This window comes from Delftia sp. SD018 (assembly GCF_017355445.1).
Classification (GTDB): domain Bacteria; phylum Pseudomonadota; class Gammaproteobacteria; order Burkholderiales; family Burkholderiaceae_C; genus Comamonas; species Comamonas acidovorans.
The window spans coordinates 111,846-193,924 of record NZ_JADDRN010000008.1 but is presented as its reverse complement, the minus strand read 5'-3'; the positions used below and the strand labels follow the sequence as shown (position 1 = coordinate 193,924).

The following is an 82,079-nucleotide window of genomic DNA, read 5'->3' as shown; positions in this document are numbered from 1 at the left end:
CTTCCGCATCGAGCTGGGCGAAGTGCAGGCCCAACTGCTGGCCCAGCCGGAGGTGCGTGAGGCCGTCGTGCTGGCCAGCCAGGGGCCGGGCGCGGCGCGGCTGGTGGCCTATGTCTCGCTGAACGAGGAAGTCGAAGACGGGCTGCTCAAGGACCGGCTGGGCCAGGCGCTGCCCGACTACATGGTGCCCTCGGCCATCGTGGTGCTCGATGCCCTGCCGTTGACGGCCAATGGCAAGGTGGACCGCAAGGCCTTGCCCGAGCCCGAGCTGGCGGGTGCGCAGGCCTACGAGGCGCCGCAGGGCGATGTGGAGGCGATGCTGGCAGGCATCTGGGAAGAGGTGCTGGAGCTGGATCGTGTGGGGCGCAGCGACAACTTCTTCATGCTGGGCGGCGATTCCATCCTGAGCCTGCAGATCGTGAGCCGGACGTACCGTGCTGGCTGGCGCATCACGCCCCGGCAATTGTTTGAGCGACAGACGGTGGCCGAACTTGCGGCCGTGGCAGAACGTGCGGACCAGCGCGCGGCGGTGGCGGGGACCCCGTCGGACGGGCAGCGTGGCCGCCTGGTGGACTTTTTCGATGCCCAGGCCCTGGCGGGCCTGCCGTTTGCCCAGGAAGACGTGGAGGATGTGTATCCGCTCACTCCGACGCAGGAAGGCATGTTCTTCCATGCCATGGAGGCGCCGGGAACCGGTCTGTATGTCAATCAGCTCGGGGTGGACCTGTCCGGGGTCGATGCCGAGCGCCTGGCCCGCGCCTGGTCGGCCATGGTGCAGCGCCACGCCATGCTGCGCACAGCCTTTGTCTGGCAGGCTGGCATGCAGCGACCGCTGCAGGTGGTGCTGCGCCAGGCAACGGCAAAGTTCGTGCAGCATGACTGGCGTGGGCTTGATGATGCGGTCGAGCGCGCGGACCGCCTGGGCAGGGAGGAGTTGCGCAGGGAGACCGACTGGCTGGCTCCGCCGCTGGTCCGCATCCACCTGATCCGCATCTCGGACACGGGTTACCGGCTGCTGTGGACCCAGCACCACATCCTCTCGGACGGCTGGAGCGATTCGCGGCTCTGGGGTGAATGGCTGCAGAGCTATGCGGGCGAGCAACTGCCCGCACAGCCTCCCGCCTACGGGGACTTCCTGCGCTGGCTGCAGCGGCAGGATGCCCAGGCTGCCAAGGCCTTCTGGCAAGGGGAACTGGCCGGGCTCGAGGGGCCGGTTCTGCTGGCCGACCCCCAGCAGCGCACCGGCACCGACGGCTATGCCAAGCTTTTCACGCGCCTGGATGCGCAGCGGACAGCCGCCCTCGGGGGCCTGGCCCAGCGCGAGCGCGTGACCATGAACACCCTGGTGCAGGCCGTCTGGTCGCTGGTGTTGCAGCGGCAGGCCGGCAGCCGGCAGGTCGTCTTCGGCGCCACAGTGGCCGGCAGGCCTGCAAGCCTGGAGGGCGCCGAGCAGATGCTGGGCCTGTTCATCAACACCATTCCGATCGCCGTATCGGTGCGCGCTGGGCTGTCCATCGGCGAATACCTGCGCGCGGTTCAGTCCGGCAATTTGCGAGCCCGGGAGTTCGAGCATTCGGCACTGGCCGACATACAGCGCTGGGCAGGATCCGCAGGTCGGCCCTTGTTCGACAGCATCATCGTTTTCGAGAACCATCCGATGGACCAGACCATGAAGCGCCTGGATCAGTTCGGTTTGGAATTCGGTGCCGTGGCCGGCAGCGGCCTGACCGGGTACGCCATGGATTTGCAGGTCACCGTGGGTGAGGTGCTGGAAATCGAGTACTGCTATGCGCGCCAGTCCTTCGACGAAGCCCGTGTGGCGGACATGCGGCAGCTGGTCGAGCATTTGCTGCACCAACTGCTGGCTCTGGATGTGGACCAGCCCCTGGGGCAGATGGGGTGGCTGGGCGCTTCGCAGCATGCCGGCATGCTGGCACTGGGCCGCTCCGAACCGCTGGCTCCCCAGGGACCGCGCAGCACGGTGCATGCGCTGATCGCGCAGCAGGCGAGCGCGCGGCCCGAGGCCATCGCCTTGCGGATGGGCGATGCGCACATGAGCTATGCACAGCTCGACGCACAGGCCAATCGCCTAGCCCGCCATCTGGTGGAGCTGGGTGTGGGACCCGACAAGGTGGTCGGGGTGGCGCTGGAGCGCTCCATGGACATGGTGGTTGCCTTGCTGGCCGTGCTCAAGGCGGGTGGTGCCTATGTGCCGCTCGATATCGCCTATCCCTCCGACCGGCTGGCCTTCATGCTCCAGGACAGCGGGGCCATGCTTCTGATCAGCCAGAGCAGCGTGCTGCCCCGGCTGGCCGCGCTGCACGTGCCGACACTGCGCATGGAAGACGTGCCCTATGGCCAGCTGGAGGCGCACGGCTTGGCGCCGCGCTGCGACGCCGATCATCTGGCCTACGTGATCTATACGTCAGGCTCCACCGGGCTTCCCAAGGGCGTGGCGGTATCCCACGGCCCGCTGGCCATGCACTGCCTGGCCACGGCGCAAATCTATGGAATGACGCCTGCATCCTGCGAGCTGCACTTCATGTCCTTCTCGTTCGACGGTGCCCATGAGCGCTGGCTGACGCCCCTGTGCGTGGGAGCCAGCCTGGTGCTGAGGGACGGCGAACTCTGGACGGCCGAGCAGTCCTATCAGGCGCTGCAACGCCATGGCGTGACCACGGCGGCCTTCCCGCCTGCCTACCTTGGCGAGATCGCCGACTGGGCTGCGCCGCGCGACGATGTTCCCGAGGTGGAACTCTATGTCTTTGGCGGAGAGGCCATGCCCAAGGCAGCCTACGACAAGGTGTCCACCCATCTGCGGCCGCGCTGGCTGATCAACGGCTATGGACCCACGGAAACGGTGGTGACGCCGTTGATCTGGCGGACCGGCGGCGATCAACGCTTCGAATGCGCCTATGCGCCCATAGGCCGGCCCGTGGGCGAGCGTGCGGTCTACGTGCTGGACGAGGACATGCAGCTGTTGCCGGCAGGCAGGGTGGGCGAGCTGTACATCGGCGGCTACGGCCTGGCGCGCGGCTATCTCGGGCGCAGTGCACTGACCGCCGAGCGGTTCATCGCCAATCCGTTCGATGCGCAGGGCGGGCGCCTGTACCGGACCGGCGACCTGGTGCGCTGGATGGATGACGGCAATATCGAGTACATAGGCCGTGCCGACCATCAGGTCAAGATCCGGGGCTTCCGCATCGAACTCGGCGAGGTGGAGAAGGCCGTGCGCGCGCTGGCCGGCGTTGCCGATGCCGCCGTGGTTGTGCAGGAGGCTGCCTCTGGCCGTCAACTGGTGGCCTATCTGGTGCTGGACGGCCTGGCAGCGGACAACCGTGCAGGTCAGCGCATGCGCCAGCAGCTTTCCGAGCGCCTGCCGGACTACATGGTGCCGGCGCATTGCGTGCCGCTGCCCGCCCTGCCTCGTCTTGTCAGCGGCAAGCTGGACCGCCATGCGCTGCCCTTGCCCGCGGCCGATGGTGCGAGAGCTTTCGTGCCGCCCTCGACGGAAGAGGCCCGTGCGCTGGCCAAGGTATGGCAGGAGGTGCTGGGCGTGGACAGGGTGGGCGAGACCGACAACTTCTTCGAACTGGGCGGAGATTCGCTGCTCAGCCTGAAGATGCACGCCAAGGTGCGCAAGCTCGGCAACCGGCGGCTGGATTTCAAGCTGCGCGATCTGTTGCAACGGCCCACGATCGCCGGCCTGCTGGGTCTGGGCGCCGAACAGGAGACACGCGCTGCAGGCCTGATCGCTCTCAATGCCGTATGCGAGGGGATGCCACCGCTTTTCTGCATCCATGCGGGCTTTGGAACCATCTTCGACTACCAGCCGCTGGCCAGGGCGCTCAACGGCGTGCGGACCGTGTATGCGATCGCCTGCCGCAGTCTGTCTGCGCCAGACCACCTGGACCATTCGCTGGAACAGATGGCCGATGACTACTGCCGCATGGTCCGCGCCGTTCAGCCCAGCGGGCCCTACCACCTGCTGGGATGGTCATTGGGCGGCAGCCTTGTGGCCTTGATGGCATCCCGGCTGGAGGCCCAGGGCCAGACGCTGGGACTGCTGGGACTGGTCGATCCCTTCGTTCCCGAGGCCGGGCAGACCTTGTCCGATGACTGGTGGCCGGATTTCCTGGCCTTTGTGAGCCACCTGCTTCCCCACGCAGATATCGATGATGTGGCCGAGGTCCGCACCGTCCCCCAGCCCAGCGCCGACCTTCTGGCGGGGCCTCTGGGACGTGCTGTGGCCCGCGCGGGAGCGAATCTGGCCGAAGGCAGCGTACCCATGGAGGGGGCCGATCTGGCCCAGACCTTCATGACGGCGCTGCATCTGAAGCACCTGTCATTGCAGACCGAGAGGCTCAGGCCAGTGGCTGGCATGGCTCAGCTGTGGTGGAGCGAGGGCCGGAACGTCAGCGACCGCACCAGGTTGCGACAGCAGCTGCGGCAGGATGATGTGCAGGGTACGGAAATCGATGCCGACCATTTCTCCATGCTGCGGGATGCCGGCCTGCTTGCGCAATTGTTCGAGCTGCTGGCCTGCGAGTTCGAGCCAGGATGATCCGCGCCGCCCCTTGGCCTTGCTGTTGCCGCGCCAAGGGGGCTGCGGGGCCGCAGTGCCTGCTTGATCCGGTCGTTGCCCCGTTACAGATTGTCTCCGTTTTTGGCGCCCGTACGTCTTACAGGCCAGGATGTGTTGGTTCAGGCACCAGGCTGAATGCGCATCTGGTTGGTAATCAATCTTGTTCAATGAATCTGAAGCCCGTCAATCATGTGTCCTATGCCTCGTCAACATCTGCTGAGCATTGCTCTGGCCGCCGCCTTCGGCTCGGCCTCGCTTTGGTCTCCTCTTGCTGCTGCCCAATCGCCCGGGCAGAGTGCTGCCCAGGTCTTTGAAATCAACATCCCGGCGCAGTCGCTCGCCTCCGCGCTCAATGAGCTGTCGCGTCAGACCGGAGCCCAGATGTTCGCTGCCGGCGATCTCGTGGCAGGGGTCCAGTCGCGGGCGGTGTCCGGCAAACTGAGTTCGGAGCAGGCCTTGCGTGAGATGCTTGCAGGGACTTCGCTGGAGGCCACGAAGACCGCAAACGGCGGTTTTGCGGTGCGTCGTTCCGCGGGCACGCCAAGTTCTGCATTCACCTTGCCCACGGTGACGGTCACGGACAGCGAAGCCGCAAGCGGCCCGCTCAAGGGCTATGCCGCCAAGCGCAGTGCAACCGGTACCAAGACCGATACGCCGACTCTGGAAACGCCGCAATCCATCACCATCATCGGCGCCTCGGAAATAGAAACACTCAAATACCAGAGCCTGCAGGATGCGCTGGGATATGCCGCAGGCGTCAACCGTGCCGAGGGTCTGGACAGAACCACGGACAGCCTGTTTCTTCGAGGATTCCGCACGGACGGAATTTATCGGGATGGCACGCTGTACACGGTAAATATCTATAACGGAAGACAGGAGCCGTACGGACTGGAGCGCATTGAACTGCTCAAGGGCGCGTCCTCGGTACTTTATGGATCGGTCGCTCCTGGCGGGGTGATCAATACGGTCAGCAAGCGGCCCACGGCTGAAACTATTCGTGAACTGAATGTGGAAATTGGCAGTTTCAACCACAAACAGGTTTCAGGCGACTTTTCAGGGTCGCTGGACAAGACTGGAGAGCTGACCTATAGAATAACGGCCCTGCAGCGTGATAGCAATACGTTCATAGACCATACCCCGGATGATAGAACGTACATTGCCCCCTCCCTGAAGTGGCAGCCCAATGCGGCAACCTCGCTGACCTTGCTCATGGAGTATCAGAAAGACCGCACTGCCTACGTCAACGGCCTGCCGGGACCGGGAACGGTGCTGCCCAATCCCAATGGCAGGATTCCTCCGGAAAGATTCACGGGCGAGCCAGGCTTCGACAAGTACGGGCTGGAGCGATACTCCATTGGCTACCTGCTGGAGCATGCATTCTCGGAACGCCTGAAACTCAGGAGCAGCATGCGTTACTTCGATGCGAATGTGACCTACCGGAGTGCAGCGGGATGGGGACTGAGCAGCGACCAGAGATCGCTTGTGGGACGCGCAGCACAGACGCGCTGGGACAGGTCTTCTGCCTTCGTGATGGACAACTCCCTGGAGTACAAGTTGGACCAGGGCAACGTCCGGCACACGATATTGGCTGGCTTCGACTACACGTTGCCAAAGCATGAGTCTGAGCGCTACAGGCAGTCATTGCCGAATCTCGATGTTTTCAATCCGATATATGGAGGGCCTTTCGGGCCCATCAGCCGGGTTGATGGCTCATGGAAATCGGATATGGAACGTCTGGGTGTTTATGCTCAGGATCAGATAAAGATATCCAATAAATGGGTGTTTCTGGTCGGCGGGCGATATGACTCCGTTCGCTACAACGAAAGCAGTTTCTTCACGGGTGAGTCCATTGCAGACAATGAGAAAACCACAGCATTTACCGGGCGCCTTGGCCTGGTTTATCTGGCAGAAAACAATGTCGCTCCCTTTGTGAGCTTCAGCCAATCGTTCGAGCCCACAGCGGGTCGGGACCGCCTTGGCAGCCGCTACAAGCCCACCAAGGGCGAGCAGGTTGAAGCGGGTGTCAGATACCAGCCTCGTGAAATGAATGCCACGTTCTCTGCCGCGGTATATCAACTGACCAGAAACAATTTGCTGGTAGCCGATCCCCAGGATCCCACCGGAAGTTTCGGCATCCAGGCCGGAGAAGTTCGCTCGCGCGGCTTTGAGCTGGAGGCGCGGGGATCTGTGGGACGCAATGCCAACATCATTGCCGCCTATGCCTATACGGATGCGCGCACGACTGAGGCCAGCCCGCTGCAGCCAGGCGAGGTCGGCAAGAGGCTGGTCAATGTGCCCTACAACCAGTTGTCGCTTTGGGGTGACTACAGCTTTGGTGACTTCGGCCTGCCGCAGCTCAAGGTCGGACTTGGTGCACGCTACATAGGCCGCACCCGTGGCATGGCGCACAGCGTTCCCGTGTCGGTTCCCGCGTTCACCGTCTTTGATGCCATGGTCAGCTACACCACAGGCCCGTGGCGCCTGGCCTTGAATCTGACCAACTTGACGGACAAGACCTATGTCTCCGGTTGCACCTACGGCTGCTTCTACGGCGAGCCCCGCAAGGTGATCGGCACGGCCACCTATCGCTGGTAAGCGGGCATGGGCCATGGGCCACGGCTGGAGCGATCCGGCCGTGGCCTTTTCTTTGTCGGGGAACCGAAGGCGCTGTTCAGAGCGCCTGCAACTGCACGCCGCCACCGGCCTGCGGGCGTACGCGCAGCGGCAGGATGGACGGCAGCACGGCCAGCAGGCCGGCCGAGTCATTGGCGCGAAAGCGCCCGGTCAGGCGCAGCGCGGCCACGCGCGCATCGGCGGCTTCTATGGGCTGGGTGCGGTAGGCGTTGACCGTGGCCAGGGCCTCGGCCAGCGGGGTGTTCTCGAAGACCAGCCAGCCCTCGCGCCAGGCGGACAGGGTGGCGGCATCGGCCTGGCGCACGGCCTCGGCCTGGCCGTTGCGGATGTCCACGATCTGGCCGGGCAGCAGGTCCAGCGTTGCCGCCGCCGGGCCCGTCGCATCCTGCGCATCCCTGCCCAGCACCCGGACCCTGACATGGCCATGCTCCACGCCCACGGTGACGGGGCCGCCGCGGTCGCGCACGGTGAAGACCGTGCCCACGACCTCGATGCGCGCCTCGCGCGTGATGACCTCGAAGGGCCGGTCGGGATCGGGGGCCACGTCGAATCGCACTTCGCCCCGGGCCATGGACACACTGCGGCGCTGGCGGTAGAGCGTCACGGCAATGGCGCTTTGGGGCGCCAGTTCCACCAGGCTGGCCTGCAGCGGCAGCTTGCCGTCGGCCAGAGTGATCTTGAGGATCTGCGAGTTGCGCGTGGCGTAGGCCGAGGTGTGTATGGGCTGCTGCCAGTACCAGTAGGCGCCCCGGCCCGCCAGCGCGCCTGTGCCCAGCAGCCCGGCGAAGGACAGCAGCAGCTTGCGGCGCCGGACGGTCTGGGTGGAGCGCGAGGCCCGGTCGGCCAGCAGGGCGGTTTCCTGGAACTGCTCGCGCAGGCCGCCGGACATGCCGCCCAGCAGGTTCCAGCGCAGGTGCGCCTCGCGTGCGGCGGCATCGTGCCGGGCTGATTTCCCGCGCCATTCGCCCAGGATCAGGCGGGCCTGGTCGGCCACCGGGTCGGGAGCGATTTCGCTTTGAACGATCAGCGTCAGCGCATGCTCGACCATGCGCTCGCTAGGTGCACTTGCCATGGAAAGGGGGAGTCAGGATGCGTCGTCGGTCAGTGTACTGTTGTCGAAATCCATGGCGCTGCCCAGCGCATGGTCCTCGATCAGTTCGGAGCGCAGCTGGGCCAGCACGCGCGAGCAGTCCAGCGTGGCGCGCACCATGTGCTTGGCGACGGCCATTTCGGTGATGTTGAGCTGATCGGCGATTTCCGCGCGCGTGTAGCCATGGGCGCGAAAGAGGATGAAGACTTCGCGCCGGCGAGGCGGCAGGCCTTCCAGCGCCTGGACGACGCGGTTCAGGATCTGGCGCTGGGCGGCCAGGGTTTCGCTGGAGGGCGCACTGTGCTGCACCACCATTTGCTGGCGCGTCCATTCCTGGGCGGTCTTGCGCTTGCGCGCATCGTCGATGCACAGATTGCGTGCCACGCGAAACAGCAGGGCGCGCGGGGATTCGATGCCGGCGTCGGGCAGGGTTTCGGCCTTCTTGCCGCTGCGCAGGCCCAGGGCGTGCACATAGACCCGCTCGAAGCTCGATTGCGCGATGTCGGCCGCATAGTGCGGATCTCGGAGATCGCGCGTGAGCTGGCGGCGCAGATCGCCATAGTGAGCCACGAGTTCCTGGATCAGGTCACGCATCCGGATACCTGCCTTTCCGCAAGGGCGATGGGTTGGAACCCCTGGGTCCGTACAGAGAAGGGCCTACCGGATGCTGCAACCCCGGCCAGGGCCGGGGCGGTGCAGCAGCGGGTATGGGATTCAGCGGCGCAGGTGATTCAAATTCAAATGCAAATGGTTTGCATTCAAATTATGGCATGGGAGATCCCTGCGCCATCATGCCCTGTGCGATCTTTCAATCCTGCAGCGCCAGCTGTTCTGTGCGCGCAACATCGGGTCTTTGGGCTTGCGCTGCCAGCAGGGCTTCACCGATTTCGCCGGTGCGCACCGAAGTGACGGACAGCAGGGTGTCGCTGAGGCCGTGGGAGCCCTCGCAGGCGCCCTGCAGGAAGATGGCGGGGCGAAAGTCCGGCGTGGTGTGCACCTGGTAGTCGCGGCTCACGGAGAAGTCGCCCAGGTAGGGGGCCAGCGGGTCCAGCAGGGTCTTGTGGTGCTCGCGCGCATAGCCGGTGGCCAGCACCACCACGTCGTAGCGCGATGCATGGTCGATACCGTTGTTGAGATCGCGCAGGCCCAGGTGGATGCCGTCGTTGGCGGCACGCACGTCCTGCACCTCGTGGCGGCGCAGGAAGCGGTGGCGCGTGTCGCCGACGACCTTCTGTTCATAGAACACCTTGAAGATGCTCTCGATCAGCTCCAGGTCGGGACAGGCGTAGTTGGTGTGCCAGAACTCGCGCAGCAGGGCGCCGCGCTCGTCGTGCGGGCGGCTGTAGACATGGTCCACGAAGTCGGCGTTGAAGATTTCGTTGACGAAGGGGCTGTCGTCCGAGGGGCGGATGGAGCGGGCGCGCATGACCAGGTCGATCTCGGCCGTGGCGTAGCGGCCATGCAGGTCCATGAAGATTTCCGCTGCGCTTTGGCCCGCACCGACCACGGCGATGCGCAGCGGCCTGGCATGCTCGGCAATGCTGCGCAGGTAGGCGCTGGAGTGGAAGACGCGCGCGTCGCCGCGCAGGGGCTTGAACTGCTCGGGAATGCTGGGCGTGCCGCCGATGCTCATGACCAGGTTCTGGCCCAGGCGCTCATGCACGTTGCCGGCCGCATCGCGCGAGCGCACGCGCAGCAGTTCCACCTTGCCGTCGCGTTTTTCAGGCAGCACCTCGATGACTTCCTGGCCGTAGACGCAGCGGTCCTCGAACTTGGAGGCGGCCCAGGCCAGGTAGTCGTTGAACTCGTGGCGGCTGGGAAAGAAGGTCTTGAGGTTGATGAAGTCCTGCAGCCGGCCCTTCTCGTGCAGGTAGTTGATGAAGGTGAAGCGGCTGGTGGGATTGCGCAGCGTGGCCAGGTCCTTGAGGAAGGACACCTGCATGTGGGCCTGCTCCAGCAGCATGTCCCGGTGCCAGGCGAAGCGCGGCTGCTTTTCGATGAAGACGGGGTGCATGGCCCGCGCGGCGGTTTCGCGCTCCTTGAGGGCGATGGCCAGGGCAATGTTGGAGGGGCCGAAGCCGATGCCGATCAGCGGGTGGGTTTGCATGGAAGGTCCTTTCATTGGGTCGATGCGTCCAGTGCGTCCGGCGCGGCTGCGTCGGTCTGCGGTATCCACAAGGCGTCTGCGAAAAAGCGTTCCCTGAGCAGGACTCCCAGCACGGCGCGCTTGTGCGGGAAGTCGAATTCCTTGACCAGCGCATAGCCGCAGCGCGGCAGGCTTTTGCGCATCTTGCGGTTGTCGGCGCGCGGCTCCACGACGATGCGCTGCGTGCGGCAGTCGTCCAGAAAGAGGTAGTGCGACAGCGAGGGCAGCCAGGCCGTCAGGTAGGGCTGGCCGCGAAACCGCGCCTCCCCCACCAGCGCATGCCAGCCCCGGTCATGGTCGCCCGCGTCATAGAAGGGGGCGATGCGGTCTTCCTTGGCCCAGTAGGCCTCGAAGTAGCCGAAGGGCTCGCCGTCGAAGCAGCCGATGAGGCCCAGCGCATGCGGGTCGCCGGCCATGCGCTGCAGGTAGGCGCGGTGGTGGGCGAGGTCGCCGCTTTCCTCCCAGAAATGCGCGACGACCGGGTCGTTCATCCAGCGGTGGATGAGGGGCAGGTCGGCCTCGGGATCCACGGTGCGAAAGCTCAGCGTGCGGCCCAGCCAGGGGATGAAGCGGCGGTAGACCTCGCCGCGCGGCTTGTGCAGACGCACGGGGTGGCGGCGGCCTTCGCTGATCGTGTAGTGCAGCGCATAGGGTGGGCGCGGGCGGGGCAGCCACAGGGGCTGCTGCCACAGCACGCTTCTTGCCACGCACGGGGCCTGGCCCGGCTGCACTGTGGCAATGCTGTCGCGCAGGCCGGGCGGCAGCCGGGGCAGGGACAGCTCGATGGCTTGCGCATCGGGATGCAGGCCAAAGCCTGCCTGCAGCGCGGCCAGCAGTTCATCCGCTTCGGGCATGCCCGAGCAGGGGCCCAGCCATTGCAGCTGCATCAGGCCTGGCGCGGCCGTGGGCGACAGGTTCCAGAGACTGTGCTTGCCGGGCCTGCCGGCATGCACGGACCCCGAACGTTCCAGGCGCAGCCGCTGTCCATCGCCGAAGACGCTGATCGTCTCGGTGCCTGCATGCGCAAGGTAGCTGGCGCCGGAGGCGTCTGGTGACGGTGTAGCGGTGGCTTCGACTGGACGCACGTGGACTCTTTCAGATGGAGTGGCCCGCGTGCGGGACACGGGTCGGGGCTCGGGCAAGGGCGCAAGGGACACAAGGGACACAAGGGACACAAGGCAGCCTCATGACCGGGATGACGCGCAGGCGCGGCAAATGTTCATGCCAGGGCCGTTCATGCCAGGGCCGGGCTGCGGGCCGCCTGGAAGGCGTGGGCCAGTGCATTGCAGAGCCGGCCGCGCAGCACCTCGGTCTCTTCGGTGAGGGCGCCCAGCCGCGCAAAGTCATGGACCATGCCGGCGTAGATCTGCAGGTCCACGGCCACGCCGGCGGCCTGCAGCCGCTCGGCATAGCGCTTACCTTCGTCGATCAGCGGGTCGTACCCGGCCAGCACCATCAGCGTGGGGGCCAGCCGGCCCAGGTCGGATGCCTGCAGCGGGGCAAAGCGCCAGTCCTGCCGGTCCGCATCGCTGCGCAGGTATTGGCCAAACATCCAGGCCAGGGTGTCACCTTCCAGCAGATGGCCGGTGGCCAGGCGCGCATGCGAGTCGCTGTCCTGCCGTGCTGCCGTGCAGGGGTAGAGCAGCAACTGCAGCAAGGGCTGGGGCATGCCCGCGTCGCGCGCGGCGATGCACAGGGCCGTGGCCAGCGTGCCCCCGACGCTGTCGCCGCCAATGGCCAGGCGCTGCGCGTCCAGGCCATGGCGGCCGCCGTGCTCCAGCAGCCAGGCCAGGGCGTCCTGTGCGTCGAGGAAGGCTGTGGGAAAGCGGTGCTCTGGCGCCAGCCGGTAGTCGATGGCCAGCACATTGCAGGGCGTGCCCAGCGCCAGGCTGCGGCACAGGCTGTCATGCGAGTCGAGCCCGCCCAGCACGTAGCCGCCGCCGTGAAGGAACAGCAGGCAGGGCGCGGCTGTGTGTTCAGGGGCTGCGCGGTAGAGCCGGGCACGGATGCGCGCGCCGTCGCGCGTGGGCAGATCCAGGTCCTCGGTGGGCAGATCGTCGCCCGGCAGGTCCAGCGCCAGCGTGGCGTTGTCGTAGGCGGCGCGCGCCTGCGCTGCCGTCATCTGGCTCATGCGCGGGCGGCTGGATGCCTGGGCGTTGGCGAGTTCAAGAAATGCTTGCAGGTCGGGGTTGAGAGCCATGGCGTCCTTGGGATATGCGGCAGACAAGGCAAAGCGGGCCGGTGCAGGGCAGGGCGCCCGCGCTGCCCCTTCTTCGTGATGACGCAGGGCGGCGGAATTTGTTCATCGCCTGGGCGGTGAACATTTTTGGCGCACGCACGTCTTGCAGGGAGTAGGGAGTGCTCGCCGTGCGCCGCGCTCCAGGAAACGCCGGGCCGCGCCGGCATTGCAAGGTCATGCGCCCACGGGCGCCAGAGGAATCCCTTATGGAAAACGCCAGCCGACCGCCCTCCGAGGTACTGCGCCTGCTCAGGCCCTTCCTGCCGTGGATGGCGCTGTCCGTGGTCACGGGCATTTGCGCGGGTGGGTCCACGGTGGCGCTGCTGGCGACCATCAACCAGGTGCTCAACCGGCCCGGTGGATTGGCCGGCGGGCTGCTGCTGACCTTCATCGCCCTGTGTGCCACCGTGCTGGTGTGCCGGGCCACGTCCGACATGTCGGGCAATTTCGTGGGGCAGCGCCTGGTGGCGCAGCTGCGCAAGGAACTGGCCAGCAAGATCCTGGCCGCGCCCATCGATGCGCTGGAGCGCTACCGCACGCACCGCCTCATGCCCGTGCTCACGCAGGACGTGGACATGATCAGCGACGTGGCCTTCGTGCTGGCCTCCAACGTGATCGCCCTGGCCATTGCGCTGGGCTGCCTGGCCTACCTGGCCCTGCTGTCGCCGCCGCTGTTTGCCATGCTGGTGGTGGCGCTGGTGCTGGGCGTGAGCCTGCAGGCGCTGGCGCAGTCACGCGGCGTGGCGGGGTTCTGGAAGGCGCGCGATCACGAGGAAGTGCTGCACAAGGCCTACCGCGCCATCAGCGAAGGCGCCAAGGAGCTGCGCATGCACCGCGCGCGCCGGGGCCGCATCTTCGACGGGCAGATTGGCTCCACCGTGGATGCCATCCGCCGCATCAACAGCCGCGCCATCAATACCTATGTATTGGCCACGGCCTTCGGTTCGGCGCTGTTCTTTCTGTTGATTGCCCTCATCCTGGGCTGGGCCGCGCTGCGCACCACCGAGCCCGTGGTGCTCAGCGGCTTCGTGCTGGTGCTGCTGTTCCTCAAGGGCCCCATGGACCAGATCGCGGGCGCGCTGCCCAACCTGGGCCGTGCCAAGGTGGCGCTGCAGCGCATTGCCGACCTGTCGGCGCGCTTTGCCAGCCCCGAGCCGCACCTGCACCTGGACAGCCCGCCCGGCGAGGTCCGCCTGGACCACGGCCTGGAGCTGCGGGGCGTGCGCTATGCCTTCGATGCGCCCGAAGGCGGCAAGGCCTTCGAGATCGGCCCCATCGACCTGAAGCTGGGCAAGGGCGAGCTGGTCTTTGTGGTGGGCGACAACGGCTCGGGCAAGACCACGCTGATCAAGCTGCTGCTGGGCCTGTATGCGCCCCAGCAGGGCGAGATACTGCATGACGGCCAGCCGGTCACGGCCCTGGCGCGCGACGACTACCGCCAGCTGTTCACCACGGTGTTCTCGGACTTCTACCTGTTCGAGGACCTGGTGGCCGGCGGCGAAGAGGGCCAGGCCGCCGCGCTGCCCGAGGCCGCGCTGCCCTACCTGCAGCGGCTGGAGATCGCCCACAAGGTCAGCGTGCGCAACGGCAGCTTCAGCACCATCGACCTGTCCACCGGCCAGCGCAAGCGCCTGGCCCTGGTCCACGCCTATCTGGAGGGCCGGCCCGTGCTGGTCTTCGACGAATGGGCGGCCGACCAGGACCCGAGCTTCCGCCACCTGTTCTACACCGAGCTGCTGCCCGAGCTGCGCGCCAGGGACCACCTGCTGGTGGTCATCTCCCATGACGATCGCTACTTCCACCTGGCCGACCGCATCGTGCGCATGGAGGCCGGCCGCATGGTCCAGCCGCAAGACGGGGCGCAGCCGGTGGCGGCTGCATCGGCCAGTCCCGCCAGTCAAGGCGCGCTGGCCGACATCTGAATTCCTGCTGAATCCACGAACATGGCAAAGACAAAACTCGTCTACATCTGGTCCCTGAGAAACGCCGCCGCCGACCAGGCCGGCCAGCACATCGCCTACAAGGGCGCAACGCGCTACATGAAGTCGCCGCTCGAATACCTGGGCGAGCTGCTGGACACCAGCCCGCTGGGCGATATCTACAGCCTGGAGGCCGTGATCCACGACGACGACGAGGCCTCGCCGCGCGACCGGGAAAAAATCGGCGACTACGGCTTCAGCTACCAGCCGGGCGGCCGCTGGTTCTATCCGCCGGACCTGCGCATCCAGGGGCGCAGGGTCAATGACCTGCTCATGGCCGTGCCGTCTTCCTACCGGCGCCTGCCGCTGAACGATCCGCAGCGCGCCGCGGGCAAGCAGATGTTCGAGGCGCAACTGCAGGACCGGCTGGTGCAGCTGGGTGCCGAGCGGGTGGTGCTGGACGGCCTGCTCGTCATCCTGGACCGGCTCGTGCGGCCCGGGGCCCTGTTCCACCGCAGGATTGCCAACATCCACCCCGGCATCACGCGGCTGGAGTCACCCTATGAACGCCGGGGCGCCTGCGCCACGCTGGACGCGCTGCATGGCGCGCAGGGCTACAAGATCGTGGATTGGAAGACCATGGAACAGCGCCCGGTCCCGCCCCTGTTCAAGACCGGCGCATCCTTTCACTACGTGGACAACGGAATCGACTCCGGCGAAGTCATCGCCGACGTGCTGGGCACCGACATCGATCCCCAAGACACCATCCTCGAGCTGCGCTGGAACAACTTCCAGCACAGCCTGTTCCCTGCATTGCGCAAGGGGCTGGAGATGATGGCCAGAGCGCCTGCAGACATGCCTGCAGACACCACGGTGTGATAACGCGCGTATCTCAAAAACCGGCACGGCCCAAAGCGAGGGACACCGAGCAAGGGCCTATGCCGGCCGCGCCGCCCCGCCGCGAGGGTGTCGTCCCCCTCCCTCGCGAAGCGAGAAAGAGAGGGGGAAGCGGCGCAGCCGCTCAGGGGGTGCTTACTTCGGCGCCAGACGAATGGCCCCATCCAGCCGGATCACCTCGCCATTGAGCATGTCGTTGTCCAGAATGTGGCGCACCAGCTTGGCGTAGTCCTGGGGCGTGCCCAGGCGGCTGGGGAAGGGCACGCCGGCGGCCAGCGCGTCCTGCACTTCCTGCGGCATGCCGAACAGCATGGGCGTGCCGAAGATGCCGGGAGCAATCGTCATGTTGCGGATGCCGTTGCGCGCCAGATCACGCGCAATGGGCAGCGTCATGCCGACCACACCGCCCTTGGACGCCGCATAGGCCGCCTGGCCGATCTGGCCGTCGTAGGCAGCCACGCTGGCCGTGGAGATCAGCACGCCGCGCTCGCCCGTGCTCTCGGGCTCGTTGGCCGACATGGCGGTGGCGGCCAGGCGGATCATGTTGAAGCTGCCGATCAGGTTGACGGTGATGGTCTTGGAGAACAGCGCCAGGTTGTGCGCGCCGTTCTTGCCCACGGTCTTCTCGGCGGGCGCAATGCCTGCGCAGTTGACCAGGCCTGCCAGCTTGCCCAGACTGACGGCCTTGTCCACCACGGCCTGGCCATCGGCCTCCTGGCTCACGTCACATTTGACGAAGACGCCACCGATCTCGCGCGCCACGGCTTCGCCCTTGTCCGCCTGCATGTCGGCAATCACCACCTTGCCGCCCTCGGCCGCCAGCATGCGCGCCGTGCCTTCGCCCAGCCCGGAGGCGCCGCCCGTGACGATGAATACCCGGTCCTTGATCTGCATGGAATGTCTCCTTGGTTATCTGACGTTGACGTAAACGTAACTCTCAAATTATGCATGCAGCCCCGGCCGCAGCCATGTCGCGCCCAAGAAAAAGCCCGGCAGTGCCGGGCTGGTGATGGGCGCGATGGGGGTTACTGGAACCCGGCGCGGTCCAGCATTTGCTGGACCTTGGTCATGTTCTTGCCCACGGCCGTGATCGGGATGGTCTCGCTCTTGAAGGGCTTGCCGCCGGTCATTTCCTTGAGTGCGGGGTTGTCCAGTTCCACGCCCTTGGCTGCGGGCCACTCGTTGTTGCCGTTGGCAAAGTAGTTCTGGGCGGCGGGGCTGGCCAGGTACTCCAGGAACTTGACGGCGTTGTCCTTGTTCTTGGCATGGCGTGCCACGGCGCCGCCTGCGATGTTCAGGTGCGTGCCCCAGCTGGACTGGTTGGGGAAGACCACGCCGATCTTGCCGACCACGGCCTGGTCCTCAGGCTTGCCCGAGCGCATCATGCGCGCCAGGTAGTAGCTGTTGGTCACGCCGATGGTGCATTCGCCCGAGGCCACGGCCTTGATCTGGTCGGTGTCGCCACCCTTGGGCGGGCGGGCCAGGTTGGCCTTCATGCCCTGGATCCAGCCTTCGGCCTTCTGGTCGCCCATGTGCTCGACCACGGTGCCGAACAGGCTCAGGTTGTAGGGATGCGAGCCCGAGCGGATGCACAACTGGCCCTTGAACTTGGGGTCGGCCAGCGATTCGTAGTTCTGCACGTCGGCGGGCTGGACCTTGGCCTTGTTGTAGACGATGACGCGGGCGCGTGTGGACAGGCCGAACCAGCTGATGCCATCGGCCGTGGGCTGGGCGCGCAGGTTGGAGGGAATGGCGTCTTCCAGCAGCTTGGAGTGGATGGGCTGGAACAGGCCATCGACCTCGCCGCGGTACAGGCGTGCGGCATCGACCAGCAGGATCACATCGGCCGGCGAGGCCTGGCCCTCGGCCTTCAGGCGCGCAATGATGCCGGCGTCGTCGCCGTCCACGCGGTTGATCTTGATGCCGGTGGCCTTGGTGAAGCCGTTGTACAGCTCCTCGTCCGTGGAGTAGTGGCGCGCGGAGTAGAGGTTGACGACCTGGGAGTCGGCAATGGCTGTGCCGGCAGCCACCAGGGCGCAAGCGGCAAACAGGGCTTTCAGGGATTTCGACATGAAGACAGGCCTCTCTTTGTTGGCAAAGCGCGATGATAGGTCAAACGCGAATTGTTCTTAATAAAGGGTGGGGCCCGTCTAAGGGCTTGTGCGCAGTGGTCCCTGGTGGGCCGCGAGCCCTGGCGCGCGAAAAAGCGCACGAAAAAAAACCCAGTCCAAAGACTGGGTTTGAAAGGATCCAGAAACGGGGGTTTCAAGAGGATCCAAGGAGACAACTGGTCAGGTCTTTCGACCCGGGATGCGTGCAATTATGCGGGTAATCACTGATTCTTGCACGCAGCCCCGTTGTAAGACAGCGTGATCAACGCTTGCGGGTCTGGGCCGACTGGACGGCTTCGTTGGCGGTGTTGGTCACGGCCGTGAAGTTGGCTTCCGCCAGGTCCGAAGCCTGCTTGACGGCCTTTTGCACCGACTCGAAGGCATTGTTGGCAGCCGACACGGCGCTCTTCATCACGGCAACGGCGGTTTCGGAACCGGCGGGTGCGTTCTTGGCCGTGGTGTCCACCAGAGCGCTGAAGTTCTTTTGCAGGTCGGAAGCCTGGCTTTCGAAGGTCTTGGCCAGTTCGGCGCCGGTGCCGCTGGCGATGTCGTACAGGTGACGGCTGTAGGCAGCGGTCTTTTCAGCCAGGGGCTGGAACAGGTTGGCCTGCAGCGACAGCAGTTCCTGTGCGTCCTTGACGCTCAGGACAGCCTGGGTGTGCTGGGCAGCTTCGGTCAGTGCGGCGCGCGAGGCGGTCACATTCAGTTCCACCAGCTTTTCAACGCCTTCGAAGGCCTTGCTCGTCAGGCCGAACAGGGTTTCCAGGTTGGCCTTTTGTGCGCTCAGGATTTGGTCAGGGGTCAAGCTCATGTCAGTCTCCAGAAAAACGGACCACAGGGGTCTCGGGTTACGGGGAATTGCCTGCGCTGACCTGACTGAGTGTCATGTTGCAGTGCAGCATGGGTCTTATTGTAGGGATTGCAAAAAAGGAATCAAGTACCTGATGCTGCGGTGCAGCAAAAAAATTCGGAAAGCTGTGGGTTTTTTGTAAGTCTTTGATTTTGAATTGGTTTTATGTCGGTTTGACGACATTTTTCAGTTGGCATGCTTACTCGCTTGGCGATTGATCGGCAGCAGTGCGCGTCGTGATGGCGACAGTGGCCGGGGACAGGGCGCATTCGGCCGGCGGCACAATGGCCGCCATGAATGAATCGCCCCCGAGCCGCCCCGCGCCGCAGCCCCGTTCGGCCTATGCGGCATTCCGACGCATCAGCACGCGCTGGTCGGACAACGATGTCTACGGGCACGTCAACAACGTCGTCTATTACAGCTGGTTCGATACGGCGGTGAATGCCCATCTGATAGAGCAGGGCGCGCTGGACATTCATGCGGGCGAGACGATAGGACTGGTCATAGAGACCCAATGCAATTACTTCGCCCCGCTGGCCTTTCCGCAGGAGGTGGAGGCCGGCATCCGCGTGGCCCGCATCGGCGGCTCCAGCGTGCGCTACGAGGTGGGGCTGTTTGCACAGGGTGAGCCGCTGTCGGCCGCAGCCGGGCATTTCGTCCATGTCTATGTGGACCGGCAGACGCGCCGGCCTGCCCAGATTCCACAGGCGCTGCGCCGGGTGCTGGAGCCGTTGCTGCGCGGTTGATGGCGTTCGGGGCGCATGCAAGGCGCCCGCTCGCAGCGCGGCGGCGTGTGGATGGCCTACACTCGAAAGCTGTCTGCCATCTGACCGCTTGGGCGCTTACCGCCCGGCTCTGTCCATGATCATCACCAGCCTGCTCGATACCGACCTGTACAAATTCACGATGATGCAGGTGGTGCTGCACCAGTTCCCCGGGGCACAGGTCGAGTACCGTTTCAAGTGCCGCAATCCCGGCGTGCAGCTTGCGCCCTATGTGAACGAGATCCGGGCCGAGATCCGCTCGCTGTGCAGCCTGCGGTTCCAGGATGCAGAGCTGGCCTACCTGAGCTCGCTGCGCTTCATCAAGAGCGATTTCGTCGATTTCCTGAGCCTGTTCCACCTCAACGAGAAGTGCGTCACGGTGCAGGCGCTGCCCAATGGCGAGATCGACATCACCATCCGCGGGCCCTGGCTGCACACCATCTTGTTCGAGATTCCCTTGCTGGCCATCGTCAACGAGGTGTACTTCCGCAACACCCAGCCGGTGCCCGATTTTCCCGAGGGCCGGCGCCGGCTGGATGCCAAGATCGCGCTGCTGCAGCAGCCGGGCCTGGAGCAGCTCAAGATTGCCGACTACGGCACGCGCCGCCGCTTTTCGCGGGCCTGGCATGAAGAGGTGCTGCGCGTGCTGTGCGCACGCCTGGGCCGGCCCGGCGCATCCGCGGAGTCCGAGGGGCAGTTCGCGGGCACCAGCAACGTGCTGTATGCCATGAAGCTGGGCGTGCGGCCCCTGGGCACGCTGGCCCATGAATACCTGCAGGCCTGCCAGTCCCTGGGCCCGCGCCTGCGCGACAGCCAGATCTTCGGCTTCGAGTCCTGGGCGCGCGAGTACCGGGGCGACCTGGGCATTGCGCTGTCGGACGTCTACGGCATGTCGGCCTTCCTGCGCGATTTCGACCTGTACTTCTGCAAGCTCTTCGATGGCGCGCGCCATGACAGCGGGGACCCGTTCGAGTGGGGCGAGCGGCTGCTGGCCCACTACCGCGCCAACCGCATCGATCCGCTGACCAAGACGCTGATCTTCAGCGACGGCCTGACGGTGCCGCGCACCATCGAGCTGTTCCAGCGCTTCCACGGGCGCTGCCAGCTGGCCTTTGGCATCGGCACCAACCTGACCAATGACCTGGGCGACGCGCCCGACCATGTGCCGCTGCAGATCGTCATCAAGATGACGCGCTGCAACGGCCAGCCCGTGGCCAAGCTCTCGGACACGCCGGGCAAGAGCATGTGCGACGACGAGAAATACCTGGCCTATCTGCGCCAGGTGTTCGAGATCGCGGCGCCCGCGGCACAGACTTGATCGCTGCGCGGCCCGCTGCCAGGAGGGGACAGTGAATACAGAACAAAGAGGAGACGGGACCATGAAGGCCTTGCGTGGATTGTTGGTGCTGCTTGTCGCCTGCGTGCCCTCCTGGGCCCTGGCGGCCGAGATCGATGGCGGCCAGCTGTCGGTGTTCTGGGGCGTGCCCTTTGCGGGCATGCTGCTGTCGATTGCCCTGGTGCCGCTGGCGGCGCCCCATTTCTGGCACCGGCATTTCGGCAAGTTGACGGCGGCCTGGGCGCTGGCCTTCCTGCTGCCCTTTGCAGCGGTGTTCGGTGCGGGTGCGGCCCTGGCCAACCTGGTGCATGCGCTGCTGGCCGAGTACCTGCCCTTCGTGATCCTGCTGACGGCGCTGTACACGGTGTCGGGCGGCATCTATGTGCGCGGCAATCTCAAGGGCTCGCCGGGGCTGAACACGGCCATCCTGGCGATCGGCGCCGTGCTGGCCAGCTTCATGGGAACCACGGGCGCATCGATGCTGCTGATCCGGCCGCTGCTGCGCGCCAACGACAACCGCAGGCACCAGGTGCATGTGGTGGTGTTCTTCATCTTCATCGTCTCCAATGCCGGGGGCTCGCTGACGCCGCTGGGCGATCCGCCGCTGTTCCTGGGCTTTCTCAAGGGCGTGGACTTCTTCTGGACGGTGCGCCACATCTTCACCGAGACCCTGTTCCTGGTCGGCGTGCTGCTGGCGCTGTTCTACGCGATCGACACCTGGCTGCTGCGCAAGGCCGGCGAGGCGGACCTGCCCGATCCCACGCCCAGCATCGACGCCTCGGGCCGCGCCAGCCGCCTGGGCTTCGATGGCAGCGTGAACTTCGCGTTGCTGCTGGCCGTGGTGGCCCTGGTGCTGATGAGCGGCCTGTGGCGCACCGATGCGGGGCTGGTGCTGGCCGGCACGCATGTGGGCCTGCCGGGGCTGGTGCGCGATGCGGGCCTGATCGTGGTGGCGCTGCTGTCCCTGCGGCTCACGCCGCGCAGCGTGCACCAGGCCAACGAATTCGGCTGGGGGCCGATGCAGGAAGTGGCCAAGCTGTTCGCGGGCATCTTCCTGACCATCATCCCCGTGATCGCCATGCTCAAGGCGGGCACGGGCGGGCCGTTCGGCGCCATCGTGGGGGCCGTCACGCGCGCCGACGGCACGCCCGATCCGCTGATGTACTTCTGGGCCACGGGCCTGCTGTCCTCCTTCCTCGACAACGCGCCGACCTACCTGGTGTTCTTCAACACCGCAGGGGGCGACGCCGCGCAGCTGATGACCACGATGGCCTCCACGCTGGCGGCCATCTCCGCGGGCGCGGTGTTCATGGGTGCCAACACCTATATCGGCAACGCGCCCAACCTGATGGTCAAGGCCATTGCCGAGGAGCGCGGCGTGAAGATGCCCAGCTTCTTCGGCTACATGGCCTGGTCGCTGGGCATTCTGGTGCCGCTGTTCGTATTGATGAGCTTCATCTGGTTCCGCTGAAGAACCGCCTCCCGCCAAGACAAGGAAAGAGACAGACATGGCAAGCAAACCCCGCATCCTGATCGCCCGCGCCATCCCGCCCGAGGTGGTGCGCAAGCTGGAGCAGCACTTCGAGGTCGAGTCCAACCAGGACGACGTGGTCTGGAGTCCGCAGGAGCTGGCCGCGCATCTGCAGGACAAGGACGGCGTGCTGACCACAGGCTCGCAGACCATCGATGCGGCACTGCTGGCGGCCTGCCCGCGCCTGAAGGTCGTGGCCAACATGGCCGTGGGCTACAACAACTTCGACGTGCCCGCGATGACGGCAGCGGGCGTACAGGGCACGAACGCGCCCGACGTGCTGACCGAGACCACGGCCGACTTCGGCTTTGCCCTGCTCATGGCCACGGCCCGCCGCGTGACCGAGAGCGAGCACTACCTGCGCGCCGGAAAGTGGAACTCCTGGCGCTACGACCTGTTCGCCGGCTCGGAAGTGCACGGCAGCACGCTGGGCATCATCGGCATGGGCCGCATCGGCCAGGGCATTGCCCGGCGCGGTGCGCATGGCTTTGGCATGAAGGTGGTCTATCACAACCGCTCGCGCCTGTCGCCCGAGCTGGAAGCCGAATGCAAGGCCGGCTACGTGGGCAAGGACGAACTGCTGGCCATGGCCGACCATGTGGTGCTGGTGCTGCCCTACACCAAGGAAAACCACCACACCATAGGCGCGGCCGAGATCGCAAGAATGAAGCCCACGGCCACGCTGATCAACATCGCGCGCGGTGGCATCGTCGATGACGCGGCACTGGCCAGGGCGCTGCGCGACAGGACCATTGCCGCCGCCGGCCTGGACGTGTTCGAGGGCGAGCCCTCGGTCCATCCCGAGCTGCTGACCGTGCCCAATGTCGTGCTGACCCCGCACATCGCCAGCGCCACCATGGGCACGCGCAGCGCCATGGCCGAGCTGGCAGCCGATAACCTGATCGACTTTCTGAGCGGCAAGGGCCCGCGCACGCCCGTCAACCAGCCCGAGGCGGCGGCCGCAGGCGCGCGCGCCAAGGCCTGAGTGCCGTATCCCGACAATCGCGGGAAGGCTGGCCCTGGCCGCTTCCCGCTGCATGGAGCTGAAGCAAGATCTTGACCCAGATATCCGGAGTGTGGTGGGCGGCATGGGCCGTGCTGCTGTTGGGGCAGGCGGCCGTGATCTGGCTGCTGTGCAGGCGCTCGGCGCAGCGCGATGACGGGGTGGCGCCGCAGCAGTTGCTGCAGGCGCTGCAGATGCTGGACGTGCGGCTGCAGCAGCTCGAGCGCGGCGCCCAGGCCACGCAGATGGCCGTGGCCAAGAGCGACGGCGGTCTGGACCGCGTGTCGCAGCAGCTGCAGGCCCATCTGGCCCAGGCCCAGCTCGATGCACAGGCGGCGCGGCGCGAGCAGGGCGAGGCGCTGGCAGCCTTTCGCATGGAACTGGGCCGGCTCACCGTGCGGCTGGCCGCCGACAGCGCCCAGGCCCGCGAGGCGCAGGGTGAAAGCACGCAGCGCTTCAACGCCCATGTGCAGGAGCGTTTCGAGGCGCTGGCGCAGACCACGCGCAGCACGCTGGACTCCCTCAAGAACGACATCCAGCAGCAGCTGGGCGGGCTGGCGCAGTCCAGCCAGGTCCATGCCGAACAGCTGCGCGGCACGCTCAACGAGCGCCTGGCCACCATCCAGTCGGACAACGCGGCGCGGCTGGAGGAGATGCGGCGCACGGTGGACGAGAAGCTGCATGCCACGCTGGAGCAGCGCCTGGGCGAGTCGTTCAAGCTGGTCAGCGACCGGCTGGAGCAGGTGCACAAGGGCCTGGGCGAGATGCAGACACTGGCCGGCAGCGTGGGCGATCTCAAGCGCGTGATGACCAATGTGAAGACGCGCGGCACCTGGGGCGAGCTGCAGCTGGGCGCCATCATCGAGAACGTGCTCACGCCCGAGCAATACGCGCGCAACGTCAAGACCGTGCCCGGCAGCGACGACATGGTGGAGTTCGCCATCCGCCTGCCCGGGCGCAGCGACGAGACGCCGGTCTGGCTGCCCATCGATGCCAAATACCCGGTGGAGCAATACCAGCGCCTGCTCGACGCCCAGGATGCGGCCGACAAGGCCGCCATTGCCTCGGCCGGCAATGCCTTCGAGGCATCGATCAAGTTCGAGGCCCGCAAGATCCATGGCAAGTATGTGAGCCCGCCCCACACCACGGACTTTGCCGTGCTCTACCTGCCCACGGAAGGCCTGTTTGCCGAGGTCATGCGCCGCCCCGGCCTGGTCGAGGCCGTGCAAAACGGCTGCCGCGTGATGGTCACCGGCCCGGCCAACCTGGCTGCCATGCTCAGCAGCCTGCAGATGGGCTTCAAGACGCTGGCCATCGAAAAGCGATCGTCCGAGGTCTGGGCCGTGCTGGGACAGGTCAAGACCGAGTTCGCCAAGTTCGGCGAAGTGGTGGATGCCACGCGCAAATCCATCGATGCCGCCGCCAAGCGCTTCGAGCAGGTGGGTGTTCGCACGCGCGCCATCCAGCGGCAATTGCGCGATGTGCAGGAGCTGCCCGCGCCGGCCTCGAGCGCAGGGCTGCCCGGTCTGCCGGACGACAAGGACACGGCGGCAGGCATGGAGCCAGGGTCGGAGCAGGACTGAGATGAATCTGGCGCTGTTCAAAGTCATCATGGCCCAGGTCAGCGTGCACGCCACCATGGCCGGCATGCGGCTGGCCGCGCCTTTGCTGGCGCTGCAGCAGGGCTACAGCGCGGCGGCCGTGGGGATCTTGCTGGCGCTGTTTGCGCTGACTCAGGTGTTCCTGGCGCTGCCGGCCGGGCGCTTTGCGGACAAGCATGGTTTTCGCAAGCCGTTTTTCCTGTCCATGCTGGCGGCCAGCGGCGGCTGCGCGCTGGCGCTGGCGTTTCCGGTCTATCCCGTGCTGTGCCTGGTGGCGCTGCTGACGGGCGGTGCCAGCGGCGCGGTGGTGATTGCCGTGCAGCGCCATGCAGGGCGGGTCACCCACGATGCGTTGGCGCTCAAGAAGGTGTTCAGCTGGCTGGCCATAGGGCCGGCCATCTCCAACTTCATCGGGCCTTTCAGCACCGGGCTGCTGATCGATCACGCGAATTTTGGAGGCGAGGGCAGCACCATGGGCTACCGCGTCGCCTTCGGCCTGCTGGCCCTGGTGCCCGTGCTGGCCTGGAGCTGGGTGCGCCACACGCAGGAGCTGCCGCCCGTGCGTGCGCCCATCGGCGGCCCCAAGCAGCATGCCTGGGACCTGCTGCGCGACCGCAACTTCCGCAACCTGCTGCTGGTCAACTGGCTGCAGTCGGCGTGCTGGGATGTGCACACCTTCGTGCTGCCGCTGCTGGGCCATGAGAAGGGGTTGAGCGCTTCGGTCATCGGCACGCTGCTGGGCATTTTTGCCGTGGCGGCCGCCGCCATCCGCCTGGCCATGCCGCTGGTGGCCGAGCGCCTGCGCGAAGGCGCCGTGATCTCCGGCGCCATGGCCATCACCGCCTTCGTCTTTGCGCTGTACCCCTTCATGGACTCGGCACTGACCATGGGCGTGTGCTCGGTGCTGCTGGGCTTTTCGCTGGGCTCGGTGCAGCCCATGGTCATGAGCATGCTGCACCAGATCACGCCCGAGCACCGCCATGGCGAGGCGCTGGGCCTGCGGCTCATGGCCATCAATGCCTCCAGCGTGGCCATGCCCGTGCTGTTCGGTTCGGCGGGGGCGCTGATCGGCGTGTCTGCGCTGTTCTGGGTGGTGGGCGCGGCCGTGGCCTCGGGCATCCGCACGGCCTGGTTCATGGGGCTGCCGCCGCGCAAGCCGGAATGAAAAAGGCGACCTGCGCCTTGGTGCGCAGATCGCCTTGCGATGCGGTGGCGGCCTGCCGGCCGCTGCGGCTTACCAGCCGCCAGCGTGGAACTGCTTGATCAGCGCCCAGGCCTCCACCGGATCATCGGTATAGCGGAACAGCTGCAGGTCCTTGGGCGAGATCGTGCCTTCCTCGATCATCAGGTCGATGTTGAGCAGGCGCTTCCAGAACTCGGTGCCGAACAGGATCACGGGCACGGAATGCGTCTTGCCGGTCTGCATCAGGGTCAGCACCTCGAACAGCTCGTCCAGCGTGCCGAAGCCGCCGGGGAAGGCCACCAGGGCCTTGGCGCGCATCATGAAATGCATCTTGCGCAAGGCGAAGTAGTGGAACTTGAAGCTCAGGTCCGGCGAGATGAAGCGGTTGCCGTTTTGCTCGTGCGGCAGCTCGATGTTCAGGCCGATGCTGGGTGCGCCCACATCATGGGCGCCACGGTTGGCCGCCTCCATGATGCCGGGGCCGCCGCCGGTGCAGATGTAGAGGCGCTCCTCGGGCGGCTGGTTCAGGCTGTCGGCGGCCACGATGCGCGTGAAGGCGCGGGCCTGCTCGTAGCGGTGGGCGTTGCGCACGGCGCGCTCGGCCACTGCAATGCGCTGGGCATCGCCGCTGGCCTGCGCGTCGGCCAGTTGCTGCTCGGCCTGCTCCAGGTCCACGAAGCGCGCGCTGCCATAGACCACGACGGTGTTTTCTATGCCGCGTTCGATCTGGGCCAGGTCGGGCTTGAGCAGCTCCAGCTGCATGCGGATGCCGCGGGTCTCGCGACGGAACATGAATTCCGGGTCCGCGAAGGCCAGGCGATTGGAATTCTGCTGCAATGCCATGCCGTTGTGCGCCTGGTTGTGAAGGGCCGACCAGCCGTTGGCCAGATCGGTATCGGTCAGGGGGGAAGAGATTTGCATGAACCCTCGTACACAGAAAAACCCAGGGCGGCCACGCCTGTGGCCGTTCCATCAAATGCGTTGCCAGCGCAGATGATGACTGCACTATACGCTCACAAACTCATAGCCGCGGGGCTCGCGTATCCGTTGCTTTGCGCATTGACGGGGCCGGTGGCAGATTCGTATGCTGAGCAGTTGGGCAGGGCTTGGGCCTGGGGCCCACCACCAGCGATGGGCGGGCATTTTCAGGCGCCGCAAGCGATTTCAGACGTCCGGGTGCTCGGCCGGTTCGTTGCGCACGACGGTGCTCAGCGGCGGCGGCACGTCCTGGCCCGCACGGCGCGCGCGGAACAGGGCTGCGCGCATCAGGAAGATGGTGGTGATGGGCACGGTCACCGAAATGAAGACCGCAATCAGCAGCGCATGCACGGCCAGGCTCTGGCCGCTGACGGAAAAGTAGATCCAGGTGGCATGCATGATCAGCCAGCAGCCCATGGTGGCGATGATGGAGGGCGCATGCACGCGCTCGAAATAGCTGCCCAGCCGCCACAGTCCCATGGAGCCCAGGAAGGCGATGATGGCGCCGCCCAGCGCCAGCGCGGCAACCAGGATCTGGCACCACAGCGGCAGTGTGGTCTCCGGCGTCATTCGATCACCTCGCCGCGCAGCAGGAACTTGGCCATGGCGGTGGAGCCCACGCAGCCGAACAGCGCGACCAGCAAGGCCGCCTCGAAGTAGCTTGTGCTGTCGTAGATGATGCCCATGAGCAGCATGGCCAGCATGCCGTTGAGGTACATGCAGTCCAGCGCCAGCACGCGGTCCTGGGCGTGCGGGCCCTTGAGCAGGCGCAGCACGGCGCAGCCCATGGCCGCGACCAGCAGGCCCAGCGCGAACATCAAAGTCCAGTGGAACCAGGGCATCATTCGAAAATCTCCATCAGGGGGCGCTCGTAGCAACGCTTGACGTGCTGGACGATCTCCTCGGGATCATCGACCTCCAGCACATGCAGCATGAGCTGCGAGCGGTCGCGCGAGATCTCGGCCCAGGCCGTGCCGGGCGTGATGCACACGATCATGGCGAGCACGGCCAGGCCGTTGGGGTCGCGCAGTTCCAGCGGGATGCGCACGAAGTTGGCCGGGTGCTTGCGCATGCCCGGAAACAGCATGAAGCGCACGACGTTGAAGTTGGACACCGAGGTGTCCCAGACCACGCGCAGCGCCAGGCGCACGATGGTCAGCGGATGGCGCACCCGCACGGGCAAGGGGCGCAGGCCGCGCAGCAGCAGCGGCAGCAGCAGGCCCAGCAATGCGCCGAGCAGGATCTGTCCACTGCTGAACGAACGGTTGAGCAGCAGCCACAGCAGGAACAGCGCCACCGACAGCAGCGGCGCGGGCAGCAGGGTTTTCATCATCGGGAATCCTCCTTGCCCGCCGTCGTGCCTGCATCGCCTATGCCTGCTGGTATGGGCGCGCCACTGGCCTGGGCCGCGGCGCGTGCCGCGCCTTCAGGGCCGGCTTCCAGACGGGCCTTCTTTTCTGCCGGACTGGGCTCGGGCTGCGTGCCCATGACGGAGCGCACATAGACATCGGGCGCCAGCAGCGCATCGGCTGCGCGCTGTGTGTAGCCCATCAGCTCGCCGCCGCGCATCGTCAGTGCCACGCAGCAGGCCAGCAGCAAGGCGATGGGCAGGCCTTCGACCACGCGCAGCGAGGGGGAGTTCTGCTCCTCGGTCGCCCAGAAGTGGCGTATGCCGGCGCGCACCAGCGACAGCAGGGCCAGCAGCCCGGTGATGATCATCAGCGCCACCAGCACCCAGCCGGCCCAGCCGGCCTGGAAACCGCTGGAGTTGCCCAGGCCCAGCGGGTTGAGCAGGGCAGACAGCATGGCGAACTTGCCCACGAAGCCCGACAGCGGGGGCAGGCCGGTAACCACCAGGGTGGCCAGCATGAAGCTCAGGCCGATGAAGGCGGCTGCGGCGGGAATGGCGCGGCCGATCAGCACCTCTTCGGATTCGTCAAGGTTGAATCCCTCGGTGGGAAGCAGCTCGGCGTTGAGGAAGGGCGCTTCGTCGTCTTCATAGGGCTCGCCCGCGTCGTCATCCACACGCCAGCGGTCCACCACGTCGGCAATCAGGAAGAGCGCGCTCACGGCCAGGGTGGAGCTGGGCAGGTAGTACAGCAGCCCAGCCGTCAGTGCGTTCTGGCCAAAGCCCGTGGCAGCCAGCAGGGTGCCTGACGACAGGATGGCCGCAAAGCCCGCGATATGCGTCAGGCGCTGCGAGCCCAGCATGCCCAGGCCGCCGAAGGCCATGGTCAGCATGCCGCCGACGATCAGCCAGGTGCTGCCGAACAGGGCGGAGGAGCCGGCCTCGGAGCTGAACAGCAGCGTCCACAGCCGCAGCACCACGTAGACGCCCACCTTGGTCATGAGCGCGAACACGGCACCGACGGGCGCGGTGGCCGCGCTGTAGGCCGGCACCAGCCAGAAGTTCAGCGGCCACATGGCCGCCTTGGTCAGGAAGGCGATGCCCAGGATGGCCGCTGCCGAATGCAGCAGCCCGCGGTCGGCACTGCTGATCTGGGGAATGGCGCGCGCCAGGTCGGCCATGTTCAGCGTGCCGGTCAGGCCGTAGAGCATGGACACGCCGATGAGGAACAGCGACGAGGCGGCCAGGTTGATGGCGATGTAGTGCAGGCCCGCCTGGATGCGCGCCCGGCCCGAGCCATGCAGCAGCAGGCCGTAGGAGGCCGCGAGCATGATCTCGAAGAACACGAACAGGTTGAACAGGTCCGCCGTGAGGAAGGCGCCGCTCAGGCCCATCAGCTGGAACTGGAACAGCGAGTGAAAGTGCATTCCCGCGCGATGCCAGCGGGCGCTGGAGAAGATCAGCGAGGCCAGGGCCACCGTGTAGGTCAGCACCAGCATCATGCCGGTCAGGCGGTCCAGCGCCAGCGAGATGCCGAAGGGCATCGGCCAGTTGCCCGGCATGTAGACGCCCAGGTTGACGGGTGCGCCGGCCTGGTCGGTCCACAGCATCAGCAGCACGGCCACGCCCAGGCCCAGCACGGTGGACACCAGGCCGAGGGCGAACTTCACGCGCTGGCGCTCCTCGCGCAGCAGCAGCATCAGCGCTGCCGAGAGCATGGGCAGCACGATGGGCGCCAGCATCAGGTGCGGCATGAGACGGGCGGTCAGCTCGTTCATGGCATCTCCTGCTCGGTGCGGGAATGGGCTCCGTCCACATGGTCGGTGGCGGTGGTGCCGCGCGAGGCCAGCAGCACCACGAGGAACAGCGCCGTCATGGCAAAGCCGATCACGATGGCCGTGAGCACCAGCGCCTGGGGCATGGGATCGGCATAGTGCGCGAGATCCTGCGGCACGCCGGCCCGCAGCACGGGCTCCTTGTCAATGGCCAGGCCCTGGCGGCCCATGCTGAAGATGAACAGGTTGACCGCATACGACAGCAGGGCCAGTCCCATGATGACCTGGTAGGTCCGTGGGCGCAGCAGCAGCCACACGCCCGAGCCGGTCAGTACGCCGATGGCAATGGCAAGCACGACTTCCATCAGAAACCTCCTCGCGCCAGGGCTGCGGCGGTGGCCTGCTGCACGGCGGCTTCGGCCTCCTCGGCCTGTTGTTGCTGCTCCTCCAGCAGGCGGGCGTGGTAGCGGTGGCTGCGCACCGATTGGTGGGCGATGGCCGTCAGAATGAGCATGGTCGCGCCCACCACCAGCGAGAACACACCGATGTCGAAGAACAGGGCGCTGGCGAGATGCACGTCGCCGACGACTGGCAGGGTCATATGGAAGGTGTGGCTGGTGAGGAAGGGATAGCCGGCCACGATGGAGCCCATGCCGGTACCCAGTGCGAACAGCAGGCCGACACCGATCCATCGGCGCGGGAAGATCGGCAAGTGGGCCTCGACCCACTGCGTGCCGGAGATGATGTACTGCATCAGCAAGGCGACCGAGAACACCAGGCCGGCGACGAAGCCGCCTCCGGGTTCGTTGTGGCCGCGCATGAAGATGTAGACCGAGACCAGGGCCGCGAAAGGCAGCAGCAGGCGGACCAGCACGGCGGGCACCATCAGGTAGCCCACGGCCGTATCGCCGGCATTGCGCGGATTGAACAGATCGGTCTGCAGGTCGCCTGGCACGTAGCGCTGCTGTTCGGGCAGGTCCAGCGTCTCGCGGGCCGGGCGAAAGCGCCGCAGCAGGGCATAGACCACCAGGGCCACGATGCCCAGCACCACGATTTCGCCGAAGGTGTCGAAGCCACGGAAGTCCACCAGCATGACGTTGACCACATTGGTGCCGCCGCCGTCGCTGAGCGCATGTTCGAGGAAGAAGGTGGAGGCGCCGTCATAGAAGGGGCGGCTCATCATGGCGAAGGCCAGCCAGGCCATGCCGCCCCCGGCCACCAGCGACAGCAGCAGGTCGCGCATGCGGCGCGAGCGCGCACGCAGCTCGGCGGACAGCACGGGAATGTGCAGGCTCTTGTCGCGCTTGGGCATCCAGCGCAGGCCCAGCAGCATCAGCACCGTGGTGGCGACCTCGACCACCAGCTGGGTCAGCGCCAGATCGGGCGCCGAGAACCACAGGAAGGTCAGGCAGGTGCACAGGCCGGCGCCGCCCAGCATGATCAGCGCGGTCAGCCGGTGGTACTTGGCCTTCCAGGCCGTGCCCAGGGCGCAGAGAATGCCCACCGACCACAACAGCACGAAGGCGGGCGACAGCGGCAGCATGCCCCGATCGCCCAGCTTGATGCCCTGCAGCCACAGCGGCAGAACGCCCGCCAGCACGGCGGTGCAGACCAGCCACAGCATCTGCCACTGCAGGCGCATGGTGGACAGGCGCCGGCGCGACCAGCGGCCCAGCAGGGACAGGCGGGCCAGCAGGTTCTCGAAGATGCGCTGGCCGCTGAGCGTGCCCACCAGCGGTGCGGTATCGATATGGCCGGCCTGGCGCTGCCAGCGCAGCAGCATGTACAGCAGGATGCCGCCAATCAGGGCGACCAGGCTCATGATCAAGGGCATGTTCCAGCCGTGCCAGATGGCCAGGCTGTACTCGGGCAGATCGCCGCCGACCACGGGCGTGGCGGCCGCTGCAAGGAAGCTGCCCACGGCCCACGCCGGTAGCATGCCGACCACCAGGCAGGCCAGCACCAGCAATTCGACGGGCACGCGCATCCAGTGCGGCGGCTCGTGCGGCTCGTGCGGCAGGTCGGTGGCCTTGGGGCCGAAGAAGACGTCGATGGTGAAGCGCAGCGAATAGGCCACGCTGAACATGCCCGCCACCGTGGCGGCCACGGGCAGGGCCGTGCGCACCCAGGGGGCAGCGTCCAGATAGACGGTCTCGGCGAAGAACATTTCCTTGGACAGGAAGCCGTTGAGCAGCGGCACGCCCGCCATGGCCGCACTGGCCACGCAGGCCAGCGTGGCCGTGATGGGCATCATGTGCCGCAGGCCCGAGAGGCGGCGGATGTCGCGCGTGCCGCTTTCATGGTCAACGATGCCTGCGGCCATGAACAGCGAGGCCTTGAAGGTCGCGTGGTTCATGATGTGGAACACCGCAGCCACCGCCGCCAGCTTGCTGTTGAGGCCCAGCAGCAGCGTGATCAGGCCCAGGTGGGAAATCGTCGAATAGGCCAGCAATCCCTTGAGATCGTGCTGAAACATGGCCAGATAGCCACCGATGAGCAGCGTTGCAGCGCCTGCTCCGCCCACCAGCCAGAACCAGGCATCGGTGTCACCCAGCACGGGCCACATGCGCGCCAGCAGGAACACACCCGCCTTGACCATGGTGGCGGAGTGCAGGTAGGCCGACACCGGGGTGGGCGCGGCCATGGCGTGCGGCAGCCAGAAGTGGAAGGGGAATTGCGCGCTCTTGGTCAGCGCGCCCAGCAGGATCAGCACCAGGGCGACCAGGTACAACTGGTGGTCTCGCACCTGCTGGCCGGCGATGAGCACGTTGTCCAGGTCATAGCTGCCCACGATGTGGCCCAGCACCAGCATGCCGGCCAGCATGGCCAGGCCGCCTGTTCCCGTCACCGTCAGCGCCATGCGCGCGCCGCGGCGTGCATCCTTGCGATGGTGCCAGTATCCGATCAGAAGAAAGGAGAAGAGGCTGGTCAGCTCCCAGAAGAAGGCAATCTGGATGATGTTGCCCGACAGCACCACACCCGCCATCGCGCCCATGAAGGCCAGAAAAAACGAGAAAAAGCGCGGCACGGGATCGGCCGGCGACATGTAGTAGCGCGCATAAAGCACCACCAGCGAACCGATGCCCAGCACCAGCATGCAGAACATCCAGGCAAAGCCGTCCATGCGGATCACCAGATTCAGCCCCAGTGCCGGCAGCCACTCGATCTCCTGGCGCAGCACCTCTCCATCGGCGATCTGGGGGAATAGCAATGCCGTCTGGATGGCGCAGCCCAGAGCAATGACGCCGGCCAGCGTTGACTCCGTATTGCGCGCATTGGCGGGCAGCATTGCGGCAATCAGGCTGCCGATGAAGGGTAGGAGGATGAGGGTGATCAGGGGCATGGGCGGTTCATTTTACGGGCAAGGTTTTTTGCTTCGCTATGAAAACCTGAGCATGTTTCAGGCTATGGCCGCGCATACCCCGAGGGTAGTACGCATGAAAAACCCGCCGAAGCGGGTTGGATAGAGACAGTTGGCGTACTCAGGAGGCCGCGCCGGCCTTGGCCGGCGTGGCCGGTTTGGCGGCCTGGTCCTTGGTCGGCTTGGCGCCTTTGGCTGCCGTGTCCTTGGTGTCCTTGGACGCCGTGTCCTTTGCATCGGGCTTGGTTCCCTGGCCCTTGTAGCTGGTGCCATTGACCGTCAGGCCGTCACCCGAGAACTTGGCGGCGGTCGGTTCGCCCACGCCTTTGACGCGGGCAATGAAATCGGGCCAGTCCTTGAAGGCGGAGGATTTGCGCTCCTCGAGAATGCGTGCCGACATGGCCGGGCCAATGCCCTTGATGGATGTCAGTTCGGCTTCATTCGCCTTGTTGACTTCCACGGCAGCTAGGGCCATCACGGACCACAGCAGTGCAATGAAGCCAGCCATCAGTTTTCTGAACATACAAACCTCCTGATCCCAAAATGTTGAGGGCCGCAACATTGCGACCCAGAGGCATCTTATGCAGGGCCTTGGCGTGCGGCTAGGCGGTGAAGGAGGCCAGCTGGCCCGTGCAGGCATGGCCGAACGTGTGCAAAGTCAATGGCCATGCGCCTGCCAAGGCGGTTTCTAGGAATACTCTGAAAATACACCGTCCATGCCGTGTTTGCCAATGGGGGTGACGCGATGCAGGGGGTGGAGCTGCCTCTCGCGCCTGCCCCGCATCACAGCTCCTCGACGCGCCGGGCCGGATAGCTGTCCCAGCTCTGGCAGCCGGGGCAATGCCAGAAATGCTGGCGTGCCTCGAAGCCGCAGGCTGCGCAGCGGTAGCGGGTCAGCGGCTTGGCCGCGTGGTCCAGCGCGCGTTGCACGGCCGGGTGGTATTGCTCCTCGGCCAGCTTCTCGCCTGCCAGCCACTGCGCGGCAGCCACCAGGGAGGGCTCCCTGTCCAGATGCTGGACCAGGCGTGCGCGTCCCGGTGCCTTGGTTTCACCATCGTTGCTCTGTTCTTCAATTTGAGCGTCCAGCGCGACCAGGGCCTGCAGCAGATCCAGCGAGGGTGCCTGCTCGTACTGCTGGCTGAGCAGTTGGTGGATGTGCTGGCGCTGGCCCGTGGCGGCGGCAATGTCCACCAGCAGCTGAGCCGCCAGCGGCAGCGAGGCTGGAGACTGCTCGGCCAGGCTTTCCAACGTGTGCAGGGCCTGGGCCGATTGCCCCATGCGGTGCTGCAGCTGCGCGTGCTCCAGGCGCGGGCGTGCGGCCTGTGGGGCGGTGGTGATGGCCTGCTGCAGCCGCTGCAGTGCCTCGGCCTGCTGGCCCTGGGTCAACAGGGCCTGGGCGTCTTCGCAGAGGTAGTGGGCCAGGCGGCCGCTGAAGTCGCCCTGGTTGGCTTCCTGCATGCGGCGCGCAATGGCGGCGGCCTGTGTCCAGTCGCGCGAGCGTTCGTAGATGGCCAGCAGGGCCAGGCGGGCTTCGGCCTCGAAGGCCGTGCCTTCCAGGCGGCGCAGCGCGTCCTCGGCGCGATCGAGCAGGCCTGCCTTCAGAAAGTCCTGGGCCAGCGCGTGCTGGGCGCGGTCGCGGTCCACGCGGCTGAGGTCGCCGCGCGACAGCAGGTGTTCGTGCACGCGCACAGCGCGGTTGTATTCGCCACGGCGGCGGAAGAGGTTGCCCAGCGCGAAGTGCAGCTCCGAAGTGTCGGGGTCGTTCTGCACGGCTTCGATGAAGGCGTCGATGGCCTTGTCCTGCTGCTCGTTGAGCAGGAAGTTCAGGCCCTTGAAATAGGCCTTGGGCGCCTGGCGGTTTTCGGCGCGAATCTGCCTCAGGTCCCAGCGCGAGGCCAGCCAGCCCAGCACGAAGGCGACGGGCAGGCCCAGCAATATCCAGCTCAGATCAAATTCCATGCACGTCGCCCGGCAGGATGGGGGATGGGGCAGCCTTGGGCGCCGTGGCCGCTGCCGGTGCCTCGGCCGCGGCAGGCACTGTGGCCTGGGTCGAGCGCGCGGCGTTGCGGTGCTTGAGCCAGCGCGGCACCATGCCCAGAACGCCCACGATCAGGCCCAGGGCGAAGGCGGCCAGCACCACCAGTACCAGCGGCGCAGTCCAGGAGGTGCCGAAGAAGAAGTGCACCGTCGCGTCCTGCTGGTTGTTCAGGGCGAAAGCGAACAGCGTAAAAAAAATGGCCGCCTTGAGCAGCCACAGGAAGTACTTCATGTGTTCCCTTGTGTGACGGGAACGATTCTAGAGCCTGGCGGAGAGGGCGGCTGCGGCGCGCGCAGCCGGTCAGCCCGCTTTCAGGCGGCAGGGCCGGTGCCTGTGCCGGAGCCTGTGTCTGTATCGATGGCCGCACCGGGGCGCAGGTCCACGGCTTCGCGCAGGGCCTTGCCGGGCTTGAAGTGCGGCACGCGCTTGGACGGAATGTGGACGGCCTCGCCACTGCGGGGATTGCGGCCCATGCGGGGCGGGCGATGGTTGACCGAGAAACTGCCAAAGCCGCGGATTTCGATGCGATGGCCTCGCACCAGGGCATCGCTGACGGCGTCAAGAATCGTCTTGACGGCCTGCTCGGCATCGCGCTGGCTCAGTTGGCCAAAGCGGGCGGCGAGTTCTTCGACGAGATCGGATCGGGTCATCAAGGATAGGAATCAGGGGTTGAAATGGCGACGGGCGCCCGGAGGCGCCCGTCGCATCCGACCTTCAGCGGTCAGCAGACTGGCTGCTGATTACTTGTCGGAGTTGTCCAGCTTGGCGCGCAGCAGGGCGCCCAGGCTGGTCGTGCCGGCGTTTTCCTTGGCCGACTGAGCGGACAGGGAAGCCATGGCTTCTTGCTGGTCGACCTGGTCCTTGGCCTTGATCGACAGCTGGATGTTGCGGGTCTTGCGATCCACATTGACCACCACGGCGGTGATTTCGTCGCCTTCCTTCAGCACCGAGCGGGCATCTTCCACGCGGTCCACGGCGATTTCCGAAGCACGCAGGTAACCGATGATGTCTTCGCCCAGGTCGATTTCAGCACCACGTGCGTCCACCGTCTTGACCTTGCCCGACACGATCTGGCCCTTGTCGTTCACGGTCACGAAGGTCGTGAAGGGATCGCTGTCCAGCTGCTTGATGCCCAGGGAGATGCGCTCGCGCTCGACGTCCACGGCCAGCACGATGGCTTCGACTTCCTGGCCCTTCTTGTAGTTGCGCACGGCAGCTTCGCCGGGCTCGTTCCAGGACAGGTCGGACAGGTGCACCAGGCCGTCGATACCGGCAGCCAGGCCCACGAACACGCCGAAGTCGGTGATCGACTTGATCGGGCCCTTGACGCGGTCGCCGCGCTTGGTGTTCTGCGCGAACTCTTGCCAGGGGTTGGCCTTGCACTGCTTCATGCCCAGCGAGATGCGACGCTTGTCTTCGTCGATCTCCAGCACCATGACTTCGACTTCGTCACCCAGGGTAACGAGCTTGGTCGGAGCAATGTTCTTGTTGGTCCAGTCCATTTCGGAGACGTGCACCAGGCCTTCGATGCCGGGTTCCAGCTCGACGAACGCGCCGTAGTCGGCAATGTTCGTGACCTTGCCGAACAGGCGGGTGCTCGAGGGGTAGCGGCGCGAAACGCCCATCCACGGGTCGTCGCCCATTTGCTTCAGACCCAGCGAGACACGGTTCTTCTCGGTGTCGAACTTGAGGATCTTGGCGGTGATTTCCTGGCCAGCCTGCACGACTTCCGAGGGATGACGCACGCGGCGCCATGCCATGTCGGTAATGTGCAGCAGGCCGTCGATGCCGCCCAGGTCCACGAACGCACCGTATTCGGTGATGTTCTTGACCACGCCTTGAACGATGGCGCCTTCCTTCAGCGTTTCCATCAGCTTGGCGCGCTCTTCGCCCATCGAGGCTTCGACCACGGCGCGGCGGCTCAGCACCACGTTGTTGCGCTTGCGGTCCAGCTTGATGACCTTGAACTCCATCGTCTTGTTTTCGTACGGAGTCAGGTCCTTGATCGGACGGGTGTCGATCAGCGAACCGGGCAGGAAGGCGCGGATGCCGTTGACCAGCACCGTCAGGCCGCCCTTGACCTTGCCGGAGGTCGTGCCGGTCACGAATTCGCCCGATTCCAGGGCCTTTTCCAGAGCCAGCCACGAGGCCAGGCGCTTGGCGGTGTCGCGCGACAGGATGGTGTCGCCGTAGCCGTTTTCGATCGAGCCGATGGCGACCGACACAAAGTCGCCCACCTGGACTTCGATTTCTCCCTGGTCGTTCTTGAATTCGTCGATTGGCACGTAGGCTTCCGACTTCAGGCCAGCGTTCACGACGACGAAGTTGTGCTCGACGCGCACGACTTCAGCGGTGATGACCTCGCCAGGACGCATTTCCGTGCGTTGCAGCGATTCTTCAAACAGGGAGGCAAAAGATTCAGACATGTATTTCCTTGCCCGCAAACAGGTTTCCGCCGGCACTATTGCCAGGCGTTTCTAGGACTGTTTGCGGAGGTGTTGTGGGTTCAACCACGGTGTTGGAGTCTATGGACCTCGGGCCGTACATGGGGCGGTGCCGCCATGTCTGGGCCCGGAGGGCGGGTTTGCCGACGTGCGGCGCAACTGGCAATCAGTCGCGGCCGAACGGCTGGCGTTCCTGCCACCACGAAAGCACCTGCTCTGCCACCTCTTCGATGGAAAGTTCGGAGCTGTCAAGCAGCATGGAATCCTGGGCGGGCTTGAGCGGTGCGACGCTGCGGTTCATGTCCCGCGCATCGCGTGCTTCAAGGTCAGCCCGAAGGGCGCTTATGTTAGCGGCAATTCCTTTGGAAATCAACTGCTTATGCCGGCGCTCGGCGCGACAGGCGGCGGAGGCCGACAAATAGACCTTGAGGGGAGCATGGGGAAAGATCACCGTGCCCATGTCGCGGCCATCGGCAACCAGTCCCGGAAGCTGCTGGAAGGACAGCTGCAGGTCCACCAGCGCGTCGCGCACGGCAGGCAGGGCCGAGACGCGCGAGGCGTTCATGCCCGACTCCTCGCTGCGCAGGATGAGGGTGACATCCTCGTCACCCAGCCAGATGCGCTGCTCGGCGTCAAAGCGCACGGGCAGCTCGCGCGCCAGCACGGCGATCTGCTGGGCGTGCGGTTCGTCCAGCACCAGGCCGGCGCGCGATGCGGCCAGCCCCGTGAGCCGGTACAGCGCGCCCGAGTCCAGCAGGTGGTAGCCAAGAGCCTGGGCGACCTCGGCGGCAATCGTGCCCTTGCCCGAGGCCGTGGGGCCATCGATGCAGATCACGGGAATGCGCGCGCGGGCCGTCTCGCAGACCGAGAACAGGGCCTCGAAGTAGTCAGGGAAGGTCTTGGCGACGCACTTGGGGTCTTCGATGCGCACGGGCAGGGCGGCCGGGTTGAAGGCTGCCAGCGAGAAGCACATGGCCACGCGGTGGTCGTCATAGGTGTGGATGCTGGCCGCACGCCATGCGGCGGTGGACGCGGGCGGCGTGATGCGGATGTAGTCCGCGCCCTCCTCGACATCGGCGCCCAGCTTGCGCAGCTCCTTGGTCATGGCCGCGATGCGGTCGGTTTCCTTGACGCGCCAGCTTGCGATGTTGCGCAGCGTGGTCGTGCCATCGGCATACAGGGCCATGACGGCCAGCGTCATGGCGGCATCGGGGATGTGGTTGCAGTCCAGGTCGATGGCCTTGAGCGGCCATGCGCCACGGCGGATGCGCAGCCAGTTGGGGCCACCTTCCACCTCGGCGCCCATGGCGCGCGCGGCCTCGACAAAGCGGATATCGCCCTGGATGGAGTCCAGTCCCACGCCGAGGATGCGGATGCCTTCGGCGCTGTCCGAGGCGATGGCGCCCAGTGCGATGAAGTAGCTGGCCGACGAGGCGTCTGCCTCGACATGGATCTCGCCCGGCGAGCTGTAGCGGCTGCCGGCCGGGATGGTGAAGCGCTGCCAGTTCTCGTTGTGCACGGCAATGCCGAAGCGGGCCAGCAATTCCAGCGTGATGTGGATGTAGGGCTTGGAGATCAGCTCGCCCACGACTTCGATGGTGATGTCGCGCGTGTTGGCCAGCAGCGGCAGCGCCATCAGCAGCGAGGTCAGGAACTGGCTGGAGACATCGCCACGCACCTGGATGGGGCTGTGCGGCAACTGCGAGAAATCGGGCTGGCGGATGTGCAGCGGAGGAAAGCCCTCGTTGCCCAGATAGTCGATGCGGCAGCCGAGCTGGCGCAGCGCATCGACCAGATCACCGATGGGGCGCTCATGCATGCGCGGCACGCCGCTGAGCTTGAAGTCGCCGCCCAGCACGGACAGGGCTGCCGTCAGCGGCCGCATGGCCGTGCCGGCGTTGCCCATGAACAGCTCGGCACTGGCGCCGGAGGGCAGGACGCCGCCCAGGCCGGTGATGCGCACGGGCTGGCCAAGGGTGATGGTGGTGGGCTCCACCGTGCAGCCCAGTTGCTGCAGGGCCCGTAGCATGACGCGCGTGTCGTCCGAGTCAAGCAGGTCGTGGACCACGGTCGTGCCCTGGCTCAGTGCCGCGAGCAGCAGCACGCGGTTCGAGATGCTCTTGGAGCCCGGCAGGCTCACCGTGCCCTGCGCGCGGGAAAGAGGGGGGATATCGAGGAAGGCGGTACTGAACATGGCAATTCGGATGCAAACAGGCTGTCGGGAGGCATTGCGGCCGCGCTGGCCGCAATGCACAGGAGCGCTTTGGGTGCGCCGGGCTTGCGTCTGGCGCTTGCCCTGCGTTGCGCGTCAGCGGCGCGGAGTGCCCATGCGCCAATGGGCGCGCGCGGCGCTGGCCAGGGTCAGGTGGTCTTCAAGACCTTGTCCGTCACCGGCCTGGATCAGGGATTCGAGTTGCTGCAGCGCCTGCTGGAACTGGCGCGACTGTGCCAGAACCTGCTCGCTGTTGGCCAGCAGCACATCACGCCACATCTTGGGATCGCCTGCGGCAATGCGTGTGAAGTCGCGGAAGCCGGGGCCGGCCAGGGACAGCACGTCGTCGGAGTCGGGCTGGGTGATCACGCTTTGCATCATGGCGAAGGCCAGCAGATGCGGCAGGTGGCTGACCGTGGCAAAGGCGCTGTCGTGTGCTTCGGGCGACATGGCGCGCACGCGGCAGCCCAGCAGTTCCCACAGGGAGCGGGCCTTTTGCAGGTGGTCGGTCAGCGTGCGTTCGGTGGGCGTCAGGATGACCTGTGCGCCCTTGTACAGCTGGGGGTCGGAGTGCTCGACGCCCGAGACTTCCTTGCCTGCAATGGGGTGGGCCGGGACGAAAGAGCCGAGCTGGTCGCGCAGGGCCGAGCGGGCGGCATGCACCACATCGACCTTGGTGGAGCCCACGTCCATGATCATCATCTCGGGCGTGACCAGGTGCTTGATGGACTTGAGCGTGGCCTCGGTTGCCGCCACGGGCACGGCCAGCAGCACCAGGTCGGCACCGGCGGCGGCCAGCAGGGCGGAGGGGGCCTCCACATCGATGACGCCCATCTGGCGAGCGCGTTCGGTCGTCGAAGGCGACTTGCTGTAGCCCACGACGCGCTTGACCAGCCCTGCCTGCTTGAGCGCCAGGGCGAACGAGCCGCCCATGAGGCCGCAGCCGATCAGGCCCAGTTGTTCAAAGGGCTGCATCACTTGGATACCGGGTAGGTGCCCAGCACCTTGTAGAAGGCGCACAGGCCGCGCAACTCTTCCAGCGCGCTGGCCACGTTGGGCTGTGCCGGGTGGCCTTCGAGGTCGATGTAGAAGTAGTACTCCCACTGGCCGGTGCGCGCGGGGCGCGACTCGAAGCGCGTCATCGACACGCCGTGCCTCTTGAGCGGCACCAGCAGGTCATGCACGGCACCTGGGCGGTTGGGCACGGAGATGATGATGCTGGTGCAATCCTGGCCGCTGGGCGAGGGCGTGGCCAGCGTGTGCGGCAGGCAGATGACGGCGAAGCGCGTGCGGTTGTAGGCATCGTCCTGGATGGCATGCGCCACCACATGCAGGCCGAATTGCTGGGCCGCGCGTTCGCTGGCCAGGCCGGCGATGTTGGGGTGCAGCGCCGCCAGGCGGGCGCCTTCGGCATTGCTGGACACCGGGCGGCGCTCGGCATGCGGCAGGTGCTTGGCCAGCCAGCCCTGGCACTGGGCCAGGGCCTGGGGATGGGCTGCCACGACCTCGATGCCCTCGGTCGTGTTGCTGCTGCGAAGCAGGTTGTGGCGCACCAGCAGGCTGACCTCGCCCACCACGTGGCAGGGCGTGTGCAGGAACATGTCCAGCGAGCGCGTGACCACGCCTTCGTTGGAGTTCTCCACGCCCACCACGCCGTACTGCGCGCTGCCTGCGGCCGTGGCGTGGAACACCTCGTCGAAGCTGTTGCAGTACATCAGATCGGCCGCGCCGCCGAAGTACTGGATGGCGGCTTCCTCGCAGAACGTGCCCGCCGGGCCCAGCACGGCCACGCGCTGGGGCGACTCCAGCGCCAGGCAGGCCGACATGATCTCGCGCCAGATGGCCGAGACATGGCCGTTCTTGAGCGGGCCGGGATTGGCGGACTCGATCTTCTGGATGACCTGGGCCACGCGGTCCGGGCGGAAGAAGGGCGTGCCTTCACGCTTCTTGACCTCGCCGACCTGCTCTGCCACGCGGGCGCGTCGGTTCAGCAGGTCCAGCAGTTGCTGGTCGATATCGTCGATCTGCACGCGCAGATGCGCCAGATCGGGGGAGGCTTGGGGTGTGGTGCTCATGGGCGGGAGTGTGGGTCGGTCAGGCGTTGCGCTGTTCGAATTCGCGCATGTACTCCACCAGCGCCTGCACGCCAGCGATGGGCATGGCGTTGTAGATGCTGGCACGCATGCCGCCGACGGACTTGTGGCCCTTGAGCTGCAGCAGGCCGCGTTCCCGGGCTCCGGCCAGGAAGGCGTCATTGCGCGATTCGTCGCGCAGGAAGAAGGGGATGTTCATGCGCGAGCGGCAATTGGCAGCGACCTTGTTCACGTAGAACGAGGACTGGTCCACGTACTGGTAGAACAGGTCGGCCTTGGCGATGTTGCGCGCCTCCAGGGCGGCCACGCCGGTCAGGCCGCCTTCGGTCTGGCGCTTGATCCATTGGAACGTGAGGCCCGCGATGTAGATGCCCCAGGTGGGCGGCGTGTTGTACATCGACTGGTTGTCGGCCACGGTCTTGTAGTCGAAGGCCGAAGGGCAGGCCGGCAGGGCGTGGCCCAGCAGATCCTCGCGCACGATGACCAGGGTCAGGCCGGCCGGGCCCAGGTTCTTCTGCGCGCCGCCGAACGCCAGGCCCACGCGGCTCCAATCGACGGGGCGCGAGGCCACGTGCGAGGAGAAGTCAACCACCAGCGGAGCATCGCAGCCCAGTGCCTTCAGGTCGGGCAGCTCCTGGAACTCCACGCCATGGATGGTTTCATTGCTGCAGATGTGCACGTAGCTGGCGCCCCGGCTCAGTTGCCAGCTCTCGGGGGCGGGCAGGGCGGTGAACTTGCCGTCCTCGCCGCTGGCTGCGATGTGCGCGTCGGCCACGTACTTGCGTGCTTCCTTGGCCGACTTCTGGCTCCAGCTGCCGCTGAGCACGAAGTCCACCGTGCCTGCGCGCGACAGGTTCAGGGGAACGATGGCGTTCTCGGCCAGGCCGCCACCTTGCATGAACAGGATCTTGAACTCGGGCGGTACGGCCAGCAGCTCGCGCAGGTCGGCCTCGGCCTGTTCATAGATGGAGATGAACTCCTTGCCGCGGTGGCTCATCTCCATCACGCTCATGCCGGACCCGTGCCAGTCGAGCATTTCGGCGGCTGCCTGCTGCAGCACTTCGGCGGGAATGGCGGCGGGGCCGGCGGAGAAGTTGTAAGGGCGGTTCATGGAGTTCACTGTCAAGTCACGCGCAGGCGCCAGTTCGGGCGGTGCCTGCAACTGTCAAAAATCTGGGCCGCCGCTGGGGCTGCGCTCCCGGTGCGGGAGGCAGTCCCAGCGGCGGCTGGGTCATCAGGCGGGCTCGCCCGTGCCTTCGGCAGCGGCTTCGTCGCCGCCCGTGGCCTCCTCGCCCGTGGCCTCGTCCTCGACTTCGTTGGCATCGTTTTCAACGATGCGCTGCAGGCCGCCGAGCTTGGCGCCTTCGTCCAGGGAGATCAGCGTCACGCCCTGGGTGGCGCGGCCCAGTTCGCGGATTTCCGAGACCCGGGTACGCACCAGCACGCCAGTGTCGGTGATCAGCATGATTTCGTCATCGGCATGCACCAGGGTGGCGGCGACGACCTTGCCGTTGCGCTCGGACTGCTGGATGGCAATCATGCCCTTGGTGCCGCGGCCATGGCGCGTGTACTCCACGATGGAGGTGCGCTTGCCGTAGCCGTTCTCGGTGGCTGTGAGCACGCTTTGCGACTCGTCCTCGGCCACCAGCATGGCGATCACGCTCTGGCCTTCTTCCAGGTTCATGCCCTTGACGCCGCGCGCGTTGCGGCCCATGGGACGCACGTCGTTCTCGTCGAAGCGCACGGCCTTGCCGCCGTCGCTGAACAGCATCACGTCATGCTTGCCGTCGGTCAGGGCTGCGCCGATCAGGAAGTCGCCCTCGTCCAGGCCCACGGCGATGATGCCGGCCTTGCGCGGGTTGGAGAACTCGTCCAGCGCCGTCTTCTTCACGGTGCCCATGCTGGTGGACATGAACACATAGTGGTCGGCCGGGAAGCTGCGGTACTCGCCCGTCAGCGGCAGCACCACGTTGATCTTCTCGCCATCCTGCAGCGGGAACATGTTGACGATGGGGCGTCCGCGCGAGCCGCGCGAACCTGCGGGCACTTCCCAGACCTTGAGCCAGTACAGGCGGCCGCGGTTGGAGAAGCACAGCAGGTAGTCGTGCGTGTTGGCGATGAACAGCTGATCGATCCAGTCGTCTTCCTTGGTGGCCGTGGCCTGCTTGCCGCGTCCGCCGCGCTTTTGCGAGCGGTACTCGGACAGCGGCTGGCTCTTGATGTAGCCCGTGTGGCTGAGCGTGACCACCATGTCGGTGGGCGTGATCAGGTCCTCGGTGGACAGGTCCTGCGCGCTGTACTCGACCGTGCTGCGGCGGGCGCCGACCTTGCTCTGTCCGAACTCGGCCTTGATCTGCTTGAGCTCGTCGCCAATGATGGCCGACACGCGCTCGGGCTTGGACAGGATGTCCAGCAGGTCCTCGATGACGGACATCACGTCCTTGTACTCGGCGACGATCTTGTCCTGCTCCAGGCCGGTCAGGCGCTGCAGGCGCATCTGCAGGATTTCCTGGGCCTGGGTTTCGGACAGGCGGTACAGGCCATCGGCCTGCATGCCGAATTCGCGCTCCAGCCCGTCGGGGCGGTAGTCGTCGGCGTTGACCACGCCGCCATCGGTGCGGGTGCGCGTGAGCATCTCGCGCACCAGCTTGCTGTCCCAGTTGCGCGTCATCAGCTCTGCCTTGGCCACAGGCGGCGTCGGCGCGTTGCGGATGATGGCGATGAAGTCGTCGATATTGGCCAGCGCGACCGCCAGGCCTTCCAGCACATGGCCGCGCTCGCGCGCCTTGCGCAGCTCGTACACCGTGCGGCGCGTGACCACTTCGCGGCGGTGCTGCAGGAAGACCTCGACCAGATCCTTCAGGTTGCACAGCTTGGGCTGGCCATCGACCAGCGCCACCATGTTCATGCCGAAGGTGTCTTGCAGCTGGGTCAGCTTGTACAGGTTGTTGAGCACGACCTCGGGCACTTCGCCGCGCTTGAGCTCGATCACCAGGCGCATGCCCGACTTGTCGGACTCGTCCTGGATGTGGCTGATGCCTTCGATCTTCTTCTCGTGCACCAGCTCGGCCATGCGCTCCTGCAGCGTCTTCTTGTTGACCTGGTAGGGCAGCTCGTCAACGATGATGGCCTGGCGCTGGCCGCGATCGATGTCCTCGAAGTGGCACTTGGCGCGCATCACCACGCGTCCGCGACCCGTGCGGTAGCCTTCCTTGACACCGTTGATGCCATAGATGATGCCGGCCGTGGGGAAGTCAGGCGCGGGAATGATCTCCATCAGCTCGTCGATGGTGGCCTGAGGCGTCTGCAGCAGGTGCAGGCAGGCATCCACCACCTCGTTGAGGTTGTGCGGAGGAATGTTGGTGGCCATGCCCACGGCAATGCCCGAGGAACCATTGACCAGCAGGTTGGGCAGCCGCGCAGGCAGCACCAGGGGCTCGCGCTCGCTGCCGTCGTAGTTCGGGCCGTAGTCCACCGTCTCCTTGTCGATGTCGCCCAGCATCTCGTGGGAGATCTTGGACAGGCGGATTTCGGTGTAACGCATCGCCGCCGCGCTGTCCCCGTCCACCGAACCGAAGTTGCCCTGCCCGTCGACCAGCATGTGGCGCAGCGAGAAATCCTGTGCCATGCGCACGATGGTGTCGTACACCGCACTGTCTCCGTGCGGGTGGTACTTACCGATCACGTCGCCGACAATACGCGCCGACTTCTTGTACGGCCGGTTCCAGTCGTTGTTGAGCTCGTGCATGGCGAACAGCACGCGCCGATGCACAGGCTTGAGACCATCTCGCGCATCGGGCAGCGCCCGGCCCACGATCACGCTCATTGCGTAATCGAGATAGCTGCGACGCATCTCCTCTTCGAGGCTGATGGGCAGGGTTTCTTTAGCAAACTGGGTCATGTGTGGCGATACTCTGACGGCGGGAAAAGGCCCATTTTAGGTCGAATGACGTGTAGCAGCCGAGCAACATAACCCTGGAATTCCGCCGCTGTCCTACTTGTTGGCGCCCGCTTGGCGGTCCGTCTGCTTGTGACGTATGGCACAATCAATTCAACGTTTTTGGTGATGGTCACTGATAACGTCCACAGATTCGCAGCCCTGCTGCGGCTTTTTCCCCAAGAGGAGAACCATGAAGAAACTGAACAAAGTGGCGATGTTGTTTGCCTCTGCCGCCCTCGCAACGGCTGCTGGCGCACAAGTGAAGGCTGCTGACGGTGGCAAGACCATCGACAACTGGCAAAACGGCACCAGCGAACTGGTGTGGAAGAACGGCACGAACGAACTGTGCTGGCGCGATGCCAACTGGACGCCCGCCACTGCAGCAGCTGACTGCGACGGTGCCCTGAAGCCTGTGGCAGCCGCTGTGGCTCCTGCCGCAACGCCCGCTCCGGCAGCTCCCGCTCCGGCACCGGCTCCCGCTCCGGCCGTGGCTTCCAAGGTGACCTTCTCTGCTGACGCTTTCTTCGACTTCGACAAGTCGGTTCTGAAGCCCGAAGGCAAGGCCAAGCTGGATGACCTGGCCTCCAAGGTCAAGGGTATCAACCTGGAAGTGGTCATCGCCGTCGGTCACACCGACTCCGTTGGCTCTGACGCCTACAACCAGAAGCTGTCGGTTCGCCGCGCTGAAGCTGTGAAGGCTTACCTGGTGTCCAAGGGCATCGAAAAGAACCGCGTCTACACTGAAGGCAAGGGCGAAAAGCAGCCCATCGCCGACAACAAGACCAAGGAAGGCCGCGCAAAGAACCGTCGCGTGGAAATCGAAGTGGTCGGCACCCGCGCCGCTCAGTAATCTTTCGATTGCTTCCCGCAAAAGCCCCGGCAACGGGGCTTTTTTTATGGCCGAACGGTCGTCGCAATCACCGACAATCGAGCCATGAGCAACGCAATCAACGTCAATGCCGACCCGGCGGAGCTGGAGAAATTCTCCAGCTTGGCCCATCGCTGGTGGGACCCGGAAAGTGAGTTCAAACCTTTGCATCAGATCAATCCGTTGCGCCTGGACTGGATTGATGCGCAAGCTCCCTTGAAGGGCCGCAGGGTCCTTGATGTCGGCTGCGGTGGCGGCATCCTCGCCGATTCCATGGCCCGCAAGGGGGCGAGAGAGGTGGTGGGCATCGACCTGGCCACCAAGGCATTGCGCGTGGCCCAGTTGCATGCGCTGGAAACGGGTACTCCGAACATCCACTACCACGAAGTCAGCGTGGAACGTCTGGCCGAGGAGCAGCCGGGCTCCTTTGACGTGGTGACCTGCATGGAGATGCTGGAGCATGTGCCCGATCCCGCTTCCGTGGTCGCGGCCTGCGCCGAGCTGGTCAAGCCCGGAGGCTGGGTGTTCTTCTCCACGATCAACCGCAGTGCCAAGGCCTTTGGTCTGGCCATTGTGGCGGCTGAGTACCTGCTCAAGATGATTCCCAAGGGGACGCATGAGTACGCCAAGCTGATCCAGCCCAGCGAACTCGCCCTGTTTGCCCGTCAGGCTGGCCTTGACCTGCAGGCGAGCAAGGGTCTGCAGCACAACCCCATCACCGGGCGCTACTGGCTCAGCGCGGACACGTCGGTGAACTACATGCTGGCAACGCGCCGGGCAGAAGGGTGAGCCGCATGTGGCAAGAAGTCCGAGCTGTTCTGTTCGACCTGGACGGCACCTTGATCGACAGTGCACCCGACCTGGGTGCGGCCGCAGACAGGATGCGCATTGACCGTGGCCTGCAGTCGCTTCCCTATGAGCGGTATCGGCCCATGGCGGGCGCCGGGGCACGGGGGATGCTGGGAGTGGGCTTCGGGCTCACGCCTGACTCGCCGGAGTTTCCGGAGATGCGCGAGGAGTTTTTCCGCAACTACGAGCAGTGCATGACCGAGCGCACCTATGCGTTCGATGGTGTCCCGGAGCTCATTGCACAGCTTCAGGCGGCATCCATGCCCTGGGGGGTGGTCACCAACAAATCCATGCGTTTCACCGATCCGCTGACGCAGCAAATGCCGCTTTTCGCGAGCGCGGGTGCCATCGTCAGCGGTGATACCACGCCCCACGCAAAGCCCCATCCAGCGCCGTTGCTGGAAGCTGCCGCGCGTATCGGCCTGCCGCCGCAGAGTTTTGTCTATGTGGGTGATGATGAGCGCGACATCGTTGCAGGCAAGGCCGCAGGCATGAAGACCGTGGCGGCCTGCTATGGCTACCTTGGCGCAGCGGGCGATACGCTGCAGTGGCAGGCGGATGCGCAAATCTATTCTCCGCTGGAGCTCTTGAAACTGCTGGAAAGAGGCTAAGATAGGAGCCTTGGGGCTGTCCTGGTTTCGACGTGGGTTCGGGACCGGTGTGGTGCATGTCGAGCTTGAGTGACGCTCGTAAATCTCCATTCAAAAAACTAACTGCAAACGACGAACGTTTCGCACTCGCCGCTTAAATCCGGTGAGCCTTGCAACAGCACGCTGATGGGCTGGGCAAGGGGGTAGCAATACCTCCCGGCTGCAAGGGAATTTACATCAGCTGGCTGCGTGCTGGGCTTCTTAGTACGTGGCAAGATCCAAGGAAGCTGGCATCCCGGGTAGCGTGCGCCTGCGCGACTTGGGAGGCGAGACTCAAAACAGAACGCTAAACATGTAGATCTGCCCGGCGAAGGCTTGCGGACGCGGGTTCAATTCCCGCCAGCTCCACCACCCAAGACACCGCCACACACTGATGACCTCAGTGTGTGGCGGTTTTTTTTTGCCTTCAAGTGTCCTGCGGTGTCGTCGGAATCGCACGGATTTCGCACGGGCTGCGGGAACGGGTTCGGCAAGGAGGCTGGCCTAGGGTTGATTCAGCTGCTGCCCATGTCGGGCATGGGCTGTTGCGACAGTTCCTGGATCAGCGTGAGGCGGAAATGCGCCAGGGCCTTGGCGCCATGCTGTATGTGGTGCAGGTCTGCCACCCCGCCGATGCCCGAGACCAGCAGCTCTGGTTTGTTGGACAGGATGACTTCTATGAAGTGGTCAGCCAGTTCTGCTGCCAACAGGGTTTCTGTGCTCTGTTTGCTCATGTGCGTTTCCTCCTTGTGTTGGAAATCGCATGGTATGGCATTGCGGCGAAATAGAGGGTGCCGACTGGAGGCGTGGTCAGCGCCCGGTGTCGATTCTCAGATGGCGAGGCTGGCGCGGTCCTTGCCTTCTATCCATTTGGGCGGCTTGCCGCGGCCTGTCCAGGTGGCGCCGGTTTCAGGGTTGCGGAATTTGGGCTCTCCCACGCTGTGCTTGCTGGCCTTGCCGGGCTTGCCGGATTTGCTCTTGGCGGAGGGGAAGACATCCTCCTTCGTCAAACCATATTGCTGCACCATCGCCTTTGCTTCAGCGATCGCATCGGTTTTCGCATTCTGGATGAGGGCGTCGATTTTTTTCTCAAGCTCGGCTTTTTGTTGCAGCAGGGCCTTGTAGTCGGATGTCATGGCAATGATGATTTTCAGTGGGAGATGCGCGTGTATATCACGGGCATGAATATTTTGTAAGTTATCAGTAAGAAAAAGAGTGTGCGAATGCAGGAACGGTCACCAGCGACGTGGCGCGTTCAGAACAGGTGATGGGGATGGTTGGGACGACGAGGTGCGCCCAAGAAAAAGGCCAGCGGCTTGCGCTGGCCTGGGAAGAAAGAGCCGGTGCTTTTTGAAAGCTTCCTGGGGGAATGAGAGGGAGGGAGGAGGAAATGCCCCAGACCCGGCAATGAAACGGTGCAGAAACTGAAGGCGATGATGCCTGCCGTGCGCAGGCCGGCCGATGGGTGAGAGGCGAGTCTGCACGTAGGACGGGGGAGCATCTGCCGAGTCACAGGCTGGTCATCTCCATGCGCGATAAACCGGGAGTTGCGCAACCATGGGGGGGAGCGCATTGTTTTTTTATTGCGCATCCATGTCCATTGCTGCCACGCTGATTCCATTTGTTTTCAACCCGGCCAATCCGATGAGTGCGCCATTGCAGCGCCATCGTTGGCGCCTGTATGGTGCGGGCCTGCTTCTGTCGGCATCTGCCGGGGTATGGGCGCAGGTTCCCTTCAACGGCACCTACACGCAGAATTTCGACACCCTGGCCACGTCCGGGGCGGGGCTGGCCTGGGCCAATAACAGCACCTTGCCGGGCTGGTTTCTCTTCAACAAGAACCTGGCATCCATCACCTCTTATGTGGCTGGCAATGGTGCCTCCAACACCGGCAGCTTCTACAGCCTGGGGCTGAGCGCGGACCGCGCCTTGGGGGGCGTGGCATCAGGCGGGGCCTACTTTGGCAGCCCGGCCCAGGGCGCTGTAGCGGGTTGGATTGCGCTGGCGGTGCGCAATGACACGGGCGGCTCGGTCGATGGCATCACCTTGCGATTCAACGGCGAGCAATGGCGCAACGGTGGCAATACGGAACCGCAGCCCATGGTGCTGGAGTACGGCATGGGAGCCACCTTTGCCGACGTGCCTGAATGGCTGCCTGCCGGCGCGAACTTCAATTGGCAATCGCCTGTTGCCACCGGCACTGCTGCCGCCGTGGACGGCAATGTGGCCGGGCGGGTGAACAATGTGGGCGGTGATCTGCGCGGCCTGGGCTGGGCGCCAGGTGCCACGCTGTGGCTGCGTTGGGTGGAGCTCAATGATGTGGGCAACGACCACGGCCTGGCCATTGATGACGTCTCCATCACCCTGGCGCTGCCCGACACCACGGCGCCCACGTTGCAGGCAAGCATTCCCGCGGCGGCGGCGACCGGGGTGGCGCTGAATCCCGAAATCAAGCTGAGTTTCGATGAGGCGGTGAAGCCCGGTAGCGGCAGCTTCGAACTGCGCCAGGGCGCCACGGTGGTGGCAACGCTGCAGGCTGGCGATGCGGCGCAGGTGAAATTCAGTGGCTCGACCATCACGCTCAACGCGGGTGTGCGGCTGGCGGTCAATACGCCCTATAGCCTGGTTTCCGTGGGCGAGCCGGTGTTGGATACCTCGGGCAATGTGTGGACCGGCACGACGCTGGGCTTCACGACAGGAGACGAGCCGCCGGTCACCAGGATTTCTGCGGTCCAGGGCTCTGGCGATCAGTCTCCGCTGGTGGGGCAGAAGGTGACGGTGAGTGCCGTGGTGACGGCCCATATGCCTGGACTGAGCGGCTTCTTCGTGCAGGAAGAGGCGGCAGACTCCGATGGCGATGCTGCTACCTCGGAGGGCATCTTTGTCTACTACGGCAACGCCAATCCTGGCGTGGATGAGAGCACGGTGGGCAAGCTGGTGCAGATTTCCGCCTCGGTGAGCGAGTTCCGCAATCAGACCCAGCTCAGCGCCATCACGGACTTCGTTGTCCGCGGCGCGGCGGCCTTGCCGGAGCCGGTGCGCATCGCACTGCCTGTCAGCGACATGGGGCAATGGGAGCGTCTGGAAGGCATGCGTGTGGAGGTGGCATCCGCCACCGCAGGCGGCAAGCTGGTGGTGAGCGACAACCGCACGCTGGGCCGCTACGGCAATGTCACGCTGTCTGCCGATGCGCCGTTGGCGCAGTACACCGAAGTCAACGCTCCCAGCGTGGCGGGCTATGCAGCCTACGTGCAGACGCTGCAGCGCAGTCAGATCATTCTCGATGATCGCTCGGGGGCCCAGAATCCCGAGTTCGTGCCGGGCCGTGGCGGCCTGCCGCTGTCGGCGTCCAACACGCTGCGCGCTGGCGATGGCGTGGACCGCGTCATCGGCGTGCTCGACCAGTTCTTTGATGCTGCCGCCAGCGAGCCCTATTTGACCAGCTACCGCGTGCAGCCCACGCAGACGCCGCAGTTCATGGGAGCCGCGCGACCTTCTGCTGCCGAATTGCACCAGGCCGTGGGAGCGGCCACGCTCAAGATCGCATCGGCCAACGTTCTCAATTTCTTCAACCTGACCGGTGCCACAAGCGGCTCTTCCCAGGTGATGTTCAACACGCCGCTGGGCAACCAGCAGGGCATTCGCGGTGCCAACAGCATTGCCGAGCTGGACAGGCAGCGCGCCAAGATCGTGGCCAATCTGCTGGGGCTGGGCGCCGATGTGTACGGCCTGATGGAGGTGCAGAACAATGGCTTTGGCCCGGGCAGCGCCATCCAGGATCTGGCCGACGCCTTGAACGCGAGTGCCGACAAGCCTGCCGGCGCCGTGTATGCGGTGGTCAAGGCACCCTTCAGTGAGGCTGCAGGCACGGTGCCAGGCGCGGGCACGGATGCCATTACCGTGGCCATCGTCTATCGCAGCGACCGCGTCACGCCGGTGGGCAGCGCAGCGGCACCCAATGTCTCTACCTACGATGCCTTCAACGGAAGCATCGGTGGAGCCCGGGTGCCGATTGCGCAGACCTTTGCCGTGGGCGGCAGCACGGAGCAGTTCACCCTGGTGGTGAACCATTTCAAATCCAAGGGCAGCGTGCTCGGTGGCGCAGGCAATGCGGACGTGCTCGACGGCCAGGGCGCCAACAACGCGGCGCGCGTGAAGACGGCCCAGCAACTGAGCAACTGGCTGGCAACCCGGCCCACAGGCGCGACCAGCCCCCACGTGGTGCTGGTGGGCGATTTCAACGCCTATGCGAAGGAAGACCCCATCACCACGCTGGAGTCCGGCGGCTATGTCAAGGTCTCCCAGGGGCTGTCCTACGCATTCGACGGAATGTGGGGTTCGCTGGACCATGTGCTGGTAAGCACCAGTCTGCAGCCCAGCGTGGGGCGTGCGGTCAAGTGGGCCATCAATGCCGAGGAGCCCGAGGTGCTCGACTACAACGTCGAGTTCAAGTCGCTGGATCAGCAGGCCAGCTTCTATGCGCCCACTGCCTATCGTTCCAGTGACCACAACCCCATTCTCCTGGGCCTGAATTTCGGTGGCCGGGCGCCATCGTTCAGTGGCGTGCCTGCCAATGCGCAGGCCGTGGTGGTGGGGCAGGCGGCCGATCTGGCGGACGTGGTGGTGGCCGATGCCGACAGCCCCGTCGTCACACTGTCCATTGTCGCCAGCGGCGGACAGGTGCTGGGCCTGGAGGATGCTGATGCTGCACAGCCCGGCATACAACTGCGCGGCAGCCCCGAACAGGTGTCGCAGCAATTGCGCGCCGCCATGTACATGGCTTCGGTGGCCGGCCCGGCCAGCCTGCAACTGAGCGTGAGCGATGGCGTCCATGCGGCTGTGACGGCCAGCTATCCGCTGCTGGCGACCGCAGCGGGCGCGGTGGACCCGGCCAATCGATTCAACATCACCGGAGCAAGCCAGATTGCGGTTGCGGGCGAGGTCGTGGGCGGTGGTGCCAACTGCCGCCTGGCTGAGCCGCCGCAGGTCGTGGCGGCACCGGGTACTCCACGTCCTGGGGCGGTGGTGCCACACGGGCTGTTGAAGCTCAATACCGATGGCTGTGATGCGGGTGCGCTCGTGACGGTCAGGCTGACCTATCCCAACGATTTGCCCAGTGGTGCTGAATACTGGAAGTGGGGCCGCACGGCAGATAACACTACGCAGCACTGGTACCGCATACCTGCAACGCTGCAGGGTCGCGTCGTCTCCTTCGTGCTGCGCGATGGTGGCCTGGGCGATGACGATCTGCTGGCCAATGGCCGTGTGGAAGACCCTTCGGCCCTGGTGCTGCCTGCAGCGGTCGGTGGCGGCACGCCGGCGGCGATTCCGTCACTGAGCGAGTGGGCGGTCGCGCTGCTGAGCCTGATGATGGGTGGGCTGGCCATCCGTCTGCGCCGCCGCAACCCTTGATGTTGCCGTGAAAAAGGCCCGGTCTGCACCACGTGTAGGCTGGGCTTTTTGCTTTGGGGCAGGGGAAACTGCGGACAGGCATTTGCCCGACTGCGTGCAAGAGGGATAGGTGGGAGAGGATCTTGGTGTGCAGCCGCAGGCCGATGCTTGATGATGGCCGGGTTGGGTGCGAAAGTGGCGCGTCTGCTGCTGCGGGTGCCGTCTCGGTGCAAGCAATGAGAGAGATATCCAGAAACGATCGTGCTTGAAAAAGAGCCTGGCTAACCGGCATACCGCTGGCTGGCAAAAACGACTGCAGGCTGAACTGGCCTGACGAGTCGCCCCACGATGAAACTGAACTGCTGCAACACCATGAATGCTGCAGCATGGGTTGAATGATATACGCAAACAAGAATCATTCTCAAATAAACCCAGAACTTTCTCTGGAATTAGAAAAAGCTTGTGTTTTGCGGTTTTCGCCTGCTGAGCTGGTATCTGACGTGGTGCTGCTCCAGAAAAAACGCCCCGGCTGCGGAGGCGGCCGGGGCGCTGAATGGAGCGTTCCATGCGATCAATCCAGGAAGGACACATGCTAGGGGTTTTGAATGAGAGCGCTTGCGTCTGCGTCTCCGGTCCTTCCTGGTTGTCAAGTGTAAATTGAAACAAGGTGCTTGATGGGGTCAAAGCAGCCGAAGTTGCATGCATCTGAGCCGTAAAGCTGTTTTTTTGTACTCCGATGCAACCGCCTCAAGCCAAATGCGCCGTGCAATGCAAAAAGCCCGCTGTGGAGCGGGCTTTTTTCTGGGAATGTGGACGATGGCTCTTACGCGACCATCGTTTTACGGCAGAACGTCTCTGCGGCTGTCACCGTTGTTTTTTTCGTCGTAGTGCACGACGCGCCGGCGTGAGATACAGCATTGCCTGCGCAGACAACCACGGGATTATAGCAGAGGCAGAATTTGCCGCTGGAGCCATGGGCCTGTGTTGCCGCAGAAGGGGTTTGAAGATGAATGAAATGACGCAAAGGCTTGAGGGCCTGCTCGCATCCGGCAAGGACTCGGCCCTGCTGCGCTGTACCTTGGGCAAGACCTATCTTGAAAACGAGGCGCCTGGGGTGGCTCATTCACACCTGGAGCGGGCCATTGAACTCGATCCCGGCTATTCGGTGGCGTGGAAGCTGCTGGGCCGGGCATTGCTGGCGCTGGGCGACGCTGCTGGAGCGCGGCGGGCGTGGAATACGGGATTGGCCTGCGCGCAGCAGAAGGGGGACGCCCAGGTCGTAAAGGAGATTGGGGTGTTCCTCAAGCGCCTGGACAGGCAGCAGGCGGCCTGAGTCGAGACCCTGCGCAAGGGTGGGTGTGGGTGTGGGTGCGGAGCGGGATTCACGCCTGCAAAAGAGCTTCCCTGGCCAAGGCGTCGGCCTCGGTGTTGCGGTGGCGGGGTATCCAGCGCAGTTGCACGTGCTCGAACCCGGTCAGCATGGTGCGGGCCTCGTCAAAGAGGTCTGCCAGGCGCGCGATGGGCTTGATGGGGCGTGGCGATGGAGTCAACTGCTCCACCAGGATGCTGCTGTCCGTGAAGATGCTCAGGCGGCGCGCCTGCAGGGCTTGCAGGGCCTGCAGCGCGGCCATCAGGGCGCGCAGTTCGGCTTCGTTATTGCAGCCTCGCTCGGGGCAGGGCTCGGACAGAAGGTGGCGGCGTCCGTCGGGTGCGGTGATGACGGCGCCCATGGCCATGCGTCCGGGGTTGGGTACGGCGCTTGCATCAATGTAGGCAGTCCAGAGGTCGGCATCTGAGGGCGCGGGGCCGCAGGCGCTTGGGCGTGATGGGAGCTTTTCCAGAGGCATGCCTGCATCATGCGGCAGCGGTGGAGGTTCGGTCGCATTTCTTGTCGGATGGCGCGGGACAATGCAGGTCTGTAAGTCACCGAACCCGAAGAAGGCAGCGAATGATCAGGATTCTGGGCAAGTCATCGTCCATCAATGTGCGCAAGGTGCTGTGGCTTTGCGTGGAGTTGGGAGTTTCGTTCGACCAAGAGGAATGGGGTTCAGGCCATCGATCGACGCAGGAGCCGGGATTTCTGGCGCTCAATCCGAATGCGATGGTTCCGGTGCTGCTTGATGGACCGCTGGTGCTGTGGGAGTCCAATACCATCTGCCGCTACCTGGCGGCCCGCCATGACCGGCAGGACCTGCTGCCGGCAGCGCCCGCTGAACGCGCGCTTGTCGAGCAGTGGATGGATTGGCAGGCCACCGAGCTGAACAATGCCTGGCGCTATGCCTTCATGGGATTGGTGAGGCACAGCCCCGAGCACCAGGACCCCGTGCAACTGGCTGGCAGCATCGCGAACTGGCATCGCCACATGCGCATTCTGGAGGACCAGTTGTCGCGCACCGGCGCCTTTGCTGCTGGCGCGCAATTGAGCCTGGCCGATATCGTGCTGGGCCTGTCCACGCACCGCTGGATGTCGGCGCCCATGGAGCGCCCTGAATTGCCTGCAGTCCGCGCCTACTACGAACGGCTTTGCGAGCGGCCGGGCTTTCGCCTGCACGGCGCCAACGGCACGCCTTGATGGCGGTCTGGCGCCCTGCGTGACAAAGCCCGCCAGGTTTCCTGCGGGCTTTGGTTGTTGAAAGCGTGGGGTCAGGGGGCGACGCGCACCAGCATCATGTCGGCCTTCGAGCCGGCACCACGGGTCAGGACCGGGTGGACGGTGTCATTGATGAAGATGAGTTGGTTGCCCTGGGTAATGCGTGAGGTGACCGTGTACTGCGAGGCAGGATTCAGGCGGCTGGGCTCGACGGGCAGCTTGAAGCTGTAGGGCGGCTTGAGGCCCTCGAGCCGCATGGACTGCTGGGATATCACCGGGGCGGGAGCATCGGCGCGCGAGGTGTCCTGCAATTCGACGACCAGCACGGCATCGGGCGCAAGCGGAGCGGGCTCCCTCAGGTCAACCGTTCCCATGACCGCAGTGACGGGCGCATTGGGCGCCGGCTGGGTCTGTGCGCATGCACCCAGCAGTGCTGCAGACATCACGAGAGCCAGGGCTGTGCGGCGCTGAAGGCTGTTGGAATTCATTGGAGCTCCTTCTTGATTTGGGAGTCCCAGTCTGGCCTGGCGCGGGTTGCGAGGCTGTAGGAGCAGGCTCAACGCAAGCTGCTGCCATTTCCCAAAGTCGCATGGGCCGATCTGCTGGCTGGTTGCCAGTCTTGGAGGCAAGGGTGTGAAAGGTTTGTGCTAGTGCTGCGGGCGCTGAGCTGGCGACGCTCGGTTGAACACTTGCGATCTGGACAGACAAAAGCCCCTGGCTCTTTCGAACCAGGGGCTTGAATCATTTGGTCGGAGCGGCGGGATTCGAACTCGCGACCCTCTGCTCCCAAAGCAGATGCGCTACCAGGCTGCGCTACGCTCCGACTAAAACGCTATTGTAGCGTCAAAAAAATGGGTATTTTCGCAATGGGCGAATTTTTTGCTCAACGCGAGCCAGGTCCCGGGCCGCGGTTGGCCAGGTGGCGGAAGGTGATGCGGCCCTTGGTCAGGTCGTAGGGCGACATCTCCAGCGATACCTTGTCGCCAGCCAGGATGCGGATGTGGTGCTTGCGCATCTTGCCGCCGGTGTAGGCGATCAGCTGGTGTCCGTTTTCCAGCGTCACACGAAAGCGAGAGTCAGGCAGGACTTCCGTGACGGAACCCTGCATTTCAATCAGTTCTTCTTTGGCCATGTGTTCAATCTCTCAGGTCTGGGTCGGTTGCGGCACTCACTTGTCGGAACCACGAAGGCCTTGCCTGGCCCACAGAACATGGGGTACGTGGGCCGAGGCTGAAAAAGCAGTGGATGTTCTGCGCAAGAGGCGCAGACCGAACGGAAGGCCAGGTCACAATGGTGTCGCAAAGGCAAAGCCCGGCAACAGCTAAACCTCCCAATTCTACAGCGTTGCATTCCCGTGCGTGCGCGGCCCAATGCGGCCGTCGCACGCAAAACACAGGTTGGATTTTTGCTGGAACGGTGCTGCCTTTGTCATCTGCGTTTCATCCGCGGCCTCCGGAAATCGTGCGCTTGGCTTCGAGGCGGGTATGACAAGTGCTTAAAGCGGCGGGAGAAGTTGAGGGCGAAGGGTGTGGGTTGGCTAGAATCCGCCCACAACTTCTATTACTTTCATAGCAAAACCTCGATGTCTGATCGACTTGCCGTTCTCTCCCAGTATCTTTTGCCCAAGCAGGCGCTGACTGCCGTCATGGGGCGCCTGGCCCAGGCGCGTGCTGGCGACCTGACCACGGCAGTCATCCGGCGCTTCATTGCACGCTATGGCGTGGACATGTCGGAGGCGGCCGATTCCGATCCTGCGGCCTATGCCAGCTTCAACGAGTTCTTCACGCGGGCGCTCAAGCCCGGTGTGCGGCCGCTGGCTTCGGCCGACTGGGTCTGTCCGGTGGATGGGGCCATCAGCCAGATCGGCGCCATCGAGGGCGAGCAGATCTTCCAGGCCAAGGGACACAGCTACAGCGCCACGGCGCTGGTCGGCGGCGATGCGCAGTTGGCGCGGCAATTCGACAACGGGCATTTCGCCACCATTTACCTGAGCCCGCGCGACTACCACCGCATCCACATGCCCTGTGCAGGCCGGCTGCGGCGCATGATCTATGTGCCGGGCGAACTGTTCTCGGTCAATCCGGTCACGGCGCGCGGCGTGCCGGGCCTGTTTGCGCGCAACGAGCGCGTGGTCTGCGTTTTCGATACCGACCATGGCCCCATGGTGCTGGTGCTGGTGGGCGCCACCATCGTGGGCAGCATGGGAACGGTGTGGCACGGCATCGTCAATCCGCCCCGTCCCGGACGCATCCAGGACTGGCGCTATGACGACCAGTCCATCGTCCTGGGCCAGGGCGAGGAAATGGGGCGCTTCCAGCTGGGCTCCACCGTCGTCATGCTGTTTCCCGCATCGGCAGGGCTTCGCTTCAACGAGCAGTGGACGCATGCTGCGCCCGTGCGCCTGGGCCAGAAGATGGCAGGGCGCAACGAGGCCTGAGCCTGGATGGATGATCGATGAAACCGGGCCCAGGCCCGGTTTCTTTCAAAGGATCCAGCTCAGGGCTTCAGGGCGCCGCTGTGTGGTGAACATCGAAGGCGTGATGCTCAGCCGTTCAGGCCTGACGGGGTCTTCATGGCCGACCAGGTAGACCATCAGTTCGCGGCGGCGCAGTATCACGTGGCTGACCTTCTCGGCCTTGCCGTTTTGTGTGACATGCGTGCCGGGGCGAAACAGCGGCATCTGGAAGGTGAAGCTGCGCGGATCGGCCGGTGGCGCGATCGCGGTGCTGGTAGGGGCTTCGAGTGTGGCAACCATAGGCTTGATGTGCATGAGTGGACGCTGCCAACTCTATCGACACTGCCGCGCCAAACTGTAGGGCCGCCGGGGTGCGGCCACGAGCAATCATGCCTGCGGGTGGGAAACGCCGAGGATGGCGTGCAGCCGTGCGCTGGTCGTCGTGTACTGCAGCAGCGGTTTTTCGCCCTGCAGATACTCGGCGGCGGCAAAGGCCGCCATGGTGGCTTCATGGAAGCCGCACAGGATCAGCTTGTGCTTGCCCGGGTAGCTGACGATGTCGCCAATCGCATAGATGCCTGGCGCATCGGTGGCCTGGGTTGCAGGGTTCACCAGCAGCTGCTTGCGTTCCATGGCCAGGCCCCATTCGGCGACCGGGCCCAGGCGGGGGGAGATGCCCAGGCAGACAACCAGTTGCTGCGCCGCCAGTTCGTGCTCCTGGCCTTCGCCATCCATCCATTGAACGGCGCGCAGTTGGCCTGCATCGGCATGCAGTTGCGTGATCTGGCCGATCACCACGCGGATGGCGCCGCTGTCGCGCAGTTCCTGCAGGCGCTCCAGCAGTGCGGCCGAAGCCTGGAAGGCGTCGCGGCGGTAGAGCAGATAGGTGGCCTGGGCCCTGTCGGCGCAGGCAATGGCCGCGGCCACGGCCTCTTCGTCGCCACCGTGGACGATGGCGGTCTGGCCGCGCACCATTTCCAGATCGGCGGGATGGTAGTGAAGCTGGCCTGCAGCCAGCAGCTCCACGCCGGGCACCTTCAGCGCCTTGGGCACAAAGGCACCCACGCCAGCCGCAATGAAGACGCTGCGCGCGTGCAGTTCAAGGCCGTGCGTAGTCTGCGCCAGCCAGCGGCCATCGTCCATGCGCTGCAGCTGGGAGACCTGCTGGGAAAGGTGCAGTTGCGCGTCCATGGGCGCGACCTGCCGCTGCAGCAGCTGGACCAGTTCATGGCCCGTGCATACCGGAATGCCGGGAATGTCGTAGATGGGCTTGTCGCCGTACAGCTGCGCGCACTGCCCGCCCACATGGGGTAGGGCATCGACGACATGGCAGCGAATGCCTTGCAGGCCCAGCTGAAACACCTGGAACAGGCCCGCCGGGCCCGCGCCTATGACGAGGGCATCGGTCTGGATCGGTTGCGTGCCGGAGGTGTCTTGCATGGGCTGCGCGGCTTCAGCGTTCGAGCTGGTCCAGCTTGCCGGGCTTGCCGTTCCAGTCGTCGGCGTCGGGCAGCGAGGCCTTGCGCTTGGTGATGCTCTTCCAGCCCTTTTCCAGCGACAGCTCGGCATTGAGCTTGATGAAGGCCAGTTGGTCGGCGGGGACGTCTTCCTCGGCAAAGATGGCATTGGCCGGGCATTCGGGAATGCACACGGCGCAATCGATGCACTCGTCAGGGTCGATCACGAGGAAGTTGGGGCCTTCGCGGAAGCAGTCCACGGGGCAGACATCCACACAATCTGTGTATTTGCACTTGATGCAGTTTTCGGTGACGACGTGAGTCATGGGAGTCTTTTATGGCAGTGTGAATGTCGGTATCAACCCGGGATTCTAAAATTTTTCAGGAGCCAGTCCCGCACATGGCATGGATTCTGGCGCGGACTGCTGCGGTTTTCCGAAAGCCCACGAGCCGGCATGTGCCGGCTCGCGAAGCGGGACTGTCCAGTTGCTCAATCCAGCAGTGCAGCGCCTGCGGTAGCGTGGCTGGCCGTGTCCACAAGGATCAGCGCACCCAACTGGCGGGCCTGGGCGAAGGGCGCTGCGGGAATGCTTTCCTGCAGCAGCAGCTCCACGCGGCCGATGGCGTTGGGCTCCAGCTGGGTGGCCTCTTCCTGGGCCAGCGTGTGGATGTTCAGGCGGTGCACCACGCGGCGGGCCTTGGCCTTGATCCAGCGGTGGCCGTGCAGCGCCAGGTAAGTGCGGCCGGGGACCAGCGGCTGCTCGTCCATCCAGGCCACGGTGGCAGTCAACTCGCGCTTGCTGGGCCATGCGGGCTGCGCTTGCGGGGCGTCGAAGTCGTCATCGGCAGCGGCCGCTGCAGCCGCAGGGGCTGCGACGAGCCAGTCACCACGCGAGACATCGACCTCGCGGTCCAGCGTGATGCCGGCCGACAGGCCTGCGTCGATGGAGCCGGGAAGGCGGGCATGGTCCAGCACCTGGGCAATCACGGCCTGCTGGCCGCTGGGCAGGATCTGCACGGCGTCGCCCACGCGTGCGCGGCCTGCGGCCACGCGGCCCCAGAACACGCGGCGGCCCTGGCTGGTATCGGCCGAGGACGAGAATTTCTCCACCCACTGCACGGGGAAGGCCAGTGCCAGGCCGGTGTCGGTCGGCGTGTTGGGCAACTGCTCCAGCAGTTGCAGCAGGCTGGGGCCGTCGTAGCCGGCCCAGCCGGGCTCGGCGTTGACCACATTGAAGCCCTTGAGGGCCGAGACGGGCACGGTGGCCGCGGAGGCAATGCCGGCCTCGGCCGTGAAGCGCTCCATCGCGCCGCGGATGTGGACGAAGGCCTGTTGCGGGTCTTCGACGGCGTCGAGCTTGTTGACGGCAAACACCAGCGAGTGCACGCGCAGCAGGTGGGCCAGCAGGCTGTGGCGGCGCGTCTGCGGCAGCAAGGTGAGCTGCGGGTTCTTCCAGTCGAGCTTGGTGGCATCGACCAGCACCACGGCGGCGTCGGCGCTGCTGGCGGCGGTGACCATGTTGCGCGTGTACTGCTCATGGCCCGGCGCGTCGCCGATGATGAACTTGCGGCTTTCGGTGGCGAAGTAGCGGTAGGCCACGTCGATGGTGATGCCCTGCTCGCGCTCGGCCGACAGGCCGTCGGTCAGCAGCGCCAGGTCGGTCTCGCCGCTCTTGGTGACGCCGGCCAGCTGGTCCTGCAGCACGGCGCGCGTGTCCACCAGAAGGCGGCCGATCAGCGTGCTCTTGCCGTCATCGACGGAGCCGCAGGTGATGAAGCGCAGGGCCGAGGCGTTGGCGGCGGTCTGTTGTGTGGCCTGGCTGGCCGTGGAATCCGCGACGGCTGCGTCGGCGGCAATGCTTGCGGTGGTCATCAGAAATATCCGTCCTTCTTGCGCTTTTCCATGGAGGCGTCGCTGGTCTTGTCGTCCATGCGCGTGGCGCCGCGTTCGCTGACTTCGGCGGCCAGGGTTTCGAGCACGATGTCGGCTGCCGTGGCGGCTTCGCTTTCCACGGGGCAGGTGCAGGTGATGTCGCCCACGGTGCGAAAGCGCACGTCGCGCACCACGACTTCCTCGCCGTCGCGCGGGGGTGTGAGTTCGGTCACGGGCACCAGCAGGCCGCGGCGCTCCACCACTTCGCGCTTGTGCGTGTAGTAGATGCTGGGCAGGGCGATCTGCTCGCGCTCGATGTATTGCCAGACATCGAGTTCAGTCCAGTTGCTGATGGGGAACACGCGGAAGTGCTCGCCGGGGGCCAGACGCGTGTTGAACAGCGTCCACAGCTCGGGGCGCTGGGCCTTGGGCTGCCATTGGCCGAAGCTGTCGCGGTGGCTGAAGATGCGTTCCTTGGCGCGGGCCTTTTCCTCGTCGCGGCGGGCGCCGCCGATCAGGGCGTCGAAGCGGAATTCATCGATGGCCTCCAGCAGCGTCACCGACTGGTGGACGTTGCGGCTTTCGCCCGGATGGGCCAGGCGCACGGTGCCGCGTGCCATGGAATCCTCGACGCTGCGCACGATGAGTTCGGCACCGAGCTCCTTGGCACGCAGGTCGCGGAAATCGGTCACTTCCGGGAAGTTGTGGCCGGTGTCGATCATCAGCAGCGGGTAGGGGATGCGGCCCTTGCCGAAGGCCTTTTCGGCGCAGCGCAGCATGACCAGCGAGTCCTTGCCGCCCGAAAACAGCAGGGTGGGGCGCTCGAAGGCGGCGGCCACTTCGCGCAGCACGAAGATGGTTTCCTCTTCGAGGGCGTCGAGGTGGCGGTTGCTGAGATGGCTCAGCACGGAGGTGTCCACACGGGCATTCATTTCTTGGTTTCCAATCAAATCGGTGTCAAACCCTGCAGGCTTCACTTCTTGGCGTGCAGGCCGCATTCCTTGGCCGCTTCATCCTCCCACCACCAGCGGCCGGCGCGGAAGTCCTCGCCAAGGCTGACGGCGCGCGTGCAGGGTGCGCAGCCGATGCTGGGATAGAACTGGTCGTGCAGCGGGTTGTAGTCCACACCATGGCTGGCGATGTAGTGCCAGACATCGCCCTGGGTCCAGTCGGTCAGCGGGTTGAACTTGGTCAGGCCCTTGGTCTCGACCTCGCTGCGGTCCACGGCGGGCACGTCGGCGCGGGCATTGGACTGCTCGCGGCGCAGGCCCGTGATCCAGGCGCTCTTGCCGGCCAGCGCACGCGCCAGCGGCTCCATCTTGCGCACGCCGCAGCAGGCCTTGCGCAGCTCGATGCTGCGGTACATGGCGTCCTGGCCGTTGTCGCGGATGAAGTGGATCACCGATTCGAGCTGCGGCCGGTAGACCTTGACGCTCAGGCCGGGCAGCGACTGGGTGCGCTCCAGCAGGGCCAGGGTCTCGGTGTGCAGCGCGCCGGTGTCCAGCACGAAGACGGGGATGTCCAGGCCCAGGCGGTGGATGATGTCGGTGATCACCACATCCTCGGCGCCCAGGCTGGAGGCCTGCGTCACGGCCTCGGCGCCCAGGGCTGCAGCCTCGCGCAGCAGGGCCTCGGTGGCGGCCAGCTTATCGGCAAAGCCGCTGCTGGCACGGCCGTTGACCTCGGTGGCCTTGGCCGATGCCTGTCGCGACAGAAAGCTTTGCGCACCCATGTCAGGCAGCCTTGACGAAGTGGGGCTCGGGATGGACGGCATCGCCCTGGTAGAAGCCGTGGAAGCGGTCCAGCTGGCGCTGGGCGTCGGCGATGTCCACGCCTTCGCGCAGCACGGCCACGTCGAAGCCGCAGCGCTGCATCTGCACCAGCTGGTCGATCAGCACGTCGCCGGTGGCGCGGATTTCGCCCTGGAAGCCCAGGCGCTTGCGCAGCAGGCGGGCCTGGCTGAAGGCGCGGCCATCGGTGAACTTGGGAAAGTTGAGGTCGATGCGCTGCACGCCGGTCAAATCCAGCGTGAAGGGATCGGCGTCATTGGCCGGGGCGATGATGGTCTGCTGGCCTTCGGCCGGGCTTTGGTGCTCTTGGGCGGCGATGATTTTCATGGGGATCTCCTGCGGCTCTCACCTGGGGTCAGGCGGCCGCCTCCTCGGTGTGCTTGGCGGGGTGGCGGGCGGCATTGCCGGCGGCCTTGAACGGGTCGATGCCCACGCGGCGCACGGTGGCGATGAAGGTCTCGAAACGGCCGCCTTCGCTTTGGCGCTGCTCGCGGTAGGTGGCCAGCAGGGCCTCGATCACGCCGGGCACTTCGGCGGCGCTGAACGAGGGGCCGATGATCTTGCCGGGCGTGGCCGGGCCGGACAGGTGGGAGCCGTCGGCGCCGCCCAGCGTGATCTGGTACCACTCCTTGCCGTCCTTGTCCACGCCCAGGATGCCGATGTGGCCGCTGTGGTGGTGGCCGCAGCTGTTGATGCAGCCGCTGATGTGCAGGTCGATCTCGCCCAGGTCCCACAGCTCGTCCAGGTCCTGGTAGCGCTCGGTGATGGCCTCGGCAATGGGCAGGGAGCGCGCATTGGCCAGCGAGCAGAAGTCGCCGCCGGGGCAGGCGATCATGTCGGTCAGCAGGCCGATGTTGGGCTTGGCCAGGCCCAGGGCCTTGGCCGCCTTGTACAGCTGGGGCAACTGGTCGCGGCGCACCCAGGGCAGCAGCAGGTTCTGCTCGTGGGTGACGCGCATCTCGCCGGCCGAGAACTGGTCGGCCAGCGCGGCGGCGGCATCCATCTGGTCGGCCGTGGCGTCGCCCGGCGCGTAGCCCAGGCGCTTGAACGACAGCAGCACGGCGCGCAGTTGCGGGTGGCGGTGCGGGCGCACGTTGCTGATCAGCCAGCGGCCGAAGTCCTTGTCTTCCTCGGCGGCCGTGCGCAGCAGGGCCAGGGTCTCGGCCTCGGCATTGGCGGGCGACAGGTCCAGCTCGGGCTCGCGGAAATTGGCGGCCACGCGGTCGTACTCGGCTTGCGTGATGGTGTGGGGACCACCCTCGACCTCGACGATCTGGCGGAATTCCTCATCGACCTGGTCGATGAAGTTCTGGCCCTCGGACTTCACGAGGATCTTGATGCGCGCCTTCCAGGCGTTGTCGCGGCGGCCGTAGCGGTTGTAGACGCGGATCACGGCTTCCAGGTAGTTCATCAGCTGGTTCCAGGGCAGGAACTCGCGCAGCACCGGGCTGATGGTGGGCGTGCGGCCCATGCCGCCGCCCACGCGCACCTTGAAGCCCAGCTCGCCAGCCTCGTTCTTGAGCAACTGCAGGCCCACGTCGTACCAGCCCAGCGCGGCGCGGTCTTCCTCGGCGCCGCTGATGGAGACCTTGAACTTGCGCGGCAGGAAGCTGAACTCGGGGTGCAGCGTGCTCCACTGGCGCAGGATTTCGGTGAAGGGGCGAGGGTCGGCGATCTCGTCGATGGCAATGCCCGCCAGCGCGTCGCTGTTGATGTTGCGGATGCAGTTGCCGCTGGTCTGGATGCCGTGCAGGCTGACGCTGGCCAGCAGGTCCATCACGTCGGCGGCCTTGGACAGCGGAATCCAGTTGTATTGGACGTTGGTGCGCGTGGTGAAGTGGCCGTAGCCGAACTTCAGGTCGGAGCCGATGCGGCGGCCGTCGTGCAGCGGGATGTCGCCCAGCCGGTCCTGGGTGGCGCGGGCCTCGGCCAGCAGGGCGGCGTCGGGCTGGTCGTACTCGCGGGCCACGCGGGCCAGCACGCGCAACTGGGCGCTGGACAGTTCGCCGTAGGGCACGGCCACGCGCAGCATGGGCGCGTAGCGCTGCACATACCAGCCGTTTTGCAGGCGCAGGGGCTTGAACTCATCCTCCGAGAGCTTGCCGGCCTGCCAGCGTTCGAGCTGGTCACGGAACTGCTCGGCGCGCAGGCGGATGAACTGTTTGTCGAATTCGGTGTATTGGTACATGGCGCTTCGGATGTGGGGTCTTCGACTGCCGCCAGTGGCGGCGGTGCAGGGGTTCATTGCGTGGCACCGAGGCACTTGCGGGAAACGCGCGCAGAACCCTGCATGGACGGAAATGTAAGCAATGGCCTTATAGAAGCAAACGATTGTTTTGTCCTGCAAGTATGTGGATATGGATATAAGTGAATGGCAGCAGGCTTTGTGGGGCTGGGCATGTCAAACGCATGAGCGGCCGATATGCTTTCCGGCCAGAGGGAGGATTTCAGAATGCGAAACCGTTGTGCCGCCATCGGGCTGGCCTTGGCATTGGCAACTGCTGCTCAGGCGCAGGTCCAGAAGCCGGCACCGCCGCCGTCCCCGTTGTCAGCAGCGCACACAGCTGACATGCCTGAACCCGACAAATCCGCACAGGAATCGGCCTGGGATGCGTATCTGCATCGCGTGGCGGCGCAGTTGGCCAGTTCCGGCAGCGGGCGCGATCTGGCCTTTGCGGCCATCCTGATCAATCTGTCGCCCCGCGACAAAAGCGCTGTCAGCCAGGCCGAGGGCTGGCGCCAGGACGCGCTGGAGCGGGCAGGGCAGGATGCGCTGGCCTATCAACTGCTGGCCTCCAAGGCCCCTGAGGACGAAGGCGAAGTGCGCTCCGAGGCTGCTCGCCGCTGGCTGGCGCTGGAGCCCAGCAATTTCTCTGCGCTGATGCAGCAGGCGCTGGGACCGCAGGAACTGCTGGTTGCAGCGCGCGAAAGCCGCTATGCGGACCTGCACATGTATGACGGCGTGCGCTGGATGCAGTCCGCTTTGCTGCGTCATCCGCCCACGGCACAGGAGCTGCAGGCGCTGGGTGGCAGTCCGAACTACCGGCTCGAGGAAGGCGCGGTGATCACTGCAATAGGTATCTGGACAGCCTTTCCCTTGACGGGCTACAAGGCGCTGCTGGATGCCTGCAAACCCGAAGCGATGGGCAAAACCCCGGCGCGCGAGGCCGACTGCCTGCATGTAGCCCACCTGCTGACGGAGCGCTCATCGACCGTGCTGGATGAGGGCTTTGGGCTGGCGATTCAACGCCGGCTGGCCAAAACCCCGGCCGAGCGCGCCGCGGCCCAGGCCCGGCGGCGCCAGTTGGAGTGGCTGATGCAAGCGTCCGCCCCGCTCGGCATGCAGGACGGAGGAGCCCAGTTTGCCCGGCTGCTGGCCGATCCTTCCATCCACAGCGAGCAGCAATTGCTGCAGCGCTTGCTCAAGGATGCAGGCCGGCCCTTGACGCCGCCGCCGTGTTGGAAGTGGCGCCCGCCCAGACCTTAGGGATTGCCGGCAGCCGCGCCGCCACGGCCGCCTCGCTCACCCCATAGAGCGCAGCCAGCGCGGCCGGTGTCGCCACTTGCGCCGCCGCACCGCAGGCCTGCAGGCCGCCGCGGCCCAGCAGGGCGATGCGGTCGGCCACTTGCAGCGCATGCTCGGGCTGGTGGGTGGACAGCAGCACGGCCATGCCGCGTGCACGCAGCGCGGCAATCTGGTCCAGCACGCGGATCTGGTTGCCGAAGTCCAGGCTGGCCGTGGGCTCGTCCATGACCAGCAGCGCGGGCTCCTGGGCCAGGGCGCGTGCGATCAGCACCAGCTGGCGCTCGCCGCCGCTCAGCTCGGTATAGGGGCGCAGCGCCAGATGGGCGCTGCCCAACTGCTCCAGGCAGCCCAGCGCCAGGGCACGGTCGGCACTTGAAGGCCGGGCCAGCGCAGGCAGGCGCGCGGCACGGCCCATGAGCACCATGTCCAGCGCTTCGAAGCCGAAGACGCCGGCCTGCGCCTGGGGCACATAGCCCACGCGCCGCGCAAACTCGGCACGCGGCCAGCTGTGCACGGGCTGGCCCTGCACGCGCACCTCTCCGGCCAGCGGCGCCAGCAGGCCCAGCACGGTACGGAACAGCGTGGTCTTGCCGCAGCCGTTGGGGCCCAGCAGGCACAGCACCTCGCCTGCGGCAATGGCCAGGTCCAGCCCCTGGCTGACGCGCCGCCGCCCATGGCCCGTGGCCAGGGCCAGCGTCTGCAGCACGGGTGGGGCCTGCACCTCAGTCATTGCGCCCCGTGCGCGACAGCAGGTAAAGAAAGAAGGGCGCGCCAACCAGGGCCGTGAGAATGCCCAGCGGCAGCTCGATGCGCGCCGCGCTGCGCGCCAGCGTGTCGGCCGCAACCACGAAGCCCGCGCCCAGCAGCGCCGAGGCCGGCAGCAGGCGCACGAAATTGGGGCCGACCAGCAGGCGCGCCACATGCGGCACCACCAGCCCCACCCAGCCGACGCTGCCGGCCAGCGACACGGCCGCCGCCGTGCCCAGCGTGGCACAGGCCACCAGCAGCAGGCGCAGGCGTGCCACGGGCACGCCCAGGGCCAGCGCCTCCTCGTCAGGCAGGCCCAGCAGGTTGATGCGCCAGCGCAGCAGCATCAGGGGCAACAGGGCGCACAGCATCACGGGTGCCGTGGCAGCCAGCTCGGGCAGGGTCACGGCGCTCAGGCCGCCCATGAGCCAGAAGGTGATGGATGGCAGCTGTGTATTGGGGTCGGCCAGCATCTTGACCAGTGCGATGCCCGCGCCCAGCAGCGCGCCCAGCGCAATGCCGGCCAGCACCAGAACCAGCACGGGGTCATGCCGGCGCACGCTGGCGCTGATGGCCACCACCACGGCCACGGCGGCCAGCCCGCCGCCAAAGGCCAGCGCCTGAACGGCCGCCATGGACCAGCCCAGGAAGATGCCCAGCACCGCGCCCAGGCCGGCACCGGCCGAGACGCCCAGGATGTCGGGCGAGACCAGCGGGTTGCGGAACATGCCCTGGTAGGCCGCACCCGCCGCCGCCAGCGTGGCGCCCACGGCCAGGCCTGCGGCGATGCGTGGCAGGCGGATGTTCCAGAGCACGGTCTCGGCGCTGGCGGACAAGGGGGACGCCGTGCCCGTGGCGCGCGCCAGCAGCGATTGCCACAGCTGCTGCGGCGCGATAGAAAATTGCCCGGCTGCCAGCGCCCACAGCAGCACGGCGGCCAGCAAGGCCAGCGCGAGCACCCACCCCAGGCGGCGGCCTGAGGCGGGCATCAACGCGCAGTCTCCATCAGCCTGCCCAGCGCTGCGGGCGACAGGTCGGCGCCGTAGAACAGGCGGTAGAAGTCGCGCACCTCGCGCTCCAACGGCGGCAGTCCCTGCAGTGACGGCGCCTGCGGGTGGAGCTTTTCCAGCAGCCAGCGCACGCCGATCAGCCGGTTGACGCCGGGCGGACCATCCAGCCAGCCGAAGGGCCAGACCGGCGCGCAGTGCACGCGGCCCGAGCGCACGGCGGCCACGCCGCGCCACAGCGGGTCCTGGCGCATGCGCTCGGCAAGGCCGGGTTCCTGCGTGACGATGACCTGCGGGTCCCAGGCCAGGATCTGCTCCATGGACACGCGCGTGAGCCCGCCGCGCCCTGCATCGGCGGCCACATTGCGCCCGCCCGCGTATTCGACGGCTTCCACATTGATGGAGCCCGCCAACCCTGTTTCCAGCCCATTGGCGCTGCGTGCGAAGTACACGCGCGGGCGCTCGGCCGGTGCCAGGCCCTGGGTGGCACGCTGCGCCAGCGCCGCCACGGCATCGGCATGGCGGGCCAGGGTTTCGCCGCGTGCGGCCTCGCCCAGCAGGGCGCCGACCTCGCGCAACTGGCGTGCGTGGTCGGTCAGCGAGCCCTGGATCAGCACGCAGGGCAGGCCGGTCTGGCGCGCCAGCCGCTCGGTGGCAGAGATATAGGTGGCATCGGCCGTGCCGGCGTCCAGCACCAGGTCGGGCTGCAGCTTCAGCAGCGATTCCAGCGGCATGGTGCTGCCGCGCCCGGACAGGCGGCCCAGGTGCGGCAGCGCCTGCAGTGTGGGCCCCAGATAGGCGCGCGAGACATCGTCCAGCTGCTGGGGCCAGCCCAGCAGCTTGTGCGGTGCCAGCGTGGCCACCAGCACGCCTGCGGGCGGGCCGGCCGCGAATACGCGGCGCAGCCTGGCGGGGTCCGGCATCTGTCCCATGCGGGCGGCAATCGTGGCTGCCTGGGCATGGCCGGGAACAAGAGCCGATGAGGCCAGTGCCGCCATGGCCTGGCCCAGCCAGCGGCGGCGGGTGAACAGAAGATCGGTCATGAAAATCAGGGGATGGGGCTGGCGCAGCCACGGCGCTCAAGCTGTGCCTGGCACCATTGCTCGATCTGCACCTCATCGGCTGCCAGCTCGGCATGCAGGCTGCCGGTGTACCTGCGCCAGTCTTCAAGATGGCGGGCCGCGACGGCCGTGAGCACGGGCGTGCCGGCCTCGACAAAGGCCGCGAATTCGGCGGCAAAGCCCTGGCCCGAGGCCTCGACGATGCCGAAGCGGTTGATCACCACCAGATCCACGCCATCGTCCAGCGCCTGGCGCAGCACGGCGCTGGCTTGGGCCAGGGCCTGGGGGTTGAGACTGCAGGCGCGCGAGGCGCAGCCCAGGTCCTGGGACAGCTCGAATTGGCGGTCACTGCGCAGGTCGAACAGCTGCATGCGCTTGTTGCCGTTGGCATAGCGGTCCTGGCGATGCACCAGGCCGCCCACGCGCCAGCCCGCGCCTTGCAGGCGGCGTGCCACGCGTTCGAGCAGCAGCTCCATTGCATGCTCGTCGTCTGGATGGACCAGGGCGGCCAGGGGCAGGGTGGCAGGTGAGTTCATGGCATGCGGTGCTTGTGGAATCCAGGCAGGTTTTTACTCCTGGCCGCCGCCGGTGTCGTTGACCAGGGGCATGCTGTCGCGCCCGAAGATCCAGGGACCTCCGGCTGCCACATTGGCCAGCGCCAGTTCCTGCTGGCCCGGTGCGGACAGCAGATGCTCGGCCAGCCGTTGCGCGCTGCGGCGCTGGCGGGCGTCGGCCGGATGGTGCGGCCCGGGCGTGAGCAGCACATAGGGCCGGCGCATCAGCGGGTCGCCGTGCAGCAGCAGTTCGATGCCGGGCGCGCCCATCTTGCCGAAATGCAGCGGGATATGGCCGACCACGGCATAGGCCTGGAGCTCGGCCGCCAACTGCAGCACGGCCTGGGGGCGCGGCCCGGTGTCGGCGCGCAGCCAGCGGGCGTCCGGCCGTATGCCGGCGCGGCGCCACAGGCGCTGGACCACGGTATAGCTGCCGGGGTCGCGCAGCGCGATGAAGGGTGAGCCGCTGCCAACGATGCGGCGCATGGCCTCCACGCCATCGGCCGCGCCGCGCACCCCGGCCGGATCATGCGCTGGGCCAGCGAACACATGCTCGTTCCAGCCCCAGACCCGCGCGGCCGATGCCAGGCCGGCAGCCTCCAGCGACATGGCTTCGTCGCTGGCGTGGATGAGCAGCAGCTGGGCGCGGCCCTGGGCCATGGCGGGGATCACGCCCTCCTTGGGCGCGGCAACGGCGGTGCGCACGGACAGGCCCAGGCTGCGGTCCGCCGCGTCGGCCAGGTGCGGCCACACACCGCACAGCGACAGGCCGCCGACCACGGCCACGTTCACGCTGGCAGGTTCGGCCGGCTGGGCGGCGCAGCCGCTCAGGGCTGCCAGCGCGGGCAGGGCGCCCAGCAGGCGGCGGCGAGGGTGGCAGATCGGTTCCATGGAATCGGGTACGGGCACAGTCTCCGACCCGGTTTCAGAAGCGATAGCCCAGGTTGACATACCAGCTGCGGCCCGGCATGGGCAGGCCGTCATCGAACTGGTACCACTTGTCGCCGATATTGGCCACGCCAAAGTCCACGGTGATGTCGCTGCGCGGCTTGTAGCGTGCGCGCAGGTTGGCAATGCCGTAGCCGGGCAGTTTGAGCGTCTGCAACTGGCCGCTGCCTGACAGCGGCACGTAGCGGCCCTTCTCGGACTCGACCTCAGCATTGAATTCCCACTGCGCCAGCGGACGCCACTGGACACCGGCCAGCAGGCGGTGGCGCGGCGTGTTGGTCAGCGTGATGCTGGAGTCGCTGGTGTTGCGGCGGTTCAGGTAGGTGTAGCCGGCGTTCACGCCCCATTGCGCGGACAGTTGCTGGGCCAGGGACAGCTCCATGCCGATATTGCGCGTGCGCCCCACGTTCTGCGCCTGGTTGCAGGTGGTGCCGCCGCATTCGGCCGAGGCCACGACCACGGTCTGGATCTGGTTGCGCACGCGGCTGTAGAACAGCGCGGCCTGGCCCTGGCCGCCCTGCCAGGGCGAGCCGCTGACGCCCAGCTCCAGGTGGTTGGCGGTCTCGGGCTGCAGGTCGGGGTTGGCCAGGGCCGTGCCCATGCGTGCCGAGTAGCGGTCCTTGATGGTGGGAAAGCGCGTCTTGTGCGAGGCGATGAAATACGCCTCGCTGCCGCCGCCCAGCGCATAGCCGAGCTTGGCCACGCCATTGGTGGCGCTGGCGGAGCCCGTGGGCCACTGGTAGACCTCGCGCGCATCGCGCTGGTCGTGGCTGAGCGCCAGGTTCAGGCTCCAGCGTTCGGCCAGGGAGATCGTGTCCTCGACCACCAGCGAGCGCGTTACGTCGCGGTAGTGCTTGCTGGGGTCCTTGGCCGAGGCGGCATCGGTGTGCTCGTCGATCTTGTAGTGCGCGCCCAGGCGCAGCGCATGGCCCTTGAAACTGTAGTTGGCCCACTCGATGCTGGCGCCTTGGCTCACGTCCTTGTAGCTGCTGGTGGGGTCATGGCGCGTGTAGCTCGCGTCCGTGTACATGTCCAGGCCGTTTTGGTAGGTGTCGTGGTAGATGCGTGTCTTGAGCAGGTTGTCGGCATTGATGCGCGTGGTGCTCAGAAAGTACACGCTGTCCTTGTCCCAATAGGGCCAGCGCCAGTAGCGGATGACGTTCTTGCCCGTGGCGCTGCCGGTATACACGGGGTTGCCCTTCTCGCCTTCCTGGCGCACATAGCCCAGCGCGTATTCGTCCGTGGCATTGGGCGTGAGGCCCAGCTTGAACGACAGCCGCTTGTCCGTGCGGTAGGCGTTGTCGCGGTAGTTGCCCGTGTCGGTGGGCTGCTTCTTGAAGTCCTTGAAGCCCTTGGGCAGCGGAAAACTGTCTGCGTCCAGGTAGGAGGCGCCCAGCTGGTAGTACCAGGTGCCCAGGTTGCCGCCCAGGTTCACGGCGGCCTTGCGTTCGCCGCCTGCGCCTGCGCCGATGCGTGCATCGCCCTCGAACGATTTGACGGGCTTGCGCGTGACCAGGTTGATGGCGCCGCCCAGCGTATTGGGGCCATACATCAGCGAGGCGCCGGCCTTGGCCACGCGGATCTCGGACAGGTCGAAGGTGGTGAAGCGGCCGAAGTCCACATAGCCGTCATAGGGCACGTACAGCGGCACGCCGTCCACGAAGACCGGCACCTGGCGCGGATCGAAGCCGCGCAGGTAAATCATTTCCTCGTTGCGATTGTTGCGCGACAGCGTGGCGCCCGGCAGCAGGCGCACGGCGTCGGCCACGGTGTCGGCATTGCGCTGGCGCATCTCGGCGGCGTCCAGTCGCTGTTCATCGCCGGATATGGCCTCTGCTTCATCACGCGCACCGTGCACATCGACCGTGCCCAGCTGGAAGGTCTGCGAAGCCGGTGCTGCAGGTGCACCCGATTGGGCCTCGACCTGGGCTTGCGCCTGCGTGCTGGCGGCCAGGCCTGCGAGCAGCAGGGCTTGTGTCAGTGCGGAGCGAAGGCGGAACGAGGGTGAGCAGAGGGCGGGTGAGGATGCGGGAGCGCAAAAGCGGGGCTGGCGGGTCACGGTTTCAGGTTCTTGTGTGGTTGAACGCGGGGAGCGGCTGGTTGTTTCCTTTTGAAAACAGGTTCCGGATTCTAGCGATATGCACTAGAAAGCATAACGAGTGACAAAAAACCGTCTGCGGGAAGACTCGGGTTTTCTTTCAGGCCGTTGTGTGAATGCCGGGCCGTTCAGCGGCCGGGCGGTTCAACGGCTCAGCGCCTGCGGCCCAGGCGCTCGCTGGCCAGGGCAGCCGCCAGCCTGGCATCCAGGGGCAGCGGTTCGTCGTGCAGGCGTGCTGCCAGCAGCTCGCCGCACAGCAGCGACAGCGTGAGCCCGCGCGAGCCCATGGCCGTCATCGCCCACAGGCCAGGAGCCTGATCGGACACCGGTCCGACCACGGGCAGCCGGTCTGGCGAGGCCACGCGCACGGCGCCCCAGGTGGCGCGCGGTGGCGCGTCGAAGAAGCCTTGCAGGCCCTGGTAGGCACGTGGCAGCAGCTGCGCCAGCTTGGCGCCATTGGCTGCATGGGCTGCGGCCTGGTCTTCGGGACTTGGCGGCAGCGCGGTCTGGTCGCGCTCGAAGGTCGATCCCATGACCCAGCCTGGCCCGGCTGCATCGCCGGGCAGCGGCATGGCAGGCACCAGGTTGCCATGGCCGTTGACGGGAAAGGGCGGCATGGCCTGCGCGCTGGCCGGGGTGTGCACATCCCAGCTGACCTGGCCGCGTATGGGCTGCAGCGGCCAGGCGGCCTGCGCACCCAGGCTGTGCTCCAGCAGCGTATTCGTGGCGGGGCCCAGGGCGAGAACAACCAGTTCAGCCTCGGCCAGCAGATTGCCCTGTGCATCCAGGGCCTGCCAGACGGGCGCGCCACCGGCTGTGTCGATGCATGCAAGACGCGCCACGCAGGCGCGGCCCTGCCAGCGCACGCCCGGCAGCGCCAGCTGCGCCTGCACCAGCCGCGCGGGGCACACCCAGCCGGCCTGCACATGCCAGCAGGCCGGGGCGTCGGCAGGCAGGCCGGCCGCCGAGAGTTGATCGGCGCTGGCGGGCCGGCTCCAGTGGTCGCCCGGGCCGGGGGATTGCCAGTCGCGCGGCAGCCGCGGGGCGGCTTCCACGCCGTGCTCCAGCACGCCGGTATCGCACCAGTCCGTGCCCGGTTGCAGCAGGCCCTGGCCGGAGAGCATTTGCAGCTGCGCCAGGGTCAGGCGTGCGCCGTCGCGGCTCAGGCGGGACAGCAGGCTGTCATCGGGCGAGACATGGGGGCAGAACAGGCCCGCGGGCAGGGCCGAGGCGCCCGCTGCAGGCGCGTCGGCAGCATCCAGCACAGTGACCTGCCAGCCACGGCGCGACAGGCTGGCGGCGGCGGCCGCACCGGCGATGCCTGCACCCAGCACCATGCAGCGCTGTGGGGTAATGGCTTCCTGCGGCTGTGCACGCGGCCCGCGCGGCCCACGCGGTTGCCAGGCCGGGTCGAAGACGGCATGCAGGTTGTGGCGCTTGGGGCGCACGCCATCCACCTTGCGGACCTGAAAGCCGTGCTGGGCCAGGCCATCGCGCACCGTGCGCGCCACGCACCAGGTGGACAGCTGCGTGCCGCGCCGGCAATGGCGCGCCAGCGCGCGCAGGGTATCGGCGCTCCAGAGGTCGGGGTTGAGTTCCGGCGTGAAGCCGTCCAGGTAGATGCTGTCGGCCGTGAGCTGCTGGCGCCGCAGCATCGCCTGGGCATCGCCGATGTACAGCGTCAGCAGCACGCGCCCTTGCTCGAAGGCGAGGCGGTGCACGCCGGGCAGCAGGCCCTGGAACCGGGTGGCCAGCTCTTCCGCCAGCAGGCGCAATCCTGGCTCGTGCGGCATGGCCTGGCGCATGGCGTCGGCACTGACGGGAAAGGCCTCGGCCGAGACGAAATGCAGCAGCCTCGGGCGCCGGGGATCGGCCTTCCAGGCTTCCCAGGCCACGAGGAAATTCAGCCCGAACCCGAAACCGGTCTCCAGGATGCGCCATTGCGGCGCATCGGCCCAGGCCGCCGGCAGGCCGCAGCCGCCCAGAAAGACGTGGCGGGCCTGGTCCAGGCCGCCGAGTTCGCTGTGGTAGCGGTCGCCGAAGCGCGGGCTGTAGGGCGTGCCATCGGGCAGCCAGTCAATGGGTTCGGACATGGGCAAGGGGCAGAACTACTCCTCCCAGCGCTGCTGGTAGGAGAACACGGGCAACCTCCACTTGAAGCGGATGGCGGCCAGGCGCAGCGTGAGTCCGCCGGCAAAGCAGACGACGGTGCTGAGGTTGGAGCCCACTTCCAGCGTGCGCAGTCCCAGGAACAGCAGGCACACGGCCAGGGACACGCTGGCGTACAGCTCGCGCCGGAAGACGACCGGCACCTGGTTGCACAGCACGTCGCGCAGAATGCCGCCGCTGATGCCGGTCAGCATGCCCGACATCACCACCACCACGGGCGGGTAGCCAAGCTCCAGCGCCACGTTGCAGCCGATCAGCGAGAAGGCGATCAGCCCCATGGCGTCCAGCAGCAGAAAGACCTGCTTGAGATGGTGCATGTGGCGCGCCACGACGATGGTCAGCAGCCCGGCCGAGATGACCAGGTAGACATATTCAGGGTGCTGCGTCCAGCCGATGGGGTAGTGGCCCAGCACCATGTCGCGGATGGTGCCGCCGCCCAGCGCGGTGACGAAGGCGATCACGGCCACGCCGAAGATGTCCATGTTGCGCCGGCCCGCCGCCAGCGCGCCCGACATGGCTTCGGCCGTGATGGCCACGAGGTAGATCACCAGCATGACGGTGAACTGCGATGCCTGGAACGATTCCAGCAGGGAGACGGATGGAAGCACGGAAAACCTCGGATGAAGACCGGCCCGCGCCGCAGGGTGTGCGGCCACTGCGCCGTCCAGCGCAAGAAGGCGGGCATTGTAGGCGGTCTCTGGGCGGCGGCCGTTTGCGGCACCGCAAATGAAACCGCCCCCGGCGCGGTGCGACGGGGGCGGTGAAAGGGCACGAAGCGGCTCAGGCCGTAGGAGGCACGTAGCCGGCCGCAGCATCGGCGCCGCCGCCGAAGAAGTGGTTTTCCATCTGGCGGGCCAGGTACTGGCGGGCGCGTGCGTCGGCCAGGTTCAGGCGGTTTTCGTTGACCAGCATCGTCTGGTGCTTGAGCCAGTCGGCCCAGGCCTGCTTGCTCACGCCTTCAAAAATGCGCTTGCCCAGCTCGCCGGGGTAGGGCGGGAAGTCCAGGCCTTCAGCGTCAACGCCAAGCTTGATGCAGTGAACGGTACGTGCCATGGGGAATTGAGTCCTTGTCTTGTGGAGATTCAGATGTTTTGGGAATAACAAACTGAAATCTTATTGGTTTGAGTTTTAAGAGTTGGCTTTGAGAATGCTTTCCACGGCACCAGACCGTCGTCTCCACTCTCTACCGACACTCCAATGAAAATTCGCCGCCACTTTATCAAGTTTCCTGTCGCCGCCGGCCTGATCGCGGGCTTGACCCTGTCGGCTCTGCCGGCGTTGGCCCAGTCGGTGCAACTGCTCAATGTCTCCTACGATCCGACGCGCGAGCTGTACGTGGAATACAACCAGGCCTTCGCCAAGCACTGGAAGGCCAAGAGCGGCCAGGACGTGAGCGTCAAGCAGTCGCACGGCGGCTCGGGCAAGCAGGCGCGTTCCATCATCGACGGCATCGACGCCGACGTGGCCACGCTGGCGCTGGCCGGCGACATCGACGCCCTGGTCAAGAACGGCAACCTGCTCAAGGCCGACTGGCAAAAGCGCCTGCCGCACAACTCGGCGCCCTACAGCTCCACCATCGTCTTCCTGGTGAAGAAGGGCAATCCCAAGAACCTCAAGGACTGGGACGACCTGGTCAAGCCCGGCGTGCAGGTGATCACGCCCAACCCCAAGACCAGCGGCGGTGCGCGCTGGAACTACCTGGCCGCCTGGGAATTCGCCAAGCGCAAGTACGGCGGCGACGCACAGGCCAAGGACTTCATCGGCAAGCTGTTCAAGAACGTGCCCGTGCTGGACACGGGCGCGCGCGGCGCCACCATCACCTTCGTGCAGCGCGGCGTGGGCGATGTGCTGCTGGCCTGGGAGAACGAGGCCTTCCTGGCGCTCAAGGAGTTCGGTCCCGAGAAGTTCCAGATCGTCGTGCCTTCGCTGTCCATCCTGGCCGAGCCTTCGGTGGCCGTGGTCGACAAGGTCGTGGACAAGAAGGGCACGCGCGCCGTGGCCGAGGAGTACCTGAAGTACCTGTACTCCGAGGAAGGCCAGCGCATCGCCGGCCGCAACTACTACCGTCCCACCGATGCCAAGGTCAAGGCCGAGTTCGCGGACAAGTTCCCCAAGCTGGAGCTGGTCACCATCGACCAGGCCTTTGGCGGCTGGGCCAAGGCCGACAAGGACCACTTTGCCGACGGCGGCAGCTTCGACCAGATCTACACCAAGAAGTGAGTGCGGCGCGCCGGCCCGGCCGGCGCCCACCCACTGATTCACCCGCTTTCCCAGACCCCTGCCAACCCCCACGATCCGCCATGTCCATCTTCCTGACCTCCCGCCACTCTTTGCAGGCCGCGCGCCGCACGGCGCAGGCAGGCGTGCGGATGCACAAGGCAGGAGTGGCAGGCAATGCAGGCGTGGCAGGCGTGGTGGCATCCAGCCCTTTTCCTCGCTTCGAGACCATGGCCTTCGCCAGCCGGCGATGTAGCACCTGACGACTCCGTGCGGCGCGTCTGCAGGCCTGGTCCTGCAGGCGGCTGCCCCTTGCTCCGCCTTCCCTTTTTTGTTTTCTGGCTGCATGCCGCGCGCATGCATGGGCAGCGCTTTGCCTGCGCCACGCACCACTCTTCCAAGGATGTCCGTCATGGTCTCGTTTGATTCTTTCCCCCGACACACAGCCAACTGGCGCCGACGCCAACTGCTGGGCGCGGGCCTTGCCGCAGCAGTCGCCACGGTGGCCGGCCCGGCCCTGGCCCAGGACAAGGCGGGTGACCGCGTGCTGCGCGTGGGCCACCAGAAGGGCTGGCTGTCCATCCTGAAGAGCCGGGGCACGCTGGAAAAGCGGCTGGCGCCGCTGGGCGTGTCGGTGCGCTGGATCGAGTTCAACGCCGGCCCCGTGCAGCTGGAGGCGCTGAACGTGGGCTCCATCGACTTCGGCGATGTGGGCGAGGCCCCGCCCATCTTTGCGCAGGCCGCAGGCGCACCCCTGGTCTATGCGGGCGCCACCGTGCCGCGCCCCGGGCTGGAGGCGGTGATCGTTCCCAAGGATTCGCCCATCCGCAGCGTGCAGGACCTCAAGGGCAAGCGCGTGGCCTACAACAAGGGCTCGAACGTGCAGTACTTCCTGGTCAAGCTGCTGGAAAAGCATGGCCTGAAGTACGGCGATGTGCAGTCCGTCTTCCTGGCGCCGGCCGATGCACGCGCCGCCTTCGAGCGCGGCTCCGTCGATGCCTGGCTGATCTGGGATCCCTTCCTGGCTGCCGCGCAAAAGACGCTGGACGCCCGCCTGCTGGCCGATGCCACGGGCGTGGTCAACAACCGCGCCTACTACTTCACCTCGCGCGATTTCGCCACGCGCAATGCCGATGTGCTGCGCATTGCCATCGAAGAGGTCGATGGGATTGACCGCTGGGCCTCGAAGAACCAGACGGCCGCTGCCGCCGAGCTGTCCAGCATCCTGGGCCTGGACAAGTCCATCACCGAGCTGTACCTGAGCCGTGCCCGCTTCGGCACCTCGTCCGTGACGCGCGAGATCCTGGCCGAGCAGCAGCAGATCGCCGACACCTTCTTCGAGCTCAAGCTCATCCCCCGCAAGCTCAACCTGCTGCATGCCGCGCCGGTGGACCTGATCGCGTCGCGTCCCTGAGCCCAATGCAAGGAGTCCGCACCATGAACGCCATCCCCAAGAAGCCCCGCCTGGACCGCGTGCGCCGCCAGGCCCTGCAACTGCTGGGCACCACCGCCTTCAGCTGGAGCCTGGCCGGTCAGTACGCACGCGCCGAGACGCCGGCCGCCGTGGCCGGGCCCGAGCAGTTGCGCATCGGCTACCAGAAGTCGGCCGTCAACCTGGTCATCCTCAAGCAGCAGGGCGTGCTGGAAAAGCGCTTTGCGGGCACCAAGGTCAGCTGGCTGGAGTTTCCGGCCGGCCCCCAGCTGCTGGAGGCCCTGGCCGCCGGTAGCCTGGATTTCGGCCTGACCGGCGATTCACCCCCGGTCTTTGCCCAGGCCGCGGGCCGCGACCTGCTGTACGTGGGCGCCGAGCCGCCCAAGCCCGAGAGCTCGGCGATTCTCGTGCCATCGGACTCGCCGCTGCGCGCCCTGGCCGACCTCAAGGGCCGGCGCGTGGCGCTGCAAAAAGGCTCCAGCGCCCATTACCTGCTGGTGCGCGCGCTGGACAAGGCGGGCCTGGCCTGGAACGAGATCCAGCCCGTGTACCTGGCCCCGGCCGATGCGCGCGCCGCCTTCGAGCGCAAGAGCGTGGACGCCTGGGCCATCTGGGACCCGTTCTACGCGGCCACCGAGCTGGCGATTCGCCCGCGCGTGCTGGCCAATGGCGAAGGCCTGTCGGGCAACGCCTCGTTCTACCTGGCCTCTCGCGGACTGGTGGAGCGCCATCCGCAGGTGCTGCGCGCGCTGTTCGACGAGCTCACGCGCGCCGATCGCCTGGCCCAGAGCGCACGCCAGGAGGCCGTGGCCCTGGTGGCCGGCTTCAGCGGCCTGGATGCGGCGGTGGTCAGCCGCTTCATTGCGCGCCGGCCCAGCTCCCCCGTGGGCCTGCTGGCTGCGCAGACCGTGGTGGACCAGCAGCGCGTGGCCGATGCATTTTTTCGGCTGGGCCTGATTCCGCGCCAGGTACAGGTGGCCGACATCGTCTGGCGGCCCTCGGCGGCCGAGTACGCGCGGCTGGCCGAGCCTGCGGCGGCACGGCCTTCTTCCGCCCTTTGATTTCCTTCCTCGATTCCGTCCCCTGACTGGAGCAGCGCATGCAGGTTTTCTGGTTCATTCCCACCCACGGCGACAGCCGCTACCTCGGCACGGCCGAGGGCGCCCGCCCGCTCAGCCACGACTATGTCAAGCAGGTCGCCATCGCGGCCGACAGCCTGGGCTACGAGGGCGTGCTGATTCCCACCGGCCGCTCCTGCGAGGACCCCTGGGTCGTCGCCTCCAGCCTGATTCCGGTCACCAAGCGCCTGAAGTTCCTGGTTGCCGTGCGTCCCGGCCTGCATCAGCCCAGCCTGGCGGCGCGCATGGCGGCCTCGTTCGACCGCCTGTCGGGCGGGCGGCTGCTGATCAATCTGGTCACGGGCGGCGACCGTGCCGAGCTGGAGGGAGACGGCGTCTTCCTCGACCATGCCCAGCGCTACGAGCAATCGGCCGAGTTCATCCGCATCTGGCGCGAGATCCTTGAGCGCAGCCATGAGGGCGGCACGCTCGACTACGAAGGTGAACACCTCTCGGTCAAGGGCGCCAAGCTGCTGTTCCCGCCGCTGCAAAAGCCGTATCCGCCCGTGTACTTCGGCGGTTCGTCCGAGGCCGCGCACGACCTGGCCGCCGAGCAGGTCGATGCCTACCTGACCTGGGGCGAGCCCCCGGCCGAGGTGGCCAAAAAGATTGCCGATGTGCGCGAGAAGGCGGCGCGCCATGGCCGCAGCGTGAAATTCGGCATCCGCCTGCACGTCATCGTGCGCGAGACCGAGGACGAGGCCTGGGCCGATGCCGATCGCCTGATCAGCCGCCTCAAGGACGAGACCGTGGTCCAGGCCCAGGCCGCCTTCGCGCGCATGGACTCGGAAGGTCAGCGCCGCATGGCCGCCCTGCATGCCGGCGGCAGCCGCCGCACGCGCGCCGAGCTGGAGATCAGCCCCAACCTCTGGGCCGGCGTGGGCCTGGTGCGCGGCGGCGCGGGCACGGCCCTGGTGGGCGATGCGCAGACCGTGGCCGACCGCATCAAGGAGTACGCGGACCTGGGCATAGACACCTTCGTGCTGTCCGGCTATCCGCACCTGGAAGAGGCCTACCGCTTTGCCGAACTGGTCTTCCCGCTGCTGCCGCTGTCCGTGCGCGACAGGCTGGCTGGCGGCGTGGGCGGGCCGCTGGGCGAGACCGTTGCCAACCTGTACTCGCCGCGCGCGTCGCAAAGCTGAGGGAGTCACGCATGTCCGATGCACGTACCGTTACTGCGCTGCCGGCCTCCTCGGCTCCCCCGACCGGCGATTCCTGGTCG

At 66.0% G+C, this 82,079-nt stretch carries 71 protein-coding genes, 1 tRNA gene and 1 other RNA gene (1 of these 73 only partly in view); 25 read left to right on the top strand and 48 right to left on the bottom strand.

Translation table 11 applies throughout. From position 1 onward, the window contains the following. Together INR38_RS10995 and INR38_RS10990 are read left to right on the top strand one after the other, a co-directional pair. On the top strand, positions 1–4,564 hold a 4,564-nt coding region (locus tag INR38_RS10995; RefSeq protein ID WP_207444577.1), incomplete at its 5' end, for a non-ribosomal peptide synthetase. Positions 4,565–4,774: 210 nt separating this feature from the next. Then, positions 4,775–7,180, top strand: coding sequence for a TonB-dependent siderophore receptor (locus INR38_RS10990; protein ID WP_207444576.1), 2,406 nt, complete (start codon positions 4,775–4,777; stop codon positions 7,178–7,180). A 76-nt stretch (positions 7,181–7,256) separates the two neighbouring features. Here INR38_RS10990 and INR38_RS10985 read toward each other — a convergent pair whose 3' ends face one another. The 5 genes from INR38_RS10985 to INR38_RS10965 all read right to left on the bottom strand — a co-directional run bounded on the left by INR38_RS10985 (position 7,257) and on the right by INR38_RS10965 (position 12,682). Next, on the bottom strand, positions 7,257–8,291 hold the full coding sequence (locus INR38_RS10985) for a FecR domain-containing protein (protein ID WP_207444575.1): 1,035 nt from the start codon (positions 8,289–8,291) through the stop codon (positions 7,257–7,259). Between the two features lie 12 nt (positions 8,292–8,303). Then, complete coding sequence (locus INR38_RS10980; protein WP_012206549.1) at positions 8,304–8,903, bottom strand: RNA polymerase sigma factor; 600 nt, start codon at positions 8,901–8,903, stop codon at positions 8,304–8,306. A 214-nt stretch (positions 8,904–9,117) separates the two neighbouring features. Beyond that, the gene (locus INR38_RS10975; protein ID WP_207444574.1) at positions 9,118–10,416 is read right to left on the bottom strand and encodes a lysine N(6)-hydroxylase/L-ornithine N(5)-oxygenase family protein; all 1,299 of its coding nucleotides are present in this window, start codon (positions 10,414–10,416) and stop codon (positions 9,118–9,120) included. Positions 10,417–10,427: 11 nt separating this feature from the next. Next, entirely contained in the window at positions 10,428–11,540 is a 1,113-nt protein-coding gene (locus INR38_RS10970; protein WP_207475946.1) for a GNAT family N-acetyltransferase, read from the bottom strand. Positions 11,541–11,689: 149 nt separating this feature from the next. Then, positions 11,690–12,682 (bottom strand): alpha/beta hydrolase, encoded by a 993-nt coding sequence (locus tag INR38_RS10965; RefSeq protein WP_242699035.1) that lies wholly within the window; start codon positions 12,680–12,682, stop codon positions 11,690–11,692. A 218-nt stretch (positions 12,683–12,900) separates the two neighbouring features. Here INR38_RS10965 and INR38_RS10960 point away from each other — a divergent pair, with 218 nt between their 5' ends. Beyond that, positions 12,901–14,616 (top strand): cyclic peptide export ABC transporter, encoded by a 1,716-nt coding sequence (locus INR38_RS10960; protein WP_207443339.1) that lies wholly within the window; start codon positions 12,901–12,903, stop codon positions 14,614–14,616. Positions 14,617–14,637: 21 nt separating this feature from the next. Further along, positions 14,638–15,492, top strand: coding sequence for a N(5)-hydroxyornithine transformylase PvdF (locus tag INR38_RS10955; protein ID WP_207443340.1), 855 nt, complete (start codon positions 14,638–14,640; stop codon positions 15,490–15,492). Between the two features lie 153 nt (positions 15,493–15,645). On the opposite strand, the gene INR38_RS10950 is transcribed toward INR38_RS10955, so the two are convergent. The 3 genes from INR38_RS10950 to INR38_RS10940 form a co-directional block, all read right to left on the bottom strand. After that, on the bottom strand, positions 15,646–16,404 hold the full coding sequence (locus tag INR38_RS10950; protein ID WP_013801611.1) for a 3-hydroxyacyl-CoA dehydrogenase: 759 nt from the start codon (positions 16,402–16,404) through the stop codon (positions 15,646–15,648). Between the two features lie 131 nt (positions 16,405–16,535). Continuing rightward, entirely contained in the window at positions 16,536–17,582 is a 1,047-nt protein-coding gene (locus INR38_RS10945; RefSeq protein WP_012206542.1) for a Fe(3+) ABC transporter substrate-binding protein, read from the bottom strand. Positions 17,583–17,883: 301 nt separating this feature from the next. Then, positions 17,884–18,432: a phasin family protein gene (locus tag INR38_RS10940; protein ID WP_013801612.1), complete on the bottom strand. Its 549-nt coding sequence runs from the start codon at positions 18,430–18,432 to the stop codon at positions 17,884–17,886. Between the two features lie 323 nt (positions 18,433–18,755). Here INR38_RS10940 and INR38_RS10935 point away from each other — a divergent pair, with 323 nt between their 5' ends. From INR38_RS10935 to INR38_RS10910, 6 genes are all read left to right on the top strand, one after another. After that, positions 18,756–19,217, top strand: a complete 462-nt coding sequence (locus INR38_RS10935; RefSeq protein WP_034394994.1) for a thioesterase family protein — start codon at positions 18,756–18,758, stop codon at positions 19,215–19,217. Positions 19,218–19,332: 115 nt separating this feature from the next. Further along, entirely contained in the window at positions 19,333–20,553 is a 1,221-nt protein-coding gene (pncB, locus tag INR38_RS10930) for a nicotinate phosphoribosyltransferase (RefSeq protein ID WP_207443341.1), read from the top strand. A gap of 61 nt (positions 20,554–20,614) precedes the next feature. Further along, on the top strand, positions 20,615–22,042 hold the full coding sequence (locus INR38_RS10925; RefSeq protein ID WP_207443342.1) for a sodium:proton antiporter: 1,428 nt from the start codon (positions 20,615–20,617) through the stop codon (positions 22,040–22,042). A gap of 37 nt (positions 22,043–22,079) precedes the next feature. After that, positions 22,080–23,087, top strand: a complete 1,008-nt coding sequence (locus tag INR38_RS10920; RefSeq protein ID WP_065345041.1) for a D-glycerate dehydrogenase — start codon at positions 22,080–22,082, stop codon at positions 23,085–23,087. A gap of 110 nt (positions 23,088–23,197) precedes the next feature. After that, positions 23,198–24,688 (top strand): DNA recombination protein RmuC, encoded by a 1,491-nt coding sequence (gene rmuC, locus INR38_RS10915; RefSeq protein WP_034398730.1) that lies wholly within the window; start codon positions 23,198–23,200, stop codon positions 24,686–24,688. 1 nt (position 24,689) lies between these two features. Then, the gene (locus INR38_RS10910) at positions 24,690–25,871 is read left to right on the top strand and encodes an MFS transporter (protein WP_013801618.1); all 1,182 of its coding nucleotides are present in this window, start codon (positions 24,690–24,692) and stop codon (positions 25,869–25,871) included. A 69-nt stretch (positions 25,872–25,940) separates the two neighbouring features. Here the strand turns inward: INR38_RS10910 and INR38_RS10905 are convergent, their stop codons facing one another. The 17 genes from INR38_RS10905 to gyrA form a co-directional block, all read right to left on the bottom strand. Then, positions 25,941–26,810, bottom strand: coding sequence for an LOG family protein (locus INR38_RS10905; RefSeq protein WP_013801619.1), 870 nt, complete (start codon positions 26,808–26,810; stop codon positions 25,941–25,943). A gap of 243 nt (positions 26,811–27,053) precedes the next feature. Further along, complete coding sequence (locus INR38_RS10900; RefSeq protein ID WP_012206533.1) at positions 27,054–27,437, bottom strand: monovalent cation/H(+) antiporter subunit G; 384 nt, start codon at positions 27,435–27,437, stop codon at positions 27,054–27,056. Further along, on the bottom strand, positions 27,434–27,712 hold the full coding sequence (locus INR38_RS10895; RefSeq protein WP_012206532.1) for a K+/H+ antiporter subunit F: 279 nt from the start codon (positions 27,710–27,712) through the stop codon (positions 27,434–27,436). Before INR38_RS10895 ends, INR38_RS10900 begins: the two co-directional genes overlap by 4 nt. After that, positions 27,709–28,200, bottom strand: coding sequence for a Na+/H+ antiporter subunit E (locus INR38_RS10890; RefSeq protein WP_097201784.1), 492 nt, complete (start codon positions 28,198–28,200; stop codon positions 27,709–27,711). The genes INR38_RS10895 and INR38_RS10890 overlap by 4 nt, the downstream gene beginning before the upstream one ends. Next, positions 28,197–29,993 (bottom strand): monovalent cation/H+ antiporter subunit D, encoded by a 1,797-nt coding sequence (locus INR38_RS10885; protein ID WP_012206530.1) that lies wholly within the window; start codon positions 29,991–29,993, stop codon positions 28,197–28,199. Before INR38_RS10885 ends, INR38_RS10890 begins: the two co-directional genes overlap by 4 nt. Further along, a complete protein-coding gene (locus tag INR38_RS10880; RefSeq protein WP_012206529.1) occupies positions 29,990–30,355 on the bottom strand; it encodes a Na+/H+ antiporter subunit C in 366 nt (121 codons plus the stop codon). Before INR38_RS10880 ends, INR38_RS10885 begins: the two co-directional genes overlap by 4 nt. Further along, positions 30,355–33,333: a monovalent cation/H+ antiporter subunit A gene (locus INR38_RS10875; RefSeq protein WP_034395005.1), complete on the bottom strand. Its 2,979-nt coding sequence runs from the start codon at positions 33,331–33,333 to the stop codon at positions 30,355–30,357. Before INR38_RS10875 ends, INR38_RS10880 begins: the two co-directional genes overlap by 1 nt. Positions 33,334–33,472: 139 nt before the next feature. Continuing rightward, on the bottom strand, positions 33,473–33,874 hold the full coding sequence (locus tag INR38_RS10870) for a helix-hairpin-helix domain-containing protein (RefSeq protein ID WP_207443343.1): 402 nt from the start codon (positions 33,872–33,874) through the stop codon (positions 33,473–33,475). Positions 33,875–34,134: 260 nt separating this feature from the next. Continuing rightward, positions 34,135–35,310 (bottom strand): lipopolysaccharide assembly protein LapB, encoded by a 1,176-nt coding sequence (lapB, locus tag INR38_RS10865; RefSeq protein ID WP_034395011.1) that lies wholly within the window; start codon positions 35,308–35,310, stop codon positions 34,135–34,137. Further along, the gene (locus tag INR38_RS10860) at positions 35,300–35,620 is read right to left on the bottom strand and encodes a LapA family protein (protein WP_202758227.1); all 321 of its coding nucleotides are present in this window, start codon (positions 35,618–35,620) and stop codon (positions 35,300–35,302) included. Before INR38_RS10860 ends, lapB begins: the two co-directional genes overlap by 11 nt. Positions 35,621–35,700: 80 nt before the next feature. Further along, complete coding sequence (locus INR38_RS10855) at positions 35,701–36,039, bottom strand: integration host factor subunit beta (RefSeq protein ID WP_207443344.1); 339 nt, start codon at positions 36,037–36,039, stop codon at positions 35,701–35,703. 90 nt (positions 36,040–36,129) lie between these two features. Next, on the bottom strand, positions 36,130–37,833 hold the full coding sequence (gene rpsA / locus INR38_RS10850) for a 30S ribosomal protein S1 (RefSeq protein ID WP_288124655.1): 1,704 nt from the start codon (positions 37,831–37,833) through the stop codon (positions 36,130–36,132). A 166-nt stretch (positions 37,834–37,999) separates the two neighbouring features. Then, positions 38,000–40,027, bottom strand: a complete 2,028-nt coding sequence (locus tag INR38_RS10845; protein ID WP_043820624.1) for a bifunctional 3-phosphoshikimate 1-carboxyvinyltransferase/cytidylate kinase — start codon at positions 40,025–40,027, stop codon at positions 38,000–38,002. Between the two features lie 114 nt (positions 40,028–40,141). Further along, a complete protein-coding gene (locus INR38_RS10840) occupies positions 40,142–41,020 on the bottom strand; it encodes a prephenate dehydrogenase/arogenate dehydrogenase family protein (protein WP_207443345.1) in 879 nt (292 codons plus the stop codon). Beyond that, positions 41,020–42,120: a prephenate dehydratase gene (pheA, locus tag INR38_RS10835; RefSeq protein WP_013801628.1), complete on the bottom strand. Its 1,101-nt coding sequence runs from the start codon at positions 42,118–42,120 to the stop codon at positions 41,020–41,022. The genes INR38_RS10840 and pheA overlap by 1 nt, the downstream gene beginning before the upstream one ends. Positions 42,121–42,139: 19 nt before the next feature. Beyond that, a complete protein-coding gene (serC, locus tag INR38_RS10830) occupies positions 42,140–43,249 on the bottom strand; it encodes a 3-phosphoserine/phosphohydroxythreonine transaminase (protein WP_012206519.1) in 1,110 nt (369 codons plus the stop codon). Between the two features lie 123 nt (positions 43,250–43,372). Next, a complete protein-coding gene (gene gyrA, locus INR38_RS10825) occupies positions 43,373–46,039 on the bottom strand; it encodes a DNA gyrase subunit A (RefSeq protein WP_034395021.1) in 2,667 nt (888 codons plus the stop codon). Positions 46,040–46,268: 229 nt separating this feature from the next. On the opposite strand from gyrA, the gene ompA reads away from it, so the two are divergent. The 4 genes from ompA (at position 46,269) to ssrA (ending at position 48,796) form a co-directional block, all read left to right on the top strand. Continuing rightward, positions 46,269–46,928: an outer membrane protein OmpA gene (ompA, locus tag INR38_RS10820; protein ID WP_012206517.1), complete on the top strand. Its 660-nt coding sequence runs from the start codon at positions 46,269–46,271 to the stop codon at positions 46,926–46,928. Positions 46,929–47,012: 84 nt separating this feature from the next. Then, positions 47,013–47,735 (top strand): bifunctional 2-polyprenyl-6-hydroxyphenol methylase/3-demethylubiquinol 3-O-methyltransferase UbiG, encoded by a 723-nt coding sequence (ubiG, locus tag INR38_RS10815; RefSeq protein WP_207443346.1) that lies wholly within the window; start codon positions 47,013–47,015, stop codon positions 47,733–47,735. 5 nt (positions 47,736–47,740) lie between these two features. Beyond that, positions 47,741–48,406 carry an HAD-IA family hydrolase gene (locus INR38_RS10810; RefSeq protein ID WP_043820616.1) on the top strand — a complete coding sequence of 222 codons (666 nt, stop codon included), beginning with the start codon at positions 47,741–47,743 and terminating at the stop codon, positions 48,404–48,406. A gap of 12 nt (positions 48,407–48,418) precedes the next feature. Further along, positions 48,419–48,796: a transfer-messenger RNA gene (gene ssrA / locus INR38_RS10805) on the top strand. A gap of 143 nt (positions 48,797–48,939) precedes the next feature. On the opposite strand, the gene INR38_RS10800 is transcribed toward ssrA, so the two are convergent. After that, positions 48,940–49,158, bottom strand: a complete 219-nt coding sequence (locus INR38_RS10800; protein WP_013801634.1) for a hypothetical protein — start codon at positions 49,156–49,158, stop codon at positions 48,940–48,942. A 96-nt stretch (positions 49,159–49,254) separates the two neighbouring features. After that, the gene (locus tag INR38_RS10795; protein WP_123695790.1) at positions 49,255–49,560 is read right to left on the bottom strand and encodes an H-NS histone family protein; all 306 of its coding nucleotides are present in this window, start codon (positions 49,558–49,560) and stop codon (positions 49,255–49,257) included. Between the two features lie 457 nt (positions 49,561–50,017). On the opposite strand from INR38_RS10795, the gene INR38_RS10790 reads away from it, so the two are divergent. Together INR38_RS10790 and INR38_RS10785 are read left to right on the top strand one after the other, a co-directional pair. Further along, positions 50,018–53,836, top strand: coding sequence for an ExeM/NucH family extracellular endonuclease (locus INR38_RS10790; RefSeq protein WP_207443347.1), 3,819 nt, complete (start codon positions 50,018–50,020; stop codon positions 53,834–53,836). Positions 53,837–54,821: 985 nt separating this feature from the next. Then, positions 54,822–55,148, top strand: coding sequence for a tetratricopeptide repeat protein (locus INR38_RS10785; RefSeq protein WP_207443348.1), 327 nt, complete (start codon positions 54,822–54,824; stop codon positions 55,146–55,148). Between the two features lie 49 nt (positions 55,149–55,197). Here INR38_RS10785 and INR38_RS10780 read toward each other — a convergent pair whose 3' ends face one another. Beyond that, positions 55,198–55,662, bottom strand: a complete 465-nt coding sequence (locus tag INR38_RS10780; RefSeq protein WP_081816135.1) for a ribonuclease HI family protein — start codon at positions 55,660–55,662, stop codon at positions 55,198–55,200. A 101-nt stretch (positions 55,663–55,763) separates the two neighbouring features. On the opposite strand from INR38_RS10780, the gene INR38_RS10775 reads away from it, so the two are divergent. Continuing rightward, on the top strand, positions 55,764–56,387 hold the full coding sequence (locus INR38_RS10775; RefSeq protein ID WP_207443349.1) for a glutathione S-transferase: 624 nt from the start codon (positions 55,764–55,766) through the stop codon (positions 56,385–56,387). A gap of 71 nt (positions 56,388–56,458) precedes the next feature. On the opposite strand, the gene INR38_RS10770 is transcribed toward INR38_RS10775, so the two are convergent. The 3 genes from INR38_RS10770 to infA all read right to left on the bottom strand — a co-directional run bounded on the left by INR38_RS10770 (position 56,459) and on the right by infA (position 57,537). Continuing rightward, positions 56,459–56,893 (bottom strand): YbaY family lipoprotein, encoded by a 435-nt coding sequence (locus INR38_RS10770; RefSeq protein ID WP_013801640.1) that lies wholly within the window; start codon positions 56,891–56,893, stop codon positions 56,459–56,461. 258 nt (positions 56,894–57,151) lie between these two features. Beyond that, positions 57,152–57,228: transfer RNA gene (locus INR38_RS10765), tRNA-Pro, on the bottom strand. Between the two features lie 60 nt (positions 57,229–57,288). Further along, positions 57,289–57,537: a translation initiation factor IF-1 gene (infA, locus tag INR38_RS10760; RefSeq protein WP_012206460.1), complete on the bottom strand. Its 249-nt coding sequence runs from the start codon at positions 57,535–57,537 to the stop codon at positions 57,289–57,291. A gap of 450 nt (positions 57,538–57,987) precedes the next feature. On the opposite strand from infA, the gene asd reads away from it, so the two are divergent. Further along, entirely contained in the window at positions 57,988–58,842 is an 855-nt protein-coding gene (gene asd, locus INR38_RS10755; RefSeq protein WP_065345055.1) for an archaetidylserine decarboxylase, read from the top strand. Positions 58,843–58,887: 45 nt separating this feature from the next. Here the strand turns inward: asd and INR38_RS10750 are convergent, their stop codons facing one another. The 8 genes from INR38_RS10750 to INR38_RS10715 all read right to left on the bottom strand — a co-directional run bounded on the left by INR38_RS10750 (position 58,888) and on the right by INR38_RS10715 (position 66,168). Continuing rightward, complete coding sequence (locus INR38_RS10750) at positions 58,888–59,160, bottom strand: hypothetical protein (RefSeq protein WP_242699034.1); 273 nt, start codon at positions 59,158–59,160, stop codon at positions 58,888–58,890. A gap of 87 nt (positions 59,161–59,247) precedes the next feature. After that, entirely contained in the window at positions 59,248–60,300 is a 1,053-nt protein-coding gene (locus INR38_RS10745) for an NAD(P)/FAD-dependent oxidoreductase (protein WP_207443351.1), read from the bottom strand. A 13-nt stretch (positions 60,301–60,313) separates the two neighbouring features. Then, the gene (gene fdxA, locus INR38_RS10740) at positions 60,314–60,643 is read right to left on the bottom strand and encodes a ferredoxin FdxA (RefSeq protein ID WP_012206456.1); all 330 of its coding nucleotides are present in this window, start codon (positions 60,641–60,643) and stop codon (positions 60,314–60,316) included. 164 nt (positions 60,644–60,807) lie between these two features. Further along, complete coding sequence (locus INR38_RS10735) at positions 60,808–62,190, bottom strand: GTP-binding protein (protein ID WP_207443352.1); 1,383 nt, start codon at positions 62,188–62,190, stop codon at positions 60,808–60,810. Next, on the bottom strand, positions 62,190–63,122 hold the full coding sequence (gene cysD / locus INR38_RS10730; RefSeq protein ID WP_013801646.1) for a sulfate adenylyltransferase subunit CysD: 933 nt from the start codon (positions 63,120–63,122) through the stop codon (positions 62,190–62,192). The genes INR38_RS10735 and cysD overlap by 1 nt, the downstream gene beginning before the upstream one ends. Positions 63,123–63,163: 41 nt before the next feature. Further along, a complete protein-coding gene (locus INR38_RS10725) occupies positions 63,164–63,922 on the bottom strand; it encodes a phosphoadenylyl-sulfate reductase (RefSeq protein WP_013801647.1) in 759 nt (252 codons plus the stop codon). Position 63,923: 1 nt separating this feature from the next. After that, a complete protein-coding gene (locus tag INR38_RS10720; protein WP_012206452.1) occupies positions 63,924–64,307 on the bottom strand; it encodes a DUF934 domain-containing protein in 384 nt (127 codons plus the stop codon). 28 nt (positions 64,308–64,335) lie between these two features. Next, complete coding sequence (locus tag INR38_RS10715; RefSeq protein WP_207443353.1) at positions 64,336–66,168, bottom strand: nitrite/sulfite reductase; 1,833 nt, start codon at positions 66,166–66,168, stop codon at positions 64,336–64,338. 381 nt (positions 66,169–66,549) lie between these two features. On the opposite strand from INR38_RS10715, the gene INR38_RS10710 reads away from it, so the two are divergent. Next, positions 66,550–67,467, top strand: a complete 918-nt coding sequence (locus INR38_RS10710; protein WP_242699033.1) for a hypothetical protein — start codon at positions 66,550–66,552, stop codon at positions 67,465–67,467. On the opposite strand, the gene INR38_RS10705 is transcribed toward INR38_RS10710, so the two are convergent. The 9 genes from INR38_RS10705 to INR38_RS10665 all read right to left on the bottom strand — a co-directional run bounded on the left by INR38_RS10705 (position 67,403) and on the right by INR38_RS10665 (position 77,143). Beyond that, positions 67,403–68,236 carry an ABC transporter ATP-binding protein gene (locus tag INR38_RS10705; protein WP_207443355.1) on the bottom strand — a complete coding sequence of 278 codons (834 nt, stop codon included), beginning with the start codon at positions 68,234–68,236 and terminating at the stop codon, positions 67,403–67,405. The genes INR38_RS10710 and INR38_RS10705 overlap by 65 nt on opposite strands. Next, complete coding sequence (locus INR38_RS10700; protein ID WP_207443356.1) at positions 68,229–69,242, bottom strand: iron ABC transporter permease; 1,014 nt, start codon at positions 69,240–69,242, stop codon at positions 68,229–68,231. Before INR38_RS10700 ends, INR38_RS10705 begins: the two co-directional genes overlap by 8 nt. Continuing rightward, complete coding sequence (locus tag INR38_RS10695; RefSeq protein WP_207443357.1) at positions 69,242–70,303, bottom strand: iron ABC transporter substrate-binding protein; 1,062 nt, start codon at positions 70,301–70,303, stop codon at positions 69,242–69,244. Before INR38_RS10695 ends, INR38_RS10700 begins: the two co-directional genes overlap by 1 nt. A gap of 5 nt (positions 70,304–70,308) precedes the next feature. Beyond that, complete coding sequence (locus INR38_RS10690; protein ID WP_034395316.1) at positions 70,309–70,857, bottom strand: DUF2478 domain-containing protein; 549 nt, start codon at positions 70,855–70,857, stop codon at positions 70,309–70,311. Between the two features lie 33 nt (positions 70,858–70,890). Beyond that, entirely contained in the window at positions 70,891–71,766 is an 876-nt protein-coding gene (locus tag INR38_RS10685; RefSeq protein WP_207443358.1) for a tungsten ABC transporter permease, read from the bottom strand. Between the two features lie 34 nt (positions 71,767–71,800). Continuing rightward, on the bottom strand, positions 71,801–73,882 hold the full coding sequence (locus tag INR38_RS10680) for a TonB-dependent receptor (protein ID WP_207443359.1): 2,082 nt from the start codon (positions 73,880–73,882) through the stop codon (positions 71,801–71,803). Between the two features lie 191 nt (positions 73,883–74,073). Continuing rightward, positions 74,074–76,014, bottom strand: coding sequence for an FAD-dependent 5-carboxymethylaminomethyl-2-thiouridine(34) oxidoreductase MnmC (gene mnmC, locus INR38_RS10675; RefSeq protein ID WP_207443360.1), 1,941 nt, complete (start codon positions 76,012–76,014; stop codon positions 74,074–74,076). Between the two features lie 15 nt (positions 76,015–76,029). After that, positions 76,030–76,698, bottom strand: coding sequence for a trimeric intracellular cation channel family protein (locus INR38_RS10670; protein WP_012206442.1), 669 nt, complete (start codon positions 76,696–76,698; stop codon positions 76,030–76,032). 172 nt (positions 76,699–76,870) lie between these two features. Further along, positions 76,871–77,143, bottom strand: a complete 273-nt coding sequence (locus INR38_RS10665) for an oxidative damage protection protein (RefSeq protein WP_012206441.1) — start codon at positions 77,141–77,143, stop codon at positions 76,871–76,873. A 144-nt stretch (positions 77,144–77,287) separates the two neighbouring features. On the opposite strand from INR38_RS10665, the gene INR38_RS10660 reads away from it, so the two are divergent. The 6 genes from INR38_RS10660 to ssuC all read left to right on the top strand — a co-directional run. Continuing rightward, positions 77,288–78,310 (top strand): sulfate ABC transporter substrate-binding protein, encoded by a 1,023-nt coding sequence (locus INR38_RS10660; RefSeq protein ID WP_013801660.1) that lies wholly within the window; start codon positions 77,288–77,290, stop codon positions 78,308–78,310. Between the two features lie 80 nt (positions 78,311–78,390). Continuing rightward, the gene (locus tag INR38_RS10655) at positions 78,391–78,570 is read left to right on the top strand and encodes a hypothetical protein (protein ID WP_207443361.1); all 180 of its coding nucleotides are present in this window, start codon (positions 78,391–78,393) and stop codon (positions 78,568–78,570) included. 149 nt (positions 78,571–78,719) lie between these two features. Further along, the gene (locus INR38_RS10650; RefSeq protein ID WP_207443362.1) at positions 78,720–79,721 is read left to right on the top strand and encodes a sulfonate ABC transporter substrate-binding protein; all 1,002 of its coding nucleotides are present in this window, start codon (positions 78,720–78,722) and stop codon (positions 79,719–79,721) included. A gap of 23 nt (positions 79,722–79,744) precedes the next feature. After that, positions 79,745–80,800, top strand: coding sequence for an aliphatic sulfonate ABC transporter substrate-binding protein (locus tag INR38_RS10645; RefSeq protein WP_043820577.1), 1,056 nt, complete (start codon positions 79,745–79,747; stop codon positions 80,798–80,800). 38 nt (positions 80,801–80,838) lie between these two features. Continuing rightward, positions 80,839–81,999 carry an FMNH2-dependent alkanesulfonate monooxygenase gene (gene ssuD, locus INR38_RS10640; RefSeq protein ID WP_034395335.1) on the top strand — a complete coding sequence of 387 codons (1,161 nt, stop codon included), beginning with the start codon at positions 80,839–80,841 and terminating at the stop codon, positions 81,997–81,999. 11 nt (positions 82,000–82,010) lie between these two features. After that, positions 82,011–82,079: the beginning of an aliphatic sulfonate ABC transporter permease SsuC gene (gene ssuC / locus INR38_RS10635; protein WP_207443363.1), read on the top strand. It continues 783 nt past the right edge of the window; only the first 69 of its 852 coding nucleotides appear in the window; its start codon is at positions 82,011–82,013; its stop codon lies beyond the right edge, outside the window.

Bases quoted from the DNA above. Each gene is read 5' to 3' on its own strand.
- INR38_RS10990 (WP_207444576.1), top strand. From the start codon at position 4,775: ATGTGTCCTATGCCTCGTCAACATCTGCTGAGCATTGCTCTGGCCGCC.
- INR38_RS10985 (WP_207444575.1), bottom strand. From the start codon at position 8,291: ATGGCAAGTGCACCTAGCGAGCGCATGGTCGAGCATGCGCTGACGCTG.
- INR38_RS10980 (WP_012206549.1), bottom strand. From the start codon at position 8,903: ATGCGTGACCTGATCCAGGAACTCGTGGCTCACTATGGCGATCTGCGC.
- INR38_RS10975 (WP_207444574.1), bottom strand. From the start codon at position 10,416: ATGCAAACCCACCCGCTGATCGGCATCGGCTTCGGCCCCTCCAACATT.
- INR38_RS10960 (WP_207443339.1), top strand. From the start codon at position 12,901: ATGGAAAACGCCAGCCGACCGCCCTCCGAGGTACTGCGCCTGCTCAGG.
- INR38_RS10955 (WP_207443340.1), top strand. From the start codon at position 14,638: ATGGCAAAGACAAAACTCGTCTACATCTGGTCCCTGAGAAACGCCGCC.
- INR38_RS10950 (WP_013801611.1), bottom strand. From the start codon at position 16,404: ATGCAGATCAAGGACCGGGTATTCATCGTCACGGGCGGCGCCTCCGGG.
- INR38_RS10945 (WP_012206542.1), bottom strand. From the start codon at position 17,582: ATGTCGAAATCCCTGAAAGCCCTGTTTGCCGCTTGCGCCCTGGTGGCT.
- INR38_RS10940 (WP_013801612.1), bottom strand. From the start codon at position 18,432: ATGAGCTTGACCCCTGACCAAATCCTGAGCGCACAAAAGGCCAACCTG.
- INR38_RS10935 (WP_034394994.1), top strand. From the start codon at position 18,756: ATGGCCGCCATGAATGAATCGCCCCCGAGCCGCCCCGCGCCGCAGCCC.
- pncB (WP_207443341.1), top strand. From the start codon at position 19,333: ATGATCATCACCAGCCTGCTCGATACCGACCTGTACAAATTCACGATG.
- INR38_RS10925 (WP_207443342.1), top strand. From the start codon at position 20,615: ATGAAGGCCTTGCGTGGATTGTTGGTGCTGCTTGTCGCCTGCGTGCCC.
- INR38_RS10920 (WP_065345041.1), top strand. From the start codon at position 22,080: ATGGCAAGCAAACCCCGCATCCTGATCGCCCGCGCCATCCCGCCCGAG.
- INR38_RS10910 (WP_013801618.1), top strand. From the start codon at position 24,690: ATGAATCTGGCGCTGTTCAAAGTCATCATGGCCCAGGTCAGCGTGCAC.
- INR38_RS10905 (WP_013801619.1), bottom strand. From the start codon at position 26,810: ATGCAAATCTCTTCCCCCCTGACCGATACCGATCTGGCCAACGGCTGG.
- INR38_RS10900 (WP_012206533.1), bottom strand. From the start codon at position 27,437: ATGACGCCGGAGACCACACTGCCGCTGTGGTGCCAGATCCTGGTTGCC.
- INR38_RS10895 (WP_012206532.1), bottom strand. From the start codon at position 27,712: ATGATGCCCTGGTTCCACTGGACTTTGATGTTCGCGCTGGGCCTGCTG.
- INR38_RS10890 (WP_097201784.1), bottom strand. From the start codon at position 28,200: ATGATGAAAACCCTGCTGCCCGCGCCGCTGCTGTCGGTGGCGCTGTTC.
- INR38_RS10885 (WP_012206530.1), bottom strand. From the start codon at position 29,993: ATGAACGAGCTGACCGCCCGTCTCATGCCGCACCTGATGCTGGCGCCC.
- INR38_RS10880 (WP_012206529.1), bottom strand. From the start codon at position 30,355: ATGGAAGTCGTGCTTGCCATTGCCATCGGCGTACTGACCGGCTCGGGC.
- INR38_RS10875 (WP_034395005.1), bottom strand. From the start codon at position 33,333: ATGCCCCTGATCACCCTCATCCTCCTACCCTTCATCGGCAGCCTGATT.
- INR38_RS10870 (WP_207443343.1), bottom strand. From the start codon at position 33,874: ATGTTCAGAAAACTGATGGCTGGCTTCATTGCACTGCTGTGGTCCGTG.
- lapB (WP_034395011.1), bottom strand. From the start codon at position 35,310: ATGGAATTTGATCTGAGCTGGATATTGCTGGGCCTGCCCGTCGCCTTC.
- INR38_RS10860 (WP_202758227.1), bottom strand. From the start codon at position 35,620: ATGAAGTACTTCCTGTGGCTGCTCAAGGCGGCCATTTTTTTTACGCTG.
- INR38_RS10855 (WP_207443344.1), bottom strand. From the start codon at position 36,039: ATGACCCGATCCGATCTCGTCGAAGAACTCGCCGCCCGCTTTGGCCAA.
- INR38_RS10845 (WP_043820624.1), bottom strand. From the start codon at position 40,027: ATGTTCAGTACCGCCTTCCTCGATATCCCCCCTCTTTCCCGCGCGCAG.
- INR38_RS10840 (WP_207443345.1), bottom strand. From the start codon at position 41,020: ATGCAGCCCTTTGAACAACTGGGCCTGATCGGCTGCGGCCTCATGGGC.
- pheA (WP_013801628.1), bottom strand. From the start codon at position 42,120: ATGAGCACCACACCCCAAGCCTCCCCCGATCTGGCGCATCTGCGCGTG.
- serC (WP_012206519.1), bottom strand. From the start codon at position 43,249: ATGAACCGCCCTTACAACTTCTCCGCCGGCCCCGCCGCCATTCCCGCC.
- gyrA (WP_034395021.1), bottom strand. From the start codon at position 46,039: ATGACCCAGTTTGCTAAAGAAACCCTGCCCATCAGCCTCGAAGAGGAG.
- ompA (WP_012206517.1), top strand. From the start codon at position 46,269: ATGAAGAAACTGAACAAAGTGGCGATGTTGTTTGCCTCTGCCGCCCTC.
- ubiG (WP_207443346.1), top strand. From the start codon at position 47,013: ATGAGCAACGCAATCAACGTCAATGCCGACCCGGCGGAGCTGGAGAAA.
- INR38_RS10810 (WP_043820616.1), top strand. From the start codon at position 47,741: ATGTGGCAAGAAGTCCGAGCTGTTCTGTTCGACCTGGACGGCACCTTG.
- INR38_RS10800 (WP_013801634.1), bottom strand. From the start codon at position 49,158: ATGAGCAAACAGAGCACAGAAACCCTGTTGGCAGCAGAACTGGCTGAC.
- INR38_RS10795 (WP_123695790.1), bottom strand. From the start codon at position 49,560: ATGACATCCGACTACAAGGCCCTGCTGCAACAAAAAGCCGAGCTTGAG.
- INR38_RS10790 (WP_207443347.1), top strand. From the start codon at position 50,018: ATGTCCATTGCTGCCACGCTGATTCCATTTGTTTTCAACCCGGCCAAT.
- INR38_RS10785 (WP_207443348.1), top strand. From the start codon at position 54,822: ATGAATGAAATGACGCAAAGGCTTGAGGGCCTGCTCGCATCCGGCAAG.
- INR38_RS10780 (WP_081816135.1), bottom strand. From the start codon at position 55,662: ATGCCTCTGGAAAAGCTCCCATCACGCCCAAGCGCCTGCGGCCCCGCG.
- INR38_RS10775 (WP_207443349.1), top strand. From the start codon at position 55,764: ATGATCAGGATTCTGGGCAAGTCATCGTCCATCAATGTGCGCAAGGTG.
- INR38_RS10770 (WP_013801640.1), bottom strand. From the start codon at position 56,893: ATGAATTCCAACAGCCTTCAGCGCCGCACAGCCCTGGCTCTCGTGATG.
- infA (WP_012206460.1), bottom strand. From the start codon at position 57,537: ATGGCCAAAGAAGAACTGATTGAAATGCAGGGTTCCGTCACGGAAGTC.
- asd (WP_065345055.1), top strand. From the start codon at position 57,988: ATGTCTGATCGACTTGCCGTTCTCTCCCAGTATCTTTTGCCCAAGCAG.
- INR38_RS10750 (WP_242699034.1), bottom strand. From the start codon at position 59,160: ATGGTTGCCACACTCGAAGCCCCTACCAGCACCGCGATCGCGCCACCG.
- INR38_RS10745 (WP_207443351.1), bottom strand. From the start codon at position 60,300: ATGCAAGACACCTCCGGCACGCAACCGATCCAGACCGATGCCCTCGTC.
- fdxA (WP_012206456.1), bottom strand. From the start codon at position 60,643: ATGACTCACGTCGTCACCGAAAACTGCATCAAGTGCAAATACACAGAT.
- INR38_RS10735 (WP_207443352.1), bottom strand. From the start codon at position 62,190: ATGACCACCGCAAGCATTGCCGCCGACGCAGCCGTCGCGGATTCCACG.
- cysD (WP_013801646.1), bottom strand. From the start codon at position 63,122: ATGAATGCCCGTGTGGACACCTCCGTGCTGAGCCATCTCAGCAACCGC.
- INR38_RS10725 (WP_013801647.1), bottom strand. From the start codon at position 63,922: ATGGGTGCGCAAAGCTTTCTGTCGCGACAGGCATCGGCCAAGGCCACC.
- INR38_RS10720 (WP_012206452.1), bottom strand. From the start codon at position 64,307: ATGAAAATCATCGCCGCCCAAGAGCACCAAAGCCCGGCCGAAGGCCAG.
- INR38_RS10715 (WP_207443353.1), bottom strand. From the start codon at position 66,168: ATGTACCAATACACCGAATTCGACAAACAGTTCATCCGCCTGCGCGCC.
- INR38_RS10710 (WP_242699033.1), top strand. From the start codon at position 66,550: ATGCCTGAACCCGACAAATCCGCACAGGAATCGGCCTGGGATGCGTAT.
- INR38_RS10705 (WP_207443355.1), bottom strand. From the start codon at position 68,236: ATGACTGAGGTGCAGGCCCCACCCGTGCTGCAGACGCTGGCCCTGGCC.
- INR38_RS10700 (WP_207443356.1), bottom strand. From the start codon at position 69,242: ATGCCCGCCTCAGGCCGCCGCCTGGGGTGGGTGCTCGCGCTGGCCTTG.
- INR38_RS10695 (WP_207443357.1), bottom strand. From the start codon at position 70,303: ATGACCGATCTTCTGTTCACCCGCCGCCGCTGGCTGGGCCAGGCCATG.
- INR38_RS10690 (WP_034395316.1), bottom strand. From the start codon at position 70,857: ATGAACTCACCTGCCACCCTGCCCCTGGCCGCCCTGGTCCATCCAGAC.
- INR38_RS10685 (WP_207443358.1), bottom strand. From the start codon at position 71,766: ATGGAACCGATCTGCCACCCTCGCCGCCGCCTGCTGGGCGCCCTGCCC.
- mnmC (WP_207443360.1), bottom strand. From the start codon at position 76,014: ATGTCCGAACCCATTGACTGGCTGCCCGATGGCACGCCCTACAGCCCG.
- INR38_RS10665 (WP_012206441.1), bottom strand. From the start codon at position 77,143: ATGGCACGTACCGTTCACTGCATCAAGCTTGGCGTTGACGCTGAAGGC.
- INR38_RS10660 (WP_013801660.1), top strand. From the start codon at position 77,288: ATGAAAATTCGCCGCCACTTTATCAAGTTTCCTGTCGCCGCCGGCCTG.
- INR38_RS10655 (WP_207443361.1), top strand. From the start codon at position 78,391: ATGTCCATCTTCCTGACCTCCCGCCACTCTTTGCAGGCCGCGCGCCGC.
- INR38_RS10650 (WP_207443362.1), top strand. From the start codon at position 78,720: ATGGTCTCGTTTGATTCTTTCCCCCGACACACAGCCAACTGGCGCCGA.
- INR38_RS10645 (WP_043820577.1), top strand. From the start codon at position 79,745: ATGAACGCCATCCCCAAGAAGCCCCGCCTGGACCGCGTGCGCCGCCAG.
- ssuD (WP_034395335.1), top strand. From the start codon at position 80,839: ATGCAGGTTTTCTGGTTCATTCCCACCCACGGCGACAGCCGCTACCTC.